Origin of the sequence: Corynebacterium intestinale, from assembly GCF_023574125.1 — a bacterium.
Taxonomy (GTDB): domain Bacteria; phylum Actinomycetota; class Actinomycetes; order Mycobacteriales; family Mycobacteriaceae; genus Corynebacterium; species Corynebacterium hesseae.
The window spans coordinates 112,004-226,275 of sequence record NZ_JAMKFF010000001.1; the positions used below are offsets into that span (position 1 = coordinate 112,004).

Sequence of the window (114,272 nt, forward strand, 5' to 3'; positions counted from 1 at the left end):
GGGGCCGATGCCTCCGAGGAAAAGGACTGAAATGCCGGTGAGGGGAGAGCTCATGGTGACCTACCTAAAGGTGTACGGATTTCTAGATAATCGTACCGTTAGGTAGGTCACTCGACAAGGGTGTGAAAACTAGTCCGCCACAAGTGCTTCGATGGTCAGCTCCGGGTGCTCCTTCTCAATGAAGGCCAGCTTCCACTTATCACCGAAGAGCGCGATGAGCTCGCCGTCGGTGCGGGTAAAGATTTCTACGCCGCGCTGGCGGCCCAGCTCGGGCGCGGATTCGGCGTCGGTACGGCGGGCCACCGAGTAGGGGATGGGCTCGGTGATGGTCTCCACGTTGTACTCGACCTCCATGCGAGCCTGCATGACCTCGAACTGCATGGGGCCCACCGCAGCCATGACCGGGGCGGCATCGCCACGCGTATCGTTGCGCAGAATCTGGACCACGCCTTCCGCAGCCAGTTGGTCCAAGCCCTTGCGGAATGCTTTGTAGTCACCCAAAGACTTCGCGCGCAGGATGCGGAATGCTTCCGGCGCGAACTGCGGCATGGGCTTGAACTGCACCTTCTTGCCCGTGTAAATCGTGTCACCCGGTGCCAAGGAACCGGCATTGACCAAGCCCACAATGTCACCCGGGTACGCCGTATCCACGGTGTCACGCGTGCGGCCGAAGACCGTCAGGGCGTACTTAGTGGAGAAGCTGCGTCCAGACTGCGCATGGTTGACCTGCATGCCGCGCTCAAACTCGCCGGAGACCACGCGCATGAAGGCCAAGTTATCGCGGTGCTTGCGGTCCATGCCCGCCTGCACCTTGAAGATGACGCCCGCGAAGTCATCGGTGACCTCACGTACCTCGTCGATGGCGGAGGTAGCGGTCTCGATGGCCTGAGGATCTGACTCGCGCGAGCGCGGAGCCGGGGCGATGGCGCACAGCGTATCCAGGATTTGGTGCACGCCGAAGTTCAGCATCGCGGAGGCGAAGATGAGCGGGGACGTCACGCACTGCTCGAAGAGCTCCTGGTCGTGCAGAGCGCCATCGGCTGCCAGCAGCTCTGCTTCCTCCACGGCTGTCTCCCAGGCGTCCTCTTCCTTCGCGGCTGCATCCTCGGGCGCGTAGTGCTCCTCCGGGGCGATGGTGGAACCACCGGCGGTGCGCAGGAAGTGCACGTACTCGTCGGCCTCGCCGTCATCGTTGATGTGGGCCAAGCCGCGGAAGTCGCCGGCAATACCCACCGGCCAGTACAGCGGGGTGGGCTGCAGCTGGATTTCGTTGACGATTTCGTCGACAAGCTCCAGCGGCTCCCGGCCCACGCGGTCCCACTTGTTGATCACCGTGATGATAGGCAGGCCGCGGGCCTTACACACGCGAAACAGCTTGAGGGTCTGGGGCTCGAGGCCCTTGGCGGCGTCGATAAGCATGACGGCAGCATCCACCGCCGTGAGCACGCGGTAGGTATCCTCCGAAAAGTCCGCGTGGCCCGGGGTGTCCACCAGGTTGATCATGTAGGGCTCGCCCTCGTGACCCTCGGGCGCGTACTCGAACTGCAGGGCCGAGGAGGCCACGGAAATGCCGCGTTCCTTCTCCATCTCCATCCAGTCAGAGACCGTGGACTTGCGGTTGCCCTTGCCGTGCACCGCGCCGGCTTCATTAATAACGTGCGCGTGAAGTGCCAGCGCCTCCGTCAGCGTGGACTTACCAGCATCCGGGTGGGCGATGACGGCGAATGTGCGGCGGCGGGAAGCTTCGGAGGCAATACTCATGCGGGCTAGTTTAGCCGCTGGCTGTTACCACTCCACATTGAGCTGGCGGCCCAAATCATCGAAGACGCGCCGCGCCACGGAGAGCTTCTTCGCAATCGGCCTCTGCAGGCCTGGCTTGCGCTTGTTGTTGTAATACTCGCCGGAATTGAAATGGATGCCCGGAGTGCCGCTGAGGAAATAAGCAAGGTTCTCGCCGCCCTTGTCCGCCTTGCCCAAGAAATGCTTTGCTGCAGTGGTCGAATACAGCTTGCTCGTCCTACTCGTTGAGTTCTGCCCGAAGCCAGTATTCAACACGCCCGGGTGGAAGGCCACGGAGGTCAGACCGTGCGAGTCGAGGTAGCGGGTCAGAAGAATATCGCCCAACTTGGCGTTGCCGTAAGCGCGCTCCGCGGTGAATTTTTCAAAGGTGTTTGGGTCACCGGGGTCGAAAGCGGAATACAGGACGTTGGCCAACGAGGCGGTCTGCACCACGGTGGCGTCGCTGGCCCGCAGGGTATCGCGCAATAAAGAGGTCAGAAGAAAAGGCGCCACAACGTTGATCTGCCACGTGCGCTCGAAGCCATCGGCGGTGGCGAAGGGGCCGTCGAACATGCCGCCGGCGTTATTGCCCAAGGCATCGATCTGCGGGTACTGGCTCAGCTCTTCCGCGAGGCGGCGAACCTGGCCCAAAGACTCGTAGTTGGCCACGTGAAAGGCCGCACCATTTTCTTCGGCTACGGCCTGCGTCTTTTCCGGATTCCGGCCCACGAGCACGAGCGAATCCTGCGGGCGGCGCTGGTGAAGAATGCGGGCAGCGGCCGCGCCCACCCCGCTCGAAGCACCGGTAATGACAATTGTTCGAGGGTCATGATTAGAAGGCAGGTTCTTGCTCGCGCGGCTCATACTTGGACAGTGTAGGACGTTGAGCGTGGTCGCGCCGGGGGTTTATTTAGCCCGGGAATGGATTTCCTGTTGGGCCTTACTGAGCCCCTCTGTCACGATGAGGCGGGCGGCCTCAGCAGCGGTGGCGATGGTGGAATCGAGGGCAGCGCTGGCGTCGACAGGCGCGAGCACCCAGTCCGGAATGGAACCACCCTTGGACGGGCGCCCGATGCCCACACGCACGCGCAGATAATCGCGCGTGCCCAAGCGCTCGCTCAGCGACTTCAGTCCGTTATGGCCATTCTCGTTGCCGCCCTTCTTAATGCGCACCTTGCCGGCGGGTAGGTCGAGCTCGTCGTGGATGACGATGATGTTCTCTGCCGCAACCCCCAGCTGCGCGGCCAAGGGTGCGATGGGATCACCGGAGAGATTCATGTACGTGTGTGAGCGCAGCGCCACGACCTTCGTGCCCCCGAGCTCGAGCTGTGCGGCGCTGAGCTGGTGACCGGTAACAGGCTCAAGCATGTCGCCGGAATCCGCGAGGAGGTCATCCACCGCCATGTATCCTACGTTGTGACGGGTAGCTGCGTATTTCGCGCCGGGATTGCCTAAGCCGACGATGAGCCACTTAGCGCTTAAATCGGCTGGACTTAGTCCAGGGGTGACTGCCTTTTTCGTCTTCTTCGGCGCAGCCTCAGCGCTGCCAAAGAGGCGGGCGAAAAAGTCACGGATGGCGGACACAACAACTCCCTTGATGGATTTTCTTTAGGCTGGGGGACCATGAGTCAACTTCTAGAGGCTATCACCTGTCCCGTCCTACCTGCCCCGATGGCCGGTGGGCCCACCACGCCTGAACTGGTTGCCGCCGCTGAGTCCGCCGGTTCCTTTGGGGCTCTGGGCTTGGGGAGCTCTTCAGTAGACGCCGCGCGGGAGGCCATCGCTGCGTGCGCTGGCACGCGCTTCGGCGTCAACCTCTTTTATCCGCAGAGGGAGCTGACAGAATCGGAGCTCGCAACTGCACGGTCGCTTGCCGCCGAAGAGAACGCCGTGCTTGGCGACGTCCCCCTAAACTTCGGCTGGCAGGACAAGCTCGACGCCGCGCTGGATGGTGGGGCAGCGGTGCTGTGGTCGATGTTCGGGGTGTTTGAGGAGGCGGACGTAGCGCGGATCCACGCAGCTGGGGCAGAGGCGTGGACCACGGTCACCACCCCTGAGGAGGCGCAGGCTGCGGCCGCGCGAGGCGTCGATGTGTTGTGTGTGCAAGGGCCTGAAGCCGGCGGGCACCGCGGTGTATGGGACCCGAGTGCGGAACCCGATCCGCGCCCGCTCAAAGAACTTGTTGCGGCGGTGCATCAAGTCACGGGCATTCCGCTCATTGCCGCGGGTGGGCTGCGAACTCGGGAGGATGTCGCCGAGGCCTTGGCGTGGCCGGGGGTAGAGGCAGTCAGCTGTGGCTCTGCCTTCTTGCTGTCCGATGAAGCCGGAACGAGTGAGCACAACCGTGGCCTTCTGCGCCGCGGCGGCCGGACGGTGTCGACCCGCGCGTTCTCCGGGCGCTACGCCCGCGGGCTGGAGACTGCCTACACACGGGTACACCCGGACCTGCCTTTGGTCTACCCCTATCTCAACGCGTTGCTGAAAACGCGTCGTGCGCAGCTCGACGCCGACGTGGACTATTGCCTCGTGGGCGTCGACGTGGAGAAAATCGGCGGGGGTAGTGTGGCGGAAATCCTCGCGCAACTACACCCAAACGGGCATGAATAGGGGTTAAGATTTACGGATGGACATAGTTTTACACCCTTTTTGACGAGTAAAGGATACAAAGTACGTGACTTCGAACGCGCACATTGGGCACGAGGATTGGAACGAGCGCCTGGAGCTGGCCCAAGAGATGATCCCGCTCATCCACCAGCTGCACCGCAATAACAACGTTGTCACCTCTATCTACGGCCGCCTGCTCATCGGTGTGACCGATATCGACATCATCAAGGCGCACCGCTACGCCCGCCGCATCGCTGAGCGTGAGCTTTCCACCGCAGAGACCCTGCCCATCCTCAAGGAACTGTGCTCGATGAACCTGGGCACCGCTTCCATCGACTTGGGCCGCCTGGCCACTGGCTTCCAGGAGTCCGGCTCCGATAACCTGCGCAACTACCTCGAGGAGACCCTCGTGGAGCTCGTCGGCGCTGGTGTTGACAAGGAATCCACCGACGTCGTTCTTTACGGCTTCGGCCGCATCGGGCGCCTGCTGGCCCGCATCCTGATTGCCCGCGAAGCTGCCTATGGCGGCGTGCGCCTGCGCGCCATCGTCGTGCGCAAGAAGGGTGACATTGACATCTTCAAGCGCGCCTCCCTCCTTCGCCGTGACTCCGTCCACGGTGCCTTCAACGGCACCATCGCCGTCGACGAGGAGAACGACGTCATCTGGGCCAACGGCACCAAGATCCAGATGATCTACGCCAACAACCCCGCGGAGATCGACTACACCCAGTACGGCATCGACAACGCCATCGTCGTGGACAACACCGGTGTCTGGCGCGACCGCGAAGGCCTGTCCCAGCACCTGCAGTCCAAGGGTGTGGCTCGCGTGCTGCTGACCGCTCCGGGCAAGGGCGACCTGAAAAACATCGTCTACGGCATCAACCACGGCGATATCGAGGATTCCGACCAGATCCTCTCCGCCGCATCCTGCACCACCAACGGCATCACACCGGTGCTCAAGGTCATCAACGACCGCTACGGCGTGGTCCACGGCCACGTGGAGACCGCGCACTCCTTCACGAATGACCAGAACCTCATTGATAACTTCCACAAGGGTGACCGCCGCGGCCGCGCAGCCGGCCTGAACATGGTGCTCACGGAGACTGGTGCTGCCAAGGCTGTGGCCAAGGCTGTCCCGGAATTCGCTGGCAAGCTCACCGGTAACGCCATCCGCGTTCCTACCCCGGATGTCTCCATGGCTGTGCTCAACCTCGAGCTGGAGAAGGAAACCAACCGCGATGAGGTCAACGACTTCCTGCGCAACGTCTCCCTGCACTCCGACCTGCGCCAGCAGATCTCCTACATTGCCTCCCCGGAGGTTGTGTCCTCTGATTTCGTGGGCTCTACCCACGCTGGTGTGGTCGATGGTCTCGCCACCATCTCCTCCGGCAAGCACCTCGTGCTCTACGTGTGGTACGACAACGAGTTCGGCTACTCCAACCAGGTCATCCGCATCGTCGAGGAAATCGCCGGCGCTCGCCCGGTGGTCTACCCGAAGCGCGTCGATGTTTCTGAGCTCTAAACGCTAGAACACGAACACCGCTCTCGCCACATGGCGCGGGCGGTGTTTCGTTGTTTTGGGGTCGTTATCGATTCATCCCTAAGCTTGCCAGGATGCTTCACACGCACAACTGCCCGATCTGCCAAAAGTAGGGCCTGGGATTGAAAAATCTAGACTGTTTTCGTCAGATTGGTCAGTTTTAGCGGGAAGACAGCGCTTGAGTATGGAGTAAATGCCGTGCGCGCAATGTTGCGGCCACACCGAGCACTGCGGCCAACACCACAGCGACGGCATAGCGCAAAGGTGAGTTTGCAACCAAAGGCCAGGCGGGGAAGGCGAGTACCCACAGACCGGTATCTGCCAAGACATCGCCGCCCAAGGTGACGGAGACAATCGTCCCCACGATTGTGAGAGCGATAGCGCTCACAGTGCCGAAGCGAATCACCAGAATGAGTGATACAGCTGCGATGACATAGCCCACCCCAACTGCAAGGGGCAAAGCGGAAAACTGTGCAGCGCCATCACCACCTGCGAGCGCACTGGCCAGGTATGCGGCAGCGCAAACCGCCACGATGACGGACAAAAACCACATGAGGATTCCGGATGTGCCGAACCGTGTTTCCATATACACCAGCGGCCACGAATCTGACATGCGCGGCCATACGAGGACAGGCAAAATACCTGCGCCGACCGGCAGCAGAAAGAAGTAAAAGAAACCTTCGACGTAGTTAGCAGGATAGAGCAGGGCGACAAAGCCTAGCACCAGAATGCTGAGCATCAGGCAAGAGAAAACTGCTGGGCTAAAAGCTGCACGGTGGAGTCCTAGCAGCGTAGACCACAGCGAGGACTGTGCCGCCGCACGTGGGTGGTACGTTGGCTGCCATACTTGGGCTTTTTCCACGGTGGTATCAGCCACGTCGGCGTCAGCCTGGGCCGTTGCAGATCGCGCAAAACGGTGTCGCAGCGAGAACATTGGCCGGTATCGTCGCGGCGTGTAGACCGCGGCTAATGCTCCGAGCACGGCGAGGATGACGCACAATATGAAAGCCGGTAGTGGACTGCTGCTTAGAAGTGGGTCGTGTGGTTCAAGAGGCACCGAGTTCTGGTGAATACGCAATGCGCGTAAAAGCAGTCGTTGCGGCCATGCTGGGGGAAAGGCCCACCACTTGCCTGATTCAACAGTGCTCGGAAGGATGCTGAGCATTTGCCACAGGGCCGCAGCAACCAGTGTAAAGGCGAAGCCCAGTCGGCGGGCACAGGCAGCGGAAAGCCCGGCAATGCCAAGTGCACCAAGGAAAGAATAAAGCCCGGCGACGAGGATAAGCTCGTGGTTCTCGCGCCCCTGGATGGCGACAGCGAGCCAGGAACCACCAAAGTTCAGCATGTGGAAGAGCGCAATGCTGGCAATGACGACGAGAAGCCGGACAGCGTTCTCCCGACGCGGGTTGAGGTTTCTCCACTGCGTCCCGCCGCTGCGGGTAACGGCCTCACGGTGTTCTGGGACCGCAGCGAATAGCGCAACAAGTGGGGCGTACATGCCGGTAACAAATAAGGATTGCCAAGCCAAGACGCCTGTGGCATCACTGTGCACCGATGCCATAGATGAAAAGATCACCGTCATGATGACCAGCGGTAGAGCAAGTAAAGGCAACCACTGTAAGGTGCTTCCACGGCTGCGCAGTAGTTCTGCTGAAAGGTAACTCGGGCGAGGATCAGTAGTGTGCTTAGGCACGTGACTCTCCTCCCCGGTTGGTAGGCGCTTGGGAGGGGTGGCCAGGTGAGGTAAGTCGGAAGAATTCCTCCTCCAACTGACCACGTGGAGCTAGCTCGTGCAGGGAACCGGAATAGCGAATCGTGCCCTCGGCCAAGACGGTGATGTCATGGGCAAGGTGCAGTACCTCTCCAAGCTGGTGGGAGCTGACGATAACGGTGTGCCCAGCCGCGGCTAGTTGTTGTAGTAGCTCTCGCAATTCCATGATTCCTTGGGGATCGAGGCCATTCTGGGGCTCATCAAGAACAAGAACCTCTGGATCGCCGAGGAGAGCTTGCGCTAACGCTAGGCGGGCCTTCATACCAGTGGAAAAGGATTTCGCCTTCTTGGAGCCAACGCCGCTGAGCCCAGCGATGGAGAGAACCCGGTCAATCTCAGAGTCGGGAAGCCCCAGAAGTCGAGCGTGAACGCGAAGATTCGCCGCGGCAGACAGATGACCATAAAAGGCTGGCCCGTTCACTGAGGCACCAATGCGGCGAAGCACATTGCGGTTCCAAGGTTGGCCCGCCACGCTGATGGAGCCCGAGTCAGGAGGCAGGAGGCCTAAGAGGATGGAGAAGAGCGTCGATTTTCCTGCCCCGTTGCGCCCGAGGAGCGCATGCACGCGGCCCGGGGAGATGCGGAAGGAAACATCATCGAGGACTCGTTGCCGACCAAAAGACTTCGAGATGTGCTCAAAAGAGATATCGCAATTCATAAAATGCAGTATCGCCGGGGCTCATCATAAAGGAATCCGCCTGCATGATGGTCTTCAGCGAGCAGACCTCCTACCGTGGTAGGAGCTTAGGCAACCCCAGCACGCTGCGCTAAGAGAACGAGGGCCACTCGGTCACGTGCGGCGAGTTTAGACATGAGCGCGGAGACGTGAGTTTTCACCGTGGTTTCTGCGATGACCATGTCGGCGGCTATCTCCGCATTTGTAGCACCACGCGCGATGAGCGAAAGCACTTCCATCTCGCGGCGTGTTACAAGACTGAGTCCTTGGCGTTCCTGGGCGCTGAGGTTTTCGCGCGTCAGCGCCGAGCGATAAGCCTCCAGCACTGGGCCGGTTACCCCGGCGGCCAGCACCGATTCTCCTTGCGCCACGTTGCGTACGGCGGTCACAAGAACCTCTGGGTCGGCATCCTTCAGCAGGAATCCGTGGGCGCCAGCGGAGATGGATCGTGCCACGAGCTCTTCATCATTGAATGTGGTGAGCATGATGATGCGGCATTCGGGCTTGCGCTCGAGTATGGCCTGAGCCGCTGCAATGCCGTCCATACCGGGCATGCGAATGTCGAGGATAGCCACATCAATGTGGTGGCTCAGCGCTGCTGTCACGGCGTCCGCCCCAGTGGCAGCGGTTGCCGCAACCTCGATGTCTTCTTGCGCAGTGAGGATGGTAGACAGTGCTGAGAGCAGCATTGCTTGATCATCGGCCAATAAGACGCGGACTCTAGAGCTGCTGGGTTGCATCCTTGGTCTCCTTCATCGGTATTTGTGCGTGCAAGGAAAAGGAATGAGCATCGCCGGAATAGTCGAGGCGACCGCCAAGCGAACGAGCTCGTTCCGATACTCCGACTAAGCCCACGCCGCTGCCCGCGACGTTGCTTGGCGTGGGATGAGGATTGGTGGAGTTGAGGGTGAGCGAGGAGGCGTCATCAAGCACAAGCTCAACCACAACATGCGTGCCGACGCCCTGATGGCGCAGCGCATTCGTCAATCCTTCCGTGATAATGCGCACCAAAGCCATCTGCACCAACGATGGCACGGCGTATTCAGTCGGGAGGTTGGCGTCCACCTTGAGCCCAGCAGCGCGGAAACCTTCGAGGATCCCTTCGATGTGCTCAAGTTGTTGAGCAGGCTCTAGATTCGTGGGGCCGGGTGAGCGCAAGGCAGCGACGATTCCGCGGACCTCGCCCAAGGCGGTATCCGCATTATCGCGGATCGAAAGAAGTGCTTCTTCAGCCGCGCCGGAGTCCGCATTCTCTGCAACGATGCCTGCATTAGCCTGAACCTTAATCAGGGTGAGGGAATGGGCAAGGACATCGTGCAGTTCCCGTGCAATGAGGAGGCGTTCTTCTTCTTGTGCCTGGTGGAAGCGCTCGCGGGCTAGTATCTCCCGTTGGCGATCACGGTCAAAATACCGGGCAGCGATGAAATACGTGCTGCCCAGCACCGCCCAATGGGCCACCACCATGGCAAGGAAGTGTGTGTCTACCTCGTAGCGCAGAAGGTAAGTCTCAGTGTCGATGCGCCACATGAAGGGGGAGATAAAGGTACCGAGTGCGGTGATAAGGAGGACCAGCCGCGGAACCAGCCTCTGGGTGATGTACCGCGAGGTGGTGTACACGGCCATGGGGGCGGTCAGCGCCCACGGGGTCAGACCGCTGTTGGCAGGGAGCTGGCTCATCCATATGACAGCCCAGGCCAGGAGAAGAACTAAGAAGCCTGTTGTGCTCACGATTGGCCTCGATCGCCACACGAGGAAGAACGGTATGAACAGCAGCGACAAGAGAGCCTCGAGAACTTCCACCGTTCCGGGGGAGGAAAACGCCAAGGCACAATAAAAGGCCGCTACGAGCCCTGCGGCTCCTGCGAGTAGCGCGTCCCCCAAATGCACCGAGGACAGGAAGGTGCGCGCGGTGCGGGAAGAGCTCATAGTCGGCCATGGTAGTACATGCCGAAAGTACTACTTCTTCTTTTTGTCCTTCTTGCCCTTCTTTTTCTTTCCTTGCTTCTTGCCGGAGCCGTTGACCTTGGCACGCTCCAAGTCGGCCGCGACATCCGGGACGTAGGCAAAGTCGTTGCGCGGTGGGCGGACGTATTCAGCCTCGAGCTCGGGGCGGTTTGGAATCTCGGGTACGTCCTGCTCCACGTGCTGATAGGGAACGGTCTTGAGGATGTGGTTTATCACGTTGATGCGTGAACGCTTCTTATCCTCAGACTCCACCGTGTACCACGGGGCGGACGGGGTATCCGTGTGGACGAACATCTCGTCTTTGGCACGCGAGTAGTCCTCCCAGCGGGTGATGGACTGCAGGTCCATGGGGGAGAGCTTCCAGCGGCGCAGCGGATCGTTGCGGCGGGACTTAAAGCGTGCGAGCTGCTCCTCATCAGAAACGGAGAACCAGTACTTAAGAAGGATGACGCCATCCTCGATGAGCATGTGCTCCAGCAGCGGAGCCTGGTGAAGGAAGCGCACGTATTCTTGCTGGGAACAGAAGCCCATGACACGCTCCACGCCGGCGCGGTTGTACCAGGAACGGTCGAAGATGACGATCTCGCCGGCGGTGGGCAGCTTCTCAATGTAGCGCTGGAAATACCACTGGCCCGCCTCACGGTCGGTGGGCTTCGGCAGCGCCTCGATGCGGCAGGTACGCGGGTTCAGGTATTGCGTAATGCGTTTGATGGCGGAACCCTTGCCGGCGGCGTCGCGGCCTTCCATGATGATGACCACGCGGGCGCCGGTCTCAACGACCCACTGCTGCATCTCGACGAGCTCTGCTTGGAGGCGCTTGAGCTCGTCCTCATAGGCTTGCTTGTCTAGCTTCGGCGGCTTGGTGGCAGACTTCTTAGACTGTGAACTCATACCTCTAAATTTACCGCTTAGCTGGGAGAATCCCTAACCGCGGGGGTTAAGCAAGTGGGGCGAATTGGGAGGTATTTAGTCAACCTCGTGTTGCGTCACCGCGCCGCTGGCGGCGTCGACGTCGAGTTCGTGTTCCTGGCCATTCGCCTTGAACTCGATCTCCCAGTGCGGGCCCTTGCCGTCGTCACCATCGTCGTAGTCGACCTCTTTTTCTGTGACGGTCTGGGCATCAACGCCGGCGTGGGATAAAGCTTTCTCGAATGCTTCATCGCCGGTGAGTTTCCCGGAATTCTCTGCTTTTCCGGCGTCCCCGGCAGCAGCCGTGTCTGCAGGCAGCTGGGCGTCGTCATCGCGGTCATCGTCGTCATCAACATCGCCCTGGTCCGCGCCAGTTGCAACGGCTGTTTCCGTCACGGTTTCCACAGACGCGGGAGTCGGCGTCGGGGCGGGATCGGCCTCTTTATCTGAAGAGCACGCAACCAGCGCGGTGCTGGCGCATAGTGCGAGGCCGGCGGCGGTGAAGCGGGAGCAAAGAGTCATTGAGGCTCATCCTCCTTGGTCAGTCGGGCACGTGTGGTGCCCCACCCTAACGAAACCTGTCAGTTTTCGCTGAAGATCCTGGATACGGCTGAATGTTAACGGCCGTGACAGATACAGCCTTCGCCGCAGCCCCCGGCAGCGGGAGGTTCGCCGAAGCGCGTGGTGTTCTCAATCGCGCCGAGCCCTTCGATACTGATGCGGGTGCGGGAGCCCTCGCCAAGCAGTGCTTCCTCGCCGCGCGCGAAGCCCACGCCTTCCGGGGTGCCGGTGGCAATGACATCGCCTGGATTGAGAGGGTAGAGGGAGGAACAGAAGGCGATGAGCTCGGCCACGGAGAAGATGAGGTCATCGGTGTTATCGTCCTGGCGGACTTCACCATCGACGGTCGTGACTAGCCGCGCGGCCTTGCCCGGGGCCCATTCATCAGTCGTGGTCAACCACGGTCCGAAGCCGGCGGTGCGGTAGAAGGATTTGCCGGCGTGGAACTGCGTGGTGGCACGCTGATAATCGCGCAACGTGTAGTCATTCATGATGGCATAGCCAGCCACGTGCCCGAGTGCCTCCGCTACCGGAACGCGATGGGCGCGGCGCCCAATGACCACGGCGAGCTCTCCTTCATAGTCCAGCTTCTTCGTGGCATAGTCCGGGACATAGACGTCATCGAAGGGGCCTGTCAGGGCTTCTGGAAACTTGATGAAGAGCGTGGGCTGCGTGGGAAGTTCGCGCCCCATTTCCCGGGCATGCTTGGAGTAGTTAACACCGACGCAGATAATCTTGCCCGGGTTCGGGACGACGGGAGCCAAGTCGGCATCGTCGAAAACCACGGGCTCGCCAGAAAGCTGTGCGGCCTTGCGCCAGTCGGGACTACTAAGTAATTCTCCTACATCTTCATAATCCAGCTCCGTGCCCACGTTGGGGCCATCGATGCGGATAGCGCAGGTGCCAAAACTGGTGCGAAGAGTAGCGAGCTTCATGCCGGCTAGTCTAACGCGCGAAGAATCTCATCGACCGCATCAGCACAGATGATGGGAACCTCCTGGGCCTCTTGTTTGTTCCACGGTTTGAGCACAAACGCAGCCGGATCCATGCGTCCGGGTGGGCGGCCGATGCCCACCGAAAGCCGCTGATAGTCCTTGGTGCCCAAAGACTTCGTGGTGGAGCGCAGGCCATTGTGGCCGTGGTCCCCGCCGCCGAGGCGTCGCTTGATGGTGGCAAAGTCGAGCTCAAGTTCATCGTGGACCACGATGATGTGATCATGCGGAATGTTGAAGTACTGAGCGAGGGCCTTGATAGGTCCGCCGGACAAGTTCATGAAGCAACGCGGCTTGGCGACGATCACCTTGTTGTCCCCGCGCCGCGCTTCGGCGAAATCCGTGTTTGTCTTCTTATGAACGGAAAAGGAAGCGAACAGCTCACGGGCCAGCTCATCAGCCACGTCAAAGCCGATGTTGTGGCGGGTGCCGGCGTACTTCGGGCCGGGGTTGCCCAGCCCCACGACGAGGAAAGAAGATTGAGTCACGCTGCCCATTCTAAACAGCGTAGGGGCGAAAACGGCGAACCGCGCCCGTCCCCAGAAAGCTGGGGGCAGGCGCGGTGCGTTAGATAGGTGAGGGGAGGTTTACTCCTCGTCCTTCTTCTCCTCGGAAGCGGACTCGTCGGCGGACTCGGCGCCAGCCTCAGCGCCGCCTTCCTCAGCAGCCTCAGCGGCAGCCTCGACGTCCTCATCAACCTCCGGCTCGGAGATGGAGACGATGACGGTGTCTTCCTCGGCAGCAAGGGTGGTGCCCTCCGGCAGGGAAACCTCGCCAGCGGTGACAACGGTGCCGTCCTCGAGACCCTCGATGGACACGACGATCTCTTCCGGAATGTTGAGCACGTCTGCCTCGACGAGGAGGACGTCGGCATCCTGGATGGACATGAGACCCGGAGCCGGCTCGCCCTCGAGGACAACCGGAACCTCGACCTCAACCTTCTCGCCACGCTTAATGGAGAGCAGGTCGATGTGGTCGATGTTGAAGGTCAGGACGTTCTGGTCGATGTGCTTGACCATGACGAGGTGCTGCTCGCCCTCGAGCTCCAGCTCGAACACGGCGTTGACACCGTGGTTGCGGACCAGTGCGGTCATTTCTAGGCGGTCAACGGCGAAGTGCAGAACGTCGACGGCGTGGCCGTAGACAACGCCCGGGATCTTGCCTGCAGCGCGCAGACGGCGAGCGAAGCCCTTGCCGAACTCAGAACGGACCTCAGCCTTAAGTACGGGGCGCTCAGAAGCCATAAGTAAATCTCCTTAAAGTATCGTTGTGCGGCAAGGGCTGTTGTAGGACCGTGTAGATACGACAAAAGCCTGCCGATGGACGTCTTGGACGAGTCATCGCAGGCTTAATACAAGATTCACTGCTTAACTTGTGCTATCGCGTCGATAACGGATTTCTCCCTCGCCGAGACGCACAAAATTTTAGCAGCAGCGTTGTCGCAGAACCAAATCTAGTGAGTCTCAAACAGCGTGGTCACAGAACCGTTCTCGAAAATCTCGTGGATGGTGCGGGCCAGCAGCGGGGCGATGGACAGTACCGTGAGGTTGTCCCAGCCCTCGGTGGACTGCGGCAGGGTATCGGTCGTGATGACCTCGACAGCACCGCACTCGGACAGGCGCTCGCGGGCCGGGTCGGAGAAGACACCGTGGGTACACGCAATAACCACGGACTTGGCGCCGGCTTCTTTGAGCACGCGGACAGCGCCCGCGATGGTGCCGCCGGTATCAATCATGTCATCGAGCAGGATGCAGTCCTTGCCCTCGACGTCACCGACGACGCGGTTGGACACCGTCTTGTTGGCCTCGGTAGTGGAGCGGGTCTTGTGAACGAAGGAGAGTGGGGCGTCGCCAAGCTCGTGCGCCCACTTCTCCGCCACCTTCACGCGGCCAGCATCGGGGGAGACCACAGCGAGGTTGTCCAGCGGGTACTTGGACTTGATGTAGTCCACCAAGATCGGCATCGCGTGCATGTGGTCGACCGGGCCATCGAAGAAGCCCTGAATCTGGTCGGTGTGCAGGTCCACGGACACGATGCGGTCGGCGCCGGCAGCGGCCAGCAGGTCTGCCACCAGGCGGGCAGAAATAGGCTCGCGTCCCAGGTGCTTCTTGTCCTGGCGTGCGTATGGGTAGAAGGGCAGGATGGCGGTAATACGCTTAGCGGAGCCGCGCTTGAGCGCATCAATCATGATGAGCTGCTCCACCAGCCACTTGTTGAGCGGCTGGGTGTGGGACTGCATCACGAAGCAGTCGGCACCACGGACGGACTCCTCGAAGCGAATGAAGATCTCACCGTTGGCGAAATCGCGCGCGGTGGTTGGAACCAGATCAGTCTTGAGCTCCTTGGCCACAGCCTCAGCCAACGCTGGGTGAGCGCGCCCAGTGAAGAGCATCATGTTCTTGCTGCTGCCGGTAACCTTGCCAGTCATAGGTAGATATCCCTTTACTTGTTGTTAGTTAGTGGTCTATTCGTCAGCCTCGGCGTCCTGTGCCTTGCCGGCGGCTTCTGCTGCCGGCGTGCCCGGACGCTTCTTTTGCACCCAACCTTCGATGTTGCGCTGCTTGCCGCCGGAGACCGCGAGCGCTCCCGCAGGAACGTCGTCCTTAATCACTGTACCCGCACCGGAGTAAGCGCCATCACCGACGGTGACGGGGGCGATGAACATGGTGTCCGATCCGGTGCGCACGTGGCTGCCGATGGTGGTGTGGTGCTTGTTGACGCCGTCGTAGTTGACGAAGACGGAGGAAGCACCAATGTTGGAATAATCGCCCACGGTGGCGTCACCGATATACGTCAGGTGAGGCACCTTGGTGCCGCGGCCGATCTGTGCCTTCTTTGCCTCGACGAAGCCGCCCAGCTTGCCCTCTTCACCCACGATGACGCCGGGGCGGATGTAGGTAAACGGGCCAATCTGCGCGTTGCCGCCAATGACGGAGTCGAAACCGTGCGTGCGCACCACATGTGCGCCTTCACCAACCTGCATGTTGGTCAGCGTGGTGTCGGGGCCGATTTCGGCGCCATCGGCGATGGTCGTGGCACCCCACAGCTGGGTGTTGGGGTGAATGGTGACGTCTTGGCCAATGGTCACGTTGACGCCGATCCAGGTGGTGTCGGGGTCAACGATGGTGGCGCCGCCGCGCATGGCTTCCTCAACCACGCGGCGGTTGAGCAGGCGGCCGGCTTGAGCTAATTGCACGCGGTCGTTGACGCCGGAGAGCTCCTCCGGATCGGCGGCGACGTGCGCACCAACGCGGTGGCCGTCTTCGCGGGCAATCTCCAAAACATCGGTGATGTAGAGTTCGCCCTGGGCGTTATCGGAGTTGAGCTTCGTCAAAGCGTCGCGAAGCACGGCACCGTCGAACGCGAAGACGCCGGAGTTGACCTCGCGCACCTTTCGTTGTTCCTCAGAGGCGTCCTTCTGCTCCACGATGGCGGTGACGGATCCATCCTCGGCGCGCAGCACGCGGCCGTAACCGGTGGGATCCTCCAGCGTCATGGACAGAACTGTTACGGCATTGCCCTCGCCGGTATGGGCCTCCTGCAGCTGGCGCAAAGTCTCCGGACGCAGAAGTGGAACGTCACCGTTAGTCACGATGACGGTTCCGTTAAAGTCCGGTAGAGCGCTCAAGCCGCACTGCACGGCGTGGCCGGTACCGTTCTGCTCCTCCTGAACCGCCTGGGATACTGCGCAATCCAGTTCTTCGGCGATGGCATCGACAGCAGGGGAAACCTGGTCGCGCTGGTGGCCCACGACGACCACGAGGTGCTCCGGATTCAGGCCGGCGGCTGCGTGGAGGGCGTGGCCGAGAAGTGACCTCCCGCCAATCTCATGCAACGTCTTTTGGGTTGAGGATTTCATGCGGGTACCTGCGCCTGCTGCCAGGACAATGGCGGCGCAGTCAGTTACTTCAGCCACGAGTGTGTGCTTCTCCTGTGATTGGGGGTCAGGACTTACTGTGTTTCATCATAACGCGTGCTGCCTACTTCCCGTGTGAGACCTCCGGGAGTGCTCGGGCACGCCATGCGCCAATCAGGCCGATGCACGCTAAGAACAGGATGGCCGCCGAGGGGCCCGCGAGTGCAATGACGGCGGAGATGCCACCGACGACGAGGAGGATGACGCCCATCATGGTGTTTGCGGCCCCGACGTAGCGGGTGCGTTTGTCCTCGCCAGCCATGTCCACCACATAAGTCTTGCGAGCCACGCGGATGGCGGCGTGCGCCAGGTTGACCAGGAAGAAGCCGAGGGGAAGCGCCCACATGCTCACAGCCGTCGGCGCCCACGCGGCACAGGCCACGATGGCCAGCAAGATGAATGCCGCGGCACCCGCGGCCCAGGACATGACCAAGCGGGAGGACTTATCGGACAACACACCGGAAACCCGGCCGCCGACGAGGCTGGCCAAGCCTGAAGCTAGGACAAAGCCGCCGAGCCCACTAAGCGCCTGCGAGCCGATGTTCTGCGAAAGCACCACGATGAAAGAAGTGGACAGGGCAGACACCAGCAGCAGGGCGCGGACGTTGACGAAGCAACGGAAGCGGACATCCTGGGTGTATAGCTGCCAGGTGTCCTTCCACCAGCTGTGGTTAATGCCCTTCTGACCGGAGCTCTCCGGCACAGGCTCCTCGATGGTGCGAAAGACCGCTGCTGCCAGGAACCAGGTGGCCGCACCGATGGCCAGCAATAGTGCCAGACCCCAGCGTGGGAGCTCACCTAGTACGGCGAGGATGCCACCGGTAATCAGGGTGACCGCCCCGCCGAGCTGCGTGGCCCGGCCGGTCACCACGCCGCGGCGCCCCTTGGAGATGGTGCGGCCCTGGACGTCCTTGCCGGTCAGCGAACACAGCGCGCGCAGCACGGCGAGAACAGCTAGCGCGAGGCAGACAATGAGGCCGAGGAGGGGGCCGCGGACAAGCACAGCAGCCGCCGCGATAATCGCCGCGCACACGCCCTGGCCCACCGAGCCCAGTACCCACAGGCGCTTGCGGGCGGGATGGGACACCACCCACGGGGTCAGGGCCGCCTGCGGGAGCATGGAGCCGGACTCGCGCAAGGGGACCAGTAGGCCCGTGAAGAAGCCCGGCACCCCGGCCGCACTGAACAGCCAGGGGAGGACGGTCTTGCCGGAGAGCAATTGATCGCCCACGCCCTGAAGGCCATTCGACCACACGAAGCGGCGTGCGTTGGCGGATTCCTGGGAGGGTGACGAGCTCTGAGTCATGACTGTGATCTTAAGCCCGGCTCGACCTTATCCGGGCCCTAAGGTTTGCCTGATCTCTATCCTGGAAAACATGTTTATCTCCGCTCGTCCCACAGTGTCCCGCCGTGTCTTCGTCCAAGGCTCCGTGCTCACCATCGCCGGTGCCGCCGTGATGGGGTTGAGCTCATGCTCTGCATCGTCCTCGAAGAATCAGCCGGAGCCACAGGGCTATGACGGTGAGCCGCGCGCCCTGCCCATCCCGCCTGTGGACGAGGGCGAAGTTATTGACGGAACGCGAGTTTTCAAGCTGACCGCGCAGGACGGTTACTCGGAGGTCCTCCCTGGCAACGAGCGCACGCGGACGTGGGGTTTCAACGGTCCCTTCTTAGGGCCCACCTTGCGCGCCCGGCGCGGGGAGAAGGTCCGCGCGGAAATTACGAACAACCTCATTGAGATGACCACGGTGCACTGGCACGGCATGAAGTTGCCTGCCTACTCGGATGGCGGCCCGCACTCGCCAATTGAGGTGGGCAAGACCTGGAAACCCGAATGGGAGATCACCCAGCCAGCCGCCACGCTGTGGTACCACCCGCACCCGCACATGGCCACGGCCACGCATGCCTACCGTGGGCTGGCGGGGATGTTCCTGATTGATGATGACGTGGCCTCAGATCTTGATCTGCCCCAGGACTACGGAGTGGATGATATCCCGGTGGTCATCATGGACGCGAAGTTCACCGACGATGGACAGATCGATGAGAAAAGCGATAACACCCTGGGTCTTCTGGGTACCACGCCTCTGGTCAACGGCATTACCAACGCGCGCTTCGACGCCATCACGCGCCGGGTTCGCCTGCGGCTGCTCAACGGTGCCTCGATGCGCTTCTACACACTGGAGCTGAGCAACGGCCCCTTCCACGTCATCGCCACGGACACAGGGCTTCTCGACGCCCCCGTGGAAGTCGACTCCCTCCTCTTCGGCCCCGGAGAGCGCGCCGAAATCATCGTGGATTTGGAGCCTGGTAAGGAGGTCACGCTGCGCTCGGTGCCGCGCAAGGATAACTTTGGGGTGCCCAAAGACAAGGATGCGGCTGACTTTGGCTTCCAGGATTCCTTCGACCTGCTCACCATCTCTGGGCCTGCGGAGTCCGCACCGGAGCCATCGGCCCTGCCGGAAACGCTGGACCCGGCCGCGGCGAAAACCCCGTCGACGGATGGACTCACGGAGCGTGAGTTCGTGCTCAACACCTTCATGATTAATGGTGAGCAGATGGACATGGCGCGGGTGGATACCGTCATCGATCACGATGCCCCGGAAATCTGGACCGTGACCAATGAGAACTCTGATTGGCCGCACAACTTCCACATCCACAACGCCCGCTTCAAGGTTCTGGACTGGGACGGCGATGAGAAGATGAAGGTCTTCAACTCCGGCTGGAAAGACATTGTCAATCTTCCGCCGAAGGCGACCGCACGCCTGCTGGTGGAGTTCGGTCACTTCCCGGACAAGACGATCCCGTACATGTACCACTGCCACATGTTGCTGCATGAGGACGAGGGAATGATGGGGCAGTACGTCATGGTCAATAAAGGCGAGAAACCCGACGTGCGCGTGAAACCAGCCGCCTTAGTCTTCGACCAAACCGCCACCACGCACTCCGCGCACGCGGGACAGGTGGTGGATTCCTCCCGCAGCCCCTATGCGACGCCGGAGGCGAAGGCCTAACCAAGAGTCAGGCTAGGCTTCAGCGGATTGAGAATCTGGCTATTTTCTGAGGCTCGGTTTCGTCCGCTTGCAGCTCTAGCTGCGTACGTCGATGGAGGCAAGCCTGTTTCCAATCACGTTGTCCCCTGAGTCGTCGTAGGCAAAGGCTACAGGGGTAAAGTCCCCGGGAACCTCGAATACCCAGGTATATGGTGTGGAGAAACCAGGGCCGATGGAGTCACTGAGGGTATCCCAATTGGCCTGAACCCGCCAGTGGTCATTGATGGGGTCGTACTTTCGTCCTTCTTGGTCTGCGATCCAGGCGAACTCGTCGAAGTCGGCAATAAGCGGGGTTTTCCCCTCATTGAAGACAGTTCCGGAAACGATGACGAACTGTGCTCCTTCGTTTCTAGGGCCTTCCATGACAGTTTCGGATGCTTCAGAAGAGAAGTCCTCGTTTCTTAGTTCCACCGTGGGGGCGAGCTCCACAGAGTCAATAATGACCTTTTCGTTTCCACTTATGGCTGGTTCGCCGAGCTTTGGGAGTTCGTCGAGAGTTCCTCCAGTGGTGCTGTCTTCCTGTGCATTTGAGGTGTCGGCATTGTTCGATTCTCCGGATTGTGAAGAGGCTGGCTCTACAGAGGCTGCGGAAACCTGTTCCTCTTTAGAACCAGTGAATGCGTAGGTGGCGCCTGCACCAAGTAATACGCCGACTAGAGCGGCAGCAGGCACCATCCACCATGCAGCTTTGGGGGTCTTAGGCTGGGCTGCCGTGCCGGAATCAACTGGCTGTGGCGTGGTAGAAAAAGGATTCTGTCCTGGTGTCTGTTGCGGCTGTTGCTGTGCATCGTAAGGGGACATGACTTACCTCGAGAGAAGAGAGTGAACAAATTCTTAACAGTGTAAACCCACAGCATTGCGTTTCCACTATCAGAGCAGCAGTGAGCATTACAGAAAGGGGAGGGATCGGTTTCACAAAAGTTCAGACGTGGAAGTGCAAACCCTGCCCTGGTCGTCGCCAAGCACGTTTGGCGCTTCACCGTGCTGTCAAGGGGTGAATGCGCTTCAAGGTCTGTACTTAAGGAAGCGTCGGCCGTTGGAGGTGCTTGAGTAAGGCGCTGTGGGACGACACAAGCCTGGCGATAGTGTGAACTGAGGCAAATTCATCATCATTGTGTGATCAGTGCGCTATGGTCGGTATCTGTGATTCAGGACGTCGACCCGCTCATCCATTCCCTGTACCAGGTCTTTGACCTCATCGGTGTGGTGCTCAACGGCATTATCGGTGGCACGATTGCACGCCGTAGGGAATTCGACATTATTGGTTTCGTCTTTCTGGCGCTCTTTTCGGCGCTGGCTGGCGGCATGATCCGTGACATGCTGATCGCCAGCGGTCCGGCTGCGGCTATCTCAGATCCGCTGTACCTCACGCTGGCGTGTGTGGGCGCGCTCATTGCGTTTTTAATGGATTTAAAGGGCAAGGCCTGGGAAATCTTCCTCGAGCACGCGGATGCCGTCATCTTGGGCGTGTGGTGCACGACTGGATGTGTGAAGGCGCTGACCCATGGAATGCCGTTTATCGCCTGCGTATTCTTGGGCGTCTTGACTGCAGTGGGTGGCGGAATGGTGCGCGATGTTGCTTCCGGCCAGATTCCCTCGGTCTTTGGGGGAAGCCCGCTCTATGCCGTGCCGGCGGTGCTTACAGGAATCGTGATGGCATCCTTCGCGCACTTCGACAAGTTTGCCCTTGGCATGGTCATCTCGCCCTTCGTGGGCTTTGGCCTAGCAGTTATGGCGTATTGGCGCGGATGGGTGCTTCCGCGCGCTGGTATTGCTCCCTTGAACTACACCGCGGCGCAGGTGGCTTCGATTGCGCGGAAAGCTGAAATCAGGGGATTTAGGCGCGGTCGCAAGAAAAGAAAATAAACACCGCCAAGAGCTGAAAAAATTGCAGTCCAGGCGGTGTTTGTGCTTGCTTCCCCACCAGGACTCGAACCTAGAATGACGGTACCAAAAACCGTAGTGTTGCCGATTACACCATGGGGAAACGCGCCCACATTATGAGCGCTGGGGGACATGTTACCCGACGGGTGCGTATCAGACCTAAACAGGTGGCCAAGACTCGCATTCCCGTTGCTTGCGGCTTACTTTTAGCTGGTGCGGGTCATGTCCGGTGAGGGAGATACAGTAGTAGGCATGGTTCGACAAAGGATGACCGGGCGTGAGCGCCGTGAGCAGTTGATCTCCATTGGCCGGGCGGCCTTCGCAGAGCGCGGTTTCGATGGCGCCAGCGTGGAGGACATCGCGGCACGCGCCGGTGTGTCCAAACCGGTGGTCTACGAGCACTTCGGCGGCAAGGAAGGTCTCTATGCCGTCGTCATTGACCGCGAGCTCGTCGCTTTGGAAAAGGTCGTGACGGAATCGCTACAGACGGGTTCCTGGCGCGAGCGCATCGAGCAGGGGGTTGTCGCCCTGCTGACCTATGTGGAAGAGGAAACCGATGGTTTCTTGATCCTCGTGCGCGATTCCAAGCCAGGGGATGAGCGTAGTTTCTCCACGTTGTTGAACGCAGCAGTTAATCAAATCGCGCACATCCTCGGTGAGGCCTTTGAACACCGCGGACTCGACCCAGAGCTGGCGGTGCTCTACGGCCAGGCGCTCGTTGGCATGGTGGCCACCACAGCCCAGTGGTGGCTGGATGAGCGTGAGCCTTCGCGTGAGACAGTTGCCGCGCACATCGTTAATCTGTGCTGGAATGGTCTTTCCGGCATGGAAGCAGCACCGAAATTGAAGGGAGCTAAGTAGGTGGCAACGCCGATGCTGGGCGGGCTTTTAAAAGTAGCCGCCTCAGATCCGAAACTTAAAGGCCTCGCATCCCAAGTGGGGGAAGCCTCATTGCACATTACTGGCATTGACCAGGCACGCCCCTGGGCCATCGGTACCTTGGCGCACCACGCACCGGTGCTGGTGGTGACCGCCTCCGGGCGCGAGGCGGAGGACCTTACCGCGGAGCTGACGGCCATGCTGGGGGAGAAGGTCGCTTACTTCCCGGCATGGGAGACGCTTCCGCATGAAAGGCTGTCGCCGGCCCCGGATATCGTCGGCAAGCGCGCGCGTGTGCTCGACCTCGTGGGGGCGGGCAAAGCCCAGGTCGTGGTGACCTCCGCCCGCGGGTATTGTCAGCCCATCCTGAGCAAGGTGGAGGGCCGCGCACCCATTTTCCTGAAGGAAGAGGACGAGCACGAGCTCGCGCATATCCTGTCGGAGCTGGAGTTTCGCGCCTATAAGCACGTGGACATGGTGGCCAAGCGCGGTGAGTACGCCACGCGCGGCGGCATTCTTGATGTTTTCCCCACCACCTCCGATTACCCGGTGCGCGTGGAGTTCTGGGGTGATGAGATTACGGATATCCGTCAGTTCTCCGTGGCTGACCAGCGTGCCATCCCCGAGATCGAGGTGGGAGAGGTCGCTATCTATCCTGCCCGCGAGCTGCCGATCACCAATGAGGTCGCCGCGCGTGCCCGCGAGCTGGCGCAGAAGTTTGGGGGCAACGCAGCGCTGGCGGAGCTTCTGACCAAGGTGGGGGAGCACATCCCAGCTGAAGGTATGGAAGCCGTGCTGGCCGTGCTTGCCGACGCCCCCTTTGTCACCCTCCCCGAACTCCTTGCCCCGGGCACGCACGTGCTGCTTGTGGCGCCGGAGAAAATCCGCACCCGTATTGCAGACTTGGAATCCACCGATGCGGAGTTCTTGGCTGCTGGCTGGGAGGCCGCCGCGATGGGTGCGGATGGTCCGTTGGCTGCCGAGGGCTTGGACACCTCGGCGTCGAGTTATCGCTCCTATGAGTCCTTGGAGGCGACGTGCCGGAATATCGAGGCACCGCTGTGGACTTTTGCGCCGCCGGGAATGTTTGCGGCGGCCGAATCGGAGACTCTGCCGCTGGACTTTGAGCCCGGACCAACTCCGCGCGGTGATATCCCAGAGATTGATGCCATGATGGCGCAGCTTCTGGCGCACACGACGGCCGGCGGGCGTGCCGCCTTCATTGCCCCTGCGCAAGGCGCTATCAAGCGCATGGTGGAGCGCTTTGCGGAGAAGGGTATCCCCACGAAGGTGGCCACACCTGGCTGGGAGCCGAGCCCCGGCGAGGTCACGCTCTACCAGGCCTTGTCCCATGCTGGTCTGGTGTTCCCGAAGGTGCGCAAGCTCAAGGACGCTGAGGCGCTACCGCTGGTCGTCATCACGGAAACTGACCTGACGGGTAACCGTGTGGGCGATATTGCGGGGGCGAAGCGTCGCCCAGCAAAGCGCCGCAACCGCGTGGATCCCCTCGCCCTGAAGCAGGGGGATTACGTGGTGCATGAGACTCATGGCATCGGCAAGTTCCTCAAGATGGCCGAGCGCACCGTTCAATCCGGTGACGAGACTTCGCGCCGCGAATACATCGTGTTGGAGTATGCCGCCTCCAAGCGCGGTCAGCCGGCTGACCAGCTGTGGGTCCCCATGGATTCGCTGGATTTGCTGAGCAAATACACCGGCGGTGAGACGCCGACGTTGTCCAAGATGGGTGGCTCGGACTGGAAGAACACCAAGAAGAAGGCGCGCGCCGCGGTGCGCGAGATCGCCGGTGAGCTGGTGGAACTCTATGCCAAGCGCCAGGCCGCACCCGGTCACCAATTTGGCCCTGATACGCCGTGGCAGGCGGAGATGGAGGATAATTTCCCCTTCGTCGAGACCGAGGACCAAATGCTGGCCATCGACGCCGTCAAGCAGGATATGGAATCCACGGTGCCGATGGACCGCGTGGTCGTCGGCGATGTGGGCTATGGCAAGACCGAGGTTGCGGTGCGCGCAGCCTTCAAGGCCGTGCAGGACGGCAAGCAGGTCGCGGTCCTCGTGCCCACCACTTTGCTGGCCCAGCAGCACACCGATACTTTCCGCGAGCGCATGCAGGGCTTCCCGGTGGATATCGAGGTGCTTTCGCGCTTTACCTCGGCCAAGGAATCCAAGGAGATTCTGGCTGGTTTGGCGGATGGTTCCGTGGACATCGTCATCGGTACCCACCGCCTGCTGCAGACCGGTGTGCAGTGGAAGAACTTGGGCCTCATCGTGGTGGATGAGGAGCAACGTTTTGGTGTCGAGCACAAGGAGCACATCAAGGCGCTCAAAGCCAGCGTGGACGTGCTCACCATGTCCGCGACGCCGATTCCGCGCACCTTGGAGATGTCCATGGCGGGCATCCGCGAGATGTCTACCATCCTGACCCCGCCGGAGGACCGCCACCCGGTCCTGACCTATGTGGGCGCGTACGAGGATAAGCAGGTGGCCGCGGCCATCCGCCGCGAGTTGCTGCGCGACGGCCAAGTCTTCTTCATCCACAACAAGGTTGCGGATATCGAAAAGAAGGCCCGCGAGCTGCGGGACCTGGTCCCAGAAGCGCGTATCGTCGTGGCACACGGCCAGATGAACGAGGACGTCCTTGAGCGCACCGTCCAAGGATTCTGGGACCGCGAATTCGACGTCCTGGTGTGTACCACCATCGTGGAAACCGGCCTGGATATTGCGAACGCGAATACCCTCATCGTGGAAAACGCCCACCACATGGGCCTGTCCCAGCTGCACCAGTTGCGCGGGCGCGTGGGCCGCTCCCGCGAGCGCGGCTATGCCTACTTCCTGTACCCGAAGGGCGCCACGCTGACGGAAACCTCCTATGACCGCCTGGCCACCATCGCCCAAAACAACGATCTGGGCGCCGGTATGGCCGTGGCCATGAAGGACCTTGAGATGCGCGGCGCCGGCAACGTGCTGGGCGCCGAGCAATCGGGCCACATCGCCGGTGTGGGCTTTGACCTCTACGTGCGTCTTGTCGGTGAGGCAGTGGAGACCTTCAAGGCGCTCGCGCGTGGTGAGACCCCCGTGGTCACGGACGAAGGACCGAAGGAAATCCGCATCGATCTTCCGGTGGATGCCCATATTCCGGAGTCCTATATCAACTCCGAGCGCTTGCGTTTGGAGGTCTACCGCAAGCTGGCGGCCTCCAAGGACAACGCGGACCTGGCACATGTGGTGGAGGAGATGCAGGACCGCTACGGGCCCATTCCGGAGCCGGTCGAGCGCCTGCTCGCCGTGGCTCGCCTGCGCCACCAGGCCCGCCGGGCCGGGGTCAGCGATATCACGGTGCAGGGCACGCGCATCAAGGTCCATCCGGTGGAGCTGGCGGATTCCAAGCAGGTACGCCTCAAGCGCCTCTTCCCGGGTTCCAACTACCGTGCAGCTGCCAAGGCCATCCAGCTCAACTTCCCCAAGGCCGGACGCAACGTCACGGACCCGAAGCTGCGTGACATCGAACTCCTCCAGTGGGTGGCGGACTTCTTGGCCTCGATGTTCGAACTCGAGCGCGTCGACGTCAGTGGTGCTAAGACTAAGAAGAATGTCATTAGCGTAGGAGAAAAATAATGGACGCCAGCACCGCCGCCGGGAGTTCTCGGGCCAATCCCAGAATCGTTTTAGTGGCGGTGTGGATGGCTGCCTCGCTGCTCAGCATCCCCGTCTCACTGGTGATTAAGTTCAGCGGTGAGAACGGTGGCTGGCTCACCTTCATGTTGATGATGTTCGGAGTAATCCTGGTTGGCATCTGGGTGCTGCTTGGTTTACTCCCGCTGTTCATCCGCGGTGATTACACAAGCAAGCTGGCGTGGGCGTGGGTGTCGCTGGCTTTAGTGTTCATCGGCTTTATCGTGGGCAATGCCAACGTGCCGGATTTTGGGGACGTCGGACCAGCCACTGTTCCGACGTGGTGGTTTGGCAACGAGGAAGCGGCCTCGATTACTGGAGGCATCTTCCTCGTCATCAGCGCTATCGGCCACGTGTTGTGGATAGCAAGCTGCATCGCCTATGCGGTGTTGTCGCGCCGCTCGGCGCCCGAGGTTTTCTAGAGCGCCAGGCGGCCCGTGCTCAAGCCCCACACCGCGGCAACCGCGCCGATAACTACCAGCGCTACCACGAACCATTCGAAGGTGTTGAACACGCGCTCCTTTTTGTACAGGCGGGTGGCCACATAAGGAATCATGCTGGGGACCACGGCCAGCGCGCCGAGAAGTACATAAACCGGGTCGGCGGCATAGATGAGCCACAGGGAATAGATGAAGGCGACGAGGCCGATGCAGAGGTGGCGGCGATTCTCTCGGCGGCTCACCTCCGGACCTGAAATATCGAAGCGCACCCCTGCATGCGGGTGAGTCAGCCCCTTGCCGCGCACGGCCAAGAGGACCAAGTAAAGGGAAGAGAAGATGTAGGGCAGCAGGTACATGATGGTGGCCAGCTGCACCATCGCGTTATAAGAGGTTTCGTTGAGGAAGAAGACGATAACGAAGAGCTGAATCGTCAGCGTAGAAATCAGCTGCGCTACCCACGGCGCACCGGCGATGTTCACGGTGCCGATCTTGCGGGGGAGAAGACCATCGACAGCCATCAGGACAATCGGCTCCGCGCACAGCATCTGCCAGGACACGTAGGCGCCGAGCACGGAGAGGCACAGGCCGAGGGAAATGAGAGCGCCGCCCCATTCGCCTACGGCCGCGGTGAGCACGGACGCCATCGAGTTATCCGGCAGCGCTGCGAGCTCCTCCTGGGTAAGCACGCCGAAGCTCAGCGTGGACACGGATACCAGCAACGCCAGAACGCTGATGAAGCCGATGACGGTGGCGCGTCCGACGTCGGCACGCGTGCGCGCCTGCTTGGAGTACACGGATGCGCCCTCCACGCCGATGAAGACCCACACGGTAAAGAGCATGATGCCCTGAATCTGCTCGAAGAGGGACTTATCGGAGGCCTCACCCCAGAAGTCAAGAGTGAATTTGTCCCAGCTAAAGCCTACGAATGCGAGGATGACGATGAAGGCGAGGATGGGGACGATCTTGGCCACGGAGGTGACCATGTTCATGATGGCCGCCTGCTTAATACCGCGGGCCAGCACAGCAAAGATTCCCCAGGACAACACTGATACGGCGATGGCGGAAACCCAGCGGTGGTCGGCGTCAAAGAGGGGGACGTAGTGGCCGATGGTGTTGAAGAACAAAGTGGCGTAGCCCACCTGCGCCATGACGGAACCCAGCCAGTAGCCCCAGCCGGAGGTAAAACCGATGAAGTCACCCAGGCCGGCGCGAACATAGGAGTACACACCGGAGTCGAGGTGCGGCTTGCGGTGCGCGAGAATTTGAAAAACGAAGGCGACAGAGAGCATGCCGACGCCTGCGATGAGCCAGCCGATGAGCATGGCGCCAGGGCCGGCCACGGAGGCGATGTTCTGCGGAAGAGAGAAGATTCCGGCGCCCACCGTGGAACCGATGATGAGCGCGATGAGCGTCCACAACGTCACAGAGTGTGTGCGCGGCGATTCGGTGAGATTGGAAGTGGTCATTGGTTAAAAATACCCCTTCAGGCGGGCGTTTGTGCAACTGCAGCGAAAGTTCAAAGAACTGGGGACCTATACTCGTTGCTTATGACTGTCCTGTTGTTAGATCCGCGCTGGCCCACGTTAATCCCTATGGAGGCCGTTGGGAAACTGCAGGGCCCTGTTGTTTTCACTGATGAAGTTCCGGTGAAGGTGCGCTGGGACTTTGATTCCCTGTTGTGCGGTGAGGATCCGGAAGGCCATGGTGTTGTGGTGAGCACAGATCCATCACACCCGCAGGTGCGCGCGCTTATCGACGCTGATGCGGACCTCATCCTCGCCCCCTCCCTTGAGGAACCGATGTGGAAGGCACGTGAGGTGATGTCGCGTGCGCGGCGCATAGGGGAGTGGGAGCGCGATCAAACCCACGAGACCTTACTGCCGTATCTAGAAGAAGAGTCGGCGGAATTCGCCCAGGCGGTGCGGGAGCGTGCCACTGATTCCGAGTTGCTTAAGGAATTGGGCGATGTCTTCTTACAGGTCCTCTTTCACGCCGAGATCGCGGCACGCCGTGGGGCTTTTACTCTCGACGATGTTGCGATGTCTTTCGTCAACAAAATGCGCTCCCGCGCGCCCTACCTTTTCGACGGCACGGAGGACGTCGTGGGGGTAGAGGAGCAGGAGCGCTTGTGGGCCGAGGGAAAGGCCCGAGAAAAGAACTAACCCTTCTGGATCATCGAGGACAGCAGGGGAGCGTAGTCAGCGATCGTGGAGGAAAGGCCGGTACCGCCGGTTGCGAGAGTGTCTTCCTTGACGATCTTGCACTCGAGGGCGCGGTCGGCGGTCTGGCCGGAGTACTTCACGGCGGCCAAGGCGAGCGGGCCGAGTTCCTCGGAGTTGCCCAGTGCGGTGAGGTTCTTGGAGAGCTGGTTGCGGGTGGTGTTCGGAGTAAGCAGCTCGCCCTCGGTGCTCTGATCAATCAGCGTCAGGGTGCTGCGCAGGGTGTTGCAATCAGCGGACTGGATGCCCTGGGAGAGGAAGCCGCCCAGCTCAGTCAGGGAAGCGGCAGAAGCGGTGGCGGGGGTGATTGCGCCGAGGGCGACAACGGCGGAAGCAGTAGCGAGGATACGACGGATGGACATGGAACTCCTTGGCTAAGAGAAAGACACGTTTCTAGAACGGACAGTGATAGAACGTGGAGCACCAGCAGGGCCTCGGCTCTCTGTTCAACGCTGCAGTGTAGCGCAGAATGTTACGCATGGGAACATTTGGACATAACTTTTGTTCCGCGATTGTCGTAGGTCTTGCCTATACGGTCGCCTCGTGGCGCCCTCTGTGTCGCTCGACCCCCTTCCTGCAACGGGCTGTAGTATTCACCTTTATGACGCAGGGGCTTAGGAGGATCGGGGGCTGTGGCCTCGGCATTGTCTTGGCCATCATTCTGATCATTTCCTTGGTGGCCTGGAGTCTTTCCTTCCTGGATAAGCCATCCCCGTTCCGGCAGCTTTCCCCCGTCCCAGAGGAACTTCCACCCGTGGGCGGGGCAGAGGTGCCCGCTATTGATGTCGACGGGCTGGGGCGCACGGCGGACAAGCTGACGTGGTGGTCCGACCAGCTTGCCGACGCCACCAGTATCCCCGCCCAGGCATTGCGGGCCTACGGCAACGCCGAGTTGATCGCGCGGCAATCCTGGCCGAACTGTAATCTGCGCTGGAATACCCTCGCCGGTATCGGCTGGGTAGAAACTCGTCACGGGACCTATAACGGAAGCCTCTTCGACCGTTCATCCCTCGATGAGAATGGTTATCCCGACCCGCCCATCGTGGGCATTCCTCTCGACGGAACTAACAACACCACTTTGGTTCCTGATAGCGATGGCGGCGCCATTGATGGCGATGCCGAGTTTGATCGGGCGGTTGGCCCCATGCAATTCATCGCTTCTTCGTGGGAACATCTAGGTCGAGATGCCAACGGCGATGGCGTTGCTGATCCCAATCAAATCGACGATGCCGCGTTGGGTGCTGCCGCACTGCTGTGTCACGGAGATAGGGATCTTTCCACGCCAGAGGGATGGCGTTCGGCCGTCCTCAACTACAACCAATCTGAGGACTACCTGCGCAAAGTCGCAGCAGCCGCAAATTCCTACGCCATTGAACAGCCTGCCGTGTCCTAGCCTCTTTCTAGATCTATGTCACGTTGTCCGTTTCCGCCCGACACGTTCCGAAGTTTTCTGGAACAATTGTCCCCAGGTGGTTTGGGAGCCCCTCCCAGAACACGAACCCAAGATCAATTTGGCTCTATAGGAGTGAAAGCAGCATGGCTGACATCATCCACGTAATGGCACGCGAAATTCTTGATTCCCGCGGCAACCCCACCGTTGAGGCTGAAGTATTCCTCGACGATGGTGCACGCGGTGTCGCCGGCGTTCCGTCTGGCGCTTCCACCGGTGTTCACGAGGCTCACGAGTTGCGTGACGGTGGTGACCGCTACTTGGGCAAGGGCGTTCTGAAGGCTGTTGAGAACGTCAACGAAGAGATCGCTGATGAACTTGCTGGCTTCGAGGCCGATGATCAGCGTCTCATCGACCAGGCCCTGATCAAGCTGGACGGCACGGATAACAAGTCCCGCCTTGGCGCCAACGCCATCCTGGGCGTGTCCATCGCAGCCGCCAAGGCCGCTGCCGAGTCTGCTGGCCTTCCGCTCTACCGCTACATTGGCGGCCCGAACGCTCATGTCCTGCCCGTTCCGATGATGAACATCGTCAACGGTGGTGCCCACGCTGACTCCGGCGTTGACGTTCAGGAGTTCATGATCGCCCCGATCGGTGCCGAGTCCTTCAGCGAGGCCCTGCGCATGGGCGCACAGGTCTACCACGCACTGAAGGCCGTTATTAAGTCCAAGGGCCTGTCCACCGGCCTGGGTGACGAGGGCGGATTCGCTCCGGAGGCTGAGTCCACCAAGGCAGCTCTGGACCTCATCGTTGAGGCCATCGAGAAGGCCGGCTTTAAGCCGGGCAAGGATGTCGCCCTGGCTCTCGACGTTGCATCCTCCGAGTTCTTCAAGGACGGCAAGTACCACTTCGAGGGCGGCGAGCACACCGCTGAGGAGATGGCCAAGGTCTACGAGGACCTCATTGCCAACTACCCGATCGTGTCCATCGAGGACCCGCTGCAGGAAGATGACTGGGAGGGCTACACCAAGCTCACCGCAGCTATCGGTGACAAGGTGCAGATTGTCGGCGATGACTTCTTCGTCACCAACCCGGCTCGCCTGAAGGAAGGCATTGAGAAGAAGGCCGCCAACGCTCTGCTGGTGAAGGTTAACCAGATCGGTACCCTGACTGAGACCTTCGACGCCGTTGAGCTGGCACACCGCAATGGCTACCGCACCATGATGTCCCACCGCTCCGGTGAGACCGAGGACACCACCATTGCCGATCTCGCCGTTGCTCTGAACTGCGGCCAGATCAAGACCGGTGCTCCGGCCCGCTCTGAGCGCGTTGCCAAATACAACCAGCTGCTGCGCATTGAGCAGGAACTGGGTGACGCCGCAGTTTATGCCGGCCGCTCCGCATTCCCGCGCTTCCAGGGCTAGGAATTAACTCCGGTTTCCAGCAGCGGTCTGCACAGACCACTCGCTGAATGACTGGTGAACGAAAAGGTGCCACAGTAACCGTGGCACCTTTTAATCGTTTTGATCGTGGCACCTTTCCTGTTGTCTGGCCCCGAACAGGCCCAGCCCAAAACTTCTGAGGCGCATGTTATTTCTGGGACACGTCGCGCGCCGCACAGCACCTGGGCCGGTCCGGGATACAATGGCTTTCCGATGGCACGCACTACTTCTCCCCGCACGAAACGCCGGAACACCGTTCCGGTTCGCACGCGTGCCCGCGATGAGCAGCGAGCTAAACGGAAGAAAGCACCTGTGCAGCCCAAGGGGCTAGACATCCTCGGGATCGGTGTGATCATCGCTGTAGTTCTCGTAGTACTGCTATCCATTGCCGTTCCGCTGCGAAATTACTACCACGGCCAATCGGAGATTGCGCGGCTGGAAAGCTCAATCGTCGCCAAGCAGGCACAGAAGGATGACCTCCTCACGGAGATTGACAAGTATCGATCCGAGGAATACGTCAAGGAGGAGGCGCGCCGCCGCTTCGGTGTCATGGATGAAGGCGAGATGGCCTTTCGCATCATGGATCCGCGCATGGACTCTGGTGACACGGTGACCTCAGAACGTCGTGAGGATGCCGACGACCGCGAGTGGTACACGGTGCTGTGGGATTCAGTATCGGAAGATGCGGAAAACCTACCGGAAACACCTGCTGAATAGGACTCATCCATATCTCCATGTCACAATGGTTCCTATGACCGTGACCGATGCTGACCTTGAAGTCGTCCGCGAACAGTTGGGTCGCGCCCCGCGCGGCGTCGTGGACATTGCTTACCGCACCCCGGACGGAGCCCCAGCGGTGATTAAAACCGCGCCCAAGCTTCCCGACGGCACCCCGTTTCCCACCCTTTACTACCTCACCGATCCGCGCCTGACTGCCGAAGCATCGCGCCTTGAGGTCGCCCATGTCATGAAGTGGATGGAGCAGCGCCTCGCCCAAGAAGAGGACCTGCAGCAGGATTACCAGGCAGCGCACGAACACTACCTGGAAACCCGTAACGCCATGGAAGACCTGGGCACTGAGTTTTCAGGTGGCGGCATGCCAGAGCGCGTGAAGTGCCTCCACGTTCTCATTGCTTATGCCTTAGCTGAGGGGCCGGGCCGCGTGCGCTTTGGTACCGAGGCCGTCGCGATGGCTGCGGAGCACGGTAAACTCCGGGGAAGCGCCATCCCTGAGGATTGGCCCACCGTGGGGGACCTGGGCATCGACATGACCCAGTTCGATTTTTCTAACGCCGGTTAAAAGAAAGGCTAGCCTTATGACTCGCGTCGCTGCTGTCGACTGCGGAACCAACTCCATTCGCCTGCTCATCAGCGAGATTCAGGAGGATGGCAAGATCCGGGACATCACCCGCACGATGGAGATCGTTCGCCTTGGCCAGGGCGTCGATGCTACCGGTGAGTTTGATCCTGAAGCTCTTGCGCGGACTCGCGTAGCGCTCGAAGGCTACGTCAAACAAATGAAGTTTGAAAAGGTCGAGCGCGTGCGCATGGTCGCCACCTCGGCTACTCGTGATGCAAAGAACCACCGCGAGTTTTTCAACATGACCGAAGAGCTTCTCGGTGAAATCCAGCCGGGGGCTCGCGCGGAAGTAATTTCCGGTGAGGAAGAGGCACTGCTGTCCTTTACCGGTGCGGTGGGGGACCTGCACTCTGAGGAGGGCCCGTATTGCGTCATCGATTTGGGCGGTGGTTCGACAGAGTTCGTCGTGGGGACAATCGACGGCGAGATCCTCGGCTCGCACTCTGCTCAGATGGGGTGCGTGCGGCTTACCGAGCGCATCATGCGCACCGATCCTCCCACGGAGGCCGAGATTGAGATTGCTAGCGACTATGTTGCTGAGCGCATGGCCGAAGTGGAGAAGATCGTTCCTATCGACAAAGCCCTCACCTTCGTTGGCTGTGCCGGTACGTTTACGACTCTTTCGGCGCTTGCCCAGGGGATGGAGCGCTACGATGCCGACTCCATCCACGGTTCCGAGCTTCGCTTCGATGCGCTGCGGGTGCTCACCCGACAGATGATTGGATTGTCTTCGGATGTGCGCGCTCTCAACCCCGTCATCCACCCCGGGCGCGCAGATGTCATCGGTGGTGGATGCGTGGCCATCGAGGGCATCATGACGATGATTGAGCGCAACAGTGAAGCCCGTTCCTTCTTCATCAGCGAGAAGGACATCCTCGACGGTATTATCAGCGGCCTCGCTGACAGTTAGCGAACTCAAACCAAAAGAGTTGCGCAGAAGCCGACCCTATTTTCAGTCCATGCCTACCCGTGCCCTAAGATGAGTGGGCACGGTTTGGCCCCCATAGCCCAATCGGCAGAGGCAGTCGACTTAAAATCGATTCAGTGTGGGTTCGAGTCCCACTGGGGGCACCATGACCAGCGGAAACGCTGAATTTAACGGGGTGAAGGAAGCGAACGCTTCCCAGCGCTCCTCTTCATAGTTCGCGGCGACAGGGGCGCCGGCAAGCGCAGTGCTTGTCGACGCATTCCTGTTACGCGTGGACAATTTTGCGAATTTTGAGATTTTTGGGAACTTCCTAGCAGTGGGGAGCGTTGATCTTGATGAAACGACAAATAAGGCGGCCCTAGGGGCCGCTTTTTAGAGAAAGACTGTGAAAGGAATCGGGATTCGCGTGCGTTCTAGCAACCCCGTCATGAGTTCCCTCTCGTCCAGCCAAAGTCAGACCCAGGGGGGCAATCCCTACGGTCAGAGCGATAATCCATTTGTTCAGGAGAATCGCAGCGCCGATCGGCCGCTGACTGTTGATGATGTCGTGACCAAGACTGGCATTACTCTTGGCGTCATCATTGTCATGGCCGTGCTCAACTTTGCTGTTGGTGAGTTGATTAACCCCGGCATCGCGATGATTCTTACTCTGGTCGGTGCGCTCGGCGGTTTCATTACTGTTCTTGTCTCAACGTTTGGCAAGAAGTTTGGTTCTGCAGCCGTCACGTTGATCTATGCCGTGTTTGAAGGCCTCTTTGTGGGCGGATTCTCCCTCATGTTTGCCGGCGTATCCTTCGGCAATTCCGATGGCATGGCACTTATCGGCCAGGCAATCATGGGTACCGTAGGTGTCTTTATCGGCATGCTGATGGTCTACAAGACCGGTGCCGTCAAAGTCACCCCGAAGTTCAACAAGATCATGTTCGGCCTCATCGCCGGCGTGGCCGTGTTGGCTCTGGGTAACATGCTGGGCGCTATTTTCTTCGGCTTTAATCCGCTACGTGATGGTGGCATGCTTTCCATCATCTTCTCCCTCGTCTGCATTGTTCTGGCGTCCTTGTCCTTTATGACAGACTTCGACCAGGCAGACCGCCTGATTCGCCAGGGTGCCCCGGCGCAATATGCCTGGGGTATCGCTCTTGGTTTGGCCGTAACCTTGGTCTGGCTGTACACGGAGATTCTTCGTCTGCTGAGCTACTTCAGGGACTAATTAGTCTCATACTGCTTCTGCGAAACCGGCGGCTGGCACCACAAGCTTTGTGGTTGCTGGCCGCCGGTTTCTTTGTGTGCGTGGCGCACCTCTTTTGGAGTAGGGGCGTAGCGCCCGTTAGATGCGGGCAGGATCTTGGCATCGACTGGCGCGAGCTAATGCAGATTGCAACAGTTAGAACAGGATTTCCCTTCGCAAATATCTATTTGTGTACCAATTGCGGTACAGGTGGCCTGTACTGCAAGCCGTGTGACGTGGATGACTGTGGCGGCAGCTATGGTTGCAAATCTGAGATCCTGTCCGGTTCTTGTGGGCGAAATGTTCGATTTCTTGGGTGGGAGAGTTTTGCCTAGCTGTTAACAGGCACCGTGAGCCGTCCGCTGGAAATGAAGGCAACTGCATCGGCAAGCACCTGTTTCCGTGCCTAGCCCTGAGCTTTACGTGACCATGCCGACAGAATTGGGTTTTTCATGTTCCCAAGGATGCGATGCTCTAAGGGGCGTGGGGCAATGCGGGCAAGATTGCTGCTCAATTGAGAAAAACGACACCCCAAAAATTGACAGTGTTGTAATTCGGGTACCCCCAATTGGTTATAATCGGCAGCCAAGACACATGTAGTTCACGGCGGGTATCCAAGCTCCATACAGGCTACGACCAGCAATTATTAACGGATGGTTCTATTAGTGTAATCGAATAGTTTCAATAAATTTGCATATAGAAAATGACTAATTTGGCACTGGCGCGACTTCTTGTTCTTTCTCGTGCATTCTGGTCGCAGAAGTCGCTCGGAGTTTAAAGCTCAAGGGAGGGGCTTCTAACGGTCAGGAAAGTTAGTTGAAGGGACACCATGAAGCGAATCGGGGGCCTTGTGATGATGGCGGTTTGTATCGGGGTGCTGTCAAACTGCGCGTCACCGCTCGGCCTCAGTGTTCGTGGCAATGGTAGTAACGCGGGGGACTTTCGCAATTCTCCTGACATGAAAGCCGGCGGTGGCTCAGTGGACTCGGGGGTCGCTGATGTCACCGCCACGACGGGGCGAGAGTCTCAAGCTCAAATTGAGCAGTCTCGTGCAGGCGGTGGGGTACTTCCACCGTTAGGTGAATTTGACCGGACAGTGCCTGGATTCCAGGTGTTTGATCCGTGTGTAGGGATTCCGGAAAGAAAGCTAAGGGAAGCAGGCCTTTCTACGCGTTTGGAGTCAAGTGTTCGCGAATCAGGTTTTTCCCACTGTGGGTTTGAGATTGAAAATGCTGAGGGGGAAACTGGATTCATTGGTCTCGGCGTGACGGATATGGCACTTCAGGAACTGGAAACGCAATACGGGGGGCAAAGGGTTTATGAAGGTGAGCAACTTCCGGTAGTTGCCCTAGATGATCCTGATTTTGGTCGACTGTTTTGCACTTTATATCTAGAGACCACCAAGGGAACGCTGATAGTTGAATCTTCTGGTTTTGGTAGCACTCAGAAGGACGAGCGCTGCGTGATCGGGGAAAGAATTCTTTATACGCTTGCTACTTAAATAGGGGGCATAAATGCAAATAAACTTGTCAAATCTTTTCAATCAATTGTCTGAAATCAAGGGACTATCTGAGCGGCTTAGAGGTGTTGCAGATGGAGCCCATTCTCCGCTTAACAGCGGATTCTCTCCGGTATTGGGGATAAAGGATGTCGGGGGTATCCACGAGAGAGTACTTACACATGATCCTGGCTCTGCGCAGCATTCACTCGAAGGCTTTAATAGGCAGCTTTCCTGGTTGGCAGACACACTAAAAACTGAGCTGGCAAGCTTCGAATCACAGGATGAGCTTACGAGTCGGGGGTTGGATGTCGCTGACGCTGGTGGGGGAGGCGGGGCGGTATCGATGCCGATCGTGTCGCAACCAGACCCGGGATACAGCCCGTTTGGATTTACCATTCCGATCGTGGACACCGGCGCTTCTATCATGGGCTTAGCATCGAACTTGTTTAGCACGCGCTTCTGGGATGTGTCGGAAGCGAATGCGCGGTGGGGCGCTTTGAGTGGGGAAGTCGCAGAAATCGTTGCGGGTCTTGAAAACTCGGCCGCGTCTTTGGAAGCCGAGAACGACAGTGAAGCCACCACACGCGCAGCGCAGAAGATTCGTGAAGTTGCGCAGGCGGGTACACACTTCATTGCCAATGCGAGCGTCATGCAGCAGAAGCTGTTCGGCTTCCAAGCGCAGCTGATGAATGTTCAGCCGGAAGCCATTGCCTTGGCCTTTGAGGTGGCGGCAATCCCAGAGCCTGCTACGCGTCAAGCCGCTGAACAAGCAGCCTTGGTCTATATGCAGGGCGTCCTTCAGCAGCAAGTGATTTCCGCTATGCCGTATCAGCATGCGCTTATGGACGCAGCGCCGCCCAGCGGCGGCGGAGACACCAGTACCCACTTTGGGGCAGTCATGGGCGACGGAAATCGCTACAACACCGATGGAGTCACATGGCCGAAGCCAATAGCCGAAGCGATAGAAAACGGCACCATGGGCCCAGGCTCCTTTGGCGTTGCGGACGGCCACATCCAAGGTCTGGAAAGCGTGGGGATGGGGGCTGACGATATCGCGCGCTTTCATAATGAGCTACACAATCGTGGGCGCAGCATCCTCAGCGAGCTTGGTTTCGGGGACGCATTAGCGCCGATCAATGCAGGCGACGTGAATACCTCAGCTGCCAACGCAGGCTTGAGCGCCCTTGATCCCGTTCGGGGAGGAGCGCCAGGATCGTTGGCAACTACCAGCGGAGCGGCAAACATGCCAGCTGGTGTAAACGGGCTCGGAGGTCTAGGCAGCGGCGCTGTAGGGCAGGGATTAGGAGCCATTGGTCTTGCTGATGGCCGTGGGAACAAGCTTCCCGGAGGCGTGGCAGGCCACAGCGGTCGCTTGCCGGAAATGTCGGCGAATCCAACGACAAACGCAGCGGGGTTCGGAGGCGCGGGCGCTTCATTCGGTGGGCCGCAGACCGGAACGCATCCGGTATTAGGAGGCCTTCCTGGGGCCGTAACGGGAACTGGACAACAGAGGGAAGGGCGGACGTCGCTAAGCGGAGGCGGCCTCGTCGGAGGTGGTGCCATCAGTACGGGAGGTTCCGGGGGCGTCGGCAACGCTGGTGGCGCTGGTGGTGTCCTGGGAGCCCCGGGCGGAGCGGGTAGTGCGAGGCAGGGCGTCGGCAGTGCCCGCGGTGCGGGGATGCGCATGATGCCCATGATGGGTGGCATGGCACGCGGCGGCGAAGGCGAAAGGCGGGTCAAGTCCGTCACGACTCAAGTAGAACGCGACCCCAACCGCCGTGATCTACTCGGCGAAGCACCCGCAGTACTGCCAGGGGTTATCGGGGATTGGGTCCGGGAGGCAAAGTAGAAAAAGACGACGGACCCCAGAAAGCTAAAAGCGGCGCCCCAACTATCGGGACGCCGCTTCTTTGCCAGTTGCCGTTGAACCTACTGCTGAACCGGAGCAGTGGTGTATTCAGCCGGAGCAACCTCGGTTGCAGCAACGGCTTCGGACTCAGTGGCTGCTTCGGACTTAGCCGCAGCCTCGGAGGGGGCGGCTGCACCTGCGCCGGGAGCCTCACCGGCAAAGGAAGCGCCGGTGTCAACCTTCTCAGAGGAATCCTGTTGGTTCGGAGGGTGGCAGGCAGCGAGGGTGAGGCCAGCGGAGAAAACCAAACCAGCGGCAGCGAAACGAGTGAACTTCTTCATGGGTTAAAACTCTTTCTCGGAAAAACGATGACCTAAGAGCAGTATAAATTAGGACTTGCGCGGAGTGGCAGCCTTTGCGGAATCATAGGGTGCCGCAGAGACCACGGTGACCGACAAGGTCTTGCCATTCGGCGCCGTGTACTCGCGGGTCTCGCCCTCAGCAGCACCCAGGAGTGCAGCGCCCAGCGGGGACTGCTCGGAGTAGGTCTCCAAGTCCTTGTTATCGGAAGCAGCGGCGCGGGTACCGATGAGGAAGGTCTCGCGGTCCTCCTCGTCGCCGTTGTAGTACACGTGCACAACGGAACCGATGTGGGCAACACCCTCCTGGACGGCGGTGCGCTCGGTGGTGGAGTTCGCCAGAACCTCGGAGATCTGCTTGATGCGGGCCTCTTCCTGGTCCTGCATCTCACGGGCTGCGTCGTAACCCGCGTTCTCCTTGAGGTCACCTTCCTCGCGGCGCTCATTAATCTCCGCGGCGACGACCGGGCGGTGGTCGATGAGGGCCTGCAGCTCGGCCTCGAGCTTGGCCTTGGTTTCCGGGGTAATGTACTGCTTCTGCTGCTCAGCCATAGTGCAACCTTCCGTTTACGGTTCCTAATGAACGGGTCTATTTCTCATTGGATGGGCCAGAAAGCGCAGGTGGCGCGGCCCATTCAGAACGCTCAACATACTAGCACAGCTGGGCTTTTACTCGCCGGTAGCCTCACCCGCTGTATCCATCGTGCTGGTGTCCAAATAGGACGGGATGCTTCCGGAGCAACCGTAGGCGCCACCGGCGACGGCTCTGTGGTTGGTGGGGATATCCACCGCGATGCGTTGAGCGGAGTCACCGCCAGCAGGCACGGCGACCTCGCGGCGCCCCACCTCAGCCTTGGAGTAGTCGAAGGCCTGGACAATGCAGTATGCAGGTTCTTCCACGCGGTTGCGGGTGATGTCTACCCACACGCGCGCTGTGTCATCAGACAGGATCTCGTGGGTGACGTAGGAGATATCTGCGTTGACCTTTTGCTGGCTGCGGAAATACTGAACGCCGTAGACAATGGCCGCAATCAGCATGGCCAGGAATACCAGCACCAGCGCCCGGTTGGTCCATGAGCCTTTTGTGCGAGTGGACTGAGAGGAAGAACCGTAGCGGGACTGCGAGCGTGCGGGTTGAGAAGCAGGTTGGGCGTCAGACATGAGTCTGATTCTATCCAACAGTCGCCGCGAAGAAACTATCCACTAGACTAGGCCTCTGTTTAATGCCTCTGTATTAATGAGGCGATGTAGGGACGATGTAGGGAGATGTATCACCCAGTGAGCACGAAGCGCCTTTTGGCTATCCACGCGCACCCTGACGATGAGTCCTCGAAGGGTGCTGCGACGACCGCAAAATATGCCGCGGAGGGGGCGGAAGTCCTCGTCGTGACCTGCACCGGTGGCGAGAGGGGAGATATTATCAACCCGGCCATGGATCGCCCCGGTGTCCTTGAGAATATGGGCAGCATTCGCCGTGAGGAAATGGCGAAAGCAGCCGCCGCCTTGGGCGTGCAACATCGCTGGCTTGGGCACATTGATTCGGGCCTTCCTGGTAACCCGCTCGCGCCCAATATCAAGGACTTACTACCTGAGGGCTGCTTTGCGCTTAAGGAAGATGATGACGTAGCCCAAGAGCTGGTTGAAATCATCCGTGAGTTCCGGCCCCACGTCATTATTACCTACGACGAGAACGGCGGCTATCCACACCCGGATCACCTCATGGTGTACCGCGCGTCCATGCTGGCGTGGGAAAACGCGGGTGACGCGGCATACCACCCAGAATTGGGTGAGCCGTGGGAGCCGCAGAAGCTGTACTACACGCATGGCTTCGTATACCAAAGGATGAAGATCTTCCATGATCTTCTTCTGGAGGAAGGCAAGATCAGTCCATATGAGCCGATGCTGGCGCGCTGGGATACGACGTTCGGAGACATCATGGCGCGGGTAACCACACAGGTCGAATGCGCGGATTACTTCCAGAATCGTGAGGATGCGCTCCGTGCGCACGCAACCCAAATTGATCCAGCCGGTGCCTTCCTAGCCACGCCCGTGTCCGTACAGCAGGAGCACTGGCCCACGGAGGAATTCGAGTTGGCCAAAACTCGCGTTTCTACTGCACTGCCGGAAGATGATTTATTTGCGGGAATTCCAGAAGTAGGGGAGTCTTAAAGCATGAACGCTTTCTACCTCGCAGCGCACGACGTCGCCCTGCTCGCCCAAGGAAGCCAAAGCGGGCCGGTTGGACCGGAGTTTGGTAAGGCTTCGCCTATTGGTCTGCTCATCCTCGCCCTGATGGGTGTTGCTGTCCTTTTTGCAGGCTGGAATTTTCACCGCCGCTATTCGCGCTTCCGTCGTCGAACCATGTTTGCGCAGGATCACGGCATCGATCCGTTCAATGATGAGGCGATCGATTCGGCAATGAAGGAAGCCGGCATCCTCGATAACAGCAAGAAGTCCATCTTTTAAGGTAGAGGACGATTCCCACCGTGAAGTTCCTAAGCCAGCTCCTGTACCCCCTGTACGAAGCGCGTCTGACACGTGAAATCAAGAACAAGCCGCAACCACGCCACGTGGCAATCATGGCTGATGGCAACCGCCGCTGGGCGCGCGAGGCTGGATTTACGGATATCAGCCACGGCCATCGGCAGGGCGCGCGGAAGATCAGCGAGATGATCTCTTGGTGCCAAGGCACCGACATCGAGGTTGTCACTATCTACCTGCTCTCGACGGAGAACCTGAAGCGCAGCGAGCAGGAGGTGCAGCTGCTCTTCGACATCATCTCGGATGTCGTTACGCACCTCTCCCAAGGGGACTTGGATTGCCAGATCCGGCTCGTTGGGCACCTAGATCTGCTCCCTGAACAGGTCACGGCCAAGATGCAAAGCGCGGCTGAGGCCACGGAGGAGCACCAGGGAGTCATCGTCAACATCGCGGTTGGTTATGGTGGGCGCCAGGAAATTGTGGACGCCGTGCAGAGTTTCATTCGCGGCGAAGCCCGCAAGGGGTTGAGCGCTGAGGAAATTGCGGACAACGTGACGGCGGAGGCCATTACGGGCAACCTTTATACCAAGGGTTTGCCTGACCCCGATCTCGTCATTCGTACCTCCGGCGAGCAGAGGCTGTCCGGCTTTCTGCTGTGGCAGGCCGCTTACTCGGAGATCTGGTTCACGGACACCTATTGGCCCGCATTCCGCCGGGTGGATTTCCTGCGCGCCTTGCGTGACTATTCGCAGCGCTCGCGCCGCTTCGGCCGCTAGCCCTGGCGATCGGGCTAGAGCTTACGCATCCTCACCCGGTCAACCAGGTGGTGCGAGCCCTTGCACAGCACCAGGGAGGCGCGTACCCGGGTGGGCAAAATGTTCTCGATGAGGTTGGGCAGGTTGATGGACTGCCAGATTTCACGGGCCTGCATGTAGGCCTCCTCGTCCGTCATGTCCGCGAAGGACGCGAAGTGCGCCCCTGGTTCGCGGAAGGCAGTGTGGCGGAGCTTGAGGAAGCGATCGATGTACCACTTTTCGATATCGTCGACCCGGGCGTCCACGTAAACAGAGAAGTCGAACAGGTCCGAAACCATGAGGGTCGGCCCGGTTTGTAAGACGTTGAGGCCTTCCAAAATCAGGATGTCCGGCTGGCGAACCTCCTGAAACTCACCAGGAACGATGTCATAGGACACATGCGAGTACAGCGGTGCGGTTACCAGCGGCTTGCCGGACTTAACGTCGGTAACAAAACGCATGAGCGCGCGACGGTTATAAGATTCCGGGTAGCCCTTGCGCTGCATAAGCCCGTGCTCTTTAAGGTACGCGGTGGGGTAGAGGAACCCGTCGGTGGTGACCAGATCAACCTTCGGGTGGGAATCCCAGCGCTGTAGAAGAACTTGGAGCAAGCGCGCGGTCGTTGACTTGCCCACCGCTACGGAGCCGGCAACGCCGATGACGAAAGGAACGTGCGTGGGTGGGTTTCCTAAGAATGCCTCGGTAGCGGTAGTGAGTTTTTGGCGGGCCTCAACCTGCATGTGGATGAGACGGGATAACGGAAGATAAACTTCAGCCACTTCAGTGAGGTCGATGCGGTCACCGATACCACGAAGTTTTTCCACCTCGGTTGCAGTTAGCACCTGTGGCATGGATTTACGCAGGGCACGCCACGTATCGCGGTCAAAATCGAGGTACGGGCTCGCATCGGTCATTCGCGCCATGCCGACTATTGTTCCACTCAGCAGAGCGCCTGTGGCAATCGCCCCGAATGAAAAGATTCGAGGAGGCCCCCACGCGGGGGATGCGGGCGTTAGGATGTAGAACTAGCTTCCGCGATTGCAGAGCCGGTGGTGTCGTGTCGCGGGCGGGCGCCGCGGGCTTCATTGACCACCTCTACGAAGGGACATCACGCTTTCATGACCACTACGAACAATTCAGACGTGCGCTACCAGGAGATGCGCGATCTCGACCCCGAGGTCTTTGCTGCTATTAACGGTGAGATTGCTCGTCAGCGCGATACCCTCGAGATGATCGCGTCGGAAAACTTCGTCCCCCGCGCGGTTCTGCAGGCGCAGGGCTCTGTTCTGACCAACAAGTATGCCGAGGGCTACCCGGGGCGCCGCTATTACGGCGGCTGCGAGCACGTTGACATCGTAGAAGATCTGGCTCGTGATCGTGCCAAGGCGCTTTTCGGCGCTGATTTTGCCAACGTCCAGCCCCACTCCGGCGCCCAGGCCAATGCCGCCGTGCTGGCGTCGCTGATCCAGCCGGGTGACAAGATCATGGGCCTGTCCTTGGCTCATGGTGGGCACCTGACCCACGGCATGAAGCTCAACTTCTCCGGCAAGCTTTACGACGTTGCCGCGTACGAGGTTGACCCGGAGACCATGCGCCTTGACATGGATAAGGTGCGCGAGCAGGCGCTGGCAGAAAAGCCCCAGGTGATCATCGCTGGTTGGTCCGCTTACCCGCGCACCATTGATTTCGAGGCTTTCCGCTCCATCGCGGATGAGGTCGGTGCGTACCTGTGGACGGATATGGCGCACTTCGCGGGCCTCGTGGCAGCTGGGCTGCACCCCTCCCCGGTGCCGCACTCCGATGTCGTGTCTTCCACCGTGCACAAGACGCTGGGCGGCCCTCGTTCCGGTCTCATCCTGGCCAAGCAGGATTTTGCCAAGAAGATCAACTCCAACGTCTTCCCGGGGCAGCAGGGCGGGCCGCTCATGCACGTCATCGCGGCGAAGGCTATCGCGCTGAAGATCGCGGCCACCGAGGAATTCAAGGAGCGCCAGGAGCGAACCCTGGAAGGTGCTCGCATTCTGGCTGAGCGCCTGACCTCCGAGGATTGCACCAAGGCGGGCGTCGACGTCCTCACTGGCGGCACCGACGTGCATCTTGTCCTAGCGGACCTGCGCAACTCCGAGCTCGATGGCCAGCAGGCGGAGGACCTCCTCCACGAGGTCGGCATCACCGTGAACCGCAATGCGGTGCCGAACGATCCGCGCCCGCCGATGGTCACCTCCGGCCTGCGCATTGGTACCCCGGCCCTGGCTACCCGCGGCCTCGACACGGCGGCCTTCACCGAGGTTGCCGACGTTATCGGTACTGCACTGGCAAACGGTAAGAACGCGGACGTCGCCAAGCTGCGCGCCCGCGTTGAGAAGGTCGCCGCGGACTTCCCGCTCTACGACGGCCTTGAGGACTGGAAGCTGGTCTAAGCTTCCTTGCGCTCCTCAGCGTGGGCTTTCCGGGCGGCTTCGAGCCACTCGGGCATCGCGCTGAGGAGCTCTTTAATTTCCGCGGTGGTGAGAGGGCGGTCCATCTCGTTCTTCTTCAGCGCGGTCACGGAGATTCCCAGTTTTTGTGCCACGACCGGGCGCGGGTGCGGGCCCTCGCGGCGTAGGGTAGCGAGCCACTCCGGTGGGTTCTCCTGTAAGTCGCGCAGCTGCGCATGGGTTACCGCGTTGGCTTGAAACTCCTCCGGGGCGGCCGGCAGGTAGATGCCCAACTTCTTCGCTGCGGTTTGCGCACGCATGGCGGTGCCGGAAGGCTGCTGGGTTTCGTTGGCTGGGGTTTCACTATTCGGGGTATCAGTCACGCTCACAACGCTAGCAGCACCGTAGTATGAGGTGCATGCTCCGCCTTGTCTTTTCCACTGGCACAGAACCCGGCAAATGGTTTCGTCGCTACCGTGATTCACATCCACCAGAGTCCCTGGTAACCGTCGACGCCGATGACGCGATGGACGTTCTTCTTGCTCATGAGGCAGATCTAGCGCTGACCCGCTTGCCGGATTCGCGGGTTGATGACAGCTTCCACGTCGTCCAGCTCTACGAGGAAGCACCCGGCATCGCCGTTCCGAAAGATTCTGTCTACGCGGAGGTTGGGGAGGACGTCACGCAGGAGGATGTTGCCGAAGAAATAGTGAATTACCGGATTGCGCAGGACGGCAGCGTCGATGTTCCGGCGCTGCGCACCGCTTTGCAGGTCGTGGCAGCCAACGTGGGCGTAGCCATCGCGCCGCGGCCTTTGTTGAAGGTGCTGAGCAAGAAGCAGGTCGTGGCACTGGGCTTGGAGGACCCCACTGTGGCTCGCACAGTGATTGCACTGGTGTGGCGCCGGGCTGATGACGGCGATGAGATCCAAGACTTCGTCGGGGTCGCAAAAGGAAGGACGCGGAATTCATCCCGTAATGCCGCCCCGAAACGCAGCGCACGCGACAAAGCAAAAGCTAAACAAGCGCGCAGAAAGTCCCAAGGAAAGCCTCAAAGAGGCTCGGTTTCCAAACCGTTATCAAAAAGATATAGGGGTTCTCAACAGCGGAAACGGAGATAAAGCAACGTCTTTGTTGTCAAATCATAGGTTCTGTGGTGGCAGGAAGTGCTGGCCATGCCTACGGTGGGCATCGTTCTCAACAAAAGTACTTAGAACAGTGCTCAACTAGACAGAAAGGCTTAAGAAAATGAAGAAGATGACTCGTCGTTTCGCCGCAGGTATCGCCGCCGCCACCCTGTCCCTGGGTGTCGTTGCTTGTTCCGACGCTGAGGATGCCGCTAAGGATGCTGGCGACGCTGCTCAGTCCGCTGCGTCCGACGCTACTGATGCTGCCGGTTCTGCCGCTAAGGACGCAAAGGATTCCATGAAGGACTCCGAGTCCGCCGATTCTTCCGAGGCCGAGGGCTCTGAGGGAGCCGAAGGCAGCGAAGGTGCCGATTCTTCTGAGTCGGACTCCGCCGAGTCGAAGGATGGTTCCGGCGCTGAGGGCGACAAGGAGAGCGTGTCCACCGCCAATGGTGACGTAGAGGTTCCTTCTGATTTCGCTCAGGCCATCAAGGAGAAGGCTGCTGAGTGGGGCGATCCGGAATCCATTGAAAACACCGACAAGGGAAGCGTTGCTACCTTTGCCAAGGACAAGCTGCTGGCATTCGGTGAGGGTGACGGCACCCAGCCGATCATCGGCAAGATCGCAGAGACCTGGACCGAGGAAGGCGGCCTGGAGAGCAAGGTTGGCCTGCCGACTGGCCCGGAGCAGGCCGAGGGCAACGGCTGGGTACAGGAGTTCACCAATGGCACCATCTCCTGGATGCAGGGTGAGTCCGGTGAGTACGAGGCCACCATCAACTAAGCGCTCATAAAACGGCTCGCTGCCTTGTGAGCTAAAGCGACAAAGCTCCGCACTGATAACACGGTGTGGAGCTTCTTCGTTTTTCACGGTCAACGCGTGAAAGTGCAGGGCCGAAGAATGTAGCTGCAGTGTTGGGGGAGTGGGGGAGAGACGACAGGCTCGTAGAGCCTGATGGGGATGGTGTGACGCTGGTGATTGTCGTTTTAATACTGTTCATCTTGCACCCATGTAATTTCAACCTTTGCTCTCTAGCGTGGACGGTGTCCGGACGCTAAGAACAGTCTCCGGATCGTTCGAAAACCACCAGCTTCACCATGCCGTCCCAGGTCGATGAGTTGGGGCGGGCATAACAAGGGAGAACCCTGCCGCTATGACCAATCCTTCCGTCCTCACCGAACAGCCGCACGAGGCCGCTGTGGCAACCAAGACCTATGTCATCGATACGTCCGTCCTTCTCTCAGATCCCTGGGCGTTGCGTAAGTTTGCTGAACACGATGTGGTACTGCCCATCGTCGTTATTTCTGAGTTGGAAGGAAAACGTCATCACCCGGAGCTTGGCTGGTTTGCCCGCCAAGCTCTTCGCTTTTTGGAGGACCTTCGCGCTACCTATGAGGCGTTGGACCAGCCCCTGCCCGTAAATGCAGCGGGCGGGACTTTGCGCGTGGAACTCAACCACCAGGATCAATCCTTGTTGCCGGCGGCCTTTCGCGGGCCGGAGGGAGATCACCGAATTCTGGCCTGCGCGCTGAATCTCCAGCACGAGGGCAAGGACACCGTCCTGGTGACTAAGGACGTCCCATTGCGCGTCAAGGCTGGTGCCGTAGGCCTGCAGGCGGATGAATACCATGCGCAGGACGTCGTGCTCACCGGTTACACCGGCATGGCTACGGTGCCCACCAGCGCTGAGGTCATCGATGAGCTCTACGGGGAGGGCGAGGTGCTTATCGACGGCTCCGTGACCACCGCCGGCACCCGCGTCGAGGACCTGCCGGTGCACTGTGGCATTACGCTGCAGGCAGGCGGGCAGTCCGCTCTGGGCCGGATGACGGCTGAGGGCACCGTTCGCTTGGTGCGCGGCGATGCGAATGTCTTTGGCCTGCAAGGCCGCTCTGCTGAGCAGCGCGTTGCCCTGGACCTTCTCTTGGATCCCTCCGTTGGAATTATGTCCATCGGAGGCAGGGCGGGCACTGGTAAGTCCGCGCTGGCGTTGTGTGCTGGCTTGGAGGCAGTGCTGGAGCGCGGCGAACACCGTCGCATCGTGGTGTTTCGCCCCATGTATGCGGTGGGTGGGCAGTCCCTGGGATACCTGCCGGGCTCTGAAAGCGAGAAGATGAATCCATGGGCGCAGGCCGTCTATGACACTCTGGAAGGCCTGGTATCCGAAAACGTCATGGACGAAGTCCAGGACCGCGGATTGCTGGAGGTTCTCCCATTGACCCATATCCGCGGCCGCAGCCTGCATGATTCTTTCGTCATCGTCGATGAGGCCCAATCGCTTGAGCGCAATGTGCTGCTGACTGTTCTGTCGCGCTTGGGTCGTGGCTCCCGAGTTGTACTGACGCATGATGTTGCCCAGCGCGATAACTTGCGCGTTGGCCGCCACGACGGCGTGCAGGCAGTCATTGAGAAACTTAAAGGGCATGAGCTCTTTGCACACGTCACGCTGCAGCGCTCTGAGCGCTCTGCCATTGCAGAGCTGGTCACTGATCTGTTGGAGGGGGAGAACTAACGCGTTCGCGCGCGGCGATCTCTCTGCCCTCAGCTTGGCATTGACGCCGTGTGCTCAGTAATAATTGTTCCATGAGCGACAACGCGAAAGACAAGAAGAAGGATTTCCGCATCCGTCCCTTCAATGCGGCGGACTATCCACAGATGCGAGAAATCTATGAGCAGGGCCTCAACACTGGCCACGCTACCTACGAGACCCGCTCGTTGACCTTTGAAGAGTTCAAAAACGTCAAAATCATGGCGTCAGTTTTCGTCGCTGTTGAGGCGGAGGATGATTCAAAGGTTCTCGGCTGGGTGTGCGCCGCGCAGGCGTCTACCCGCACCGTGTTCCACGGCGTCGTCGAGGATTCCATCTACCTGAGCAAGGAAGCCCAGGGAAGGGGCATCGGTGGCGCCTTGCTGGATCAGCTCATCGAGGTCTGCCGCGACCTGCATAAGTGGGCTATCCACTCGTGGATCTTCCCGGAGAACGAAGGTTCCGCCGGCCTCCACAAGTCCCGCGGCTTCGTCAAGGTGGGCACGTACTCCCACATGGCAAAGATGACCTACGGTGAGCTCGCCGGCCAGTGGCGCGATACGGACGTGTATGAGCTTCTTCTGCCGAAGCCCGAGGAGAAGAAGGCAGCAGCCAACCAGAAGAGAAAGTAATTATCCTGCTTTTCTAATGGAAGGGCATGAGTGGGGATAGAATTAAAGCTGTTCTCATTTCCCCTCGCTTAGAAGGTGAAGCATGTCCTTGCGCACTTCTGTCCTTGCCCTTACTACAGCCGTAGCCGTGTCGGCGGGTGCTTTCTCCGCACCCGTTGCCACGGCAGCAACCTATCCGTCGGCTGGTTCCGTTCCCGTGGCCGAGCTCGACGTTAATCAGCCTAACGGCGCTCTGGCCTATGTCTTTGCCGAGCCAGTGATGCAGTCAGACATCGACCTGGTTACCCGCCAAGTTCGCGAGCTGCGTGGCAAAGCCTGGGACGCGAATCTGCCCTTCAACGGCGGAACCCTGCGACAGGCCGCGAATGCCGCTGGCTACCGCACCCGCGACGCATATGTGAATTCAATCTCCTGGGATCGCGGTCTCGAGCACGCGGTTTTGCAGCGTGCTGCCGAGGGAAACTTCTTGTTTGATCATCGCCGCGCAGTTGGCACACGTACTCCTGAAATCCTGGACAATTACAATACGTTGGACAACCTGACCACGACGGACATGAAACATGCCGTTGAATCGTGGTCTACAAGCAGAAGCAGCGGTCCCAGCGAGTGGGACTACCTTGTCCGAGAGAACGGCCAATGGTCAACAAATAATGGCCACCTGTACACGATTCTTAATCCTGAATACGTGAAGTTTGCGCAGGCTCAAATCGGAGAAGTGACAGCTGGTCTCTATTCGGCCGATGATAAGCCGTCCGAACCGGCGCGGTTGGCGGCCGGTCGCCACGCATTCCCCATCGCCGTGCCGGAAAGCGCTATAAACCGTGCTGAACTGATGACCACGGGAGGCACCTCGGTCGGAAGCCAAGGAAGCCTGGGTTTGCGCATCGATGGATTCTTCGGAGCGAAGCTGGGGGTTCCGGTGGCGGCGCCCAGCAGTAGCGACCCAGAGGTCCTTGAAGTCAACGAGGACGGAACCTACACAGCAAAGTCTGAGGGCACCGCGACCGTCACCTTTAACACCTATGTTCTGCGCAATGGCCAGGCAAAGGTCTCGGATAACCAGATCACCAAGACCGTGAAGGTGACCAAGAAGTCCCTCGGCGGGGACTTGAGCTCCGGCGGCACGAATATTGGTGCCATCGTGGGCATCCTCGCCGGCGTGCTCGCGCTCATCGGCGTGGCTGCCCAGGTAGCACGCCAGTTGGGAATCTTGCGCTAAGCATCGTGACAATAAGAAATCCTCGCTACGTGAATGCTCGTAGCGAGGATTTTTGTGCTTACTTCACCCGGTTTCTACGCCGAGGGGATATCTCAGCTCCCAGACCACCGTTGCACGTCGTCAAGCGCCAGCTTGTCTCGAAGCAGTGGCTTCTAATCAATCGTCTCCTTGAGGTGCTCCTCGCGGACGGGGAGGATGAGGAGGAGCGCGATGATGGCCATAGGAACCATCAGCAAGATGACGGGGGTTAGGCCGTCGTTGTAAGCGTTGAGGATAACGTCCTTGATGGGGTCCGGCAGCTGAGCAACCAGCGCCGGGGTAAGGCTGGAGGAACCACCATTGGCGCTGGCAAACTTCTCCGCGAAGGGCTTGCCTGCCTCACCCATGGACTTGATGGCAGCGGGCATGTTGGCGGCCATTTCATCCTTCATGTTGTGGATGAAGAGGGAGCCGACGAGGGACGCGCCGATGGCGGAACCGATCTGACGGAAGAAGTTATTTGCGGCAGTCGCGGTTCCGACGAGGGCGATGGGGAAGGAGTTCTGGACAATGAGGACCAGAACCTGCATGACGAAGCCAAGGCCGATGCCGAAGACGAGGAACTCTGCACCGAGCTGGGTCAGAGAGGTGTCTGCAGTCAGCTTGGACATCCAGAACAGCGCGCCAGCAGTGATTGCTAGGCCGATGATGGGGTAGCGCTTGTAGTGACCGGTGCGGGCGATGATGAAACCGACGGCTGTGGAGGTTCCGATCATGCCGACCATCATCGGGATCATCATGAGACCCGCCTTGGTCGGGGTCAGAGTGTGAACCATCTGCAGGTAGGTTGGCATGTAGCCCAGCACGCCGAACATCGCCAGGCCCAGCACCATGCCGGCTGCGGTGGTGAGAACCATGTTGCGGTTCTTGAACAGCTGCACCGGGATGAGCGGCTCCTTGGCCTTGGATTCCACGAAGACGGTGATGATGGCACCGATGACCACGGTGATGCCCAGGCCGATGATGATCGGGTCGGACCACTCGTATTGGGTTCCGCCCCAGGTCGTCATAAGGATCAGGGAGGCGGTGGTGATGGAAATGAAGATGGCGCCGAGGAGGTCAAACTTGCGCAGGTCGGTATCGCCGACGCGCAGGTGGAGGACCAGGGTGCATACGATGATGGCGAGCAGACCCAGCGGGATGTTCATCCACATGCCCCAGCGCCAGCCCGGGCCGTCAGTGAACCATCCACCGAGGACCGGGCCGAGGACGGAGGAGAGTCCAAAGACGCCGCCCATGATGCCCATGAACTTGCCGCGCTCACGGGAGGTGGTGACCTCCGCGATGATGGATTGGGAGGAAATCATCATGAAACCAGCGCCGAAACCCTGCACGGCGCGGCCAATGATGAGCAGGTTCATCGAATCAGCGAAGCCGCCGAGCGTGGAGCCAATGACGAAGACGCCGATGCCGCCAATGTAGAGCCACTTGCGGCCCATCATGTCACCGAGCTTGCCGGAGATAGGCATGGCGATTGTCATCATGACCAAGAAGGCGGAGATGACCCAGCTCATGTGGTCCACGCCGCCGAGCTCGCCGACGATGGTGGGCAGAGCGGTGGCGAAAATCATCTGGCCCAAAGAGCTCATCAGCATGGTGAGCACGAGGGCGGAGAATACGAGGGCAAGGTTGTTATCCGGCTTGCCGCTGCCGGCCTGAGAGGCCGGCTTAGCCGCGGTATCTACCATGTCAGTCCTTTCGAAAATTTGTTAATGAGTGTGAGCGCAGATTCGAAGCGTTCCTCAAAGGGGATGTCGCAGCTGAAATCTGGCGACGCAGTGGCTATCCAGAATGCTTCCCTGATAGCAAAGGCAATGAGTATCGCCTCAGTCTCAGCCGTGACCTCGGGCATCTGCCGCAAGGAGGCATCCTGGTCAAGGCGCTCGGTGATGAGCTCCAGGATCTCGTTCGATTTGGCCCGCTTACGGCTGAGTGCCGCCGCTGCGGCATCGCTGTCCCCAGAGATCCGACGGCGACGCTCAGTGATGACCTCGTTGACATGCTGGCCAACGAGGTGTCCTTTCACTAGGTCGACCGCCAGCCTGAAAACGCTATCCGTAGGGGCGCTAAGGAAAGCCTTCTTCTGTTCCTCGGTGAAGTCATGACTCGGCGCACCGAGCACAGCAGTGTCTTTGGAATCAAAATAATTAAAAAACGTGCGCCGAGAAATCCCCGCTGCGTCGCAGATTTCCTCGACGGTAACGTCGGCGAATCCACGCTCATCCACGAGACGGGTGGCGGCGTCTTCGATTCGCAGGCGCGTCTTGAGGCGCTTCTGCTCGCGTAATGACATTTCTTCTTGCACAGAGTGCAACAGTACACCCAGTGCAAATTTGCACCAAGTGCAATTCGGGTGATTTTTGAAAGGGAGATCTAAAAATATGACGGTGGTTACTATGACGCTGAGCGTGGGCGTTGAAAACGACGAAGGCCGCCCTCCCGAAGGAGAGCGGCGGCGTTCGCGAAAGCGAGCTTAGAAGTTGTCGCGATCGCGGTTGGTCATGGTGAGAACGTTGAGGCGCTCATCGAGCTCCTCCTCAGTGAGGTTCTCTCCGTCGACGAAGCCCAAGTCGATGACTGCCTCGCGGACAGTGATCTTCTCGTGCAGTGCGTGCTTAGCTGCCTTGGCTGCGTTCTCGTAGCCAATCTTGGAGTTCAGCGGGGTCACGATGGAGGTGGAGGACTCCGCAAACTTCTTCATGCGCTCCTCGTTGGCCTCGATGCCGTCAACGCACTTCTCAGCGAAAACACGGGAGACGTTGGCCAGCAGGCGGGCCGACTCGAGAACGTTGCGAGCCATCATCGGGATGTAGACATTGAGCTCGAAGTGGCCGTTGGAGCCACCGAAAGCAACGGCTGCATCGTTACCGATAACCTGGCCAGCGACCATGGTGGCGGCCTCACACAGAACCGGGTTGACCTTGCCCGGCATGATGGAGGAGCCCGGTTGCAGGTCCTTCAAGTGGATCTCGGACAAACCGGTCAACGGGCCGGAGCCCATGAGACGGATGTCGTTGGCAATCTTGTTGAGGGAGACAGCCACGGTGCGCATGGCGCCGGAGAACTCCACCAGGGCGTCGCGAGCGGCCTGGGCCTCAAAGTGGTTCTTAGCCTCAGACAGCTCCTTGACGCCGGTGAGCTTCTTGAGCTCCTCGGTAACCTTGCCGCCGAAGTCAGCGGAAGTGTTCAGGCCGGTACCGGTTGCGGTGCCGCCGATGGCCAGCTCACCCAAGCGCGGCAGGGTTGCTTCGATGCGCTCAATGCCGAGCTCGATCTGGCGAGCGTAGCCGCCAAACTCCTGGCCCAGGGTGATCGGGGTGGCGTCCATCAGGTGGGTGCGTCCGGACTTGACCATGTCGGCGAATTCCTTGGCCTTAGCCACGAGGGATTCGTGGAGGACCTTGAGGCCCGGGATGAGGTCGTTGACGGCAGCCTCGGTCGCCGCAACGTGGGTTGCGGTGGGGAAGGTGTCGTTGGAGGACTGGCCCATGTTCACGTGGTCATTCGGGTGAATCTCCACGCCATTGTTGTGGGCGATGGAAGCGATGACCTCGTTCGTGTTCATGTTGGAAGAGGTACCGGAGCCGGTCTGGAAGACATCGATCGGGAAGGCATCGTTGTGCTTGCCTTCTGCAATCTCGGTGGCTGCCGCAATGATAGCGTCGGCCTTCTCCGCATCCAGCTTGCCGGAATCCTTATTCACCTGAGCGCAGGCGGCCTTGAGAAGACCGAGTGCGCGGATCTGGGCAGCTTCAAGGCCACGGCCAGAAATGGGGAAGTTTTCCACAGCGCGCTGGGTTTGGGCACGCCACAGGGCGTCGACCGGAACCTTGACTTCGCCCATAGTGTCGTGTTCGATGCGGTATTCAGTCATGAAGTCACCTTTTCTGTGAGATGAGAATTGTAGAGTTCTTTATGTGTGCCGTGGCACGGCATTGATGGCCACCGTAGCACTCTTCGCAGGAAAGTGGATTAGCTTTCCTTATCGTGGGGGTTGGTGTAGTCCACCACGGAGTATTCCTGCAGCTTAGCCAGCTTATGGATGGAATCGACGTAGCGGATCGTGCCGGACTTGGAGCGCATGACCAGAGAACGGGTCGTGGCGCCGTTGGGGCGGTAGGACACGCCGCGGAGCATGTCGCCATTGGTAACGCCGGTTGCGGCGAAGTAGCAGTTTTCAGAGGAAACCAGATCGTTGGTGGTGAGGACGCGATCAAGATCGTGTCCGGCCTTCCGTGCCTTCTCTGCCTCTGCTTCATCCTTAGGCCACAGCTTGCCTTGGATTTCACCACCCATACACTTCATGGCACATGCGGTGATGATGCCCTCTGGGGTGCCACCGATACCCATCATCATATCGATGGAGTTGGTGTCCTGGCAGGTGGCGATGGCGCCGGCGACGTCACCATCCATGATGAGGCGAACCTTGGCGCCTGCCTCACGGATCTGGCGGATAAGGTCATCGTGGCGCGGGCGGTCGAGTACGACGACGGTCAGGTCAGCTGGCTTGATGCCCTTGGCCTTGGCCACGGATTTGATGTTCCACTCCACGGACTCATTGAGATCGATTGAGCCAACAGCCTCCGGGCCGACAGCAATCTTCTTCATATAGAACACTGCGGAGGGGTCATACATGGTGCCGCGCTCAGCAGCAGCGATGACGGAAATAGCGTTCGGGCGGCCTTCTGCCATAAGACGGGTGCCGTCAACCGGGTCGACGGCGATGTCCATCTCTGCACCCTGGCCGGTGCCGACTTTTTCTCCGTTGAACAGCATGGGGGCCTCATCCTTTTCGCCCTCACCGATGACGACGACGCCGTCCATCTCTACGGAGTTGATGAGCTTGCGCATAGCATCCACCGCGGCGCCGTCACCTTCATTCTTCTGTCCACGGCCAACCCAGCGACCCGAGGCGAGTGCTGCTGCCTCAGTGACACGCACCAGCTCCATGGCTAGGTTGCGATCGGGGATATAAGACGTGTTATCAGACATGTGTGATTAGTCCCTTTCTTTTCAGGTGGCTCGGCCCGGGGTGGGGGACAACCCGGAATACACATTCCATTCTTCCACTTTTCCCTCGTATCCAAGCCCGAATGCCTCCCCCAGAAGAGGGGCTCAGTCAAGTTGGCCACCAAAAGGGCAGGTGGGAGGTCGCTGTCGCGAGCGCGGGAGGCGGCGTGACATACTGGGCGGGTGGCATCTGAAGATAAACCAAAGATTTTTGAGGACGCGCGTGATATCACCCTGACGGTGGGCGTCATCCTCATCATGATGTTCCTGGCGGTTGGAGCAACGGGATTGTGCTCGATCAACCCGGAAAAGCCGGGGCCCGTGCAGAACGTGGATGCCGCTACGTTTCTGGAAATGGAAGCGCGCGGCAGTGGGGCCGTCATCAGGGAGCCCGTCATGCCGGAGGGCTGGCAGCCTACGGCCGCACGGCGTAAGGAGATGGGCGGCGAATCCGGTGCCGTGGTGAGCTGGCTTACCGCCGAGGAAGGCTACGTGGAATCGGCGCAGACGCAGTTGGCGCTTGGCGATGTCCCCTCGGCCTACGACTCCAACTATCGTGGCAACTCCGAGCGGCGTGAGGTGGCGGGCCACGACGTGGAAATCCTGAGCAGTGACGACAAAGATGTGCGTCCACTGTGGATTACTGACTTGGGCGATGCCCGCCTCGTTCTTACGGGCTCTGCCTCCGACGCTGATTATGAGACGGCCCTCACCGCCTTCACGGAAGCTGAGCCGCTCCAAATTGCTGAGGATGGCAGCGTCGTCAGCGGGTAAATAGTTAGCGGAACGTCACGCTCTGCAGCGTTTCATCCCACTCCACCTCGACGGCATCGCCGGCGGCACTGGTGAGAGACTCCGGGTCGAGCCCACTCAGGCGCGTCTTGCCCAGGTAGACATCGACCTTTTCGTGTTGGGACTTGCCGGGGAAGAGTGCAATTTCGACGAGTTTATCAGCGCTAAAACGCAGGACGATGGAGCCGGAGAAATAGCTGATTTCCTCTCCGCTCACGGTGTGCGGCGGGCCGAAAAACTCCTCGACGAGCTGGCGTGAATCCCCAAAGACCATGGATCCCGCTCCGCCCGACTTGGAGACGAAATCGACGCGATCTCCCGGGTAGCCGTAAATTTTCATTTAATCCTCTCCTGCTTCTGCATTGGTGGCTGCGCTATCGGTGCCCTCAGTATTCTTGCGGAGGGCTTCCTCTACGCGCTTCGATGCGCCGTCGAGGTGCGCCTCGCAAGCTTTTGCTAGGGCCTCGCCACGCTCCCAGTATTTAAGAGACTCGTCCAAGCCCATCTGGCCCAGCTCGAGGATCTTTACGGTCTCAATGAGTTCATCGCGGGCTTGTTCATAGCTCAGTTCTTCTACCGGTGGGAACGCGTCCTGGCCGGGTTGGCCGGCACCAATTGTGTCAGTCATGGGGTCAATTCCTTTTCTCTTGTGCTCTAATAAATCGTTTTAATCTGCGGCCTGGGAGGCCATTGCGGCGGCGGTAATCGAACCATCGCCAACGCGGATGCGCAGCTGCGATCCCGGGGGAGACTGCGCATAGCTGGTGACAACCTCTGGTCCGCTACCGTCGCGAGGCAGCACCTGAACGATGGCGTAGCCCCGTTCAAGTGTGGCCGAGGGGCCCAAGGCTGAGACGCGAGCACGCAACGAGGCTACCTGGTTACTTTCGCGATCCAACCGGTGCGTAACTACCCGGCGAATCAGCGCGAGGTTGCGCTCAAGTTCCTCGCGGCGCGCGTTGATCGGCACCATGGGATCGGCGAGGACCGGGCGGGAGCGGATGCTCTCGAGGCCGCGGCGTTCCCTGTCCACCCAGCCGCGCAGCGCTGCCGCCATGCGCGAGCGGGCTTCAGAGATCAGCGCATACTCTTCGGCGGCGGAAGGAACGACGCGCTTGGCCGCATCGGTGGGCGTGGCGGCGCGCAGATCGGCGACATCATCGAGCACCGGGTGGTCCGGTTCGTGTCCGATGGCGGAGACAACCGGAGTGCGGGCGTCTGCCACAGCGCGCTGGAGCGCCTCCTCGGAGAAGGGAAGCAGATCTTCCACTGAACCACCGCCGCGGGCGATGATGATGACATCGACTTCCGGGTTCGCGTCGAGAGTCCGGAGCGCGTCAATCACCTGGGTAACGGCAGTGGCTCCCTGGACAGCAGTGTTAATGACTTCGAACTGAACCGCTGGCCAACGATCCTGCGCTACGGAGAGCACATCGCGCTCGGCATGGGACCCGCGGCCGGTGATGAGGCCAATCTTCTTCGGTAGATAGGGAAGCGGCAGCTTACGGGAAGCGTCGCACAGGCCCTCCTGACGCAGCCGCTGGCGCAGCATCTCTACCCGAGCAAGAAGGTCACCAATACCGACGTGGCGGATCTCCGTGACCCACAGGGAAAAACTTCCGCGTCCGGCGTAGAAGGCGGGCTTGCCGTAGACCACGACGCGGTCGCCATCCTTGAGCGGTGAGGGGGCATTGCGGATGAGCGAGGTGTTACATGTCAACTGAACAGATTTTTCCTGTTCGACATCACGCAACGTGATGTAGGAGAGCTTCCATGTTGGCTTCATGTTCAGCTGGGTGATCTGCCCCTCCACCCAGAGGAAACCGAGGCGCTCGATCCAGCCTTTGACTTGGTCATTGACCTTGCCGACGGGCCACGGCGTTTCCGCAGAATTGGCCGGTTGGTTCACTCGCAGTCCTTTCTCTTGAGTGGTCTAGTCTCTCGGGTATGTTCCGTCCAGTGTAAGAGGCGTGCCGGACATCTGGTGCTACCGGCCAAGCCTGGCAAGCTGTAACTACAGTATGCGCGCGACTTTCGATACTCTGGGAGCCATGACTGAAACTGCAAAGAAGGTGCTCCTGGCGGCTCCCCGCGGCTATTGCGCCGGCGTGGACCGTGCTGTTGAGACAGTGGAAAAGGCGTTGGAGAAATACGGCGCCCCTATCTACGTGCGCAAGCAAATCGTGCACAACCGCTTCGTTGTTGAATCCCTGGCTAAGCGTGGTGTCATCTTTGTGGAGGAGGCTTCCGAAGCCCCTGAAGGCGCTCACCTTGTATTTTCTGCACACGGCATTGCGCCGACGGTGCGCAAGGAAGCGGAGGAACGCAAGCAGCTAACGCTGGACGCAACGTGCCCGCTGGTGACCAAGGTGCACAAGGAAGCACAGCGCTTTGAGCGCGATGGCTATCACATCTTGCTCGTCGGCCACGAGGGCCACGAAGAGGTCGAAGGCACCGCCGGTGAGGCCCCAGAGGTTACCCACTTGGTAGATGGCTTGGACGGCGTCGACAAGCTGCCGGATTTCCTCCACGATGAGAAACTCATCTGGTTGTCGCAAACCACATTGTCGGTTGATGAAACCATTCAGATCGTCAATAAGCTGCGTGAGCGCTTTCCGCACCTGGAGAATCCGCCATCAGATGATATCTGCTACGCCACTCAGAACCGTCAGGAATCGGTGAAGGCCATTGCCCCGAAGTGTGATCTCATGATCGTCGTCGGGTCCCAGAATTCCTCCAACTCAAAGCGTCTCGTCGAGGTCGCCCTAGAAGCAGGCTCTAAGGCCTCGCACCTCGTAGACTTCGCTTCGGAGATCGAAGAAGCTTGGCTGGAGGGCGTGAACACCGTCGGTGTGACGTGTGGCGCATCCGTGCCTGAACTGCTGGTCCGTGAGGTACTGGAATTCCTGGACGAGCGTGGCTACCACGACGTTGAGCAGGTGACGACCTCCACGGAGACCATCACATTCTCCTTGCCGCGCGATCTGCGTCCGGCACGCACCGCGCGTTAATCCTCGTCGTAGAGATTCTCTTCCAGCGGCTGGGAGGACCGCTGGGAGCGCTCCCGTGCGCGCCGCGCATTCTCTGCCGATTCAGCGGCGGCACGGCGGAATTCCTCCCGCTCATCTGCGTCGGGGGAGGCTTGTTTGCGCTGTTCGCGCTCCTCGGCCTGAATACGGCGGCGTTCTTCGCGGTCGCGCTCCCGGACTCGGCCGGAGCCTGTGGCTTCACGAGCAAGGAGCTCGGCTACGGAAAGACGCTCGGAGCGGTTTCGAAGGTCGGAAGCTGCGTCGGTGCGGCGCTTTTCCTGGGCTTTGGCCTCACGGCTCTTCGCGCGATTGTCGCTGCGCCACAGTCGCAGGACTGCGAGTAGCGCGCAGGCAATTACTGTGACAATAAGTACGGGGAAGTGCTGCAGCAGCGGGAAGGCCGTGGTGAGAAGCGCGGTCTTAGAAAACGGCGACGCGCCTTCTGGCAAGGCTGACGTGGAACTGATGAAGCCACCGCCCACGGTTCCCAGCGCGTAGAGCAGGGGCAATGAAATTACCAGCATGTAGAGCCCGCGGGTTTCCACCAGCCAGGTGACGGCGAGCGATCCCAGTCCAAAAATCAGGGCGAACGGCAGCCCCACGCTGCCAAGCACTCCTGAGACCGTCAAAGCCACGAGCGTTACGACGAGCGCGAGGAGAAGCGCTCGGGTAAGCGGCATCCCGCGGCGGGGAGGGCGGCGACGATTTTTGGCAACTGACACGCCCAGAGAGCTTACCGGGAATGTTGGCCAAACCGTTATTCATTCTGGGCGCGCCGCGGCCAAGAACCGACACGGCGCGGCTCCACGGGCAGGCGGTCGACGCGGGCGGGGACGTCCAATTCTTTGAGCCGCCGTGCAGTGACCGAAACGCGCGAATCCAAACTAGCCAGGCTTGCGTTATAGGCCTCCACCGCGCGCTCCAGCCCGCGGCCCACCTTGTCGTAGTGCTCATTAAGAGTGTTGAGCCGGGTGTACAGCTCGCGGCCCAGGCGCTGGACCTCGCGGGCTTTATCCTCGATCTCTTCGTGCTGCCAGCTCACCGCAACGGTACGTAAGAGTGCGAAAAGGGTGCTCGGGGTAGCGATGACGATGTTGCGCTCGAAGGCGAACTCGAGCAATTCAGCGTCGATAGACAAGGCCGCGTCCACGAAGGTGTCAGCGGGGACAAAGAGGATCACAAATTGTGGTGTGGGGGAGAAGGCCTCGATATAGTCCTTCGACGCCAGTGCCTGCACGTGGGAACGCATGAGGTGCGCATGGCGGCGTAGGTATCCAGCCCGCTCCTCCGGGTCTTCAGTCTCCATCGCATCGAGGTAGGCGCTGAGCGGTACCTTGGCGTCCACGATAATGCTGCGCCCGCCGGCCAAGTGAACGACAAGATCGGGGCGGACGAGCGAGCCATTGATGCGGGCGTTCACCTGTGAATCAAAATCCACGTGTTTGCGCATACCGCCGAGCTCGACGACGCGCTCGAGCTGCACTTCGCCCCAGCGTCCCCGAACATTCGGGGAACGCAGTGCGCCGACCAGCTTGTCCGTGCGGTCAGACAGGCGTGTCGACGTGCGGGTCACCGCTTGTACTTGGCTGCTGAGTGCTGCGAGCGATGTCGCCCGATCCTCCTCGATTTCTTGGAGCTGGAGGCCCAAACGGTCCATGGCCTTCTCTAGAGGGGCGAGTTCTGCTTGGCGGCGTTGAGACTCTTGAAGTGCACGGTGTTCCTCTGATGGCTGGGCGGACTGTGCGGAATAGGCGCGGGCCAGCCAGCCCAGAGCGGCCCCGATGATGAGGCCGAGGAACAAGAGCACTACGGGAAGGGAAGACGTCATGCCTGTCATCATGGCACGCTCCCCGGACACGGAGGCTTAGCTCTTGTCTTTTGATTGCAAAATCTGTTCGAGAGCGCCAATCGCTCGCTTGATTCCCGCTCGGGCACCGCTATCTCGTTCGCTGAAGTCTGCGTCAACGTCGACATCGATCTTTTGGTCCAGCGGGCTGGTGCCGTCGTGGGCTACGTCCTCTGCTGCGCCCTCGGGTGCGGCGTGGTCCGGGATGGACAGCCATTGTTCGCGCTTCCGGTCACCCTGCTGCTGTGTGTAGCGCCCGATGAGGAAGCCGGCGACCGTTGAGAATTCCAAGTCTTCGGCGGTCCTTTCGCCGGACTGGAGCATCATCATGTCTTGGAAGTAGCGGTAGACCACCGCGATGGTCGCCGCCGCCGGAACGGCGAGGAAGCCGCCGACGAGGCCGAAGAGCGCGGAACCTACAGTCACAGAAATCAACACGATGACCGGGTGCAGGTTCATGGCCTTCGATTGCAGCCACGGGGAGAGTACGTTGCCCTCAAGCTGCTGAACTAAAAGGACCAAGCCAAGAACGAGCAGTGCTTTGGTAAAGCCCAAGGAGACCAGCGCGATGGTCACGGATAGCGCACCAGCCACGATCGCGCCCACAAAGGGGATAAAGCCGGCGATGAAGGTGATGATGGCCAGCGCCATGGCCAAAGGCACCCCGATGAGGGCGAGGCCGAGGCCGATGAAGATGGCGTCGACAAGCGAGACCACCGCCTGCGCCCGCACGAAACCGCCCAGCGTGGTCCACACACGGGTGAGCAGCTCAGTGAGGTGCCAGCCGGTCCGGCGGCCCGTGGCCTGTCGCAACCAGGGGAGGAAGTTGTGGCCATCTTTAAGGAAGAAGAAGGTCAGCACCACGATGATGAAGAGCGTGACCACGATGGAGGTCGCCGTGCCAATTCCTGTGAACACGGAACCCGCAATAGAGCCGGCCTGGCGCTGCAGCCACAGGGCGATCTCATCGATGTATTGGCCGATCTCATCCGGATCGAGGTTGAGCGGCGGACCCTGTGCCCATAGCTGCAGGCGCTGAATGCCTTCCGCAGTTTGCAAATACAGCGTTTGGGATTGCCGCGCAAAGTCCGGAGCAATGAACATGAAAAGCGAGCCCACCGCGGTAAAGGACACGAGGATGGTTACCGCCGCAGCCAGGGCCGACGGCAACCCCTTGCGCCGCATGGCGCTCGCAACAGGGGCAAGCACAGTGCAGATGATGAGAGCAATGAGAACCGGCAAAATGCCACGCCAGAAGTTGCCCAACATGCGGAATGAGGCATAGAGGAATAGCCCAATAATGGTCAGGCGCAGTGCCCACAGCGATGCGGACTTGATGACCTCGCCGACCACCACGGAGCGATCCACTTGGTTGCCTGGCGGGTGCGGCGAGACTGCGTTCAGCGAAGCGGCGTCGACGGAATCATCGAAGCGTCCGCCAAGCGCTGCCTCAGCGGCGGCGAGCTCAGGCGAGGATGCATTGGGGGATGGCTGATCAGAACTCACCCCACCATCTTGCCTTAAAAGATCCGGGGTGCGTTAGGATTGGCCCCGTGAGTCTTACACTTGGAATCGTCGGCCTGCCCAATGTGGGCAAGTCCACTTTGTTTAATGCCCTGACCCGTTCCGATATCTTGGCAGCGAACTATCCGTTTGCCACCATCGAGCCCAATGTCGGACTAGTGGAGCTTCCCGATTCCCGCCTGAACCGCCTCGCGGAAATCTTCAGCTCCGAGCGCATCCTTCCGGCCACCGTGTCCTTCGTGGACATCGCCGGCATTGTCGAGGGCGCTTCCAAGGGTGAGGGAATGGGCAACGCCTTCCTTGCCAACATCCGTGAAGCTGACGCCATCTGCCAGGTGGTGCGCGCTTTCGCTGATGAGAACGTTATCCACGTCGACGGTGAGGTTAACCCGGCGCACGATATTTCGGTCATCAACACCGAGCTCATCCTTGCGGACCTCCAGACCATCGAGAAGGCTTTGCCGCGTTTGGAAAAGGAGGCCCGCAAGAACAAGGATCTGGCAGAAACCGTGGAGGAGACCAAGAAGGCCCAGGCCATCTTGGAGGATGACCGTACCCTCTTCGCGGCGTCCAAGAACAATGAGATTGATTTGTCTTTGCTGCGCGAGCTGCACCTCATGACCGCGAAGCCTTTCCTTTATGTCTTCAACTCGGACGAGGCCGTCCTCACCGATGAGGCCAAGAAGGAGGAGCTGCGCCAGCTTGTCGCCCCGGCGGAGTGCGTCTTCCTCGACGCCCAGACTGAAACTGAGCTCCTTGAGCTCGACGAGGCAGAGGCCCTCGAATTGCTGGAGTCTGTCGGCCAGGAAGAGCCAGGCTTGGCGACGTTGGCCAAGGCCGGCTTCGCCACCCTCGGCCTGCAGACCTACCTGACCGCTGGCCCGAAGGAAGCCCGCGCGTGGACCATCAGGCAGGGCTCTGCGGCACCGCAGGCTGCTGGCGTTATCCACACCGACTTTGAGAAGAAGTTCATCAAGGCAGAAATCGTCTCCTTCGACGACCTTGATGCTGCTGGCTCCATGGCGGAAGCCCGTAACGCTGGCAAGGTGCGCCAGGAGGGTAAGGAATACATCATGCAGGATGGCGACGTCTGCGATTTCAAGATCGGCGGCTAGCTCGTGCGCTCATAGCGCGTAGGCTGTGGGCATGAGTATCGCCCACATCCTAGACCGAGCAGCACATGCCACGCAGTGGCAAGAAGCCCTGTACAAGGACCTTCACCAGCATCCTGAGCTCAGCATGGAAGAGGAGCGCACCCGCGGCGTCATCGCGGATAAACTCCGGGAGTTTCCAGAGGCTGAGGTGCTTGAATTCGGCGGGGGAGTCGTCGGCATCCTCCGCAACGGTGAGGGTTCGACGGTTTTAGAGCGCGCTGACTTCGACGGCCTGCCGGTCACTGAAGACACTGGCCTGGACTACTCGGCCACGGGCGAGGTTATGCACGCCTGTGGCCACGACACCCACGTGACCGCCTTGCTTGGCGCCACGGAAGCGATGGCGAAGGCCACTGACGCGTGGTCCGGTACTTTCATCGCGCTCTTTCAACCGGGCGAGGAAACCGCTGAGGGCGCGCAATCCATGGTGGACGCGGGACTTACCGGCAAAGTCCCCACACCTGACGTGTCCTTTGGTCAACACATCTTTATTGATAAAAACGCCCCGGCCGGCAGCGTACTGATTGCGCCCGGCCCGGTCTTGTCGACAGCGACCTCACTCACCGTCACCGTCTATGGCCACGGTTCCCATGGTTCGATGCCACACCTCAGTGTCGATCCAGTCGTCTTGGCCAGCTCCATCGTGTTGCGGCTGCAGACCGTCGTGTCCCGCGAAGTCGATCCTCACCAGTTCGCCGTACTGACCGTCGGCGCGCTGCAAGCGGGGTCGAAGGCCAATATCATCCCGGATTCGGCCACCCTGCGCATCAATGTCCGCGCCTATAGCGAGGAGATTCGAGAGCAAATCGTTGTGGCCATCCACCGGATTGTCAACGCCGAGTGCCAGGCAGCGATGTCCCCACGTGAGCCGGAGATCACCGAAAGCGATAATTACCCGCTCACTGTCAACGATGAGGAAGTCACGAACAAGGTGCGCGCGCAGCTTGTCGACGTCCTCGGAAGCGACAACGTCCTCGACATGGAACCGTGGACCGCATCGGAAGATTTCTCGAGACTCCCCGATGCCTTCGGCGCTCCCTATTGCTTTTGGGGCTTCGGTGGCCGCACGGACGGCGTTTCCGTCCCGAACCACAATCCGCGCTTTGCACCGGAGCTGCAGCCGACGCTCAGCACCGCGACGCAGGCGCTCATCGCCGCGGCCTACGCCTACCTGGGAAATTAATCTTCCATCGCCGAATGGAGCACGGAGAGCACCGTGCGCCGTGCCGCGGAATCATCGAGGTGGGAATCCACCAGCGTCACGAGTGCTTCAAGCACCAGCAGAAAAGCAACGCGCGAGGCATCCTGCAGCTCTGCACGAAATGTCCCATCCGGGGAGGGGATGACCAGCGTGTAGGAGGCGAGCTCCGCCAAGGGCGAGGAGGTAAACGAAGTCAGCGCGATGAGCTTCGCGCCCGCCTCGAAGGATGCGGTCGCGGCTTTGAGCGTGAGCGTGGTCGACCCTGAACCGGAAACGACGAGGCACACGCACTCTGCGTCTAGTTGCGTCGCCGCGATGTGCTGGCCCATGGCCTCCGCCACGAACTCGGCGGGGCGCCCGATGCTTGTGAGGCGCAGCGCCATGGTCTGCGCCAAGGGAGCAGAGAGGCCATTGCCCACGAGGAGAACCCGCTTGGCCTGTGCTACTGCCTCCACTGTCGCGGCTAGCTCATCCTCGTTGAGCAGGGCAGTAAGCCCATGCAGGTAGTTGCTGAAGGAGGCAATCTCGGCACTCATGCGGCCGACGTGGGTGGAATCGGCACCCGCCGGCGGGGTGGGGCGCTGCGCAATCTCCTGCGTGAGCGCCACACGCAACTGCTGGTACCCGTCGTAGCCCAGCGCTTTCGCGGTGCGGATGACGGAGGTACGGGACGTGCCTACCTTGGCTGCCAGCTGGTCCGCAGTGGCGTGCAGGACGAAGTCCATGTCTTCGAGGATTGCCTGGGCCACGCGTTGTTCGATGGGCTGCAGGCTCGGCATGCGCGTGGTGATGTGCGCGGAGAGCGGGGCGGAATCAGTCATAGGGGTAACTATCAGGTGAATTTGGCGGCCACGATGCGGCGGCGGATAGCGCCGGAGATGGCGTCGATGGACATGGTGATGACGATGACCACGATGAGCAGGACGCCGACGACGTCCCACTGGCGGTACTGCGTATAGCCGGTGAGCATGTCACCGATGCCACCCACGCCGATGAGGCCGAGGACCGCGGAGGTGCGCACGTTGATCTCAAAACGGTAGAGCGCGAGCGAAGCCAGCTCGGGTTGGACAATGGGCCAGGTTCCCCAGCGTACCATTTCTGCCAGGCTGCCGCCGGCTGCCTTGACCGCTTCGGCTGGGCCAGTCGGCGCGGTTTCAATGGCCTCATAGGTCCACTTCGCATGCGTGCCGATGCCGCCGATGGCTAGAGCTAGCGCGCCCGTAAACGGGGTTAACCCGGTGACGGTGAGGATAATGATGGCGATGATGATCTCCGGTACCGCGCGGATGATGGCAAACAGCGCGCGCAGTGGTAGGCATACCCACCCCGGGGAGACCGTATTGGCAGCTAGGACACCGAGGATGGTGGAGAGGAACACGCCGAGCAGCGCGCCGATCCAGGCCATGGCCACGGAGCGCCAGGTCTGCAGGAGGGCCTCACCCAGCTTGGACCAGTCCGGGTTGGAGAACATGAGCACGAGGTAGTGCCAGATGTTCGAGGGCAAATCTTTAAGAGCCGTCAGATCAACGCGAATGTAGCCAAAGGACAGCGCCAAAATAATAAGGAATCCGGCCCACGCAGCGAAGACTCCCCAGCTGCGGGAGCGGGAGGGAAGTACATGTGCAGTGCTCATCGCAGCCTCTTTCGCAGGTTGACGGACACGATCTCTAGGGCGATGACCACGACGAGCAGCTCGAGCACGATGGCGGAGAGCGCGTCATAGCGGTAGAAGCCACGGACTTCGTCGATCAGCAGGCCAATGCCACCAGCGCCCACGAGGCCGAGGACCGCGGAGATGCGGACGTTGAGCTCGAGGGAGTAGATCACCTGGCTGGCAAATACCGGCCAGGTCTGCGGCAGGGCAGTAACCCGGTTGATCTGGGTTTGCGTGCCGCCGGCGGCCCGGCCGGCCTCCATGTAAGAATCATCCGCGGAGTCGATGGCCTCGGAGACGAGCTTGACCACGATGCCGACGTCGAAAAGCACCAGCGTGATGATGCCGGGCAGGGCACCGACTCCGAGCATGGCCACGAGGATGGTGGCGTAGACCAAGTCGGGCACCGCGCGGACAACGTTGACGATGCCGCGCACTAGCGAGCGCCACGGTGTCGATGGGTTGGTGGGCCGCGCCGCCCACAGGGATAAGGGCAGAGCGATGACCGCGGAGATGGCGGCACCGACGACAGCCATGGCGAGGGTTTCAAGCATCGGCTCCCACGTGCGCGGGAGGATGGACCAGTCGGGGCTGAACATCAGGGCCAAGCGGTCGGCGCCGTTGCGCCAGTTGCGAGCGATCTGCCCAAAGTCGATCTCGATTCCGCCCCAGGCGGGGACGCAGGTGGCGATGGTGAGCGCGAGAAAAGCAGCCAGCCCGCCAAGGATGCCGGGCCAGTTGCGCTGCCGTGGGGGAAGTACCGCCGTCATGCCCGGCTCTCCTGACTTCCCAGCTGGTCTTCCTCGCGGATGCGGCGGCCGTAGATGGCTTCGAAATCCTCCACGGTGGAGCCTGCGGCGGGCCCATCGAAAACTATCTTGCCGTGGCGAATGCCGATGATGCGCGTGGCGTAGTCTTGCGCCAGATCCACCAGGTGCAAGTTCACCAGGGTGGTCAGGTCCCGCTCGGTATTGATGCGGCGCAGATCCTTCATCACGGAGTGGGCAGTGGGCGGGTCGAGGGAGGCGACGGGTTCATCGGCCAGCATGATCGCCGGCTTCTGGGACAGGGCGCGGGCGATGGCCACGCGCTGCTTCTGGCCGCCCGACAAGGCGCCGGCCTTATTCCACGCCTTGTCGAGGATCCCTACGGAGTCGAGGGCCTCGGCGATGATTGCTTTGTCCTCGGCGGTAGAGATTCCCAACAGGGTGCGCCAGCTGGGATTGTGAGAAAAGCGCCCGACGAGGACATTGGAGAAGACGCTCGCGCGGTCGGCTAGGTTAAACTCCTGGAAGATCATGCCGATGCGGCCGCGTAGCTTCCGCAGCTGTGCTCCTTTCGCTGCGGAAATCTCGTGGTCGCCGACGAAAATCTTGCCGGATGTCGGTTGCACGAGGCCGTTGATGCTGCGGATGAACGTGGATTTGCCAGAGCCGGACAGGCCGACGATGGCGACGAATTCGCCGGGAGCGATGTCCACGGAGACGTCGTCGAGCGCCAGCGTTCCGTTGGGGTAGCGCACCGAGACATTCTCGAAGCGGATTCCCCACGCTTTCTCCTCCGTCATGGGTGAAGCCTTTCTGAGTAGGGGCGTCAGGCTACTGGGCGAAGCGCTCGTTGACCTTGCGCGCCATATCGATGGATTCCTGCTTGGCGGGAACCCAGTCGGTGATGTCGAAGATGGCGGACATGGTGTCCGGATCAACCTCGGAGAAGCCGTCCATGAGGTCGGTGATCTGGCCGCGCAGATCCTCCGGCACCTCATCAGAAATCACGACGCCACCGTTGGGGTACATGTCGGTGTAGCCGAAGACCACGAGCTTCTCGGCCAGACCTGGGGCCTCCGACGCGTCGATGGTGGAACGCGCATCCCAGAAGCTGAAGCCCACCTCGGCATCGCCGTTGTAGACCGCCATGATGGAGGCGTCGTTGGAGGTCACAGGCACCTTCTTGAGGCTGTCGACGTCGATGCCCTGGGATTCCATGGCCATGACCGGCAGCTGGTATCCGGCGGGGGAGGTAGCACCCAGCATGGCGACGGTGGTCTCCCCATCGATCTTCTTGAGCGCCTCGAGGCCCTTCGGACCCTGGCCCTTGTTCTCCTCCGGGGTGGCGGTGCCGTTGCAGTACAGGTAGTCGGCACCGCTGGCAGCATAGGTGGAGGCCACCGGCTCGTCCTTGCAGTACTTGTCGGGGTTGTTGGTGACGAACTGGCCGGCGTAGGAATCCGCGCCGAAGCGCTCGTCCTGCAGTACGGCGTGAGCGCCGTACATGTCTTCTGCAGAGGCCAGCTGCGCGGCGGAGGCGATGGCGATATCTGCCTGGCCGGAGCCGATGGCCTCGACGGCGGCCTGGTAGTCCTTGGTCACGACTCCCTCGACCTCGATGCCGAGCTCCTCGGAAAGGTAGTCAGTCAGCGGCTTTGCGGTGGTGACGAGATCGTTGACCTTCTCGTTCGGGATGAGCGCGAGGGTGAGCTTGTCGGGGGAGTTCGAGTCATCGGTTGAGGAGGAATCAGAGGAGCAAGCGGTCAGGGAGAGCGACAGTGCAAGGGCGGAGGCAGCGAGGGCGGTGAAACGGCGCATGAGAATGTCTTTCTGTGTCGAGGGGTGGAGTGCTAGAAGGCGGAAGATAGTTCAGAAAAGATGTCGGTGACGCGCTGAGCGCGCCACGTGGGGTTGGCGTCTGCGGGGGTGGCGAACGGTGTTTCCAATAAAACGGTGCGCCCGCCACGGGCAGTCACGGGAGCGAGATCGAAATCCCAGATATCGCCGAAAGCGATGATGGGGCTATCGGGGAAATCAGATTCGAGGATTCGAGTCAAGCCGTCGGGCTTGCCCACCCTCGTGTAGATGGCGTCGAAGGAGTTGCTCAGCCCCAAAACCTTTAGCGCCTCTGCGAGGCCAGTTTCGGGGGAGTTGGTGGCGAGAACCGCGCGGCCGGGATACGAGCCTAGAAACTCGGCGAGGCCTTCGGGCGCTGTGATTCCGGTGTCCGCAAGGTTTAGTCGGGAGGCCATGTAGGCCTGTTGGCAGGAGTCCTCCGGGACATCGCAATCCGCGGCGAGGCTGTGGACGAGGTCGTAGCCGTCGCAATAGTGCACTAGGGAGGCGTCGTTCGTTGAGAGCATGCGCTCGGCGGTGTGGGGGATGGAGTGGTTTCCGGTTGCCTCCCCGATGTGGCGGGCATAGGCCAGCACGGGCCCGTGGCCCAGGCTAACGGTGCCGTCGAAATCGAAGAGGAGAACTGGGGGAGATATGTCTTTGGACATGAAGTACAAACTAACGACGGTGTATGTACTTTACGACCACACGCGGTAAACAATGCGTGAACAGTACGTGCACACTCGCCCTTGGTACCCTGACTCACGGTAAATAGAAATTTTCCTCAGCGAAGGACATATAGAAAGACGCACATGTCTCTTCCAACCGAGCAACTGCTGCTCGAACGCTTCATGAAGCTCTCCATTGCCACCGCAGTGGCCACGATCGCGCTCAAAGTCGTCGCTGCTGCGGCGACAGGATCGGTGGGCTTTCTTTCCGACGCCCTCGAATCCGGTGTGAACCTCGTGGCCGCCGTCGTGGGGTTTGTGGCTATCAAAATTGCGGCGAAGCCGGCAGACGCAAACCACCAGTTCGGCCACGGCAAGGCCGAGTATGTTTCCGCGTTGGTAGAGGGCGCGATGATTTTCGTGGCCGCCGCGATGATCATCTACACGGCCATCCGCCGATTTCTGGCTCCGCAGCCGCTGGAGCAACCTGGGCTCGGCCTCTTACTGTCACTCATCGCCTCTTTGCTGAACTTGGGCGTGGGCCTTCTGCTCGTGCGTGCAGGCAAGCAACACCGCTCAGCTACCTTGCAGGCGGACGGAAAGCACTTGCTTACCGACGTCTGGACGTCCGTCGGCGTCCTCCTCGGCATTGGTGCAGTCGCACTGACTGGCTGGCTGTGGTTGGATCCCGTCATTGCGCTGGCAGTGGGCATTAACATCTTGTGGACTGGGTATAAGCTGCTCAAGGAATCCTTGAGCTCCCTGTTGTCGGAGTCCCTGCCCAAAGAGGAACACGCCAAGTTGGATGCTTTGCTCAATGAGCTGGAGGGCCGTCACGATGTTTCCTTTACCTCACGCCGCACGGTCGCGGCAGGGCGCCAGCGCCTTGTTTACCTCACCATGGATGTTCCCGGCGAGTGGACGGTGCTGCACTCGCACACAATCGCCGACCGCATCGAAGACGCCATCGATGAGCTTTTTCCCGGTGCGGAAGTGTTTATCCATGTCGAGCCCGAAGGAACGGTTCATCGCCGCATCCTACGGATGCCGTAGGCTGGCTACGCCGCGCCCGCCTTCCATGACCCACGGCCAACTGAGGCCATTTCGAGTGAGGACGTTTGCTCGGATCTCATCGGGCACGATCCATTCCTTGTGGGCATAGCCCAGCAGGTATTCGTCGAAGGCGGGGAGTTCGAGCCGGATTTTTAAGGCACCGTCGATTTCGCTCGCGGTGACATCCTCCTGCCAGCCCGCCATCCACAGTGTCTGCCCATCATGGCTAACGGTCGTGGCCTCCGTGCTCGCAAGAGCCTTGGCGGCCTGGGACTTGCTGAGCTTGGACCATGTTTGGAGGTCGGCTACGGATACGGGGCCGTGGCCTTCGACATAGCGCTGGGCTAGCTCTGAGAGTGGCTTCTCTGGCTTGCGCTGGACGCTAGGCAGCGCGTCGACATGGAGGAAGGTCTCTTGGTTGCCGGCCTTTGGGCCCTGTACCAAGTCACCGGCACCGCCGAATGCGCGGAGTAGGTGGGAGCCCCTGCCTTCTGTGGGGTCCACTCCAACCTCAGCGAAAATCTCGTAGACTTCCGTGCGAGTGAGAGGCTCGGTGGCTGCGCCATGTAGTGCTTCCGAAGCTGCTGCCACCATGTCTTCGCTGAGCCCCAAGCTCGGTCGCCGGGATTTCTGGCTGGAGGCCACGCGCGGATAGAGCAAGCGGGACATCCAGCGGACGTCGGCAGCCGGCATGAAGTGCAGCGTGCCGCGCTGTGGCCAACAGCGCACCACGCGATAGTGTCCAACTTCACCGAGCACTTCTTGAGCAGTGCAGCCGGCGCGAAGGGCTAGTGCTGTGATGCCGGCATCGTAGGTCTGCCCCTGCAGAGCGAGGAGATGCTCAGCGACGTCCAGCGCCGAGGCGAGCGATGGCCTCGCGGCCGATGGGGCAAGGCCTTGAGCAATGAGCCGGCGGGCTAGAAGTTCGTCGCGGTTAAGCTCCTTCATGGCTGTCTACATTAGAGCCGGAAGGTCTTCATCAGCTGCATGCCCGTCGAAACCAGCTGGCGGAAGCGTTCCGGTGAGACGTACTCCGACGGTGCAAGCGGGTGCAGGCGCTGCTCGGCCACGGTGCGCTCGTTGGCCCACAGGCGCATGCCGGTAATACCGTGGCGGTGGTTCAGGCCAGATTCCTTGACGCCTCCACCTGGCGCGGCGATAGAACCGTAGGCGGCGGCGAAGCCTTCGTTGATGTTGACCATGCCGGCCTCTAGCTGGGAGGCGACTTTCCACGCGCGGCGGGAGTTTCCGGACCACACGGAGGCAGAAAGACCGTAGGTGGTGTCATTGGCGCGCTGGATGGCCTCGGCATCGGAGCTCACCGGGTATACCGCCAACACTGGGCCAAAAGTCTCGGTGGCATAGAGATCCATCTCTGGGGTCACGCCGGTGAGCACGGTGGGCTCATAGAAGAAGGGCCCAAGATCCGGCCGAGCCTTTCCGCCATATACCACGGTGGCGCCCTTGGAGACGGCGTCCTCGACGTGGGAAACTACTGCATCGAGCTGGCGCTGCGAGGTCAGTGAACCGATCGTCGCGGCGTCAGAAAAGGCCGCCCCGAGCACCTGCTGGTCCAGTGCATTTGTGAGTTCTGCGAGGAACTCCTCAAAGACGCTCTCGTGGACATAGGCACGCTCAGCGGACATGCATAGCTGCCCGGAGGAAGAGAATGCGGTGCGTACGGCACCTTGGGCGGTGGGTTTAAGGGGGGCGTCGTCAAGCACGAGCATCGGGTTCTTGCCGCCCAACTCCAGCATGGTGGGGATGAGGCGCCCCGCGGCCTGGGTGGCAATCGACTTGCCAGCCTGGGTGGAACCGGTAAAGGAGAGCCCATCCACCAGAGGAACCAGGGCGTCACCCACCTCGGCACCCCGGCCGGGAACCAGCTGCCAGGCGGCCTCCGGAAGGCCCGCTTCAATGGCTAGGCGTCGCAGCAGAATTGCTGTCAACGTCGTCTGGGAGTCCGGCTTGTGTACCACGGCATTGCCGGCGGAGAGCGCTGCCAAGACGTCGCCCACGCCCAAGGACAGTGGGTAATTCCACGGGGAGATGAGCCCCACCACGCCGAGTGGGTAGTACTGCGTGCGTGTCTTGGTCAGCACGGGAAGCGCGCCGGGGTGGCGGTCGTTTCCGAAAGCTTTGCGGATGTTGACGGCATAGAACCGAGCACAGTTATACAGATCCATCAGCTCGTCATAGGCGTGGGAGCGGGACTTGCCGTTTTCGGCTTGGATCAGGTCGAGGATGAGCTCCTCGTTCTCGTGAACGAGGTCGTGCAGGCGCAGCAGGATAGCGGCGCGGTCACCTTGCCCGACGCCGGTGCGCGCATAGGTGACTGCCTTCTCGACGTCCCCGGCGGTGGCGACGGGGAAGCTAAAGAGCTTGTCACCGCTAAACGGCGCGTGAGCCTGATGCTGCTCACCCGTGCCGCGCACATCGCGGGCGGGATCCGTGTCCAAGAAATTGAGCACTCGCTGGGGCAGGCGTGTCTGAGTGAAGGTCTTCATGCGGTCTATTGTCCCAAAAATATGGGATGCCGCTATGAGTTTTTCGAGATTTGTCTCACAAACTAAATTAGTTGTGGTTAGGATGACGCTATGCCAATCCTCGCGACCACTCCACAGGCCCAGGTGCGTTCGGCCGTTGAGCCGCTCGTCAGGTCTGGTGAAAGCCCAGCGCCCGTCGGCGTTATCGACCTCGATGCATTCGACTACAACGCTGCACAGATGCCCACCCGCGCCGGGGGTCTGCCCATCCGCGTGGCCTCGAAGTCAATACGCAGCGTGGCGGCACTACGCCGTGCCCTCGAGCATGAGGGCTACCGAGGCATCCTCGCGTATTCCGTTCCGGAGGCGCTGCATCTGGTCGGGGAGGGTTTCCGCGACATCGTAGTGGCCTACCCGAGCGTTAACCGTCAAGCCCTGCGTGAGCTCGCCGCAGATGACACGGCGCGCGAATCCATCACCGTCATGGTGGATAGCGTGGAGCTGTTGAGCCTGCTCGAGGGTTCTGTACGCGTGGCCATCGATATTGACTGCACCCTCCATTTGCCGGGTGCGGTCATCGGCCCGCGGCGCTCGCCCGTGCGCACTCCGGAACAGGTCTCAGCGCTGGCGCGTGAAATTCTTCGGCGCGGTCACCGGTTGGTGGGGCTCATGGCCTATGAGGGGCAGGTGGCGTCCGTAGCGGATGGCTTGCCGGGGCCGGTGGGAGCGGTCAAGCGTTGGTTGCGTTCAAAGTCCATGGCGGACCTCGCCCCGCGGCGCCGAGCCTGCGTGGAGGCCGCGCGGGAGGTAGCGGACATCGAATTCGTCAACGGCGGTGGCACGGGCAGCCTCCAGGAATCCGCGGCCGAGGGAACCTTGACCGAGCTGGCCGCTGGATCCGGTTTCTATACGCCAGCGATCTTTGATGATTTCACTGGCATTAACCACAAGGCGGCCGCGTTCTTCGTCTGCCAAGTATCCCGTGTGCCCGCGCCGGGCTGGGCCACGGTCAACTCCGGCGGCTGGATCGCCTCCGGCCCTCCCGCGAAGGATCGCGTCCCCGTACCGGTGTGGCCGGCGGGCCTTAGCTACTCCAGTACTGAGGGCGCCGGTGAGGTCCAGACCCCACTGCGCGGGGCTGACTTAGAAGTCGAGGACCTGGTGTGGTTCCGCCACGCCAAGGCCGGCGAAATGACGGAAAACGTCGACCGCCTCCTCGCCGTCGGGCACGACGGCGTTGATGTATGGGACACCTATAGAGGACAAGGATGGACACTCCGATGACAACCACATTTAGCAATTGGGCAGGTTCGGTTGCTGCGAAACCGCAGGAGTTTGTACAGCCCTCCCGCATAGACGAGATCCCCGGAATTATTAGCCGCTCCCGCAGCGTGCGTGCGGTGGGCGCCGGCCACTCCTTCACTCCCATCGCGGCAGGGGAGGAGACGATGCTCAACCTAGACCACGTGAGTGGGCTGGTGAGCGTCGATAAGCAGCGCAAACGCGTCCGGTTCCTGGCCGGCACTCGCTTGCGGGATGTGCCTAGGCTCCTGCGCCCGTTTGGGCTTGCCCTGGCTAACCAGGGCGATGTGGACCCGCAATCGCTGGCGGGTGCGATTTCGACCTCGACCCACGGCACCGGCATCAATTACACGGGATTTGCGGGGACGGTCACTGGGCTGACGCTTATCGACGCCGACGGCAACACCCGCACCTATTCCATCGACGAGGACCCGGAGCTCCTGCGCCTCGTAGTCGTCAGCGTGGGCGCGCTCGGCGTGGTCATCGAAGTCGAAATGCAGTGTGTGGATGCCTTCGACCTGCTGGCAGAGGAGTCCGGCATTGCCTTCGATGAGTTGATGGACAACTGGGAGGAGCTCTCCCGCAGCGTCGACCACTTCGAGTCCTATTGGTTCCCGCATACCGACCGCGCGATGGTCAAGGCCAACACGCGCCTCGAACCGAATGGGGAGCGCCGCTCACGTCTCAAAGCACTTATCGACGACGAGCTCATTGGCAACGGCGCCTTTGCCGCCGCCTTGGCGTTGGGGCGCCTGATTCCGGGAACGATTCCGACCCTTAATAAGTTCGCCACCTCGGTCATTTCTCATAATCGCTACCGTTCCGCCGCCCATGACGTGTTTGTCAGCCCGCGCCGGGTGCGCTTCCACGAGATGGAGTACGCGGTGCCGCTTGCCGACGGCCCCGCCACCGTTCGCGAAATCCGTCGCTTCATTGATGAGCAGGATTGGCGCATCGGATTTCCGATGGAGCTGCGCACGACGGCCGCGGATGACGTTGCTCTTTCGACGGCATCTGGCCGTGAGTCGATGTACATTGCATTCCACATTCCGCGTGCGTTGAATCCGCAGGACTACATGCCGAAGCTGGAACCCATTTTCCGCGCGGCCGGTGGGCGCCCGCACTGGGGGAAGATGAACTCCCTGTCCCGGAACGACTTTGCTCAACTTTATACAAGATTTGATGAGTTCTGTGAGCTGCGTGAAGAGATGGATCCGGAGTGGAAGTTTGGTTCATCCTACCTGCGAAAACTGTTCGGGTAGGGGCGTCGTCAAGCGCCGTGCAACCCGTGATTTGGATTCGAAAGTATCTCTGATCTTTGGTAGCGTGTGGAAGTCTTAATTCCATAACGCTATCGAAGAAGGTGTCTCAAACGTCCTCTGAATCCCAGTCCCTCATTACGCCGACATTCGTGTTTGCGTGGTTGGTAAATTTCGCCCAGTTTACGGTCTTCTATCTGCTTGTGACCATCATGGCGCTCTATGCCGTGGAGCAGTTTCAGGCTTCGGATACGGCGGGCGGGTTTGCGTCCAGTGCCTTTGTGGTGGGGGCGACGATTGCTCGTCTCTTCTCCGGTTACATCGTTGACGCGGCTGGGCGAAAACGCTCGTTGGTGGCCTCGCTCATTGTGGTGGCTGTAGCCATGGCGCTGTACATGCCAGCGCACTCGTTGCCGATGCTTTTTGCCGTCCGTATTTTGCATGGCTTCGGATATGCGGTGGCTTCGACTGCTGTGATGGCAGTGGCGCAATCGGTGATTCCGGACCACCGTCGTGCCGAGGGGACCGGATACTTCGCCTTGGGGACGACCCTGGCCACTGCCTTTGGTCCAGCGGCTGGTTTGGCGATTGTCCACCAAGCTGGCTATAACACCGTGTTTATGGTGGCGCTGACGCTGACGGTGGTGGCGTTGGGGCTGGGGCTCGTTGTGAAGGCCCCGACACAGGAGCGGCCCAGCGTGCCGTTCTCTTTGGGGAATATCGTGCACCCGGCGGTGGCGCCTTTTGGAGTCTTTATCCTATTGGTTGGCGTTGCGTACACGGGCATCATTACGTTCCTTAACGGCTACTCCTCCCATGCAGGCTTGGAGAAGGGCGCTAGCTACTTCTTCCTGGCTTATGCGGTGGTGAGCCTCATTCTTCGCTTTGTACTGGGCAAACTGCAGGATCGTCGTGGTGACAACATCATCATCTATTCCTCGCTCTTCTTCTTTATTGCTGGCCTGGTAGTCCTTGCTTTGGCTGCAGCTGATTGGCAGATCATTGCCGCGGGTGCCTTGGTGGGCTTTGGTTACGGCTCAATTCTGCCGGCGGGCCAGGCTATCGCCGTGCGCTTGGTTCCCATGCATGAGATGGGGGCGGGAATCTCGACCTTCTTTTTGCTGCTGGACCTAGGTATTGGCTTTGGTCCAATTCTGCTGGGGCAGATTATTTCTGCGGCGGGTTACTCCGTCATGTACTGGTTGTTGGCTGCCTTGATGCTGGTGGCCTCGGTGGTCTATTTCTTCGTTCACGGGCGCAAGGACATCGCTCGCGGTGATGTGCGGTACGAATAAAGCACTCACTGGCGTCGCGCTTTCCGACGTCCAGTAGATCCCCACGCCCCACGTGCCACCGACAACGCGCGTGGGGCATTAATCGTTTTCCCTTGTGACCGTTGCTAACTAAGGCTCGAACACATCAACTAATTTGATGTGTCTACCCCCGTTTATAGTGACGACTTGACGTGAATTTGTTGCTGGCTATGGCTATGTGTGGTGTGTGTCGGTAGAATCATGGTTAGAACATTTCTTCTAACTCATGTTTCTCGGGGGAGATACCATGACCACCACGACACGCCCGCCAACCTTTTTCTTTTCCACCACCAACCCCAATAATCCACACGCTATAGCCCGCGCGGCAGCACGCCGAGCTATCTACAACACCTGGGTTGCTGCTATGCCTAGCCTGCAGGCAGATATCAACACCATCGCTTTAAGCTTGGTGGCTGCTTGGTCGCTGCCGGAAGGCCACATCAAAGCAGGTCTGCGTGCCATCCACCGGCTTGATAGCCTGCCGAAAGTCAAAGCCATACAAGACACCGTGTGCCTGCTGGATATTGAATCCCTCATCGCTATTGACCAACCCATGTCAGCACTAACCGGCTTGACTACTGAAACCCTGGACTTTATCGACACTATCTTGGCTGACTTTTTCACCCCTACTAAGGCGAATCAGGCTTTTCCTACACGTAGCCAAATCAGGCGTAAAGTCCGCGATATCTGTAAAACCCTGGATGATTCCATCGCCTACCGTGACACCCGCCCTAAAGATACCTACCGCTTTTCTTCCAACGGCACCTCAGCCTGGCTGGAACTCCAGGTCGAAGAAGACACCGGCATTAAACTCGATGCCTTCATCCATAAAACCGCAGCGCAGCATGATCTGACGGTTCCTGAAGCAGTCATCAAACTCTTAAGCGGTGAGATAAAACCACCAGCCACCGTTATCCTCAACACCTACCAAGCCTGCGATATTGACAATGCCCCGACCTTTATTGAAGGCTTCGGTTGGCGGCAAACGCCCATGCCGCATGATAAAACCCGGGATTTAACCGGAGAGGTAGCCGAGGCAGATGGCTACCAGCCAGGGCTCATCATGCGCAAGCATGTCGAAGGCCGCGACGGCACCTGCCGGGTCGGCGGATGTGAGAAGCCAGCTTTTCTTACCCAGCTTGACCACCGGCATAACTGGGCTGAAGGTGGGCCAACACACCCGAAGAACCTGGCATGTTTGTGCCAAGGACACCACAACATGAAAACCGATGGCACCTTAAAATACCTGCTCGACCCCTACAGCGGGGATGTCATCTGGCTTTTCGCCGACGGTACCTGGACCATCAACGAAGCCGACGGGCCACTAGCACCCAAGCAAAAACGCTGGGCGCAAACAGTTGCCCAACACATCACCGCCACCAGGAAACGTGTACGTGAGGAAGCCCAACACCTCAAACAAGAACTCGACGACTACACACAACAACAAGCCAAAGCCAAAGCCGAAACCGAAACCCAGACCGACAACGACACCGACGGCGAAGACATCCCCTTCTAAACCCCGTCGAATAAAACGACGAGCCACTCCAAACAACCGAAAGGGAAAGAAACCAAGAACACACCCACCGTCGAAAAGAACGACGACCTCAAAGCTCCAAGCACCGAGTTCGAAACTATCACCGTCGAATAGAACGACGGGGAGAGTCCTTCGATTGGGGCAGAAATGCCAAAGCCTTCCTGCACGGCACTTGCGTGTGAGGAAGGCTTGGGGAGGGGCGGAAGAGCTATGCAGTCGTGTTGACCGGCTCGCTCTCGAGCTCGTCTGCGTCTTGGTCCTCGTTCATAATGTGTGAGACTCCGTTACCAGCAGCATCCCAGACAGCTTCGTCTTGAATGCCGGTGCGCTTGGCCACGATGGTGGCACACAGTGATTGGCCGGTGACGTTGACAGCGGTGCGTCCCATATCAATGATGGGTTCGATGGCCAGCAACAGACCCACGCCGGCGAGCGGAAGGCCCAACGTGGAAAGCGTCAGCGTCAGCATGACGGTAGCACCGGTCGTGCCGGCGGTTGCTGCGGAACCAATGACGGAAACGAAGATGATGAGCAGGTACTGGGTGAAGGAGAGATCAACGCCGTAGAACTGTGCAATGAAGATGGCGGCGATGGCCGGGTAGACGGAAGCGCAGCCGTCCATCTTCGTGGTAGCGCCCAGCGGAATGGCGAAGGAGGCGTATTCGCGGGGTACGCCCATGGCCTTTTCTGTAAAGCGCTGGGTAACTGGCATGACGCCCATGGAGGAGCGGGTGACGAAGCCAAGGGAGAAGACGGGCCAGACTCGCTTGTAGAAGCCAACTACCGGGATCCGGTTGAATGCGAGCACGGCGGGGTAGACCACGAAAATTACGAGTGCAAGGCCCACATACATCGCGAGGACGAACTTGCCCAAGGAGCTAAGCGCGTCCCAACCATAGGTGGCCACGGCTTTGCCGATGAGAGCGGCGGTGCCAATCGGGGCAAGGCGGATGATCCACCAGAGGACCACCTGGATGACCTTGAGGAAAGATTCGGTGAAGTGCAGGAAAGGATCGGCGGCTTTACCAGCCTTGACCGCGGCGATGCCCAGCACAAGGGAAATGACAAGGAGCTGAAGGGCACCGAAGCTGAGGGAGATTTCATCTTCGCTCAGCGAAGCGGTGAGACCGAAGAAGTTGGCGGGGACAAGTTGCTGGAGGAAAGCGGTCCAGGAGCCGATGTGGGATGGGTCGGCGGCGGTGGAAGCATCGACAGTTGTGCCTACGCCCGGCTTCATCACGAGGGCGACGAGAATGCCAGCCAAGACGGAGAAGAACGCCGTAATGGCAAACCAGACCAGAGTAGAGATCGCCAGCGAGGCGGCGTTAGCCACCTTGCGCAGGTTAGCAACTGAGGTGACGACAGCCGCGAAGATGAGAGGCGGGACCATCACCTTGAGCAATTGGACGTAGGCGCCGCCGACGCCGGACAGGGTATCGGAGAGCCACTCGGACTCCATGCCGGAGGCGATGAAGCCGAGAATAAGGCCGATGATGAGACCGGCGATAACTTGGGTGCCAAAGCCGGTGGCCCAAGAGGGCAGCGTGCGGGAGGATGCACGAGAGGAAGTGTCTGACACGAGATTTTCCTTCTAGACAGTGTTGTATAGAAATGGACCATTTAGTTCGGCACTCTCGTACCGATCGGTTCACTTGAACTTATAACACCGTACGCTGCCCAGAAATTCCCCCGCAAATTATGGGATACGCTTGGTCCATTCATCGTTGAGGAATTTGGTGTCGACGAGGCGGCGGGCGGCGGCGAGGGAGTCGTCGGAAAGTACGGCGTCGATGGCGCCATAGCGGGTGGCGAATTCGCGTGCCATGGTCTCGATGATCTCCTTGCGGGGTACGCCGGTCTGGCGGCGGAGCGGATCGACGCGCTTCTTTGCGCTGGCAAGGCCCTTCGACGAGACCTTGACCTTGCCGATGCGCAAGACCTCCATCATCTTGTCCGCATCGATGTCATAGCTCATCGTGGTGTGATGTAGTACCGCGCCCTTACGGCGCTTCTGGGCGGCGCCGCCAATCTTGCCGCCGTCCGAGGTGATGTCATTAATTGGCACGTACCATGCATTGACGCCAAGCTTGTTCAGCGCCGCGAGCACCCACTGGTCCAGGTATTCGTAGCTGGCCTCGTAGGAATAGCCGGCCACGAGCGATTCCGGGGCGTACAGGGAATAGGTCACGCAGTTGCCACCCTCCATGAACATCGCGCCACCGCCGGAGATTCGGCGCACCGGAACAATGCCGTGCTTGTCGACGCCCTCCTGATCCAGCTCATTGGCATAGGACTGGTAGGAACCGAATACGACGGCACGGTCTTCCCATTCCCAAAATCGGAGCGTGGGCCCGCGCTTGCCTTCAGCGACTTCGTTGAGGAGCACTTCATCAAGCGCGACGTTTACTGGGGTGGGCAGAACCCCTGGGCGCAGGATCTCCCAGTGGTGGTCGGTGAAGTCGGTGCCACCAGACAGCGCGCGCTTAACGGTGACGGCAAGGTGGTGGGTGTCAAAGCCGTGGAGAGCTACGGGTGAATCGATTCGTGCAAGGGCTGCATCGAGGTGGGATTGAATTTCCTCCGTCGAGGTGGCGGTAGTGATGCCAATTAGTGCTGGGGCTAGTGCCTCGTAGGCTTCTTCGGGTTCGAGGAAGAAATCGCCGGAGACCTTGGCTGCGATTACGGTGCCGTGGGCGTCAATATCAAGATCTACGACGAGTAATTTGCCGCCCGGGACCTTGAGTTCGAAGTGTTTCGTCTGGTTCATGATGTTCAGGGTACTCAATGGTAGAGATGTGATGATTGGGAATATAGACCAATTAAGGAATGTGCCGAACGGGGTGGGGGTAGTTAGCGTTTATTGGTTGTCCCTGTGGGCAACGTAAAGAGTCGTGTAGAGGATTGTTGTTGGGGGCTGCGTTGTGGGTGCGGGTTGATGTCTTTGTGTTTCGGTCTGGGTGTGGGGTAGGGGGTGGGGCGCCGGCTGGTAGGCCTTTGAGGTGCATAAATGGTCTCGTAACCCAATTGTTATAGATGGTGTGACCTGCGAGTAAGCGTTATTTCAGCGATGAAACGTGCTACTCCAGTAGCGCATTGTCGCTTGATCCGTATGGTGGGTGTCAGTGCAAACGAAAAAGCAAATCTGCTTCCAATTCCCTTGGCTTATGGGGGTAGTGGCGCGAGCTATGGTTTGCCATCCCGATATAGACCAAAATATAGAAAGGTTTAGAGAACTAATGGGTAAGAACATCAAGGATCTGTTTAATGCAACTGCATATGACAAGACCGGCGACAAGCTGGGTTCTGTCAAGGAGGTCTTCGTCGACGAGCAGTCCGGTCAGCCGACTTTCGTCGAGGTCAACCACGGCCTGTTCGGCATGAACTCCAGCTTGGTTCCGCTCCGCGGTCATGATTTCACCGGTGATGAGCTCAAGCTGGCCTTCTCTAAGGACCGTATCGAGAACGCACCGGAGTTTGACTCTGATAAGCCTCTGACTCCTGAGGCGCAGGCGGACATCTTCAAGCACTACGACCTCGAGAACGCACAGGATGTCACCACCTACCGCGACGAGCGTGATGAGCGCGCTGGTGATGCTGGTGCTGGTGCTGGTGTAGCTGGCGCTGGCGTGGCCGGAGCCGGCGCACATGCTAAGGAGGAGACCGCTGCTACCGACCGTGTTGACACTGACCGCGCTACTGCTACCGGTAACGGCGTCTCCAACAACGAAGGTGAAGTTATCCGCTCCGAGGAGCGCCTAGACGTCAACAAGGAGCGCGTGGCCACTGGTGAGGCTCGCCTGCGCAAGTACGTCGTGACCGATACTGAGACTGTTGAGGTTCCGGTCGAGCGCGAAGAGGTTCGCGTCGAGCGCACCCCGATTTCCGAGGCTGACGCGGCAAACTACACTGGCACCATTGGCGATAACGGAGCAGAAGAAGCCTCCGTCACCCTGCATGAAGAGCGTGTGAACGTAGAGAAGAAGACTGTCCCGGTGGAGAAGGTTAACCTCTCCAAGGAAACCATCAAGGACACCGAGACCCACACCGAGGATCTGCGCAAGGAGCAGATCGATACCGACGGCATTACCGAGACCCGCAAGTAATCCCGTTAAAGAGCTAAAGGCTGGAGCTGCAAAGCTCCAGCCTTTTCGCGTCTTAGTTCTTCTTTCAATGCTGTGGTGTCTCGACCAGGGTGGAAAACGCGATGGCGAGGAAGTAGATTTGAGGGCATGTCTCGTTTTAGTCCGCTGAACTGGCCAGTCGTGCGCCAGATCCGCAACAAGGATGCCTTCGGTCGCGACGTGTCTACGCAGTCGGCTAAGAGCGAAGACCTGCGCGGACGCACCGTAGACGCGGACCGCGTGGTGCAATCGGTGTGCCCCTATTGCGCGGTGGGCTGTTCCCAGCGCGTCTATGTCAAGGATGACAAGGTCATCCAAATCGAGGGAGATCCGGACTCCCCAATTTCCCGCGGGCGTCTGTGTCCTAAGGGCTCGGCTTCTGAGCAGCTCATTAACTCCTCGACTCGCATCACCACGATCAAGTACCGAGCACCCTATGCCACCGAATGGCAGGAGCTCGATGAAGAGACTGCGATGAACATGATCGCGGACCGCTTCGTGGAATCGCGCGCAAGGCACTGGGAGGACGTCGATAAGCAGGGGCGTCCCCTTAACCGCACGATGGGTATCGCTGGATTGGGCGGTGCGACGCTGGATAATGAGGAGAACTACCTCATTAAGAAGCTGTTTACCGCCACCGGAGCCATTCAGGTGGAAAACCAGGCGCGCATATGACACTCCGCCACCGTTCCTAGTCTAGGAACTTCGTTTGGCCGCGGCGGCGCAACCCAACCGCTGCAGGATATGGCGAATGCGGACTGCATTGTCATTGAGGGTTCTAACATGGCGGAATGCCACCCAGTGGGTTTCCAGTGGGTCGTTGAAGCCAAGAAGCGCGGCGCGCGCATTATTCACGTTGATCCGCGTTATACGCGTACGTCTGCCTTTGCGAACCGCCACATCGGTATTCGCGGTGGCACGGACGTGGTACTGCTCGGCGCGGTTATCAAGTACGTGCTGGATAATGACCTGTATTTCCACGATTATGTGGTGAATTACACGAACGCGGCGTCGATTATTTCGCCGGATTTCCAGGACACCGAGGATTTGGAGGGCTTGTTCTCCGGATATGACGCGGAAAAGGGCAAGTATGTCACGGACTCGTGGCAATATGTCCAAAAGCCCGAGGGCTCGTCGTGGAACGTGGAAAAGGACATGACGCTGGAGGATCCGAACACGGTCTTTCAGATTCTCAAGCGCCACTACTCGCGCTATACCCCGGAGATGGTGGAGGAGACGTGCGGCATTTCGCCGGAGGACTTCTACTACTTGGCGGATTCCATTGCGCAGAACTCTAACCCGGAGCGCACGACGTGCTTCGCCTACGCTTTGGGCTTTACCCAGCACACTCTGGGTGCACAGTTCATCCGCACCGCGGCAATCCTGCAGCTGCTTATGGGTAACGTGGGCCGCCCCGGTTCCGGCATCATGGCGCTACGCGGGCATGCCTCGATTCAGGGTTCGACGGATATCCCGACCCTGTTCAACTCGCTTCCGGGCTACCTGCCCATGCCGCATGTGGACCAGGAAACCTGGTCGGATTACCTGGATTCTTTCCGCGCGGCGGACCAGAAGGGCTTCTGGCAATTGGGCGAGAACTACGCGGTCTCGCTCATGAAGTCCTACTGGGGCGATGCCGCTACTAAGGAGAACGACTGGGGCTTTAACCTCATGCCGCGTCTCTCTGGTGCGCACTCGACCTATGAGACCTTGCTGGCCATGCTGCGCCATGAGGTAGAGGGCTACTTTGTCTTCGGCCAGAACCCGGCGGTGGCGCAGTCCAACGGTGGTATGCAGCGCCGCGGTCTCGCTTCCCTGAAGTGGCTGGTGGTACGCGACTTCCAAGAGATTGAGACTGCAAGCTTCTGGAAGGATTCGCCGGAGATTAAGAACGGCGAGCTGAAGACTGAGGACATTGCTACTGAGGTCTTCCTCATGCCGGCAGCTACCCACGTGGAGAAGTCCGGAACCTTTACCCAGACCCAGCGCATGGTCCAGTGGCGTTTCCAAGCGGTTCCGCCACCCGGGCAAGCGCGCAGCGAGGCGTGGTTCTTCTACCAGCTGGGCAAGAAGATTAGGGAGCGCCTCGCGGATTCAACTGATCCGCGCGACCTGCCAATCAAGTCCGTAACTTGGGACTACACCGAAGATGAGCACGGCGATCCGAGCTCGGATGAGATTTTGCGGGAGATCAACGGTTACTATCTCGACGGCCCGAAGAAGGGGCAGCTCTTGCCTGCCTTTACAGAAATGCGTACCGATGGCTCCACCTCCGGCGGTTGCTGGATCTACACCGGTGTGTACAAAGACGGCATTAACCATGCCGCGAAGAAGGTTCCGGGTTCGGAGCAAAATGAGGTTGCTCTCGACTGGGGCTGGGTCTGGCCGGCCAATCGCCGCATCCTGTACAACCGTGCTTCCGCAAAGCCGGATGGAACTCCGTGGTCGGAGCGCAAGAAGTACATCTGGTGGGACGAAGAACAAGGAAAGTGGGTTGGCGATGACGTGCCCGACTTCCCGTTGACGAAGCGCCCGGACTACGTGGCGCCTGTCGACGCCATTGGCCCCGATGCCCTCGATGGCGACGATCCGTTTATCATGCAGGCCGACGGCCTGGGCTGGCTGTTCGCGCCGAAGGGATTGTCTGACGGCCCGCTGCCGACTCACTACGAGCCGCAGGAGTCACCGGTACACAATGCGCTGTACAAACAGCAGCAGTCGCCGACGCGCCTGACAATTAAGCGCGAAGACAACCTCTCCCGGCCGGAGCCGGGGGAGCGTGGCGCCGAGGTCTTCCCGTTCGTCTTCTCCACCTATCGCCTGACGGAGATGTACACCTCGGGTGCGATGTCGCGCCGCCTGCCATTCTTGGCGGAGCTGCAGCCGGGACTCTTCTGCGAGGTGGACAAGGAGCTGGCCGCCAAGCGCGGATTGGTCAACGGTGAGTGGGCCACCATTGTGTCCCCACGCGGTGTCATCGAGGCACAGGTTCTGGTAACGGACCGCATGGAGATGCTCACTATCAATGGTGAGGACTTCCACCAGATCGGCCTGCCGTATCACTACGGAGAATCGGAGACCACCGAGGTAGCCGGCGATGGCGCCAACGACCTGCTGGGACTGACTCTGGAACCAAACGTGTTCATCCAGAATTCCAAGGTGGGTGCGTGCGATATCCAGCCGGGCCGCCGACCGCGTGGCGAGGCACGTCTTCAGCTCTTGCGTGAGTACCAAGAACGAGCGCACCTCACCGTGGACTCCGGCAACCGAATCCTGGATGTTGCCGATGCCTTTAGCACTGAGCAAGCAGCTACCGAGGACAACACGGGTGATGATGCAACTGCTGGAAATGTCGCCGACTATGAAGGCAAAGAAAGCTAAGGAGGACTAATGGCTAATCTTTTGACCGAAAAGGCTGATAAGCACGGCTATGAGTCCTATCAGCGCATGGCTTTCTTTACGGATACCTCGATTTGCATTGGCTGTAAGGCCTGCGAGGTGGCGTGTAAGGAGTGGAACCGCAACCCGGTTGAGGGGTACGCGGTCACCGGTGACTCTTATGACAACACTGGTTCGCTGGGCGCCAATACTTGGCGCCATGTGGCCTTCATTGAGCAAAGCAACGAGCGTATTCAACAGGCTCGCGAGGAGGGACGGAAACTTGTTTCGTTAGGCATGCCCAAAGCTTCCGCCCCAAGCGTGACCCCGGATACCGATGATTTCCGGTGGTTGATGTCCTCCGACGTGTGCAAACATTGCACCAACGCTGGATGCTTGGACGTGTGCCCGACAGGCGCGCTGTTTCGTTCCGAATTCGGCACCGTCGTGGTCCAGGATGATGTGTGCAATGGTTGCGGGACATGCGTGGCCGGTTGTCCGTTCGGCGTGATTGAGCGCCGCGATGACGGCGGCGTGACGCTGAAGGCGGATAAAACGGCCACCGTGGACTACCAGGTTCCGGACCACGCGGGCGTAAACGTGTTGGCAAAGCTGAAGCAACTCAAGCCGCAGGGCCCCGACCATACACCGGGACAGACCATGCCCATTAAGAATCTGGGCGTGGCCCAGAAGTGCACCATGTGCTATGACCGCCTGAAAATTGGTGAGCAGCCGGCCTGCGCCAAGACCTGCCCGACGGACTCCATCCAATTCGGCCCCTACGAGGAGATGCTTGCCGCAGCGCGGGAGCGCGTGCGCGTCCTCCACGAGCAAGGCCTGACCGAAGCCCGCCTCTACGGAGCAAACTCGCAAGACGGTGTTGGGGGAACGGGATCAATCTTCTTGTTACTCGACTCACCAGAGGTTTACGGGCTGCCGCCGGATCCGCGCGTGCCCACGGCGGATTTGCCGCAGATGTACAAGACGGCCGTGAAAGCCATCGGCGGCATGGCGCTGGCTGTGGCAGGAGCATTCATGATGGGAGGCCGGAAATGAGCGAGTTTGATGAGTACCGTCCTCCACAGGAGCCGAGTCGGCGTCGTGGTGGCGGAAAAAAGCGTCGGCGTGGCCGCGTCGGCGCCGGTGCACAGGATGGTTCTAAAGAAGAACGCATGGCGGAGGACTTTGAGTTCACCTCCTATTACGGCAAGCCTGTGGTCAAAGCCCCGCCGTGGGAGTGGCCCATCGGCGGATACCTGTTCTTAGGTGGTCTTTCCGGAGGCTCGGCATTGCTCGCCGCCGGTGCGCAGGCAACGGGGAATGCGGAGTTGCGCCGCTCCACTCGGTTGACGGCATTCTCCGCAGCTTCGGTGGGATCCGTCTTTCTCATCCTTGACTTGGGGCGCCCAGAGCGGTTGCTCAACATGTTCCGCGTGTTCAAGGTGACGTCGCCGATGTCCATCGGTTCGTGGATTCTCGGCAGCTTTGCCTCCGCTGCGTCGCTTCCTGCAATCGTCGAAGCCGATGCATTGGTCGGCGGTGTGCTGCCAAAGCCGGTTCGTCGGCTTCTCGACAAGGCGGCTGGCCCAGCAGGTGCTGTTGCCGGTGTTCTTGGAGGGCCGCTAGCGGGCTATACGGCGGTGCTGCTGGCTAATACCTCTAACCCGACGTGGAACGATGCGAAGAAGCACTTGCCCTATGTCTTTGTTTCCTCGGCGTCGGCAGCCGCGGCGGGTGCCGCCATGGCCTTTACCCCGGTTAGCAGCGCGGGGCCTTCCCGCGCGCTGGGCATCACGGCCGCTGTTAGTGACCTAGCCGCGACCCGCATCATGGAAGACCACATGGAGCCTGAGCCTAAGCGGCCCCTCCATTCGGGCATCCCCGGAAAACTCATGAAGGCTTCTGAGTGGCTCATCGCCTCCGGCGGAGTGGGAGCTGCCGTGGCGGCAGCAACCAAGTCCCGCGCCGTGTCGGTGGTATCCGGCGTGGCGCTCATGGCGGGATCCGCGTGCACGCGCTTTGGCGTGCTCAACGCTGGGCTGGAGGCGGTGAAGGATCCGTCGACAAGCATTGGCCCCCAAAAGCGGCGCGCTGAAGCCCGCCGCAAGGCAGAGGGCCTCAGCCATTCGACGGTGACTAGCGGATAGAAATCCGTGCATCGCCCGGCACGGTCCGGCCAATGACCGGGTAGCCGGGAACCTCGCCGATGACGAGGAGTCCACCGGATGTTTGGGCGTCGGCGAGGAAAATCAAGTCTTCCTCGCTCAAATCCGTGTCGAGGTGGGGGCGCACCCAATCCAGATTGCGGCGCGAGCCACCCGGGATGAAGCCATCCGCCAAGGCATCTTTGGCACCTTCAATGGCAGGAACAGCTGAGAAGTCCAGCTCTGCGCCTATATCGGAGGCGCGGCACATCTTGTAGAGATGGCCCAGAAGACCAAAGCCGGTGACATCGGTTGCCGCACGTACCCCGGCTGCTACGGCGGCGGCAGCCGCATCGCGGTTAAGTGTGGTCATGGAGTCCACCGCAGCCTGGGAAACCTCACCAGTGGCCTTGTGCTTGTTATTGAGGATGCCCACACCGATCGGTTTGGTCAGCGTGATGGGCAGGCCCGCCTCGGCGGCGTCGTTGCGCATAATCTTGTCGGGGTGGACGATGCCCGTGGCAGCCAAGCCATACGTGGGCTCCGGGGCAGTGATGGAGTGTCCACCAGTAATGGATATCCCCGCCTCGCTGGCCACATCCATGCCACCGCGCAGGACCTCGCGCAAAATGTCGAGGCCGAGCTTCTCACGCGGCCAGCCCACGAGGTTGATGGCGGTGATGGGAGTGCCGCCCATGGCGTAGACGTCGGAAAGCGCATTGGCAGCCGCCACCCGGCCCCAGTCGTAGGGATCATTGAGCATCGGCGTGAAGAAATCCGCGGTAGAGATGACCGCCAGGCCGTTGGGGATGCGCACGGCGGAGGCATCGTCGCCGTCGTCAAGCCCGACCAGCACGTTGGGGTCCGCGGTGCCCACGAGGCCCTCCACAGCAGACTCGAGTTCTCCCGGGGGAATCTTGCAGGCGCAACCGCCACCGGCGGCAAAGGACGTAAGTTTAATGTCAGTCATAAGTCCTACTTTAGCCCCGTGTAAGGTGAGCAGACGGAGGCGTACGTGTCCTGGTGGGCGCCCCGGTCTTCAAAACCGGTGAGGCCGAGCATCTCGGTCTGGCAGGTTCGATTCCTGTCCGTCTCCGCCATGTGCGCAGCTAGGAGGAACTTTGATGACTGACCCCCGCCGCTTTATCCCGAAGATGGATGAGATCCTCCAGTACCCGGCGGTGCAGGATGCCCACCACCGCCTGGCGCCGCACTCGGTGCGCGCGATCATCGACGCCGTGCTTGCCGACGCCCGCTCCGGCTCCCTCGCCCCCTCCCAGATTGAGGAGGAGCTGTCCGCCAGGCTCGATGCTGTGCAGCCATATTCCTTGCGCCACGTTATCAACGCTACGGGCGTCATCATCCACACGAACTTGGGCAGGGCTCCTTTACCGCCGGCAGCGGTAGATGCGCTAGTGTCCGCGGCATCGTATACGGACGTTGAGATGGATCTGGACAGCGGCCTGCGCTCACGCGATAGGGGCCGCGCGGCCGTTGATGCGGTATTGGCTGCATGCCCCGACGCGGAGGATGCGCTGATAGTGAACAACGGTGCCTCCGCGCTGCTGTTGGCTACGGCGGCCTTGGCCCCTGGCAAGGAAGTCATCATCTCCCGCGGTGAGCTCATCGAGATTGGCGCGGGATTCCGCTTGCCCGAGCTCATCGAGTCCACGGCCACCCGCTTGCGCGAGGTCGGCGCTACGAACCGCACTCACCTGGCGGACTATGAGCGGGCGATGGGGGAGGACACGGGAGCCATCTTGAAGGTGCATCCCTCCAACTTCCTGATCAGTGGGTTCACTTCTTCGGTATCGGTTGCTGAGCTTCGTGCGCTCACCGACTTGCCGCTCATCGTGGATATCGGTTCGGGGTTGCTTAGACCAGATGACGCGCTGCCGGCAGAACCCTCCGCCAGCGAGGCTCTTCGCGATGGCGCCGACGTTGTCCTCTTTTCAGGGGATAAGCTGCTCGGCGGCCCGCAGGCCGGGGTGCTCGTGGGCACGAAGAACGCGATTGCTGCGTGCAAGAAGCACCCGTTGGCGCGGGCGGTGCGCATCGATAAGCTGCGGCTCAACGCGCTCGAGGCCTCTCTGTCCACGCCCTCCAACGCCGTGCAGGACGCGCTCCACATTGATCCGCAGCGCCACCGCGAGCGCACCGAGAAGGTGGCAGCGGCAGTTGGCGGTGAGGTCGTCGAACACGCCGGACGCGTCGGCGGTGGCGGAGCCCCAGAGGTACCGCTGCCGGGCTGGGCTGTGGCGCTGCCAGAAGAGCTTGTGCGTCCACTGCGGTTGGGTGAGCCTCCTGTGGTAGCGCGCGTGAATCAGGGGCGCTGCCTGGTGGATGTGCGCTGCGTGCCGGAGGCACAGGATGCCGAGCTCATCGCGGCATTGCGGGCGGTGATCTAGGTGTATGTAGTGGCCACTGCGGGGCACGTGGATCACGGCAAGTCGAGCCTGGTCAAGGCGCTGACGGGGATGGAACCGGACCGCTGGGAGGAAGAAAAGCGGCGCGGCCTGACCATTGACTTGGGCTTTGTGTGGACGAGGCTGGGCTCCGGCGCGGACGTCGCATTTGTCGATGTGCCGGGGCACGAGAAGTTCTTGGGCAACATGCTGGCCGGGGTGGGGCCGGCATCGGTGGTTCTCTTTGTGGTGGCGGCCGATGAAGGCTGGCAGGCGCAGTCCACCGATCATCGTGACGCGTTGCGTGCCCTGGGAATCGAGCACGGCGTGGTGGCGCTGACTCGTGCTGATAGGGCTGATACTGCCCGCCGGGCAGAGGTAGCCGCGCAGGTCAAAGCAGAACTGGCTGGAACAGCGCTTGCCGACGCCCCCATTGTCTACGTTTCCGCAAAGACCGGCGAAGGCGTGGAGAAGCTGCGTGCCGAATTGGATAGCGTGCTTGCTGCTATGCCCGCGCCGGATCCGCAGGCGCGCGTGCGATTGTGGGTGGATCGCGCCTTCAGCGTGAAGGGCGCTGGAACCGTGGTGACGGGAACGTTGGCGGCCGGGACGGTTTCGGTTGGCGATGACCTTGAGCTCAGTGGGCAACGCGCCACGGTGCGTGGGGTGCACAGTGAGAACAGGGCAGTGGACAGCGCTGCACCCGTCACGCGCGTAGCGCTCAACCTGCGCGGGGTGGCCGCGGACCAGGTTCATCGCGGAGATGCTTTGCTTAGCCCTGGGTGCTGGCGTGTGCTCGACACCGTGGATGTGCGGCGAACGTTCGGTACTAACATGAGCGAGCTTCCACAGAACCTCGTGGTGCACATCGGCACCGCGGGAGTGGGAGCGCGGCTGCGGCCTTTAGGAGGTGAGTTCGCGCGGTTGACTCTGGAAAGCCCGCTACCGCTTACTTTGCTCGATAGGTTTGTGGTGCGCAGTCCGGGCGGGCGGCACGTCGTGGCCGGTTTTGAGGTGGTGGATGTACACCCAGCTGAATTGAATAGGCGCGGCGATGCCAAGAAGCGCGCTGTTGAGCTAGAAACTTTAGAAGCAACGAACCCGGCCCAATGGCTCAAGCGCTGTGGCTACGCGGAGCTGCATGGTCTTGTGCGCGATGGCTTTTCGGTGACAGAGAAGCCAGCGGGAGTCATTGAGTTCCGCGACTGGTGGATCGCCGCCAGCCAGGTCACTGCGTGGAAAAGGTCTTTGATTCAGACTGTGGAAGCCCACGCCAAGGCGAATCCGCTCTCTCCGGGGCTGACGAAGGCAGCGGCCATGGATGCACTGGGACTGACCGAGCCGGCCTTGTTAGGCCTAGCGGTAGCAGCTGCCAAGCTCGAGACAGTTGATGGCGTGCTGCGCATGCCCGGGCAGACAGTCGACCTTGGCCCCGCGGAGAGGGGAGTGGCGGAGCTCGAGCGGCGACTGCGCGAGGACCCCTTTGCTGCCCCGGAAGCGGAAGACCTCAAAGAGCTGGGCTTGGGCCCGAAAGAGCTGGCCGCTGCCGAACGCGCTGGGCGCCTGCTCCGGCTGGCTAACGGTGTGGTGCTTCTGCCTTCAGCTCCGCGCGAGGCACTCGCCGTGGTCTCACAGTTGGAACAGCCCTTCACCCTCTCGGAGGCGCGCAAGGCACTTGGAACGACGCGCCGGGTTGCCATCCCGGTGCTGGAGCACCTCGACGCTACGGGTGCGACGCGCCTAGTCGACGGAAAGCGATTCGTGCGCGCGGCAGGGGCAAAGGAACCAAAGTAAAGGCACCATTTGGGGCCGGTTTTCGGGGAAACCCCAGTTCAGTGTATTAGGTTAAGCGCATAAGGTGCCAGTTAAAAGGTGTCTTTGGGGGACGTGAAGGCGCGTGGACCGGCCGGCAGCGGTGAGGTAAGGGGATCGGCCGGGGCAGTGAACTCCCAATCGGCATTGGGGTTGAGCACTGGCGGGATGGCAGGCTTGTTCGGGTCGATCGGCAACGGCGGGACTGCGGGGGCGAAGAGCGCTTCGGGGTCTATTGGAAAGTCCACTGCGATGCGGCCCGCGCCAGCATAAGCACGGGCGGCAAGGGAGGCACTGGTTTGTGTGGCGGCCGCGAACGCGGCGGCCAACGCTGGGGCATCGGAGAGCTCCGCGCACGGTCCGAGGACGAGGTTGTCGTGGGTGGCGAGGACGGTGTCGTCGAGAAGCACGAGCGTCACGAAGAACTGTTCCGTACCCATCGTGCGGAGCTGATATGCGGTGAGCTCGCCTTCCGCGACGCGAACAAGAGCGCCCTGCCCGCCACTGAGCAGCGCGGTACCCGCAGGCTGGTTGTTGGCGGGAACCATCCACGGGTCGAGCCCCAAAGCGAGGGCGATCTCCACCTCGCCGTCGACAATGTCGACGGTGGCATGCGTCGCCGGGTTCATCGCCGCCGTGCGCAGTCGATTTAGGGCGGGATACTCTGCGGACTCCGCACCATCGAGTGAACCCAAGAATCCGAAATCTGAATGTACGCGCCAGCCCCCGGTGGTGGGGTCGGGGAGCAAGGAAACGTCGACGAGCGCAGGCTCCTGCGCCAACCCAGGGATGCTCAACGCGGTGGAGAAGTTCACGTGCTCAAGAACCGCGACGTGCTCGACACCAAAATAAGAAGGAGCTAGCGGATACAGCGCCATAGTTGTGGCAGTCACCTCGTGGGTCAGATGGGAATCGACGGACTTGTCTCAAGCTTACGCAGGAGCCGGATCTCCGATACGGTCGATAGAAGACTTAAACAACAACATATCGAATAAGGAGTGAAGACCCATCACGGCTGATTCTCGTAGTTCGGTGAACAATACCGATCAGAGCAAGAAGCGTACGCGCGAGGCTAAGCGGATTCTTAAAGATATTATCTATCCGCACAACATCCATCCGGCCTTGGTTCCGGGCGTGTCCATCGAAGACCAAAAGGTGAAGTATGGGGTGGACAAACCCATTTTGATCGTCGTGGGCGGACTCATTGTGGCATTCGTTGCCTGGGGTGTCATCGCGCCCGAGCAGGTTTTCACTGCCTCCTCCGCGGCCTTGGATTGGGTCATGCGCAACCTGGGATGGATCTTTACCACGCTGGCAACATTCCTTATGTTCTTGCTCCTCATCCTCGCTTTTTCCAAATACGGAAAAATTCCCTTGGGCGTGGATGGAGAGAAGCCGGAGTTCTCTACTGTGAGCTGGGCAGCGATGCTCTTTGGAGCCGGCATCGGCATCGGAATTATCTTCTTCGGCCCCTTTGAGCCGCTGAGCTACTACCTGTCACCCCGGCCCGGCGCTTATGAGGCCGCCAGCGATGAAGCCGTCATGGGTGCGATGGCTCAAGCAGCGATGCACTGGGGAATCAATGCGTGGGCAATCTATGCCATCGTCGGGCTGTGCGTGGCCTACGTGTCCTACCGCCGCGGGCGAGTGCCGTTGATGAGCTCTATCCTCATGCCGCTTTTTGGCAACCGCGAGACGGACTCCATGCCCGCGCGCATCATCGACGGGCTAGCAATCATCGCCACACTTTTTGGCACCGCGGCAACGCTCGGTATTGGAGCTTTGCAGATCGGTCGCGGCGTGGAAATCGTCAGCGGCTGGTCAACCACGGGCAACACGGCGGCGCTGGTCATCATCATAGTGCTGTCCATCGGCACGATCTTCTCCGCGGTCTCGGGTGTATCGAAAGGAATCCGCTGGCTATCCAACATCAACCTTGTTCTAGCGCTGGGGCTCGCGGTCTTCTTCTTTGTCGTGGGGCCCACCGCCTTCCTGGCCAACATGCTGCCCGCCGTTATCATTGAGTACCTCGATGAGATGCCGAGCATGCTCTCCGCCAACATGGGACAAGGCGAGGAGATGGTGTCATTCTTGTCCTCGTGGACCACGTTCTACTGGGCCTGGTGGGTGTCCTGGGCGCCCTTCGTTGGTGTGTTCGTGGCCAAGATCTCGCGCGGACGTACCATCCGCCAGTACATCTTGGGCGTCTTGCTCATTCCTTCCGCCATCATCGTGTGCGCTTTCACCATTCTGGGCGGCACGACAATCTGGCTGCAGCGTCGCGACGGAGATATTGCTCCCGATGGAACGATTGATTCCATGCCGCCTGCAGAAGATATCTTCTTCACCGTTCTGGATCACCTACCGGGGTCGCAGATCATGGCGCCGCTCGTGCTCGTCATGCTCATCGTCTTCTTCATCACCACGGCGGATTCCGCGTCGATCGTGAACTCACAGCTCACGCAACGCGGCAACCCGAAGCCGAAGCCCGGGGTCACCATCTTCTGGGTCATGTGCATGGCGGGAATCGCCGTAGTGATTCTCCTGGCGGGCGGCCGCAATGCGCTCCAGGGTCTCCAGAACCTCATCACCGTGACTGCATTGCCTTTCGCGGTCATCATTGTGCTCATGTGCATCGCGTTGATTCGGGAGTTGCGTCACGACCCCGCCGCGATCCGTACGTTCTATGAAGAACAAGCAGTGTCCAATGCCATCATCCACGGCGTGCGGGACCACGGCGACAACTTTGCGTTGGCCATTGAGCCCACAACGGATGATTCCGCCTACGCCACTGGTGCAGACTTTGATTCCACCGCGGCGGAAGTCACCGAATGGTACGCGCGCACGGATGAAGATGGACACGCCGTGGGCTATGACTACGAGACCGGCGAGTACACCGACGACGACCCGACAGTCAAGGACGGCGAGTCGCTTGCGCTACCGCCAGAGGACAGCACAGACAAGCTATAGTTTCCCACTATGGATCTAGCCACCATCGCCTTTGCTTTCAGCCTCGTGCTGTTGTCTGGCTTGTCGACGTCCATCGGTGCCGCCCTGGCCGTCGGCAAGCGCGAGCCCGGGCCGAAGTTTATGGCCGCCGCCCTGGGGTTGTCTGCGGGCGTGATGCTCTACGTCTCCTTTATGGAGATCCTGCCGCAGGCCCTAGAGAAGCTGGAAAGCACCCTTGGGGGAGAGGCCACTGCCACGTGGACGATGATGGCGGCGTTCTTCGCCGGCATTGCGATCATTGCCATTATCGACCGCCTCGTTCCCGAGGAGATTAACCCGCACGAGCCGGCCACCACCGAGGAGGAGGCGCGGCGCAAGAGGCTGATGAAGACCGGCATGTTCACCGCCTTCGCGCTGGCCATCCACAACTTCCCCGAGGGCTTCGCCACATTTCTCTCGGGCCTCGAAGCCCCCGAGATTGCGATCCCCGTTGCGGTGGCCATCGCCATCCACAACATTCCTGAGGGTATTGCGGTTGCGGTTCCCTTGCGCAGCGCCATGGGATCGCGCACGAAGGCATTTTGGTGGGCCACGATTTCTGGGCTCGCTGAGCCTGTCGGCGCCATTATCGGATTCGCTCTGCTCATGCCGTTCATTGGCCCGATGACGTTTGGCATAAGCTTTGCCGTCATCGCAGGAATCATGGTGTTCATCTCCCTGGATGAGCTTTTGCCCACGGCGGAGGAGACCGGCGAACACCACTGCGCCATCTACGGCCTCATCGCCGGTATGGCGGTCATGGCGGTCTCGCTCGCGATGTTTATTTAACGCGCTCCGCGGTGGCCTTGACCGCCATGATGATGGTGACGATGACGGAGCCGAGAACAAAGCCGCACAACATGGACAAGCCGGTGTCCGCCAACCAGGCGAGCGCGCCGTTGCTGATGCTCTCGGTCACGTGGTGGATGAAGCCATAGGGCTGCTCAGCGCCGAATTCGCTCAAGCCCTTGACCACGATGTGGCCGCCGACCCACAACATGGCGGCGGTGCCAATGATGCCGATGATGTTGAGCACGATGGGCATGCCCTTGACCAGGGCGGTACCCACGGCCGAATCGCCATCGTGGCGCTTGAGTAGGGCAAGGCCGATATCGTCCATTTTGACCAAGAGCCCGACGGCGCCATAAACACCTAAGGTCAAGAGAATGCCGACGGCAACCAAGGCGCCGAGGCGCAGCCAGAAGGGCTGGTCGATGACCTCGTTGAGGGAGATCACCATGATTTCGGCGGAGAGGATGAGGTCCGTGGTGATCGCGGATTTGACCAGGGAATCTTCGGCGTCGGCGCCCTTTTCTTCTACGGTTTGCTCCTCCTCGCCGCGGTGGAGGATAGCATGGAAAATCTTTTCCGCGCCTTCGAAGCATAGGTATGTGCCGCCGCACATGAGGATAGGGGTGAGCGCCCAAGGAGCGATCCAGGACAGGATCAGGGCAATAGGCAGGATGATGACGAGCTTGTTGATGAGCGAGCCCTTGGTAATCCGCCAAATCATCGGCAGCTCACGCTGCGGTTTGACGCCTTGGACGTATTGGGGCGTGACAGCGGCGTCATCGACGACGACTCCCGCTGCTTTCACCGAGGTCTTTCCGGCCAATGCTGCTACGTCGTCGACGCTGGAGGCAGCGGAGCGGGCGATCAGGGCGACGTCATCAAGCAGGGCAAAAAGGCCACCGGCCATGGCTCACTTCCTTGTGGTGTAGGGGTAAGTGTTTACCCTAGGTTACTCGGCAGGAACGAGCTCCACATTTTCTGCCCAGGTAAGTTCCATGCCCAGCGTGCGCAGCCAGCTCATGGCGTCATCGCCGTAGCGCGTGATGCCCTCGACGGCGGTAAGCGTGCGCTCCATGGCGCGCTCGGCCTCCTCGGCGCTGATGAGGCCGTTGGAGGTGGCGGCGGCTAGCTCGTCGATATCGAGTACATCGACCGGCTCGCCGGAGGTGGAGACCAAGTCGACATAAAGATCGCGGGTAGTCCACACATCACCGTCGACGTCGATATCAGCGACGTCAATGTAGAAATCTTGGTGGACATCCACGCCCTCGCGGAAGTGGAAGATATTGGCGCGCAGGCCCAGCTCCGGCAGCAACCAGGATTCAAGGTAGCCGAAGCGCGGGTGGTTGGCGCCGCGGGCCATGTAAAGGCCAAAGTCGGTGACCCGGTAGGTGTCTACCTCCCGCTGAAAACCTTTCGGGTCGACGTTGATGTTGTCGGTGGTGTTAAAGGTTTCTTGCTTGACTGGGTGCAGGTCAGTGCTCATTAGTTCACCTCGAGGTAAGCCGCGGTAGGTGGGAAAGAACACGAGGATTCAGCAGTGTTGACCGCACCGGAGAGGACCGCCACGACGGTTCCCTTGCCAGTCGTGGCACGGCCCGAGACCGTGGTTGGCCCATCGGTGTTGATGCCGTTGTTGAACAGGGGAGTGGTGCCGAACTGGAAGGTGTCCAGGTTGAACCACTGGACGCTCATGGCGCCCTGCTGCTCGGCGGCGGTGGGGGTGCCCAGCGCGGTGAAGAGGAAGACGGTTTCTCCTTCGCCTGCGCCTGGGGCCGGCATATCGGTCGGGCCAGGCACGGCGATGGCGGAACCCACCGAATCGCCCTGCCCGCCGATGCACTGCGCGGAGACCGTAGGCCAGTAGAACTGGCGGAAGCCGGGGTTGTTTCCCTCCGGCATGGCCACACCGCCTTCGCCGCCGTCACCGGCGGAGAAGTTAAGGGCGGTGAGGATGGCGCTGCGGGCCTCCTGTGGAATCCATGGCTGTGCCGCGAAAGCGCGAACACGCTCTTGTGTCTCCGGGGTGGGGCGGCCGAGGCTGTCCAGCGGGCTACTGCTCTGTGGAATGTTCACCAGCGAGGAGAGATCGGGGGCGCCGGCATGTGCTGGCGTGATGCTGAGGAAGCCCATCATCACGGCAGCAGTTAGTCCAGCGACGCCGCGGCGGGCGGAGCGGGAAGAGCGCTGTTCGGAAAGGGCCATGGAAAATCCTTGTGTTTGGGTAGGGGAACGTGGCGGCAGGAAACTAAATCACATGCGTCACAATAGTATCTGCTGCCACAATATTCACTTTTTTGGCGTAGTCAACTCTAAATAGAGACCTACTGTGCGGTATGTCGGCGCTTGATACCAATCTGTTACATCCCGCGCTGATGCGCGGGATGCTGCACATGAAAGAGCTAGAGAGTATATTTAAGGGCCGTTCATACCGCTAACGCATCATGCTTTAAAGGAGCACCCCACACGTGAGTAATACTGAGTTCCGTAACGTAGCCATCGTCGCACACGTTGACCACGGTAAAACCACCCTCGTCAACGGAATGCTGGAGCAGTCCGGCGCTTTCGGCGACCATGGCGAACACTCGGACCGCGTCATGGACTCCAATGATCAGGAGCGCGAGCGCGGCATCACCATTCTGGCGAAGAACACCGCCATTCACCGCAAGGGCCTGGGCAAGGACGGCGGGGACCTCATCATCAACGTCATCGACACCCCGGGCCACGCCGACTTCGGCGGCGAGGTCGAGCGCGGTATCTCCATGGTGGACGGCGTCGTGCTGCTTGTCGACGCCTCCGAAGGCCCCCTCCCGCAGACCCGCTTCGTGCTCACCAAGGCGCTGGAAGCGAAGCTGCCGGTCATTATCTGCGTGAATAAGACCGACCGCCCCGACGCCCGTATCGACGAGGTCGTCACCGAAGCGCAGGATCTTCTGCTGGAAATCGCTGCCGGCCTCGAAGATGAGGAAGCAGCCGCTGCCGCCGAGAAACTCTTGGACCTGCCGGTTCTCTACGCTTCCGGCCGCGAGGGCAAGGCCTCGACCGAAAACCCGGGTGACGGCAACGTTCCTAACGCCGACGACCTGCAGGCGCTTTTCGACGTTATCTACGAGGTCCTCCCTGAGCCCTCCGCCAAGGTCGACGCCCCGCTGCAGGCCCACGTGACCAACCTGGACTCCGACGACTTCCTGGGTCGTATCGCACTGCTGCGCATCTACTCCGGCACCATCAAGAAGGGCCAGCAGGTGGCCTGGATGCACTACGACGACGAGGGCGAGATGCACGTCAAGCAGGTCAAGGTGGCCGAGCTGCTGCGCACCGTCGGCTTCGAGCGCCAGCCGGACACCGAGGCCATCGCCGGCGACATCGTGGCTATCTCCGGTATCTCCGACATCATGATCGGTGACACCATCGCCGACGTCGAGGACCCGAAGCCGCTGCCGCGCATTAAGGTCGACGAGCCGGCTATCTCCATGACCATCGGCGTGAACACCTCCCCGATGGCAGGCCAGGGCGGCGGCGACAAGCTCACCGCCCGTATGGTCAAGGCCCGCTTGGACCAGGAGCTCATCGGTAACGTCTCCATCAAGGTGCTGCCGACCGAGCGTCCCGATGCTTGGGAGGTTCAGGGCCGCGGCGAGATGGCACTATCCGTGCTCATTGAGAACATGCGCCGCGAGGGCTTCGAGCTGACCGTCGGCAAGCCGCAGGTGGTCACCCAGGTCATCGATGGCAAGACCATGGAGCCCTACGAGATGCTCACCATCGACTCCCCATCGGAATTCCAGGGTGCCATCACCCAGCTGCTGGCCTCCCGCAAGGGCCAGATGCAGTCCATGGACGTCCGCGAGGGCGACTGGGTCCGCATGGTCTTCCGCGTCCCAGCGCGCGGCCTGATCGGCTTCCGTACCCAGTTCCTGACGGAGACCCGCGGTTCCGGTATCGCCAACTCCATCTCCGATGGTCTCGACGTGTGGGCCGGAGACATCAAGGCTCGCCCGACCGGCTCGCTCGTGGCCGACCGTTCCGGCCAGATCACCGCTTATGCTCTGCAGCAGCTGGCAGACCGCGGTGACTTCTTCGTGGAGCCGGGCATGGAGGCCTATGAGGGCATGGTCGTCGGTGCCAACAACCGTGATGAGGATATGGACATCAACATCACCAAGGAAAAGAAGCTGACCAACATGCGCTCCGCCACCGCCGACGCCACCGTCACGCTGGCTAAGGCCAAGACCCTGTCTCTCGATGAGGCACTGGAGTTCTGTGGCACCGATGAGTGCGTCGAGGTGGGCCCGAAGGTCCTGCGCGTGCGCAAGGTTGAACTGTCTGCCACCGACCGCAAGCGCGCGGCCGCACGCGCTAAGCAGCTCAACAAATAGGCCGCTGTGGGCGTCGCCAAGCGGCGCCCCACCGCTAGGACCACCTGCCCCGGGGTATTAAACTAGCGCGGAAGAGTTTTCCGGACGTAAAGGTTGTGTGGAGTGGACCGTTTCCTGCCCCGGCTCGGAGTCATTCTCGCAGCCGCCGTGCTGACTTCATGCCAAGCCAATCCCGGCCCGCCGCCGGTGGTGGACGAGGACGATCGCAGCGCCACGCCCACGAACTCAAGCATCACCACTCCGCCGCCGGAGGCAGCACCCAAGGAAGACGCACTGCCGAAGCGCAGCACCGTGGCCATTGGGGTGGACCCGCTGCGCGGCGGGCTCAACCCGCACCTCGTGGCGAATAATTCGGAGCTGGTCAACCAAATCGCTGAGCTAGTGCTGCCCTCGGCCTTCCATGGGGACCAGATGGACACGGATGTCCTCGAATCCGCCGAGGAAATCGACGCTCCGGGCAGCATTGCGATGCGGGTTCGCTACACCATCGCCGCGCCAGCGCAATGGTCCGATGGGACGCCGATCAGTGGCTCTGACTTCAATTATTTGTGGTCCCAGATCACGCGCACTCCGGGTGCTAAAAACGTGTCCGGTTACCGGGCAATTTCGGCCGTGCGGACTTCCGGTAATGGGCGAGTGGTCACCGTGGACTTCGACCACCGCGTGGAGGACTGGCACAAGCTCTTTGCCCATCTATTGCCCTCCCATGTGCTGGAGGACAAGGACTTCACCTCGGCCTTAGCTGAGGGTATCCCAGCCTCTGCTGGACGCTACCTCGTCGAGGGGATGGACCGCGGGCGAGGGATTATCACGCTTAACCGCAATGACCGGTTCTGGGGAGAGGATCCCGCACATATCGACGTGATCCAATTGCGCGCTGTGCGCGATACCGCACAGGCGGTGAACATGCTGCGCTCGCACCAGATTGGGTTTGCTGACTTCACCCCGCAGCAGACCACCCTGGAGAATTTGAGCCTGCTCAGCAACGTCAATACCGGTGTGGTGACCCGGCAGCGTCAGCTCCGCCTGGAGATGTCGGCCGCCGAGGGCGCACTCGAGGAACAGCCGCAACGCCGCGCCTTGGCTTCGCTGCTCAACACCGACCAGCTGGCCCGGCTTGCCACCGGCCGCGCTTCGGAGCTCGAACCGGGGGAGAATCCCTTCGATAGCAACGCAGAACTTGCCCCGCTGCGTGAGCGTGCGGGCCGCAAACCCGTGCGCATCGCCGCGGATCCCCTCAATCCAACTGCCCTGGCTGCGGCCACCACCATCGTGGACGTGTTGCAAGCCAAGGCCATCGACGCGGAGCTCGTCACCGAACGCCCGACCACCATTACATCTGACTTGCTCCCGGCTGGCAAGGTTGACGCCGTGGTGGCGTGGGACGAAAACGGCAGCGATGCCCTGAGTCTGGCTAACTACTTCGTGTGCGCAACGCCCACGCGGCCTGCGGCAACGCAGTCGGGGTTCTGCCCTGAAGAGTCCGCGAAGACTGCTACCGATATTTTGTCGGGAAAGCTCGATTCCGCAGTGGCTCAAGAGCAGGTGGAGCACCTCAACAAAGAAGAAGTTCTCTTCGTCCCGTTGCTTAATGAGGTGCGAATCCACGCTTTGGGCAAGGGTATTGTTGGCCCAGGACAGAGCATCAAGGACTGGGACTCCGGTCTGATTAGTGCACCGCAGTGGAGGAAAGACGATGAATAAGGATCTCACCGGCTACCGTGTCGTGGCCGTTCACGCGCACCCGGATGATGAGGTGCTCTTTACAGGCGGCACGTTGGCGGACTTGTCCGCGCGCGGTGCGGAGGTCACCGTGATTACCGCGACGCTGGGGGAGGAGGGCGAAATCATCGGTGAGCCCTACCAAGGCCTCGCGGAAACAGATCAGCTGGGCGGGTTCCGCGCTTGGGAGCTCAAGCACGCGCTCGATGCCTTGGGTGTTGAAGGAATCCAGCTGGGCGGCTTCGGGCACTTTCGCGATTCCGGGATGGAAGGTTCCCCCGCCCATGATCACCCGCGGGCCCTGGTCAACCGTGTGGAGGAAGCCGCAGACCTGTTGCGCGGCCACCTTAAACAGCTGCGACCGCACGCGGTGCTGACCTATGGTCCGGACGGCGGCTACGGTCACCCAGACCACATCGCCGTGCACAAGGCCGTGCACGCGGCCGCAGTACCAGAACAGCGCATTTGGTGGGCCGTCTTTGAGCGTGCCGCGCACTATCGGGGCCTCGACGCTATTACTCCTCCGGATGGCTGGAGCCTGCCGGACAAGGCGTACCTGGACAACTTCACCAACGCCGGTTGCGATGTGACCTACGAGATCAGCGACGCGGCACTTGCTTCCAAGTGCGCCGCGATGCTGGCCCACGCCACGCAAATCTGGCTTGCCGACGGCTCTCTCACCACCGTCAACCCCCACGCCGCCCAGGCGGGTCTTAAGGACCCCGCCCAAGTCCCCGCCGCCTATGCCTTGTCCAACCTGCTCACGATGCCGCTGCTGCGCCAAGAGTTCTACCAGCTTGGTCAGGGAGAGCCACAGGATTCATTGCTGGGGGAGAAGTGAGCGAGCGCGCCATTCGCACTGATTTCTCCCGGGGCGAACAGATAGGTGGCTTGGTGTGGCTGGTCTTGGGAGCGCTCTGCTCGCTGACCCTCGAGGTGGTTTATCTCACCGCGCGTCTGCCGTGGCCCGGCGAGTCCGGGATGGCCTTTCCCATCACCATCCTCATCGCCTTCTGGTTCAACGGGGTGTTGACCCGCACAGCGCGTCTGTGGAGTGAGAATCCCTACATCGCAGGCGTGCCAGGACTGGCCTGGGTGGGCGGTTTTCTCGCATTCATGCTGGGAGCCGCCATCGGGGATGGCAGCCTGCTGGCCAATAATATTCTCAGCCTGCTGCTGTTCGCCGCGGGAATCGCGGGCAGCGTTTGGCCATTTTTCGCCTCGGAGTAGCATACTGTTATTCGTAGAAAACCCGTGACACACAGGAGTTTAAACACCTTATGACTTACACCATCGCGCAGCCCTGCGTCGACGTGATGGACCGCGGCTGCGTTGAAGAGTGCCCGGTCGACTGCATCTACGAGGGTAAGCGCATGCTCTACATCCACCCAGACGAGTGCGTGGACTGCGGCGCCTGCGAGCCGGCTTGCCCGGTGGAGGCCATCTTCTACGAGGATGACGTCCCGGATGAGTGGTTGGACTACAACGACGCCAACGCCGCCTTCTTTGATGATCTCGGCTCCCCGGGTGGCGCGGCAGCACTTGGACCGCAGGACTTTGACGTCCCGATGATCGCTAAGCTCCCACCCCAGAACCAGGAGTAGAGCATGAGCCGCACGCCGCTTGGACGCACGCTTCCGGATTTTCCGTGGAACTCGCTCGCCGGTGCCAAGAAGAAAGCCCAGGCGCATCCGGACGGGATCGTTGACCTATCGGTGGGTAATCCCGTTGATCCAGTTGCCCCTGGCGTGCAGTTAGCGCTGTCCGCAGCGGCCGAGGCTCCCGGCTATCCGCAGACTCAGGGCACTCCGGAGCTGCGCGAGGCCATCGCGAAGGCACTTGAGCGCCGCTACACCATGAACGTGGACGCGGTGCTACCGGTCATCGGCACCAAGGAGGCTATCGCCTGGCTGCCCACTTTGCTGGGCATGCGCGGTGAGACCGTGGCTTTCCCGGCGGTGGCTTATCCCACCTATGAAGTCGGTGCGCTCTTGGCCGGTGCTAAGCCGTTGCGTGCTGACGAGGATTTCCAGGATGCGTCGCTCGTGTTCATCAATTCGCCGTCGAATCCGACGGGCAGGGTGCTGGGCGTCGAGAAGCTGCGCGAGATCGTCGCTTGGGCGCGCGCGAACAATGCCATCGTGGCCTCGGACGAGTGCTACATGGGCTTGGGTTGGGATGATGAGAACCCGCCGGTGTCCATCTTGGACCCGCGCGTGACCGATGGCGACAATACCGGGCTTATCGCCATGCATTCGCTGTCCAAGAGCGCGAACATGGCCTCCTATCGCGCCGGATTCTTTGCGGGCGATGCCAAGCTCATCGCGGAGCTGCTGGAGCTGCGTAAGCACGCGGGGCTCATTGTGCCAGGCCCCATCCAGGCGGCGATGGTTGCCGCGCTTGACGACGACCCCTCCGAAGCCCTCCAGCGCCAACGCTACGCCGCGCGCCGTGTGGATCTCATGCGGGCGCTGACTGGAGCTGGTTTTAGGATCGAGCACTCCGAGGCTGGGCTCTACCTGTGGGCAACGCGCGGTGAGAACTGCCGCGAGACCGTCGACTGGCTGGCCGAGCGCGGCATCCTCGTTGCACCGGGTGACTTCTATGGCCCAGCAGGCGAGCAGTTCGTGCGCATTGGCCTCAACGGTACGGACGAGCGCATCGCGGCGGCCGTCGCGCGCTTGGCTGAGTAAGTGGCCTTTCGCCCGCCGGCGCGGGAGGGAATTAGCCCGCGCAAGGTGATGCTCACCGGCATCGTGCCCGCCTCACCTACCTATTGGGCAGGTGAGGCGGGCGATTCCGCGTTTTCTCCTGGTACTCACTTGGAGCCTGGCACGGTGTTGCCTGGCCCTACGCTGGCGTGGTATCACCCCTCGGTACCTTCCGAAGAGCCCATTCCCTTTGACTACCGGGTGGTATATGAGGACGGGGACCTGATAGTCGCGGACAAGCCGCACTTCTTACCCACGACGTCGAATGGGCGCATCGTCCGCGAGACGCTCCAGACACGCTTGCGCGTGGACTTTAATGAGGACTCCATCGTGCCGCTGCACAGGCTGGACCGGTTGACTTCGGGGTTGGTGCTGTGCTCGCGCAATCCCCGCACGCGCGCTGCGTATCAGCAACTCTTTCAGGAGCGTGCGGTGGTGAAGCACTACCGGGCTCAGGTGGCCGCGCCCTTCTCCTTCGACGGCACTGTACGGCTGGGGATGCGGCGCGTGCGTGGTGAACGCCAGGTCCGCGTGGATTCCGCCGGTACGCCTACGGTGACCCGCGTGCGCGCTAGTGGAACGACTGCCGATGTATGGCCGCTCACCGGCCATACCCACCAGATTCGCGTGGTACTTAACCACCTGGGACATCCGATTGTGGGGGATGATACTTATCCCGTGGATCGAGGCTTGGACCTTTATGATTTCTCCACGCCGCTGCTGCTTTCCCATGTCGCTTTGAGTTTTAGCGATCCAGTTACCGGCCGCAAACGGGAGTTCCAGCTGTGAGATTGGGCGCTAATGCGGCGTGCGTTTTAGTTTGTGCTGAATGAGGGACTAAACTCAAACGAAGTTTTATTCATCATATTTGAGCATTTTGTACGAAGGGCGTGTCCATGGCGGATCTGAGCTTTGCTCGCTTTGCCTCGAATTTTGGCCAGTTTATTAAGTTCGGTCTGGTTGGCGGTTCGGGCGCGTTGGTCAATATTGCAGTTTCAATCCTGGCCGCAAAGTGTGGATTGTCCTGGTTCGGCGCTACGCCGCATGACGCGATGTTCAACCTCTTCGGCACCCAGTTTCACGTGCGCTGGTTCATGCTCTTTTCCACCATCGCCTTCCTCGTTGCGAATACGTGGAATTACCAGCTCAACCGCATGTGGACTTTTAAATCCGTTAGCAAAGTCTCGTGGTTGCGGGGTTTCTTCCCGTTCCTCATTACGGGCATTGGCGCGTATTTGGTGACTCTTGCTGTGCAGTACTTGCTGATGAATCCGACCTCGCCGTTGCAGCTGCCGCCCGATATTTTCAATGACTCCACGGGCTTCCGCACGATGTACTACTGGGCCAATGCCATCTCCATCGTGGTAGCCATGCCGATTAACTTCATCTTCAACAAGCTGTGGACCTTCCGCTCGAAGCCCAAGGCGCCGGTCGTGGTCCACGAGACCGAACCGGCTTAATATCGACCCTTCGCCCCGCCTGCCCTTCGCGCTCACCAGCGACGGCCGGTGGGGTCTTTTCGATGCTGCGGTGAGCGGGAAGGGGGGCGTCGGCAAGCACATGCTCCCTTCGCGCTCACCGGAAACACGACGAGGCAGCGCTCCATCGCCCTGGTGAGCGCTTAGGGGTAAATGGCGGAAATGCCTCCTTCGCGCTCACAGCCGCCCAATAGATTCGGTAGCTACTGCTGCCGGTGAGCGTGAAAGGGCGTGTTAGCGGTTTGACCGGTGAGATGGCGGGGTGAGATGCACTTCGGCGCTTGGTTCGACGTGGCCCTATTCTCCCTTGGCGCTCACCGGCGCCTGCAAAGTAGAGGAACCCGCCGTCCGCGGTGAGCGCGAAGGGCGGGATGGAGAAGGTGGGCGGGGAAGAGCTGCCTAGTCGTCGAGCTTGGCGTCGAGGCGTGCCTGGTCGCGGCGGTGCTGATGGCGGCGGATGAATGGGGCGAGGATGAGGACGGCGATAGCGCCAACTGCGGTGCCGGCTAGATAAGCGGTGGGATTGTGGCCGTCGGCAGGCGCATAGGCGTTATAGGCGATTCCCGCGAACATCGCGATTGCCGGTATTAAGTAAACGGCCATGGCGGACCAATTACGACCCACAAGCGGGGTAGCGACTCGTTTGCGCAGCCACGCCGTGCCGAAGAGATTGCCGATGATAGACGGCGCGATGGCGAGGAAGCACAGCATGCTCATCTGACCAGGGAGGACCCAGGCGAGGATGGCTGCGGCGACAAACTCGAGGAAGAGTTTCGGGGTAGCGCTGATGGCATACGCCTTGTAGAAAGTCTCGCGCTCGAACTCGTCGCGAGAGGCGCGTTCGATCTCGTTGAGGGTGTAGTTGGCCAGGGCGTTAATCATGTTGTTCATCTCCAAAGACTTCTTCGACGGTTTTTCCTAGTTCGCGGCAGATGTCTAGCGCTAGGTAGACGGAGGGGGAGTAGTTGCCGCGTTCGATATTGGCGATAGTTTGGCGAGAAACTCCGGCTCTTTCAGCAAGGTCAGCTTGAGACATCTCGAGCCAGCGCCGCCATTTGCGAACCATGTTCTGGTGCTCGGCCATCTGGTCTCCTTTACGGTGTGTAACGCTTACATTCCTTAGTGTAAAGCAAACTTGTCATATAAGCAAGGGTCACATGCAAACATGCCATGTCCAGTAGGGGTGCATCACCACAGCCGGCAGCTTCGGTTTACGCCCTTTGAGCTGTTCAAGTGTGGTTTTGATGAGTAGAACTGCATCGTCGAGGTGGTAGCGGATATCGTCGGCAGTAAAGCGCAAAACCGTATAGCCATGTGCCACTGCGGCGTTCTGCTTCGAGCGGTCTGCTTGAAAAGCGCGACTATGTTTGTGGTGCTCCCAGCCGTCGACCTCGACTATGAGCTTGCCAATCTTCAAGTCAAAGCGGTAGCCCGCGATGAGCGCATTGTGCTCAGGGAAGATTCCGTCCGTGCGCAGTCTTCGACTGAGCTGGCGCTCCGGCACGCTGTCTGTGCCGATGGGCGTGCGACGGATAGTTTCTTTCAAGCGTTGTGGGACTCGCCGCATTCTCCGCCGGTCATCTTCGAGGCGAGCAGGGCCTGTCTTGCCGCGATAATGCTCTTCCAGCAATTGACCACACGCTGCGGCTATTCGCCGCGCCGCCCAGAGAACCTGAATGACCGGAAGTCCGTTGACCAGGGTTGTGGCCGAAAGCCGCGAATGCGTCACCCGAAAGTTCTTCCCCTTGAGCGTTCGTGGCCCCTCGGCCTCCAGCGGAAACGTCAAATTCCGCCCCAAGTGAATCTCCTGCGCGGTCTTACCCGTGAAATGTATTCGACTCAGCCCGTGAGCCAGAGCTTGTGCCACAGCTAACGGCGACCACTCATCGCTATAAATCCCCCGATGCACGCGAAACAGCTTTCCCGCGCGAAGCTTCCGCCGGATTGCCTCCTTGCTCAACCCCATCTCGCGCAGCTCTGCGGTAGTCCATGCCTTCATGAAACTCAAGGTATGCAGTGCTTGGCGACGAGTCGATAGTCAATTCTCCGCCTGTGGATAACCCTGCCTCAAAAGCCAGACTTTGAGGGTTTATGTTGACGCGTCGTCTTCCTGTCTAGCGCATTCCCTATCGTTTGGGCTTTGCAGTGTTCGGATCGCCGCATCGATTCGGCGTTGTCGACCAACACAGCCCCTTAAATCCCTCCGCGCCCTTGGCGCTCACCGAGCTCGCTGATTAGCTGCTAGAGCTTTCGGCGGTGACCGCGAAGGGCATAGGCTTGGTCGGGAATTGCATCGGTGAGGTTGGGAATTGCATCGAGCGCCGTTCGGGTCCACCTACCTTTTGCGCTCACGGGGCAGGCGCCTGTCATAGTCCGCCCTTCGTTGGTGAGCGCGAAGGGCGCTTGCTGGGGTGACAGCTCATGCGGCATGCCCTTGGCGGCCACAGGGATCGAAGAAACGGTGCTACGCAGTGCGCCGGTGAGCGCGAAGGGGGTGGGGTGGCTGCGAGGAGGAGTGAGGAAGGGACGCGAAGGGAGTGGAGCGGCAGCGGGAGGGGCGGCTAGCGGGCCTTCAGCGCCTCGGCTGTCGGTAGCGGCAGGCGCGCGGTCGGGGAGATTCCGCGGGCCTTAGCGTTGATCACGCCCGCGACAGCGAGCACAGCGAACATCGTGGCGGCGGAGTAGAGCTGGATGCGGGCGGAGGCGTCGCTAAGCATGAGCACAGCAATAGCTGCAAACAATGCCAGCGCGAACCACGTGAGGTAGGGGTAGGCCCACATGCGGACCGGCAGCGGGTGGATGGCCTCGAGCTGCGGGCGCAGGCGCAACTGGCTCACTGCAATGAAGACCCACACGATGAGCAGCGAAGCACCAGCGGCGTTCAGCATGAAGGACAGCAGCCATCCGGTATCCGCATAGTTGAGAACAACCATGACCGCGGAGAGCACCACGGACAGCGCAATGGCGGCGGTTGGCACGCCGCGGCGATCTGTTGCAGCGAAGAGCTTGGGCGCCTCACCTCGGGAGGCCAGCGAGTGCATCATGCGGGAGGAGGCGTAGATCTGCGCGTTGAACGCGGAGAGTAGCGCGAGCACGATGACCACTTCCATGATGGCCGCAGCACCAGGGATTCCAGCCCGGTCCAAGACCATCGTGAACGGAGACTCGGCGGCAGACTGCGCGGAGCCGAGCGAAGAGTAGGGCAGGAGGAAGGTGATGACGAGGACGGAGCCCAAGTAGAAGACCGAAATGCGAGTAATGGTGGTGCGCACCGCGTTGACAAGGGACTTCTCGGGGTCCTCGGATTCCGCCGCGGCAATGGCGACGACCTCGATGCCGCCGAAAGCAAAGGCCACGGCGAGCAGGCCGGCGGCCACGCCGCCAAGGCCGTTGGGCATGAAGCCGTCGGCAAGGAAGACGGACGTCCCGATGAAGGTGTGGCCAGGAAGCAGCCCGAAGATCAGCAGCGCACCGATGACAAGGAAGGCAATGATGACAGCGACCTTAATGAAGGCGAACCAGTACTCGAACTCGCCGAACAAGCGCACACGCAAGAGGTTGATGGTGCCAAAGAGCGCCACGCAGATGGCCGCGGGGATCCACGGCGGGCAGTCGAACCATGCGCCGATGAAACCAGCAGCGCCCGTAATTTCCGCGCCGAGGACGGCGACGGTGGCAAGCCAATAAATCCAGCCTTGCGTGAAGCCTGCCCAGCGTCCGATACCGTGCTCGGCGTATTCGGAGAAGGAACCGGAAGCGGGGATGACCGTGCCCATCTCACCGAGCATTTGCATGACCAAGATGGCAAGGAAGCCAGCGATGAGGTAGGCCAAGAGAACCGCGGGACCGGCGGCGGAAATACCTACGCCGGTGCCTAGGAAAAGACCGGCACCGATAGTGGAGCCCAGCCCCATCATGGTCAGGTGGCGGACTTTCAAGCCGCTGCCGAGTGAGCTAGGAGAGGAATCGTTTTGAGCAGTCACCTTTAGCATTGTAGGCAGCTGCCAAGGCGTTTGGGCATAAAGGGGCCATTTTATAGCGCTTGTGCACAAAGCGGAGGGCTTAAGTCCACGATCGCGAAAGGCCCCCGCAGAAACGGGGGCCTCAAGCAACAGCGCTTAGTTCTTGTGCAGATCCTCGTTGAGGGCCACAGCCTCAGACTTCCAGTCCACGGCCTCGACGGCGCCGGTGACGGAGTTGCGGCGCAGCAGAACGCCGGAGACGCCGGAGAGCTTAGAGCCCTTGACAGTCTCGCCCTCGGACAGACCCAGGGCCTGAGCAATCTTGCCAAAGACCGCAATCTTGGTGCCGGCGGTGACGTAGAGGCCGGCTTCGACGACGGAGTCGTCGCCAAGCGAAATGCCTACACCCGAGTTCGCGCCCAAAAGGCAGCGCTCACCGATGGAGATGACCTCCTTGCCGCCGCCGGAGAGGGTGCCCATGATGGAGGCGCCGCCGCCGATATCGGAGCCATCGCCCACGACAACACCTGCGGAGATGCGGCCCTCGACCATGGAGGCGCCCAGGGTGCCGGCGTTGAAGTTGACGAAGCCCTCGTGCATCACGGTCGTGCCCTCGGCGAGGTGGGCGCCCAGGCGAACGCGGTCGGCGTCACCAATGCGAACGCCGGACGGGACGACGTAGTCCACCATGCGCGGGAACTTATCGACGGAGTAGACCACGACCGGGCCGCGGGAAGCGAGGCGGCCGCGGACCATCTGGAAATCGGCAACCGCGCAGGGGCCGTAGTTGGTCCACACCACGTTGGCCAGCTTGCCGAAGATCCCGTCCACGTTCAGGCCGTGAGGCTTGACTGCGCGGTGAGAGAGCAGGTGCAGGCGCAGGTAAGCGTCGTAGGTATCGGCGGGCGCCTCGTCAAGGTCCGCAATCTTAGTCTCCACTGCGATGCGGGCGACGCCGCGCTCCTCATCAGGGCCAACCAGGTCAGCGAATTGCTGCGGAACCTCCTCCAAGCGCTCGGTGCCGCTGGCGTCTACAGAAATATCGGTGTGAACTGCCGGGAACCAAACGTCCAGGACGGTGCCGTCGTGGGTAATGGTTGCCAGGCCGCGTGCGGATGCTGAAGTCATAGGCTCACACCCTAGCAGCTACGCCTCTGTCGTGCGCCGTGAGTTACCCGGTAGTAGGTGGAAGATCACAACCAGGGCCACGGTCAGGATGAGGACGGCGAGGACTTGGTTGCGGGCGGAGGCGTCGAAAAGCATGAGAATCGTAAGACCCACCAGCGCTAGGGCGGTGAGCCATGGCAGCCACGGGAAGCCTGGGACGCGCAGCGTGGTGAGCTCGCCGTTGGCCTGCATCTGTGGGTGCAGCTTGATATAGGAGGCCACGATGAAACACCAGATGACCAGCAGGCAGCCGCCAACCGCGTTGAAGAGGAAGGCCAACAATCCCGGCGGGTTCCAGTACTGCAGCACCACCGATGCAAAGGCGAAGATGATGGAGAGCACCACCGCAAAAATGGGGGAACCGGAGGCGTTCGTCCGAAGGAAGATGTGGTGCGCGCTATGGTCCTTCGCCATGTCATAGACCAGACGGGAGGTGGCGTAGATCTGTGCGTTGAAGGCAGAGAGCAGCGCTAGGGCGATGATGGCTTCCATGAATCCCGCAGCGAAGGGGATTTTCGCGGCGGCGAGGACCAGCGTGAAGGGCGAGTCCGCGGCGACGTCGGCGTCCTGGATGGAGCTGAAAGGCAATGCCAGCGTGATAACCAGGATGGAACCGATGTAGAAGACCATGATGCGCACGATAATGGCGCGCACCGCAGTGGCGACGTTGTGCGCTGGATCCTCGGACTCGGCTGCGGCAATGGTGACCAGCTCGATGCCACCGAAGGCGAAAGCCACGGCGAGCAGGCCGGCAGCAAAACCGGGGCCGCCGTTGGGGAGGAAATTCTCCGTAAAGTTGTGGCCCGCCAGTGAGAGGTCCATGCCCGGCAGGATGCCCAAAGCCATGAGCACGCCGACGCCCAGGAAAGCCACGATGGTGGCCACCTTGATGATGGCGAACCAGAACTCGAATTCGCCGAAACCACCCACGGCGGCAAAGTTGACCACGGCGAAGAACACCACAGCCACCAAAGCCGGTATCCACGGATCGACCCCGAACCAATTCGAGATGATGGCCGCAGCACCGGTAATCTCCGCGCCCATCACCATGACCAGCATGAACCAGTAAATCCAGCCCAACGTAAACCTGGCCCACGGCCCAAAAGCCTGTCCTGCATAAGTGGAGAAAGCGCCCAGCGAAGGGCGTGCGGCGGCCATCTCTCCGAGCATCCACATCACCAAGGCGATGAGCGCGCCAGCTACCGCATAGGAGATGAGAACGGAGGTGCCGGACACCTGAATGCCTAGGCCCACGCCCAGGAAGAGTCCCGCACCCACTGCGGATCCGAGCCCCATCATGGTGAGGTGGCGGGTTTTGAGTTGTGTGGCCGCTGCCATAGGGTGATCACCTTCAACGCTATTGATTGTTTGTAATGGGAAGTACTTTACGCAATGCGCTGAGCATCCGGGGGCGCTAGCATGGCGGGTTGTGACTTTAAATCTCTTCTCCGATCCCATCGAGCTGACCAAGGCCTTGGTGGATATCCCTAGCCCTTCGCACCACGAGCAAGCGATCGCCGATGCGGTCGAAGAGGCCCTACGTGGTCTGGACCAGAGCAAAGTAGAGGTGGAACGCTACGGCAACACCGTCTGCGCCCGGACGAATCGGGGCTTCGAAAGCCGCGTGGTCCTCGCCGGCCACATCGATACCGTGCCCCTGGCCGATAACGTGCCCCACACCATGTCGGAGGACGGCAGCATCATGTATGGCTGCGGCACCGTGGACATGAAGTCGGGCATGGCGGTCTACCTCAACGCCTTCGCGCAGCTGTACAACACCGATGAGCTCAAGCACGATCTCACGGTCATCGCCTATGAGGGCGAGGAGGTCGCCACCGAATTCAACGGTTTGGGCCACCTGCAGAAGGATCACCCCGAGTGGCTGCAGGGGGACCTCGCGCTGCTGGGCGAGCCTTCCGGCGCCATGATCGAGGCCGGCTGCCAGGGCACCATCCGCGTGCGCGTCACCGCCCACGGCACCCGCGCGCACTCGGCACGTGCTTGGCTCGGCTCCAACGCCGCCCACACCTTGGCACCGGTGATGCTCAACGTGGCCAACTACCAGCCACGCGACGTGGAGATTGACGGCTGCACCTACAAGGAGGGCCTCAACATCGTCCACCTCGAATCCGGCGTGGCCACCAACACCATCCCGGACGAGGCCTGGATGTTCGTCAACTTCCGCTTCGCCCCGGACCGCAGCTCCGAGGAGGCGCTGGCGCACCTGATGGAGGTCATCGGCGAACACGAGAACATCACCGTGGAGGTCGATGACATCGCCGGCGCCGCCCTGCCCGGTCTGGGCCAGCCGGCGGCACGCGCGCTTGTCGACGCCGTCGGCGGCAACGTCCGCGCCAAGTATGGTTGGACCGACGTGGCCCGCTTCTCCGAGATGGGGACCCCAGCCGTCAACTTCGGCGCTGGTGACCCGGGCTTTGCCCACAAGAAGGACGAGCAAGTGCCCGTCACCCAGATCACCGAAGTCTCGACCGCACTCTTGAACTACCTGAAGGGATAAGACCACCATGACGCCTGAGCAACTGCGCACTCTGCGCGGACCACTTCTCGTGCGTACTGCTGGAGAGCAGTCCTCCACCTTTGACCAGCGCCTGCTGCA

The 114,272-nt window shown here is 60.5% G+C and carries 107 protein-coding genes and 2 tRNA genes (2 of these 109 running past the window's edge); 54 read left to right on the plus strand and 55 right to left on the minus strand.

The features are described 5' to 3' along the window. From M5J06_RS00535 to pth (M5J06_RS00550), 4 genes are all read right to left on the minus strand, one after another. A protein-coding gene (locus M5J06_RS00535) for a CaiB/BaiF CoA transferase family protein (protein ID WP_070565788.1) crosses the window boundary here: on the minus strand, positions 1–54 show its beginning. 957 nt of this gene lie to the left of the window's left edge; the window shows 54 of its 1,011 coding nt (coding positions 1–54); it begins with the start codon at positions 52–54; its stop codon lies beyond the left edge, outside the window. 75 nt (positions 55–129) lie between these two features. Beyond that, on the minus strand, positions 130–1,761 hold the full coding sequence (locus M5J06_RS00540; protein ID WP_250223699.1) for a peptide chain release factor 3: 1,632 nt from the start codon (positions 1,759–1,761) through the stop codon (positions 130–132). A gap of 24 nt (positions 1,762–1,785) precedes the next feature. Next, a complete protein-coding gene (locus tag M5J06_RS00545) occupies positions 1,786–2,643 on the minus strand; it encodes an SDR family NAD(P)-dependent oxidoreductase (protein WP_070530588.1) in 858 nt (285 codons plus the stop codon). A gap of 42 nt (positions 2,644–2,685) precedes the next feature. Next, a complete protein-coding gene (gene pth, locus M5J06_RS00550; RefSeq protein WP_250223700.1) occupies positions 2,686–3,363 on the minus strand; it encodes an aminoacyl-tRNA hydrolase in 678 nt (225 codons plus the stop codon). A gap of 39 nt (positions 3,364–3,402) precedes the next feature. On the opposite strand from pth (M5J06_RS00550), the gene M5J06_RS00555 reads away from it, so the two are divergent. Together M5J06_RS00555 and M5J06_RS00560 are read left to right on the plus strand one after the other, a co-directional pair. Further along, positions 3,403–4,386 carry a nitronate monooxygenase gene (locus M5J06_RS00555; protein ID WP_250223701.1) on the plus strand — a complete coding sequence of 328 codons (984 nt, stop codon included), beginning with the start codon at positions 3,403–3,405 and terminating at the stop codon, positions 4,384–4,386. Between the two features lie 64 nt (positions 4,387–4,450). After that, entirely contained in the window at positions 4,451–5,905 is a 1,455-nt protein-coding gene (locus M5J06_RS00560; RefSeq protein WP_250223702.1) for a glyceraldehyde-3-phosphate dehydrogenase, read from the plus strand. 178 nt (positions 5,906–6,083) lie between these two features. Here the strand turns inward: M5J06_RS00560 and M5J06_RS00565 are convergent, their stop codons facing one another. From M5J06_RS00565 to M5J06_RS00620, 12 genes are all read right to left on the minus strand, one after another. After that, a complete protein-coding gene (locus M5J06_RS00565) occupies positions 6,084–7,484 on the minus strand; it encodes an ABC-2 family transporter permease (protein ID WP_250223703.1) in 1,401 nt (466 codons plus the stop codon). A 124-nt stretch (positions 7,485–7,608) separates the two neighbouring features. After that, positions 7,609–8,352 carry an ATP-binding cassette domain-containing protein gene (locus tag M5J06_RS00570; RefSeq protein WP_250223704.1) on the minus strand — a complete coding sequence of 248 codons (744 nt, stop codon included), beginning with the start codon at positions 8,350–8,352 and terminating at the stop codon, positions 7,609–7,611. 86 nt (positions 8,353–8,438) lie between these two features. Then, on the minus strand, positions 8,439–9,110 hold the full coding sequence (locus M5J06_RS00575; RefSeq protein WP_154736675.1) for a response regulator: 672 nt from the start codon (positions 9,108–9,110) through the stop codon (positions 8,439–8,441). Beyond that, the gene (locus M5J06_RS00580) at positions 9,091–10,296 is read right to left on the minus strand and encodes a sensor histidine kinase (protein WP_250223705.1); all 1,206 of its coding nucleotides are present in this window, start codon (positions 10,294–10,296) and stop codon (positions 9,091–9,093) included. The genes M5J06_RS00575 and M5J06_RS00580 overlap by 20 nt, the downstream gene beginning before the upstream one ends. Positions 10,297–10,326: 30 nt before the next feature. Then, complete coding sequence (ppk2, locus tag M5J06_RS00585) at positions 10,327–11,226, minus strand: polyphosphate kinase 2 (protein WP_250223706.1); 900 nt, start codon at positions 11,224–11,226, stop codon at positions 10,327–10,329. A gap of 75 nt (positions 11,227–11,301) precedes the next feature. Then, the gene (locus tag M5J06_RS00590; RefSeq protein ID WP_230307889.1) at positions 11,302–11,766 is read right to left on the minus strand and encodes a PepSY domain-containing protein; all 465 of its coding nucleotides are present in this window, start codon (positions 11,764–11,766) and stop codon (positions 11,302–11,304) included. A 95-nt stretch (positions 11,767–11,861) separates the two neighbouring features. Then, the gene (locus M5J06_RS00595; protein WP_250223707.1) at positions 11,862–12,740 is read right to left on the minus strand and encodes a fumarylacetoacetate hydrolase family protein; all 879 of its coding nucleotides are present in this window, start codon (positions 12,738–12,740) and stop codon (positions 11,862–11,864) included. Positions 12,741–12,745: 5 nt separating this feature from the next. Beyond that, on the minus strand, positions 12,746–13,294 hold the full coding sequence (gene pth / locus M5J06_RS00600) for an aminoacyl-tRNA hydrolase (RefSeq protein ID WP_143335307.1): 549 nt from the start codon (positions 13,292–13,294) through the stop codon (positions 12,746–12,748). A gap of 90 nt (positions 13,295–13,384) precedes the next feature. Next, positions 13,385–14,041 (minus strand): 50S ribosomal protein L25/general stress protein Ctc, encoded by a 657-nt coding sequence (locus tag M5J06_RS00605; RefSeq protein ID WP_070529222.1) that lies wholly within the window; start codon positions 14,039–14,041, stop codon positions 13,385–13,387. 209 nt (positions 14,042–14,250) lie between these two features. Next, complete coding sequence (locus M5J06_RS00610; RefSeq protein WP_070520869.1) at positions 14,251–15,225, minus strand: ribose-phosphate diphosphokinase; 975 nt, start codon at positions 15,223–15,225, stop codon at positions 14,251–14,253. Positions 15,226–15,261: 36 nt separating this feature from the next. Next, positions 15,262–16,713 (minus strand): bifunctional UDP-N-acetylglucosamine diphosphorylase/glucosamine-1-phosphate N-acetyltransferase GlmU, encoded by a 1,452-nt coding sequence (gene glmU / locus M5J06_RS00615; protein ID WP_070563486.1) that lies wholly within the window; start codon positions 16,711–16,713, stop codon positions 15,262–15,264. 64 nt (positions 16,714–16,777) lie between these two features. Next, positions 16,778–18,019, minus strand: a complete 1,242-nt coding sequence (locus M5J06_RS00620; RefSeq protein WP_250223708.1) for an MFS transporter — start codon at positions 18,017–18,019, stop codon at positions 16,778–16,780. Between the two features lie 70 nt (positions 18,020–18,089). On the opposite strand from M5J06_RS00620, the gene M5J06_RS00625 reads away from it, so the two are divergent. Beyond that, positions 18,090–19,724, plus strand: a complete 1,635-nt coding sequence (locus M5J06_RS00625) for a multicopper oxidase family protein (protein WP_250223709.1) — start codon at positions 18,090–18,092, stop codon at positions 19,722–19,724. Positions 19,725–19,799: 75 nt separating this feature from the next. On the opposite strand, the gene M5J06_RS00630 is transcribed toward M5J06_RS00625, so the two are convergent. Further along, positions 19,800–20,564, minus strand: coding sequence for a DUF4352 domain-containing protein (locus M5J06_RS00630; protein ID WP_250223710.1), 765 nt, complete (start codon positions 20,562–20,564; stop codon positions 19,800–19,802). 345 nt (positions 20,565–20,909) lie between these two features. Between M5J06_RS00630 and M5J06_RS00635 the strand changes: the two genes are divergently transcribed. From M5J06_RS00635 to M5J06_RS00650, 4 genes are all read left to right on the plus strand, one after another. Beyond that, positions 20,910–21,629 carry a trimeric intracellular cation channel family protein gene (locus tag M5J06_RS00635; RefSeq protein WP_250223919.1) on the plus strand — a complete coding sequence of 240 codons (720 nt, stop codon included), beginning with the start codon at positions 20,910–20,912 and terminating at the stop codon, positions 21,627–21,629. 270 nt (positions 21,630–21,899) lie between these two features. Further along, the gene (locus tag M5J06_RS00640; protein WP_070520882.1) at positions 21,900–22,508 is read left to right on the plus strand and encodes a TetR/AcrR family transcriptional regulator; all 609 of its coding nucleotides are present in this window, start codon (positions 21,900–21,902) and stop codon (positions 22,506–22,508) included. 12 nt (positions 22,509–22,520) lie between these two features. Then, positions 22,521–26,159: a transcription-repair coupling factor gene (mfd, locus tag M5J06_RS00645; protein ID WP_250223920.1), complete on the plus strand. Its 3,639-nt coding sequence runs from the start codon at positions 22,521–22,523 to the stop codon at positions 26,157–26,159. Positions 26,160–26,212: 53 nt separating this feature from the next. Then, entirely contained in the window at positions 26,213–26,638 is a 426-nt protein-coding gene (locus M5J06_RS00650) for a hypothetical protein (protein WP_250223711.1), read from the plus strand. Here the strand turns inward: M5J06_RS00650 and M5J06_RS00655 are convergent. Beyond that, the gene (locus M5J06_RS00655) at positions 26,635–28,122 is read right to left on the minus strand and encodes an amino acid permease (protein WP_250223712.1); all 1,488 of its coding nucleotides are present in this window, start codon (positions 28,120–28,122) and stop codon (positions 26,635–26,637) included. The two genes, M5J06_RS00650 and M5J06_RS00655, sit on opposite strands and share 4 nt — an antisense overlap. An 81-nt stretch (positions 28,123–28,203) precedes the next feature. Here M5J06_RS00655 and M5J06_RS00660 point away from each other — a divergent pair, with 81 nt between their 5' ends. Continuing rightward, positions 28,204–28,818 (plus strand): MazG nucleotide pyrophosphohydrolase domain-containing protein, encoded by a 615-nt coding sequence (locus tag M5J06_RS00660; protein ID WP_070530561.1) that lies wholly within the window; start codon positions 28,204–28,206, stop codon positions 28,816–28,818. On the opposite strand, the gene M5J06_RS00665 is transcribed toward M5J06_RS00660, so the two are convergent. Beyond that, a complete protein-coding gene (locus tag M5J06_RS00665; RefSeq protein WP_070520896.1) occupies positions 28,815–29,237 on the minus strand; it encodes a hypothetical protein in 423 nt (140 codons plus the stop codon). The two genes, M5J06_RS00660 and M5J06_RS00665, sit on opposite strands and share 4 nt — an antisense overlap. A 239-nt stretch (positions 29,238–29,476) precedes the next feature. On the opposite strand from M5J06_RS00665, the gene M5J06_RS00670 reads away from it, so the two are divergent. The 9 genes from M5J06_RS00670 to M5J06_RS00710 all read left to right on the plus strand — a co-directional run bounded on the left by M5J06_RS00670 (position 29,477) and on the right by M5J06_RS00710 (position 38,573). Further along, positions 29,477–30,268 carry a lysozyme family protein gene (locus tag M5J06_RS00670; protein WP_070597565.1) on the plus strand — a complete coding sequence of 264 codons (792 nt, stop codon included), beginning with the start codon at positions 29,477–29,479 and terminating at the stop codon, positions 30,266–30,268. 143 nt (positions 30,269–30,411) lie between these two features. Continuing rightward, entirely contained in the window at positions 30,412–31,689 is a 1,278-nt protein-coding gene (gene eno, locus M5J06_RS00675) for a phosphopyruvate hydratase (protein WP_143335642.1), read from the plus strand. 231 nt (positions 31,690–31,920) lie between these two features. Further along, positions 31,921–32,424 (plus strand): septum formation initiator family protein, encoded by a 504-nt coding sequence (locus tag M5J06_RS00680; protein WP_070520902.1) that lies wholly within the window; start codon positions 31,921–31,923, stop codon positions 32,422–32,424. 34 nt (positions 32,425–32,458) lie between these two features. Then, positions 32,459–33,007, plus strand: coding sequence for a DUF501 domain-containing protein (locus tag M5J06_RS00685; RefSeq protein ID WP_070520905.1), 549 nt, complete (start codon positions 32,459–32,461; stop codon positions 33,005–33,007). A 16-nt stretch (positions 33,008–33,023) separates the two neighbouring features. Next, entirely contained in the window at positions 33,024–33,977 is a 954-nt protein-coding gene (locus M5J06_RS00690; protein WP_154736684.1) for a Ppx/GppA phosphatase family protein, read from the plus strand. 87 nt (positions 33,978–34,064) lie between these two features. Continuing rightward, positions 34,065–34,141: transfer RNA gene (locus M5J06_RS00695), tRNA-Leu, on the plus strand. Between the two features lie 260 nt (positions 34,142–34,401). Continuing rightward, positions 34,402–35,205 carry a Bax inhibitor-1/YccA family protein gene (locus M5J06_RS00700; RefSeq protein WP_070686428.1) on the plus strand — a complete coding sequence of 268 codons (804 nt, stop codon included), beginning with the start codon at positions 34,402–34,404 and terminating at the stop codon, positions 35,203–35,205. An 847-nt stretch (positions 35,206–36,052) separates the two neighbouring features. Then, the gene (locus tag M5J06_RS00705) at positions 36,053–36,724 is read left to right on the plus strand and encodes a hypothetical protein (protein ID WP_250223713.1); all 672 of its coding nucleotides are present in this window, start codon (positions 36,053–36,055) and stop codon (positions 36,722–36,724) included. Between the two features lie 343 nt (positions 36,725–37,067). Then, complete coding sequence (locus tag M5J06_RS00710; RefSeq protein ID WP_250223714.1) at positions 37,068–38,573, plus strand: hypothetical protein; 1,506 nt, start codon at positions 37,068–37,070, stop codon at positions 38,571–38,573. A gap of 80 nt (positions 38,574–38,653) precedes the next feature. Here M5J06_RS00710 and M5J06_RS00715 read toward each other — a convergent pair whose 3' ends face one another. From M5J06_RS00715 to M5J06_RS00725, 3 genes are all read right to left on the minus strand, one after another. Further along, positions 38,654–38,914 (minus strand): hypothetical protein, encoded by a 261-nt coding sequence (locus M5J06_RS00715; RefSeq protein ID WP_250223715.1) that lies wholly within the window; start codon positions 38,912–38,914, stop codon positions 38,654–38,656. Positions 38,915–38,962: 48 nt separating this feature from the next. Then, positions 38,963–39,484, minus strand: coding sequence for a transcription elongation factor GreA (gene greA, locus M5J06_RS00720; RefSeq protein WP_010187368.1), 522 nt, complete (start codon positions 39,482–39,484; stop codon positions 38,963–38,965). A 117-nt stretch (positions 39,485–39,601) separates the two neighbouring features. After that, positions 39,602–40,093 carry a DUF4307 domain-containing protein gene (locus M5J06_RS00725; RefSeq protein ID WP_250223716.1) on the minus strand — a complete coding sequence of 164 codons (492 nt, stop codon included), beginning with the start codon at positions 40,091–40,093 and terminating at the stop codon, positions 39,602–39,604. 117 nt (positions 40,094–40,210) lie between these two features. Between M5J06_RS00725 and mca the strand changes: the two genes are divergently transcribed. The 3 genes from mca to M5J06_RS00740 are packed head-to-tail and all read left to right on the plus strand — an operon-like array spanning position 40,211 to position 42,189. Beyond that, on the plus strand, positions 40,211–41,101 hold the full coding sequence (gene mca / locus M5J06_RS00730) for a mycothiol conjugate amidase Mca (protein WP_070524017.1): 891 nt from the start codon (positions 40,211–40,213) through the stop codon (positions 41,099–41,101). A gap of 3 nt (positions 41,102–41,104) precedes the next feature. After that, positions 41,105–41,398 (plus strand): hypothetical protein, encoded by a 294-nt coding sequence (locus tag M5J06_RS00735; RefSeq protein ID WP_070523946.1) that lies wholly within the window; start codon positions 41,105–41,107, stop codon positions 41,396–41,398. Between the two features lie 20 nt (positions 41,399–41,418). Further along, a complete protein-coding gene (locus M5J06_RS00740) occupies positions 41,419–42,189 on the plus strand; it encodes an isoprenyl transferase (protein ID WP_144014534.1) in 771 nt (256 codons plus the stop codon). A 14-nt stretch (positions 42,190–42,203) separates the two neighbouring features. On the opposite strand, the gene coaA is transcribed toward M5J06_RS00740, so the two are convergent. Then, on the minus strand, positions 42,204–43,130 hold the full coding sequence (coaA, locus tag M5J06_RS00745) for a type I pantothenate kinase (RefSeq protein WP_250223717.1): 927 nt from the start codon (positions 43,128–43,130) through the stop codon (positions 42,204–42,206). A 195-nt stretch (positions 43,131–43,325) separates the two neighbouring features. Between coaA and glyA the strand changes: the two genes are divergently transcribed. Then, positions 43,326–44,627, plus strand: a complete 1,302-nt coding sequence (gene glyA / locus M5J06_RS00750) for a serine hydroxymethyltransferase (protein WP_143335636.1) — start codon at positions 43,326–43,328, stop codon at positions 44,625–44,627. Here glyA and M5J06_RS00755 read toward each other — a convergent pair. After that, positions 44,624–44,944 carry a DUF5997 family protein gene (locus M5J06_RS00755; protein WP_083299207.1) on the minus strand — a complete coding sequence of 107 codons (321 nt, stop codon included), beginning with the start codon at positions 44,942–44,944 and terminating at the stop codon, positions 44,624–44,626. The genes glyA and M5J06_RS00755 overlap by 4 nt on opposite strands. A gap of 98 nt (positions 44,945–45,042) precedes the next feature. Between M5J06_RS00755 and M5J06_RS00760 the strand changes: the two genes are divergently transcribed. From M5J06_RS00760 to M5J06_RS00780, 5 genes are all read left to right on the plus strand, one after another. Then, positions 45,043–45,744: a LysR family transcriptional regulator substrate-binding protein gene (locus M5J06_RS00760; protein ID WP_250223718.1), complete on the plus strand. Its 702-nt coding sequence runs from the start codon at positions 45,043–45,045 to the stop codon at positions 45,742–45,744. Between the two features lie 127 nt (positions 45,745–45,871). Then, on the plus strand, positions 45,872–46,534 hold the full coding sequence (locus M5J06_RS00765; protein WP_070523959.1) for an LGFP repeat-containing protein: 663 nt from the start codon (positions 45,872–45,874) through the stop codon (positions 46,532–46,534). Positions 46,535–46,904: 370 nt separating this feature from the next. Then, positions 46,905–48,263 carry an RNA 5'-3' helicase PhoH2 gene (gene phoH2 / locus M5J06_RS00770; protein ID WP_070597574.1) on the plus strand — a complete coding sequence of 453 codons (1,359 nt, stop codon included), beginning with the start codon at positions 46,905–46,907 and terminating at the stop codon, positions 48,261–48,263. Positions 48,264–48,334: 71 nt separating this feature from the next. Next, positions 48,335–48,910, plus strand: a complete 576-nt coding sequence (locus M5J06_RS00775) for a GNAT family N-acetyltransferase (protein ID WP_070523963.1) — start codon at positions 48,335–48,337, stop codon at positions 48,908–48,910. A gap of 82 nt (positions 48,911–48,992) precedes the next feature. Continuing rightward, positions 48,993–50,129 carry a hypothetical protein gene (locus M5J06_RS00780; protein WP_250223719.1) on the plus strand — a complete coding sequence of 379 codons (1,137 nt, stop codon included), beginning with the start codon at positions 48,993–48,995 and terminating at the stop codon, positions 50,127–50,129. 152 nt (positions 50,130–50,281) lie between these two features. Here M5J06_RS00780 and M5J06_RS00785 read toward each other — a convergent pair whose 3' ends face one another. From M5J06_RS00785 to glpX, 4 genes are all read right to left on the minus strand, one after another. Then, a complete protein-coding gene (locus tag M5J06_RS00785) occupies positions 50,282–51,856 on the minus strand; it encodes an MDR family MFS transporter (protein ID WP_070530533.1) in 1,575 nt (524 codons plus the stop codon). Further along, the gene (locus tag M5J06_RS00790) at positions 51,850–52,461 is read right to left on the minus strand and encodes a TetR/AcrR family transcriptional regulator (RefSeq protein WP_250223720.1); all 612 of its coding nucleotides are present in this window, start codon (positions 52,459–52,461) and stop codon (positions 51,850–51,852) included. The genes M5J06_RS00785 and M5J06_RS00790 overlap by 7 nt, the downstream gene beginning before the upstream one ends. 180 nt (positions 52,462–52,641) lie before the next feature. After that, a complete protein-coding gene (locus M5J06_RS00795) occupies positions 52,642–54,042 on the minus strand; it encodes a class II fumarate hydratase (RefSeq protein ID WP_070530531.1) in 1,401 nt (466 codons plus the stop codon). Positions 54,043–54,140: 98 nt separating this feature from the next. Continuing rightward, positions 54,141–55,160 carry a class II fructose-bisphosphatase gene (gene glpX, locus M5J06_RS00800; protein ID WP_070530529.1) on the minus strand — a complete coding sequence of 340 codons (1,020 nt, stop codon included), beginning with the start codon at positions 55,158–55,160 and terminating at the stop codon, positions 54,141–54,143. Between the two features lie 201 nt (positions 55,161–55,361). Here glpX and M5J06_RS00805 point away from each other — a divergent pair, with 201 nt between their 5' ends. Further along, on the plus strand, positions 55,362–55,952 hold the full coding sequence (locus M5J06_RS00805) for a DUF4245 domain-containing protein (RefSeq protein WP_250223721.1): 591 nt from the start codon (positions 55,362–55,364) through the stop codon (positions 55,950–55,952). Positions 55,953–55,956: 4 nt separating this feature from the next. Here the strand turns inward: M5J06_RS00805 and M5J06_RS00810 are convergent, their stop codons facing one another. Genes M5J06_RS00810 through xseA form a run of 3 tightly spaced genes read right to left on the minus strand, consistent with a single transcriptional unit; the run spans position 55,957 to position 57,879 of the window. After that, positions 55,957–56,310 carry a hypothetical protein gene (locus M5J06_RS00810; RefSeq protein ID WP_070523977.1) on the minus strand — a complete coding sequence of 118 codons (354 nt, stop codon included), beginning with the start codon at positions 56,308–56,310 and terminating at the stop codon, positions 55,957–55,959. Continuing rightward, positions 56,311–56,598 (minus strand): exodeoxyribonuclease VII small subunit, encoded by a 288-nt coding sequence (locus M5J06_RS00815; RefSeq protein WP_070523979.1) that lies wholly within the window; start codon positions 56,596–56,598, stop codon positions 56,311–56,313. Between the two features lie 39 nt (positions 56,599–56,637). Beyond that, positions 56,638–57,879 (minus strand): exodeoxyribonuclease VII large subunit, encoded by a 1,242-nt coding sequence (gene xseA / locus M5J06_RS00820; RefSeq protein WP_070523981.1) that lies wholly within the window; start codon positions 57,877–57,879, stop codon positions 56,638–56,640. 142 nt (positions 57,880–58,021) lie between these two features. Between xseA and M5J06_RS00825 the strand changes: the two genes are divergently transcribed. Beyond that, the gene (locus M5J06_RS00825) at positions 58,022–58,981 is read left to right on the plus strand and encodes a 4-hydroxy-3-methylbut-2-enyl diphosphate reductase (protein WP_180952102.1); all 960 of its coding nucleotides are present in this window, start codon (positions 58,022–58,024) and stop codon (positions 58,979–58,981) included. Here M5J06_RS00825 and M5J06_RS00830 read toward each other — a convergent pair. The 3 genes from M5J06_RS00830 to M5J06_RS00840 are packed head-to-tail and all read right to left on the minus strand — an operon-like array spanning position 58,978 to position 62,351. After that, positions 58,978–59,721: a DUF6542 domain-containing protein gene (locus tag M5J06_RS00830; RefSeq protein ID WP_232748431.1), complete on the minus strand. Its 744-nt coding sequence runs from the start codon at positions 59,719–59,721 to the stop codon at positions 58,978–58,980. The genes M5J06_RS00825 and M5J06_RS00830 overlap by 4 nt on opposite strands. A 35-nt stretch (positions 59,722–59,756) precedes the next feature. Continuing rightward, on the minus strand, positions 59,757–60,827 hold the full coding sequence (locus M5J06_RS00835; RefSeq protein ID WP_070562602.1) for a DNA recombination protein RmuC: 1,071 nt from the start codon (positions 60,825–60,827) through the stop codon (positions 59,757–59,759). Between the two features lie 36 nt (positions 60,828–60,863). Further along, complete coding sequence (locus M5J06_RS00840; RefSeq protein ID WP_070523987.1) at positions 60,864–62,351, minus strand: AI-2E family transporter; 1,488 nt, start codon at positions 62,349–62,351, stop codon at positions 60,864–60,866. Between the two features lie 47 nt (positions 62,352–62,398). Here M5J06_RS00840 and ychF point away from each other — a divergent pair, with 47 nt between their 5' ends. Together ychF and M5J06_RS00850 are read left to right on the plus strand one after the other, a co-directional pair. Further along, on the plus strand, positions 62,399–63,484 hold the full coding sequence (ychF, locus tag M5J06_RS00845) for a redox-regulated ATPase YchF (protein WP_070523989.1): 1,086 nt from the start codon (positions 62,399–62,401) through the stop codon (positions 63,482–63,484). Between the two features lie 31 nt (positions 63,485–63,515). Next, on the plus strand, positions 63,516–64,706 hold the full coding sequence (locus tag M5J06_RS00850) for an amidohydrolase (protein ID WP_070623772.1): 1,191 nt from the start codon (positions 63,516–63,518) through the stop codon (positions 64,704–64,706). Here M5J06_RS00850 and M5J06_RS00855 read toward each other — a convergent pair. The 6 genes from M5J06_RS00855 to M5J06_RS00880 are packed head-to-tail and all read right to left on the minus strand — an operon-like array spanning position 64,703 to position 69,649. Next, positions 64,703–65,545, minus strand: coding sequence for a MurR/RpiR family transcriptional regulator (locus M5J06_RS00855; protein WP_070523993.1), 843 nt, complete (start codon positions 65,543–65,545; stop codon positions 64,703–64,705). The genes M5J06_RS00850 and M5J06_RS00855 overlap by 4 nt on opposite strands. A gap of 11 nt (positions 65,546–65,556) precedes the next feature. Continuing rightward, positions 65,557–66,357, minus strand: coding sequence for a phosphonate ABC transporter, permease protein PhnE (gene phnE / locus M5J06_RS00860; RefSeq protein ID WP_070523995.1), 801 nt, complete (start codon positions 66,355–66,357; stop codon positions 65,557–65,559). Next, positions 66,354–67,148 (minus strand): phosphonate ABC transporter, permease protein PhnE, encoded by a 795-nt coding sequence (phnE, locus tag M5J06_RS00865; RefSeq protein WP_046649249.1) that lies wholly within the window; start codon positions 67,146–67,148, stop codon positions 66,354–66,356. The genes phnE (M5J06_RS00860) and phnE (M5J06_RS00865) overlap by 4 nt, the downstream gene beginning before the upstream one ends. Next, positions 67,145–67,945 (minus strand): phosphonate ABC transporter ATP-binding protein, encoded by an 801-nt coding sequence (gene phnC, locus M5J06_RS00870; protein WP_049155476.1) that lies wholly within the window; start codon positions 67,943–67,945, stop codon positions 67,145–67,147. Before phnC ends, phnE (M5J06_RS00865) begins: the two co-directional genes overlap by 4 nt. A gap of 31 nt (positions 67,946–67,976) precedes the next feature. After that, on the minus strand, positions 67,977–68,963 hold the full coding sequence (locus M5J06_RS00875; protein WP_070623775.1) for a phosphate/phosphite/phosphonate ABC transporter substrate-binding protein: 987 nt from the start codon (positions 68,961–68,963) through the stop codon (positions 67,977–67,979). 32 nt (positions 68,964–68,995) lie between these two features. After that, on the minus strand, positions 68,996–69,649 hold the full coding sequence (locus M5J06_RS00880; RefSeq protein ID WP_250223722.1) for an HAD family hydrolase: 654 nt from the start codon (positions 69,647–69,649) through the stop codon (positions 68,996–68,998). 144 nt (positions 69,650–69,793) lie between these two features. Here M5J06_RS00880 and M5J06_RS00885 point away from each other — a divergent pair, with 144 nt between their 5' ends. Continuing rightward, on the plus strand, positions 69,794–70,702 hold the full coding sequence (locus M5J06_RS00885; RefSeq protein WP_070597598.1) for a cation diffusion facilitator family transporter: 909 nt from the start codon (positions 69,794–69,796) through the stop codon (positions 70,700–70,702). Here M5J06_RS00885 and M5J06_RS00890 read toward each other — a convergent pair. Both M5J06_RS00890 and M5J06_RS00895 read right to left on the minus strand, forming a co-directional pair. Continuing rightward, on the minus strand, positions 70,688–71,650 hold the full coding sequence (locus tag M5J06_RS00890; RefSeq protein ID WP_250223723.1) for a winged helix DNA-binding domain-containing protein: 963 nt from the start codon (positions 71,648–71,650) through the stop codon (positions 70,688–70,690). The genes M5J06_RS00885 and M5J06_RS00890 overlap by 15 nt on opposite strands. A gap of 11 nt (positions 71,651–71,661) precedes the next feature. Beyond that, positions 71,662–73,209, minus strand: a complete 1,548-nt coding sequence (locus M5J06_RS00895) for a succinic semialdehyde dehydrogenase (RefSeq protein WP_250223724.1) — start codon at positions 73,207–73,209, stop codon at positions 71,662–71,664. A 90-nt stretch (positions 73,210–73,299) separates the two neighbouring features. Here M5J06_RS00895 and M5J06_RS00900 point away from each other — a divergent pair, with 90 nt between their 5' ends. From M5J06_RS00900 to M5J06_RS00915, 4 genes are all read left to right on the plus strand, one after another. Beyond that, positions 73,300–74,472: an alanine racemase gene (locus M5J06_RS00900; protein ID WP_144676517.1), complete on the plus strand. Its 1,173-nt coding sequence runs from the start codon at positions 73,300–73,302 to the stop codon at positions 74,470–74,472. Beyond that, positions 74,469–75,752: a D-arabinono-1,4-lactone oxidase gene (locus M5J06_RS00905; RefSeq protein WP_250223725.1), complete on the plus strand. Its 1,284-nt coding sequence runs from the start codon at positions 74,469–74,471 to the stop codon at positions 75,750–75,752. The genes M5J06_RS00900 and M5J06_RS00905 overlap by 4 nt, the downstream gene beginning before the upstream one ends. A 101-nt stretch (positions 75,753–75,853) precedes the next feature. Further along, entirely contained in the window at positions 75,854–77,044 is a 1,191-nt protein-coding gene (locus tag M5J06_RS00910) for an MFS transporter (protein WP_250223726.1), read from the plus strand. 265 nt (positions 77,045–77,309) lie between these two features. Then, complete coding sequence (locus tag M5J06_RS00915) at positions 77,310–78,578, plus strand: HNH endonuclease signature motif containing protein (protein WP_250223727.1); 1,269 nt, start codon at positions 77,310–77,312, stop codon at positions 78,576–78,578. 226 nt (positions 78,579–78,804) lie between these two features. Here M5J06_RS00915 and M5J06_RS00920 read toward each other — a convergent pair whose 3' ends face one another. Then, a complete protein-coding gene (locus M5J06_RS00920; RefSeq protein ID WP_250223728.1) occupies positions 78,805–80,175 on the minus strand; it encodes a dicarboxylate/amino acid:cation symporter in 1,371 nt (456 codons plus the stop codon). 117 nt (positions 80,176–80,292) lie between these two features. Next, entirely contained in the window at positions 80,293–81,363 is a 1,071-nt protein-coding gene (locus M5J06_RS00925; RefSeq protein ID WP_250223729.1) for a lipoate--protein ligase family protein, read from the minus strand. A gap of 469 nt (positions 81,364–81,832) precedes the next feature. Between M5J06_RS00925 and M5J06_RS00930 the strand changes: the two genes are divergently transcribed. The 4 genes from M5J06_RS00930 to nrfD all read left to right on the plus strand — a co-directional run bounded on the left by M5J06_RS00930 (position 81,833) and on the right by nrfD (position 88,242). Then, complete coding sequence (locus M5J06_RS00930; RefSeq protein WP_250223730.1) at positions 81,833–82,699, plus strand: PRC and DUF2382 domain-containing protein; 867 nt, start codon at positions 81,833–81,835, stop codon at positions 82,697–82,699. Between the two features lie 126 nt (positions 82,700–82,825). Then, on the plus strand, positions 82,826–86,098 hold the full coding sequence (gene fdnG, locus M5J06_RS00935) for a formate dehydrogenase-N subunit alpha (protein WP_250223731.1): 3,273 nt from the start codon (positions 82,826–82,828) through the stop codon (positions 86,096–86,098). Positions 86,099–86,107: 9 nt separating this feature from the next. Further along, positions 86,108–87,151 (plus strand): 4Fe-4S dicluster domain-containing protein, encoded by a 1,044-nt coding sequence (locus M5J06_RS00940; RefSeq protein WP_250223732.1) that lies wholly within the window; start codon positions 86,108–86,110, stop codon positions 87,149–87,151. Beyond that, entirely contained in the window at positions 87,148–88,242 is a 1,095-nt protein-coding gene (gene nrfD / locus M5J06_RS00945) for an NrfD/PsrC family molybdoenzyme membrane anchor subunit (protein ID WP_250223733.1), read from the plus strand. Before M5J06_RS00940 ends, nrfD begins: the two co-directional genes overlap by 4 nt. On the opposite strand, the gene selD is transcribed toward nrfD, so the two are convergent. Continuing rightward, positions 88,232–89,209, minus strand: coding sequence for a selenide, water dikinase SelD (gene selD, locus M5J06_RS00950; RefSeq protein WP_250223734.1), 978 nt, complete (start codon positions 89,207–89,209; stop codon positions 88,232–88,234). The genes nrfD and selD overlap by 11 nt on opposite strands. A 35-nt stretch (positions 89,210–89,244) precedes the next feature. Here selD and M5J06_RS00955 point away from each other — a divergent pair. From M5J06_RS00955 to selB, 3 genes are all read left to right on the plus strand, one after another. Continuing rightward, positions 89,245–89,339: transfer RNA gene (locus M5J06_RS00955), tRNA-Sec, on the plus strand. A 24-nt stretch (positions 89,340–89,363) separates the two neighbouring features. After that, positions 89,364–90,647 (plus strand): L-seryl-tRNA(Sec) selenium transferase, encoded by a 1,284-nt coding sequence (gene selA / locus M5J06_RS00960; RefSeq protein ID WP_250223735.1) that lies wholly within the window; start codon positions 89,364–89,366, stop codon positions 90,645–90,647. Then, entirely contained in the window at positions 90,648–92,438 is a 1,791-nt protein-coding gene (gene selB, locus M5J06_RS00965) for a selenocysteine-specific translation elongation factor (RefSeq protein ID WP_250223736.1), read from the plus strand. A gap of 71 nt (positions 92,439–92,509) precedes the next feature. Here the strand turns inward: selB and M5J06_RS00970 are convergent, their stop codons facing one another. Then, on the minus strand, positions 92,510–93,334 hold the full coding sequence (locus tag M5J06_RS00970) for a hypothetical protein (RefSeq protein ID WP_070530361.1): 825 nt from the start codon (positions 93,332–93,334) through the stop codon (positions 92,510–92,512). A gap of 154 nt (positions 93,335–93,488) precedes the next feature. Here M5J06_RS00970 and M5J06_RS00975 point away from each other — a divergent pair, with 154 nt between their 5' ends. Together M5J06_RS00975 and zupT are read left to right on the plus strand one after the other, a co-directional pair. Further along, positions 93,489–95,426, plus strand: coding sequence for a BCCT family transporter (locus M5J06_RS00975; protein ID WP_250223737.1), 1,938 nt, complete (start codon positions 93,489–93,491; stop codon positions 95,424–95,426). Between the two features lie 9 nt (positions 95,427–95,435). After that, positions 95,436–96,233, plus strand: coding sequence for a zinc transporter ZupT (zupT, locus tag M5J06_RS00980; protein ID WP_250223738.1), 798 nt, complete (start codon positions 95,436–95,438; stop codon positions 96,231–96,233). Here zupT and M5J06_RS00985 read toward each other — a convergent pair. Genes M5J06_RS00985 through M5J06_RS00995 form a run of 3 tightly spaced genes read right to left on the minus strand, consistent with a single transcriptional unit; the run spans position 96,226 to position 98,441 of the window. After that, on the minus strand, positions 96,226–97,143 hold the full coding sequence (locus M5J06_RS00985) for a DUF808 domain-containing protein (RefSeq protein ID WP_250223739.1): 918 nt from the start codon (positions 97,141–97,143) through the stop codon (positions 96,226–96,228). The two genes, zupT and M5J06_RS00985, sit on opposite strands and share 8 nt — an antisense overlap. A 42-nt stretch (positions 97,144–97,185) precedes the next feature. Next, positions 97,186–97,722 carry a ribonuclease FAU-1 family protein gene (locus tag M5J06_RS00990; RefSeq protein WP_070530369.1) on the minus strand — a complete coding sequence of 179 codons (537 nt, stop codon included), beginning with the start codon at positions 97,720–97,722 and terminating at the stop codon, positions 97,186–97,188. Continuing rightward, complete coding sequence (locus M5J06_RS00995; RefSeq protein ID WP_250223740.1) at positions 97,722–98,441, minus strand: Rv1157c family protein; 720 nt, start codon at positions 98,439–98,441, stop codon at positions 97,722–97,724. Before M5J06_RS00995 ends, M5J06_RS00990 begins: the two co-directional genes overlap by 1 nt. Positions 98,442–98,704: 263 nt before the next feature. On the opposite strand from M5J06_RS00995, the gene typA reads away from it, so the two are divergent. The 8 genes from typA to M5J06_RS01035 all read left to right on the plus strand — a co-directional run bounded on the left by typA (position 98,705) and on the right by M5J06_RS01035 (position 106,508). Beyond that, a complete protein-coding gene (gene typA, locus M5J06_RS01000; RefSeq protein ID WP_250223741.1) occupies positions 98,705–100,615 on the plus strand; it encodes a translational GTPase TypA in 1,911 nt (636 codons plus the stop codon). Between the two features lie 102 nt (positions 100,616–100,717). Continuing rightward, positions 100,718–102,319 (plus strand): ABC transporter family substrate-binding protein, encoded by a 1,602-nt coding sequence (locus M5J06_RS01005; RefSeq protein ID WP_250223742.1) that lies wholly within the window; start codon positions 100,718–100,720, stop codon positions 102,317–102,319. Beyond that, positions 102,312–103,178, plus strand: a complete 867-nt coding sequence (locus M5J06_RS01010; RefSeq protein ID WP_250223743.1) for a PIG-L family deacetylase — start codon at positions 102,312–102,314, stop codon at positions 103,176–103,178. Before M5J06_RS01005 ends, M5J06_RS01010 begins: the two co-directional genes overlap by 8 nt. Then, positions 103,175–103,567: a hypothetical protein gene (locus M5J06_RS01015; RefSeq protein WP_070530376.1), complete on the plus strand. Its 393-nt coding sequence runs from the start codon at positions 103,175–103,177 to the stop codon at positions 103,565–103,567. The genes M5J06_RS01010 and M5J06_RS01015 overlap by 4 nt, the downstream gene beginning before the upstream one ends. Before the next feature lie 50 nt (positions 103,568–103,617). Continuing rightward, positions 103,618–103,941 carry a ferredoxin gene (gene fdxA / locus M5J06_RS01020; protein ID WP_070524905.1) on the plus strand — a complete coding sequence of 108 codons (324 nt, stop codon included), beginning with the start codon at positions 103,618–103,620 and terminating at the stop codon, positions 103,939–103,941. 3 nt (positions 103,942–103,944) lie between these two features. Beyond that, positions 103,945–105,030, plus strand: coding sequence for a succinyldiaminopimelate transaminase (gene dapC / locus M5J06_RS01025; RefSeq protein ID WP_250223744.1), 1,086 nt, complete (start codon positions 103,945–103,947; stop codon positions 105,028–105,030). After that, complete coding sequence (locus M5J06_RS01030) at positions 105,031–105,837, plus strand: pseudouridine synthase (protein WP_250223745.1); 807 nt, start codon at positions 105,031–105,033, stop codon at positions 105,835–105,837. A 107-nt stretch (positions 105,838–105,944) separates the two neighbouring features. Then, entirely contained in the window at positions 105,945–106,508 is a 564-nt protein-coding gene (locus tag M5J06_RS01035) for a GtrA family protein (protein WP_250223746.1), read from the plus strand. 417 nt (positions 106,509–106,925) lie between these two features. On the opposite strand, the gene M5J06_RS01040 is transcribed toward M5J06_RS01035, so the two are convergent. The 6 genes from M5J06_RS01040 to M5J06_RS01065 all read right to left on the minus strand — a co-directional run bounded on the left by M5J06_RS01040 (position 106,926) and on the right by M5J06_RS01065 (position 112,993). Continuing rightward, positions 106,926–107,417: a transcriptional regulator gene (locus M5J06_RS01040; RefSeq protein WP_250223747.1), complete on the minus strand. Its 492-nt coding sequence runs from the start codon at positions 107,415–107,417 to the stop codon at positions 106,926–106,928. After that, positions 107,401–107,610: a helix-turn-helix transcriptional regulator gene (locus M5J06_RS01045; protein ID WP_070524916.1), complete on the minus strand. Its 210-nt coding sequence runs from the start codon at positions 107,608–107,610 to the stop codon at positions 107,401–107,403. Before M5J06_RS01045 ends, M5J06_RS01040 begins: the two co-directional genes overlap by 17 nt. Positions 107,611–107,679: 69 nt before the next feature. Next, a complete protein-coding gene (locus tag M5J06_RS01050; protein WP_250223748.1) occupies positions 107,680–108,525 on the minus strand; it encodes a type IV toxin-antitoxin system AbiEi family antitoxin domain-containing protein in 846 nt (281 codons plus the stop codon). A gap of 562 nt (positions 108,526–109,087) precedes the next feature. Beyond that, a complete protein-coding gene (locus tag M5J06_RS01055; RefSeq protein ID WP_250223749.1) occupies positions 109,088–110,518 on the minus strand; it encodes an amino acid permease in 1,431 nt (476 codons plus the stop codon). Positions 110,519–110,644: 126 nt separating this feature from the next. After that, positions 110,645–111,616, minus strand: a complete 972-nt coding sequence (dapD, locus tag M5J06_RS01060) for a 2,3,4,5-tetrahydropyridine-2,6-dicarboxylate N-succinyltransferase (protein ID WP_070524922.1) — start codon at positions 111,614–111,616, stop codon at positions 110,645–110,647. 18 nt (positions 111,617–111,634) lie between these two features. Continuing rightward, on the minus strand, positions 111,635–112,993 hold the full coding sequence (locus tag M5J06_RS01065) for an amino acid permease (protein WP_070530389.1): 1,359 nt from the start codon (positions 112,991–112,993) through the stop codon (positions 111,635–111,637). 91 nt (positions 112,994–113,084) lie between these two features. Between M5J06_RS01065 and dapE the strand changes: the two genes are divergently transcribed. Further along, positions 113,085–114,173 (plus strand): succinyl-diaminopimelate desuccinylase, encoded by a 1,089-nt coding sequence (gene dapE, locus M5J06_RS01070; protein ID WP_143335617.1) that lies wholly within the window; start codon positions 113,085–113,087, stop codon positions 114,171–114,173. Positions 114,174–114,180: 7 nt separating this feature from the next. Beyond that, a protein-coding gene (locus M5J06_RS01075; protein WP_250223750.1) for an LOG family protein crosses the window boundary here: on the plus strand, positions 114,181–114,272 show its start. It continues 679 nt past the right edge of the window; the window shows 92 of its 771 coding nt (coding positions 1–92); its start codon is at positions 114,181–114,183; its stop codon lies off the right edge, out of view.

Coding starts and splice junctions, on each gene's coding strand:
- M5J06_RS00780 (WP_250223719.1), top strand. CDS start 48,993: ATGTCCTTGCGCACTTCTGTCCTTGCCCTTACTACAGCCGTAGCCGTG.
- M5J06_RS00855 (WP_070523993.1), bottom strand. CDS start 65,545: ATGACTGATTCCGCCCCGCTCTCCGCGCACATCACCACGCGCATGCCG.
- M5J06_RS00605 (WP_070529222.1), bottom strand. CDS start 14,041: ATGGCTTCTGAGCGCCCCGTACTTAAGGCTGAGGTCCGTTCTGAGTTC.
- M5J06_RS00985 (WP_250223739.1), bottom strand. CDS start 97,143: ATGGCCGGTGGCCTTTTTGCCCTGCTTGATGACGTCGCCCTGATCGCC.
- M5J06_RS00885 (WP_070597598.1), top strand. CDS start 69,794: ATGTCTCTTCCAACCGAGCAACTGCTGCTCGAACGCTTCATGAAGCTC.
- M5J06_RS00970 (WP_070530361.1), bottom strand. CDS start 93,334: ATGGCGCTGTATCCGCTAGCTCCTTCTTATTTTGGTGTCGAGCACGTC.
- M5J06_RS00755 (WP_083299207.1), bottom strand. CDS start 44,944: ATGCGTGCGCAAACCGCAGCGAAGAAGTTGGGCATCTACCTGCCGGCC.
- phnC (WP_049155476.1), bottom strand. CDS start 67,945: ATGACGGAGGAGAAAGCGTGGGGAATCCGCTTCGAGAATGTCTCGGTG.
- dapC (WP_250223744.1), top strand. CDS start 103,945: ATGAGCCGCACGCCGCTTGGACGCACGCTTCCGGATTTTCCGTGGAAC.
- M5J06_RS00835 (WP_070562602.1), bottom strand. CDS start 60,827: ATGACGTCTTCCCTTCCCGTAGTGCTCTTGTTCCTCGGCCTCATCATC.
- M5J06_RS00905 (WP_250223725.1), top strand. CDS start 74,469: ATGACAACCACATTTAGCAATTGGGCAGGTTCGGTTGCTGCGAAACCG.
- eno (WP_143335642.1), top strand. CDS start 30,412: ATGGCTGACATCATCCACGTAATGGCACGCGAAATTCTTGATTCCCGC.
- M5J06_RS00565 (WP_250223703.1), bottom strand. CDS start 7,484: ATGGCATCGGTGCACAGTGATGCCACAGGCGTCTTGGCTTGGCAATCC.
- M5J06_RS00545 (WP_070530588.1), bottom strand. CDS start 2,643: ATGAGCCGCGCGAGCAAGAACCTGCCTTCTAATCATGACCCTCGAACA.
- M5J06_RS00995 (WP_250223740.1), bottom strand. CDS start 98,441: ATGGCCCTTTCCGAACAGCGCTCTTCCCGCTCCGCCCGCCGCGGCGTC.
- selD (WP_250223734.1), bottom strand. CDS start 89,209: ATGACTGACATTAAACTTACGTCCTTTGCCGCCGGTGGCGGTTGCGCC.
- fdxA (WP_070524905.1), top strand. CDS start 103,618: ATGACTTACACCATCGCGCAGCCCTGCGTCGACGTGATGGACCGCGGC.
- greA (WP_010187368.1), bottom strand. CDS start 39,484: ATGGCTGAGCAGCAGAAGCAGTACATTACCCCGGAAACCAAGGCCAAG.
- M5J06_RS00610 (WP_070520869.1), bottom strand. CDS start 15,225: ATGACTGGCAAGGTTACCGGCAGCAGCAAGAACATGATGCTCTTCACT.
- coaA (WP_250223717.1), bottom strand. CDS start 43,130: ATGGCGCGAATGACCGATGCGAGCCCGTACCTCGATTTTGACCGCGAT.
- M5J06_RS00680 (WP_070520902.1), top strand. CDS start 31,921: ATGGCACGCACTACTTCTCCCCGCACGAAACGCCGGAACACCGTTCCG.
- M5J06_RS00575 (WP_154736675.1), bottom strand. CDS start 9,110: ATGCAACCCAGCAGCTCTAGAGTCCGCGTCTTATTGGCCGATGATCAA.
- M5J06_RS00555 (WP_250223701.1), top strand. CDS start 3,403: ATGAGTCAACTTCTAGAGGCTATCACCTGTCCCGTCCTACCTGCCCCG.
- zupT (WP_250223738.1), top strand. CDS start 95,436: ATGGATCTAGCCACCATCGCCTTTGCTTTCAGCCTCGTGCTGTTGTCT.
- M5J06_RS00895 (WP_250223724.1), bottom strand. CDS start 73,209: ATGAAGACCTTCACTCAGACACGCCTGCCCCAGCGAGTGCTCAATTTC.
- M5J06_RS01065 (WP_070530389.1), bottom strand. CDS start 112,993: ATGGCAGCGGCCACACAACTCAAAACCCGCCACCTCACCATGATGGGG.
- phnE (WP_070523995.1), bottom strand. CDS start 66,357: ATGAGCACTGCACATGTACTTCCCTCCCGCTCCCGCAGCTGGGGAGTC.
- M5J06_RS00880 (WP_250223722.1), bottom strand. CDS start 69,649: ATGTCCAAAGACATATCTCCCCCAGTTCTCCTCTTCGATTTCGACGGC.
- M5J06_RS01045 (WP_070524916.1), bottom strand. CDS start 107,610: ATGGCCGAGCACCAGAACATGGTTCGCAAATGGCGGCGCTGGCTCGAG.
- M5J06_RS00940 (WP_250223732.1), top strand. CDS start 86,108: ATGGCTAATCTTTTGACCGAAAAGGCTGATAAGCACGGCTATGAGTCC.
- M5J06_RS01040 (WP_250223747.1), bottom strand. CDS start 107,417: ATGAACAACATGATTAACGCCCTGGCCAACTACACCCTCAACGAGATC.
- M5J06_RS00735 (WP_070523946.1), top strand. CDS start 41,105: ATGAACGCTTTCTACCTCGCAGCGCACGACGTCGCCCTGCTCGCCCAA.
- M5J06_RS00990 (WP_070530369.1), bottom strand. CDS start 97,722: ATGAGCACTGACCTGCACCCAGTCAAGCAAGAAACCTTTAACACCACC.
- selA (WP_250223735.1), top strand. CDS start 89,364: ATGACTGACCCCCGCCGCTTTATCCCGAAGATGGATGAGATCCTCCAG.
- M5J06_RS00915 (WP_250223727.1), top strand. CDS start 77,310: ATGACCACCACGACACGCCCGCCAACCTTTTTCTTTTCCACCACCAAC.
- M5J06_RS00775 (WP_070523963.1), top strand. CDS start 48,335: ATGAGCGACAACGCGAAAGACAAGAAGAAGGATTTCCGCATCCGTCCC.
- M5J06_RS01050 (WP_250223748.1), bottom strand. CDS start 108,525: ATGAAGGCATGGACTACCGCAGAGCTGCGCGAGATGGGGTTGAGCAAG.
- M5J06_RS00690 (WP_154736684.1), top strand. CDS start 33,024: ATGACTCGCGTCGCTGCTGTCGACTGCGGAACCAACTCCATTCGCCTG.
- M5J06_RS00590 (WP_230307889.1), bottom strand. CDS start 11,766: ATGACTCTTTGCTCCCGCTTCACCGCCGCCGGCCTCGCACTATGCGCC.
- M5J06_RS00630 (WP_250223710.1), bottom strand. CDS start 20,564: ATGTCCCCTTACGATGCACAGCAACAGCCGCAACAGACACCAGGACAG.
- phnE (WP_046649249.1), bottom strand. CDS start 67,148: ATGACGGCGGTACTTCCCCCACGGCAGCGCAACTGGCCCGGCATCCTT.
- M5J06_RS00670 (WP_070597565.1), top strand. CDS start 29,477: ATGACGCAGGGGCTTAGGAGGATCGGGGGCTGTGGCCTCGGCATTGTC.
- M5J06_RS00660 (WP_070530561.1), top strand. CDS start 28,204: ATGACTGTCCTGTTGTTAGATCCGCGCTGGCCCACGTTAATCCCTATG.
- M5J06_RS00640 (WP_070520882.1), top strand. CDS start 21,900: ATGGTTCGACAAAGGATGACCGGGCGTGAGCGCCGTGAGCAGTTGATC.
- M5J06_RS00795 (WP_070530531.1), bottom strand. CDS start 54,042: ATGACTGAATACCGCATCGAACACGACACTATGGGCGAAGTCAAGGTT.
- M5J06_RS00785 (WP_070530533.1), bottom strand. CDS start 51,856: ATGGTAGATACCGCGGCTAAGCCGGCCTCTCAGGCCGGCAGCGGCAAG.
- M5J06_RS00665 (WP_070520896.1), bottom strand. CDS start 29,237: ATGTCCATCCGTCGTATCCTCGCTACTGCTTCCGCCGTTGTCGCCCTC.
- dapD (WP_070524922.1), bottom strand. CDS start 111,616: ATGACTTCAGCATCCGCACGCGGCCTGGCAACCATTACCCACGACGGC.
- M5J06_RS00725 (WP_250223716.1), bottom strand. CDS start 40,093: ATGTCTGACGCCCAACCTGCTTCTCAACCCGCACGCTCGCAGTCCCGC.
- M5J06_RS00810 (WP_070523977.1), bottom strand. CDS start 56,310: ATGAAAATTTACGGCTACCCGGGAGATCGCGTCGATTTCGTCTCCAAG.
- M5J06_RS00815 (WP_070523979.1), bottom strand. CDS start 56,598: ATGACTGACACAATTGGTGCCGGCCAACCCGGCCAGGACGCGTTCCCA.
- M5J06_RS00850 (WP_070623772.1), top strand. CDS start 63,516: ATGAGTATCGCCCACATCCTAGACCGAGCAGCACATGCCACGCAGTGG.
- M5J06_RS00710 (WP_250223714.1), top strand. CDS start 37,068: ATGCCGATCGTGTCGCAACCAGACCCGGGATACAGCCCGTTTGGATTT.
- M5J06_RS00705 (WP_250223713.1), top strand. CDS start 36,053: ATGAAGCGAATCGGGGGCCTTGTGATGATGGCGGTTTGTATCGGGGTG.
- M5J06_RS00790 (WP_250223720.1), bottom strand. CDS start 52,461: ATGTCATTACGCGAGCAGAAGCGCCTCAAGACGCGCCTGCGAATCGAA.
- M5J06_RS01010 (WP_250223743.1), top strand. CDS start 102,312: ATGAATAAGGATCTCACCGGCTACCGTGTCGTGGCCGTTCACGCGCAC.
- pth (WP_143335307.1), bottom strand. CDS start 13,294: ATGGGCAGCGTGACTCAATCTTCTTTCCTCGTCGTGGGGCTGGGCAAC.
- M5J06_RS00875 (WP_070623775.1), bottom strand. CDS start 68,963: ATGCGCCGTTTCACCGCCCTCGCTGCCTCCGCCCTTGCACTGTCGCTC.
- M5J06_RS00925 (WP_250223729.1), bottom strand. CDS start 81,363: ATGAACCAGACGAAACACTTCGAACTCAAGGTCCCGGGCGGCAAATTA.
- M5J06_RS00595 (WP_250223707.1), bottom strand. CDS start 12,740: ATGAAGCTCGCTACTCTTCGCACCAGTTTTGGCACCTGCGCTATCCGC.
- glpX (WP_070530529.1), bottom strand. CDS start 55,160: ATGTCTGATAACACGTCTTATATCCCCGATCGCAACCTAGCCATGGAG.
- M5J06_RS00570 (WP_250223704.1), bottom strand. CDS start 8,352: ATGAATTGCGATATCTCTTTTGAGCACATCTCGAAGTCTTTTGGTCGG.
- nrfD (WP_250223733.1), top strand. CDS start 87,148: ATGAGCGAGTTTGATGAGTACCGTCCTCCACAGGAGCCGAGTCGGCGT.
- ppk2 (WP_250223706.1), bottom strand. CDS start 11,226: ATGAGTTCACAGTCTAAGAAGTCTGCCACCAAGCCGCCGAAGCTAGAC.
- M5J06_RS00685 (WP_070520905.1), top strand. CDS start 32,459: ATGACCGTGACCGATGCTGACCTTGAAGTCGTCCGCGAACAGTTGGGT.
- M5J06_RS00715 (WP_250223715.1), bottom strand. CDS start 38,914: ATGAAGAAGTTCACTCGTTTCGCTGCCGCTGGTTTGGTTTTCTCCGCT.
- M5J06_RS01055 (WP_250223749.1), bottom strand. CDS start 110,518: ATGCTAAAGGTGACTGCTCAAAACGATTCCTCTCCTAGCTCACTCGGC.
- M5J06_RS00625 (WP_250223709.1), top strand. CDS start 18,090: ATGTTTATCTCCGCTCGTCCCACAGTGTCCCGCCGTGTCTTCGTCCAA.
- M5J06_RS00890 (WP_250223723.1), bottom strand. CDS start 71,650: ATGAAGGAGCTTAACCGCGACGAACTTCTAGCCCGCCGGCTCATTGCT.
- mfd (WP_250223920.1), top strand. CDS start 22,521: ATGCTGGGCGGGCTTTTAAAAGTAGCCGCCTCAGATCCGAAACTTAAA.
- M5J06_RS00900 (WP_144676517.1), top strand. CDS start 73,300: ATGCCAATCCTCGCGACCACTCCACAGGCCCAGGTGCGTTCGGCCGTT.
- glyA (WP_143335636.1), top strand. CDS start 43,326: ATGACCACTACGAACAATTCAGACGTGCGCTACCAGGAGATGCGCGAT.
- phoH2 (WP_070597574.1), top strand. CDS start 46,905: ATGACCAATCCTTCCGTCCTCACCGAACAGCCGCACGAGGCCGCTGTG.
- M5J06_RS00655 (WP_250223712.1), bottom strand. CDS start 28,122: ATGACCACTTCCAATCTCACCGAATCGCCGCGCACACACTCTGTGACG.
- M5J06_RS00620 (WP_250223708.1), bottom strand. CDS start 18,019: ATGACTCAGAGCTCGTCACCCTCCCAGGAATCCGCCAACGCACGCCGC.
- M5J06_RS00930 (WP_250223730.1), top strand. CDS start 81,833: ATGGGTAAGAACATCAAGGATCTGTTTAATGCAACTGCATATGACAAG.
- M5J06_RS00580 (WP_250223705.1), bottom strand. CDS start 10,296: ATGAGCTCTTCCCGCACCGCGCGCACCTTCCTGTCCTCGGTGCATTTG.
- M5J06_RS00825 (WP_180952102.1), top strand. CDS start 58,022: ATGACTGAAACTGCAAAGAAGGTGCTCCTGGCGGCTCCCCGCGGCTAT.
- M5J06_RS00540 (WP_250223699.1), bottom strand. CDS start 1,761: ATGAGTATTGCCTCCGAAGCTTCCCGCCGCCGCACATTCGCCGTCATC.
- M5J06_RS00760 (WP_250223718.1), top strand. CDS start 45,043: ATGCTCCGCCTTGTCTTTTCCACTGGCACAGAACCCGGCAAATGGTTT.
- M5J06_RS00765 (WP_070523959.1), top strand. CDS start 45,872: ATGAAGAAGATGACTCGTCGTTTCGCCGCAGGTATCGCCGCCGCCACC.
- M5J06_RS01035 (WP_250223746.1), top strand. CDS start 105,945: ATGGCGGATCTGAGCTTTGCTCGCTTTGCCTCGAATTTTGGCCAGTTT.